Source organism: Halomonas sp. hl-4 (assembly GCF_900215475.1).
Classification (GTDB): domain Bacteria; phylum Pseudomonadota; class Gammaproteobacteria; order Pseudomonadales; family Halomonadaceae; genus Vreelandella.
Map to the genome: position 1 here is coordinate 4,013,098 of NZ_LT907845.1, position 114,341 is coordinate 4,127,438.

Here is a 114,341-nt window from a genome sequence, read left to right on the forward strand (position 1 = left end):
GTAGGCGACTTCTTCATACGGGTGCGCCAGTTTTAACGCTGCAATGGCGGCCTGAATATGGTCGTCACTGCACACTAGCTCAATCTTGAGTTCATCAACGAACTCAAGCTCCCCTACCTGGCCGATATGCGGGTCTGACCCCTCGAGCGGGCGGAACTGACCTGTGCCCTGGGTCTGGAAACAGCAGGCCTCGTAGTCGCCAATGCGCCCCGCGCCGGTTTCAAACACGGCCTCTTTGACGCTTTCCGCTTCCTCGGTGGGAACAAAAAATGCCAGTTTATACATAGGTTAACGCCTCTTGATTTCGCCATGGTGTATGGTTGCGCTACTGTCATATTAGCGAATAGGCGACTTCTGGTCGCCTCGTTTGCTTTGTATGATGACGATTTAACCACCTGGGTAGCGAGCCGGTGAATGGATAAATTCGAGGTAAAAATAGATCAGGCGGCCAGGGCGGCGTGGATGTCCTATGTTGGCGGCATGACGCAGGATGACATTGCCACCCAACTGGGCGTCTCAAGGCCGGGGGTGCAGCGATTGCTGGCCTTGGCACGCCAGGAAGGTCTGGTAAAGGTGCATATCGACCACCCGATTTCCACCTGCATGGCGCTGGGTAGTGCACTGCGTGAGCGCTTTGGGCTCGCCTACTGTGATGTGGTGCCGGCTGATAGCCACGCGCCTGAAAGTGCAGCTTACTACTTGGCAGTGGCTGGGGCAGAGCGGCTTTCAAGACTCGTTGAGCGTAGTGAGCCGCTGACGTTGTCGTTGGGCACAGGCCGTTCTGTGCGTGCGGCGGTAGAAGCGCTGAGCCGCGTTGAACGCCCCCAGCACCGATTTGTCTCGCTGGTGGGCAACGTCGCCCGGGACGGCTCTGCCAACCGCTACGACGCGGTGATGGTGCTAGCGGATAAAACCGGCGGTGAACGCTTCTTGCTGCCCGCCCCGGTGGTGGCCGAGTCGCTGGCCGAGAAGCAGGCCATGCTGTCGCAGCGCTTGTTCAAGGCGATTGCCGATGTGGCTAGAGAGTCGGAGGCGGCGTTTATTGGTGTGGGACGTATCGACCGTCAGGCAACGTTGTTTCAAGACCACTTTATTAGTGAAAGCGAACTCGATGAGCTGCTTGGCCTAGAGGCGGTGGGCGAACTGCTGGGCTGGCCGCTTAATCGGCAGGGCGATGTGATCGATTGCTCGATTACCCGACGGGTCACAAGCTTGCCCCTTGAACGCTTTGGTAAGCACCTGATGGTGGCGATTGCAGGCGGGCGCGACAAAGCCCCTGCTATTCATGCAGCCCTGAAGGGCAACTGGCTAAAGGGCTTGGTTACAGATGAGATGGCGGCTCGGCATATTGTCAATGCAGAAGGGTTAGGGGCGCTATGAGGCCGGGATTCTGCAGTGCAACATGCTGTTTTTCTGATTAATTAGCGTAAAGTCTAAGGTCTGAGGCTTTGCTTTTTTTTGGTTTAAGTACGATCATTTGTTCGATTGATGATCAATGAGATCAAGTTGTAAAACGTCTGGCGACAACAATGCCAACACATAGCCAACAGGAGTGCTTTATGCGACTCGCACGTCACTTACCACTTACCAGCCTAGCGGCAGCCATCGCCTTTGCTGGTCAGGTTCAAGCGGAAACCGAGCTGACCGTTGCCACGGTCAACAATAACGACATGGTTATCATGCAAAGCCTTACCGATGAATTCGAAGAGGCGCACCCCGACATTACCCTGGACTGGGTGGTGCTAGAGGAAAACGTGCTGCGTCAGCGCATGACCACCGACATTGCCACCGAAGGTGGTCAGTTCGACGTGATGACCATCGGTACCTATGAAGTGCCGATCTGGGCTGAACGCGGCTGGCTGTCACCGCTTGACAACCTGCCCGACGATTACAACGAAGACGATCTGCTGACCTCGGTCCGCGATGGTCTTAGCCATGACGACACGCTCCATGCGCTGCCGTTTTACGCTGAAAGCTCGATGATGTATTACCGCAAGGACCTGTTCGAGGAAGCGGGCATCGAGATGACCGATGAGCCCACCTGGGAAGAAGTTCGCGAATGGGCGGGCAAACTGGACGGCATGGAAGACGGTCTAGCCGGTATCTGCCTGCGCGGTAAACCTGGCTGGGGCGAAAACATGGCGTTTGTGTCCACCTTGGTGAACACCTTCGGCGGTCGCTGGTTTGATGAGGATTGGAACCCTGAACTGAACTCCGATGCTTGGGTAGAGGCCATCCAGTTCTACGTTGACCTGCTTAATGATTACGGTCCTTCAGGTGCCAGCTCCAACGGCTTTAACGAAAACCTGGCGCTGTTCTCACGCGGTAACTGCGGCATGTGGGTCGATGCCACCTCAGCGGCGGGCAAGCTGTACGACCCAGATGAGTCAGAAGTGGCGGACAGCCTTGGCTATGCCCCTGCACCGGTAGCCGAAACGCCTAAAGGCTCCCACTGGCTATGGTCCTGGGCGCTAGCCATCCCGGCGTCTTCCGAGAACCAGGAGGCTGCGGAGAAGTTTGTTACCTGGGCCACCTCTGAAGAATATATCGAGCTGGTGGGTGAAACTGAAGGCTGGACCAGCGTACCTCCCGGCACGCGTAAATCGACTTACGAAGATGAGCGCTATACCGACGCCGCGCCGTTTGCCGACTTTGTGCTCAAGGCGATTCAGGAGGCCGACCCAACCGACTCAACTCTGGAACCCAATCCTTACATTGGTGTGCAGTTCGTCGGCATTCCTGAGTTCCAGTCGATTGGCACCCAGGTTGGCCAGACCATCTCTTCCGCGCTAACGGGTGATGTCTCGGTGGAACAGGCGCTCGACAGCGCCCAGCGTGCCACTGAACGCGCCATGCAACGGGCGGGTTACCTGGACTAACGCTGTTAACGCCTGAGCCAATAGGCTCAGGCGTCTTTCCTTGTGCTTTCTGGCAGGTACTTCCATGACTAAAACACGTGCTTCCGGCCGTACCGTCGGCGGGCTAAGAACGCTGTCGCTTCAAGCACCCGCTGTGACGCTCTTGCTGCTGTGGATGATTGTGCCGCTCGGCATGACGATATGGTTTTCGCTGCAGCGCTATAACCTGTTAATGCCTGAAGTGACTGGCTTTGTCGGGTTCGAAAACTATGAGTATTTACTGACCGATCCGTCGCTATGGGCGGCGATGGGCAACACCCTGCTGCTGGTCGGCTGGGTGTTGGCGATTACCGTGGTGGGCGGCACGCTACTGGCCGTGCTGTTTCAACAAGATTTCGCCGGGCGGGGCATTGCCCGCGTGCTGGCGATTTCGCCGTTTTTCGTCATGCCCACCGTCAGCGCCTTGGTGTGGAAAAACATGATGATGCATCCATCCAACGGCGTGCTGGCTTGGCTCGCGGAGTCATTCGGGCTGCCCGCGTTGGACTGGTTTTCGTCGCTGCCGTTAACCTCGATTGTGATTATTGTCGCCTGGCAGTGGCTACCGTTTGCGCTGCTGATCCTGCTCACCGCCATGCAGTCACTGGATGAAGACCAGGTTGAAGCCGCGCGTATGGACGGCGCTGGCCCCGTCGCCATTTTCTTCTTTATCACGCTGCCCCATCTCAAGCGTGCTATCAGCGTGGTGATCATGATCGAAATGATCTTCCTGCTGACCATCTTTGCGGAAATTTTCGTGACCACGTCCGGCGGGCCAGGGCTTGCTACGACGAACTTGGCCTATCTGATTTACATCCGCGCGTTGCTCGATTTCGACGTGGGTACCGCTTCAGCCGGTGGGGTAATTGCGATCATTCTCGCCAATATCGTCGCTATCTTCCTGGTCCGTATGGTGGCCAAAAACCTGGAAGACTAACCGGCACGTAAGTGTCTTAGGAGACTTGTTATGACAAGCTTACGTTCCTCTAACAGCGCGTCCCCGTGGCGCTCGGCTGCGAGTAAAAGAGTGCTGCTGGCGGTCTTCGGCTGGTCGGTGGCGCTGGTGATTTTCTTCCCCATCTTCTGGATGATATTAACCGGCTTTAAAACCGAGTCGGCGGCGATTGCCGATCCGACGCTGATTTTTTCGCCCACCCTGGAAAGCTACCAGGCGGTGCAGGCGCGCTCTGGCTATGCACGCTTCGCGCTTAACAGCGTCGCTGTCGCCTTTGGCTCGACGCTGCTGGCGCTTCTGATCGCCATTCCATCGGCCTATGCGATGGCCTTTTTACCGACCAAACGCACCAAGGGCACCCTGCTATGGATGCTCTCGACCAAAATGCTGCCGTCGGTCGGGGTGCTGGTGCCCATTTACCTGATTTATCGCAGCACAGGGCTTTTGGATACGCGAACCGGGTTGATCATCATCTATACGCTGATGAATCTGCCGATCGTGGTGTGGATGCTTTATACCTTTTTCAAAGATATGCCCAAAGACATTCTCGAAGCCGGACGCATGGACGGCGCCTCAACGCTGCAAGAGGTGTTCTTTTTGCTGTTACCGCTGACCCTGCCGGGCATTGCTTCCACGGGGCTGTTGTCGGTCATCTTAAGTTGGAATGAAGCCTTCTGGAGCCTCAATCTCACCTCGTCCAAGGCGGCTCCGCTAACCGCTTATATTGCCTCGTTCTCAAGCCCCGAAGGGCTCTTTTGGGCCAAGCTGTCGGCGGCCTCGACGATGGCGATCGCGCCGATCTTAATTTTCGGCTGGCTAACCCAAAAACAAATGGTGCGCGGGCTGACTTTCGGTGCCGTCAAGTAAAGGAGTTTTCCTATGGCAACCTTACAACTGAATAATATTACCAAGCGCTTTGGCGACACCGAGGTCATCAAAGGCATTGATTTGGACGTCAATGACCGCGAGTTTGTGGTGTTTGTTGGTCCTTCCGGGTGTGGTAAGTCCACCTTGATGCGCATGATTGCCGGTCTGGAAAACGCCACAGACGGCGATATCTTGATCGACGGCCAGCGGATGAACGAAGTGGGCCCCGCTGATCGCGGCCTCGCCATGGTGTTCCAGAGCTACGCGCTTTACCCGCACATGACGGTGGAAGACAACATGGGCTTTAGCATGCGCCTGGCAAAGGTGCCTAAAGAGCAGCGCCGGGCCAAAGTGCTGGAAGCCGCCAAAATTCTGCAGCTTGAGCCGCTGCTCGACCGCAAGCCCAAAGCGCTTTCCGGCGGCCAGCGCCAGCGCGTGGCTATTGGCCGCGCGATTGTCCGCAACCCGAGTATTTTCCTGTTCGATGAGCCGCTTTCCAACCTGGATGCGGCGCTGCGCGTGCAGATGCGCATTGAGCTTGCGCGCCTGCACGACGAACTCGACGCCACGATGATCTACGTGACCCACGACCAGATCGAAGCCATGACCATGGCGGATAAAATCGTCGTGCTGCGCGATGGGGTGGTCGAGCAGGTGGGCTCGCCCATGGCGCTATATCACCATCCCCAAAACCGGTTCGTGGCGGGCTTTATCGGTTCGCCCAAGATGAACTTTCTTGACGTCACGCTGGTTGACGTTACGCCTAGCGGGGTGAGTATTCGGATGCCTGGCGGCGGCGAGCGCCAAGTGCCGGTAGACGGTCAGCACCTGAGTAACGACGCCGCCCTGGAGCTGGGTATCCGGCCCGAGCACCTGGTGCTTGACGAGCAAGGGCCGTTGGTCGGGCAAATACAGGTGCTGGAGCGTCTAGGCGGCCAAACCTCGCTCTACGTCAAGACGGACGAACAGCTCATCACCATCATGGCCGATGGCGATGTGGCGTACCGGGTTAACGATACGGTGCGCTTTGGCTTTGCCCCCGAGCGAGCGCACCTGTTTGACGCTGACGGTATGGCCCTGCCGAGTCTGCAGCAGCATCCGCTGGCTGGGCTCACACGCGGGGACAATCGCGCCAACGGTGAAGACGCCTCTCCCGAGGCGTCCGCATGACGGCGCTTATTTTCGACTGCGATGGCGTGCTGGTCGATAGCGAAGCCTTGGCCGAGGGCACCTTGGCGGAACATCTGAGCCGCTGGCTGCCGGACATTGATATTGAGCAGTCGCTTGGCCAGGCATTGGGCATGACCACTGCCAACATTCTGCGCCACGCCGAACAGTTAAGCGTCTACCCGTTACCCGTCAATGCCGCGGAGCGGGTCGACACCGCCATCGAGGCGAGGTTGGCCCGCGAACTAACCGCGATTGATGGTGCCGAGGTGGCGGTGCGGGCGGTGACGCTGCCCAAGGCGGTGGTTTCCAACAGTCGTCGCTGTCGGGTGCTGGCCTCGCTGTCGGGTACTGGGCTGGACGCTGCCCTCGGTGATGTGCCGATTTTTACCGCGGAGCAAGTGGAACATCCCAAGCCAGATCCCGCGCTTTATCAGTTGGCGGCCACCACACTGGGCGAAGCCCCCAGTAACTGTCTAGTGGTCGAAGACAGCGTGGCGGGCGTCACGGCGGCCACTGCAGCAGGCATGTGGGTGATTGGGTTTGTGGGCGCCAGTCATGTGGATGACGGGCAGTCGGAGCGGCTTCGTCAGGCGGGTGCCTGGCGCATCTTGTCTCATATGCAGGGGCTAAATGACCTGGTTAATGAATGGCAAGGTCTTATCAGTGTGGGAGATAGACATGAAGCTAACCAATAACGTCGCCGTAGTGACCGGTGGGGCAAAAGGCATCGGGCTGGCGATCGCCCAGCGTTACCTGGCCGAAGGGGCCCGCGTGGTCGTCGCCGATATCGACACGGCGGCGATCGATGAGGCGGTTAGCCTGCTGCGTCAGGACGTGGACGCTGAGCGAGTACTGGGCGTTGAGCTGAATGTCTGCGATGCAGCGTCGATAGACGCGATGGTGGTAAAGGTTCGCGAGCGTATGGGGCGTATCGATATTTTGGTGAACAACGCGGCGGTGTTTGATATGGCGCCGGTGCTTGAAGTCACCGAGGCGAGCTTCGATAAGCAATTCGCCGTTAACACCAAAGGTATGTTTTTCACCCTGCAGGCGGTCGCCAAGGCCATGGTCGATCAGGGGCAGGGTGGCAAAATCATCAATATGGCCTCCCAGGCGGGGCGGCGGGGCGAAGCGCTGGTAAGCGTTTACTGCGCCAGCAAAGCGGCGGTGATCAGCCTTACCCAGTCCTGCGGGCTGGATTTGATCAAGCACGGTATCAACGTCAACGGTATTGCGCCCGGCGTGGTCGATACGCCGATGTGGAAAGACGTCGATGCCCTGTTTGCCCGCTATGAAAACCGTCCGCTAGGCGAGAAAAAACGCCTGGTTGGCGAGGCCGTGCCGTTTGGCCGCATGGGATTACCGGAAGACCATACCGGGGCGGCGGTTTTCCTGGCCAGCCAGGACAGTGACTACGTGGTCGCCCAGACGCTTAATGTCGATGGCGGCAATTGGATGAGTTGATCTGCCATGACGACTGATCTTGACACCCTGAGCCGCCAGATTATTCAGGCGGCCACCGACCTGCCGCGCTACATGGTGGCGCTGGCAGGCCCGCCGGGGGCGGGCAAGTCCTATCGCAGCGAGCAGCTTTGCGCGGCAATCAATCGCCAGGCGCCGGGGCAGGCCGGGGTGGTGCCGATGGACGGTTACCACTTCGATAACGCCGTGATCGGCGAGTCGCAGCTGCCGCTCAAGGGCGCGCCGCATACCTTCGACGTGGATGGCCTGCGCGTGGATCTGGAGCGCATCCGCTGCGCCGACAGGCCGGTTGCGGTGCCGGTCTTCGACCGTCCGCTGGACCTGGCGCGGGCCGGTGGACGGCTGATCACCACCGAGCAGCGCATCGTGATTGTCGAGGGCAACTACTTGTTGCTCGACCGCCCCGGGTGGCGTGACCTGCGGCCCTTGTTTGATTGGACGCTGATGCTCGACGTTGAAGACGACGTCCTCGTCCAACGCTTGGTGGCCCGCTGGTTGGCCATGGGCCAAGACCGCGCTGGGGCCCTGGAGCGCACCCATCAAAAAGACATGCTCAACGCCCAACTGGTGAAAACGTGCAGTTTTTCACCGGATCAGTATTGGCGTTAGCCCGTCATACCCTAGGACTAACCTGGAGAGCGATAATGACCCAACTCAATAATCACAATGTGGGCACACTAGGCTCCCCCATTGCCACCCCCGACTATGACCGCAGCGCCGTCACCCCCGGCATCGTGCATATTGGTGTCGGCGGCTTTCACCGTGCCCACCAGGCCATGTACCTGGACGGCCTGATGAACCAGGGCGAAGCGCTGGACTGGGGCATCGTCGGGGTCGGCGTCATGCCCGGCGACAAGCGCATGCAGCAGGCGTTGGCCGCGCAGGATCATCTTTACACGCTGGTCGTCAAACACCCTGACGGCCAGTATGAGCCGCGGGTGATTGGCAGCATGGTCGACTACCTGTTTGCGCCGGAGGCTACCGAGGCGGTGATCGAGCAAATGGCCGACCCGGCGATTCGTATCGTGTCGTTGACGGTTACCGAAGGCGGCTACAATTTCCATCCAGTGACCGGCGAATTTGACCTGGATAATCCTCAAATACGCGACGATTTGGCGAATCCTACCCAGCCCTCGTCCAGCTTTGGCTTGGTGGTAGAAGCATTGGTTCGTCGTCGGGAGCGCGGTATCGCGCCTTTCACGGTGATGTCCTGCGACAACATACAAAGCAACGGCGATGTGGCCAAGCGGATGTTCAGTGCCTATGCCCAGGCCCGTGATCCGGCGCTGGGCGCCTGGCTGGCCGACGAAGTGGCGTTCCCCAATGCCATGGTGGATCGCATTACCCCAGTCACGTCTGAGACGGATATCAGCGAACTGGCGGCGCATTTCGGTATCGATGACGCCTGGCCGGTGGTATGCGAGCCGTTTACGCAGTGGGTGCTGGAAGACCACTTCCCGCTTGGTCGCCCGGCGTTTGATAAAGTGGGCGTTCAAATCGTGGATGACGTTGAACCCTACGAGCTCATGAAGCTGCGGCTGCTCAACGCCAGCCACCAGGCGCTCACCTACTTTGGCTATCTGGCCGGTTACCGTTACGCTCATGAGGTGTGTCAGGACCCGCTGTTCGTGGATTTCTTGCTCGGCTACATGCGCGAAGAGGGCTCGCCTACGCTTTCGCCGGTACCCGGCGTTGATCTTGAGGACTACCGGATGACGCTGATTGAGCGGTTTGCCAATCCGCAGATCAAGGACACCCTGGCCCGGCTGTGCGCGGAAAGCTCCGACCGGATCCCCAAGTGGCTGGTGCCGGTGATTCGTCAGCAGTTGGCGCAGGGCGGCGAAATCCGCCGCAGCGCCGCGGTGGTGGCCAGCTGGGCCCGCTACGCCGAAGGCCGGGACGAGCAGGGTGAGCCCATCGACATCGTCGATCGCCTGAAAACCTCGCTGATGGAGATTGCCGCCCAGAACCGCACTCGGCCTACGGCGTTCGTCGAAAATCGCGAGCTGTTCGGCGATCTGGCCGACCAGCCGCGCTTCCTGGCGGCCTATCTGGCGGCGCTTGCATCGCTGCACGATCGCGGCGCACGCGCTACGCTTGAGGATCTGGTCTCGTCCAAAGGAATTAAGTGATGTATATCGGCGTCGATTGTGGCACGCAAAGTACCAAAGTGGTGGTGGTAGATGTAGAGCAAGGCCTGATCCGCGGCGAGGCTAGCCGTCCTCACCATCTCGACGAAGGCGAGCACGGCCGCCGCGAGCAGGCCCCAAGCGAATGGTTGTCCGCCCTGAAGGGCGCCTTCTTTGAAGCCCTGGAGCGCGCGGGTGTCGACGCCGGGCAGGTGCGCGGTATCGGGGTTTCTGGCCAGCAGCACGGCATGGTGGCGCTGGACGCTGACGGTGTGCCGGTGTATCCGGCCAAGCTATGGTGCGATACCGAAACCAGCGCTCACAATAGCGATCTTGTCGCCCGCCTGGGCGGTGAAGCCGGCTGCCTGGAGAAGCTCGGCCTGGTGCTGCAGACCGGCTATACCGCCTCCAAGGTGGCATGGCTGCGCGATCACCACCCCGATGCCTACGCGCGTATTGACAGCCTGTTGCTGCCTCACGATTACCTCAATTTCTGGCTGACCGGCAACCGCGTGACCGAGGCAGGCGATGCGTCCGGCACCGGCTACTTCGACACCCTGAGGCGCCGTTGGCGGCTGGATGTGTTCGCCGAAATCGCCCCCGAGCTGGACCCGAAGCGTGTGCTGCCGCGACTGCTCGAGGCCCATGAGCCCGCCGGCGTGGTGCAAAGCGCTGTGGCTGCTGAACTGGGGTTATCTGATAACGTCGTGGTGTCCTCCGGCGGCGGGGACAATATGCTGGGGGCGATTGGCACCGGCAATATTACCCCGGGGCTGATTACGTTAAGCTTGGGGACATCGGGCACGGTGTGTGCGTATTCGCCTGCGCCGGTGGTCCTCGACAATGCCATGGTCGCCAATTTCTGCTCGAGCACCGGCGGGTGGCTGCCGTTGATCTGCACCATGAACGTCACCTCGGCGACTACCCGGGTGCGCGAGCTGTTTGGTCTGGATCTAGACGCCTTTGGCCAGCGCGTGGCGAGTGCGCCCATCGGCGCGGAAGGCGTGACCGTGCTGCCGTTTTTCAACGGCGAGCGGGTACCCATGCTGCCGGAAGCCTCGGCGGATTTCCTCGGCCTGACCAGCCTCAATACCACCCAGGCCAATCTATGCCGGGCGGTGATGGAAGGGGCGACATTCGGGCTGCGCTATGGCCTTGAGCTGCTCGGGGATCTGACCGCCGGCGCCAGCCAGATTCGCCTGATTGGCGGCGGCGCCAAGAGCGCGGTGTGGCGCCAGATGGTGGCGGATATAACCGATACCCAGGTGATCTGCCCCGAAATTACCGATGCCGCCGCGCTGGGCGGGGCCCTCCAGGCAGCGTGGTGCGACCAGCGCGCGTCAGGCGTTACCCTGGAAGCGCTATGTGAACGGCTGGTAACCTTGGATGCCCACTCCCAGGCGGACCCAGACCCAGCGCGGGTGGCAGCTTACCAGACGGCGTATGCGCGTTATTGCAGTGCGCTTCAACAGCGCCACGGCCACACTGATTAACAGACAGGTACGCGGTCAACAAGGAGATTTAGATATGGCTGATCAATTACAGCAGTTAAAACAACACTCACTGGTGGTGGCCGATACCGGTGACCTGGAAGCGATTCGCCGCTACCAGCCGCAGGACGCCACCACTAATCCGTCGCTACTGCTCAAGGCGTTCAGTCTGCCGGGCTATCAGGCGATGATCGACGAAGAACTGAGCCAGGTGAAAGCCGCAGGCGGCGGGCGCGAGCAGCAGCTGCCCCACGCCGTGGACCGGTTGGCGGTGGCGGTAGGCAGCGAAATCGCCGCCGTGGTGCCTGGGCGCGTGTCCACCGAAGTGGCTGCCCGGCTGTCGTTCGATACCCAGGCAAGCATCGCCAAGGCCCACGAGCTCATCGAGCTTTATCAAGCCCGGGGCGTTGGCCGCGACCGCGTGCTGATCAAACTGGCGTCCACCTGGGAGGGTATTCGCGCCGCCGAGGTGCTTGAGCGCGAAGGCATTCAGTGCAACCTGACGCTGCTGTTCAGCGACGCCCAGGCCCAGGCCTGCTTTGATGCGGGCGTGTTTCTAATTTCGCCGTTTGTGGGTCGCGTAACGGATTGGTATAAAAACGCCACCGGCAAGGAGTATGCGCCGCAAGACGATCCAGGCGTTTTGTTTGTACGCGGTGTGTGTGAACGTGCCAGCCAGGGCGGCTACGATACTGTAGTGATGGGGGCTAGTTTCCGTACTACCGGCCAGGTGCTGGCGCTGGCGGGCTGCCCCCGTTTGACCATTTCCCCGGCGCTGCTTGAGGAGTTGGCTTCTGCAGAGGGTCAGGTAACGCCTCAGATTGCCGCGCCTACCGGCAGTGGTCAGCCATTCCCCGCCCTGAATGAAGCGGATTTCCGGTGGGGGCACAACCAGGATGCCATGGCCAACGACAAGCTGGCGGAAGGTATTCGTCGCTTCCACGACGACCAGCTTGAGCTGGAAACGCTGATCAATCAGCGGCTGGGGTGAGTCGACGTCGCCCCCTGTTGCCAGTCACAATGGACTGGCATTCAGCGCACGGGAGCATGTAATGGACTCAGACCTAGGCGCGTTACTGGAAACACTCGACCTTACACCCAAGGGCGCATTAACACCGCTTAGCGGCGGTGATATTGCCGTTGTCTATCAGCTTGATACCCAACAGGGCCGTGTCGTCGTCAAGCATGACGACGTCGATCGACTGCGTGGCGAAGCTGAGGCGTTGCGCGCATTAAGCGGGGCGTGCTCCGTATTGATTGTCCCCCAGGTGCTAGGCCTTTCCGAGGGCTGGCTGATCATGGAGGCCCTTGAAACGTCTGGCAAACGTGATAATGCCGCGCTGGGTGAGGGCCTGAAAGAGCTCCATTCAAACGTTGGAGAGCAGCATGGCTGGCACTGGGATAATGCCTGCGGCCGTACTCCTCAACCCAATGCGCCGTTGAACGATGGGCGGGCATTTCAGCGCGAACGGCGGCTATTGCCGCTCAGCGATGCCTGCTATCAGCGCGGTTTGCTCGACAAAAAGCTGTTTGATCGCATCGTTCGCCAGGCACATGCGCTGGAAGACTGGCTGCCCGATAGGCCAGCGAGCTTGGTACACGGTGACCTTTGGTCAGGCAATGTGCTGTTCACGTCGCGTGGCCCCGCGATCATCGACCCGGCGATATACCGACACTACCCGGAAGTCGATATTGCCATGTTAACGCTCTTTGGCTCGCTGGATGACCACTTTTATAACGCTTACTGGAACGGCGACGCCCCGACCGATTGGCCGAGGCGTGAAGCACTATTCCAGCTTTACCCGCTGCTTAACCATCTGCTGCTCTTTGGGGCCAGCTACCGCAGCGGGGTGGAGCGCAGCGTTGCTACGCTTGAGGCTTACCAGGATTTGTAAGGCAAGAACTTGCCGTTGAGGGTAAGCAGGACGCGGTCGCCTTTGGGGTCTTTTACCTTATCGACCTCCATGGTGAAATCGATGGCGCTCATGATGCCGTCGCCAAACTGCTCCTGCACCACATCCTTGAGTGTCTCGCCGTACACGCCGACGACCTCATAGAGACGATAAATGAAGGGATCCTGGGGAATCGCTTCATCCCACGCCTTGGTGGGAAATGTCACCAGGGCATCGGCGACATCGCTTTCAACGTCCAGAGTGTTGCAGATCTTTTGGGCAACATCGGGGCTTGCACTGTTCATGCCATAGCAAGCCGACGCTACCCATACCGGCGACATCCCCACAGCACTGGCAATATCGTCCCAGCTCATTTTCTTGCGTGCTTTGGCAGCAAGCAGAGTGTGGCGCATTTCAAGTTTATCCATGATAGGTCTCCTGTGAAGAGGGGGACGCGTAGCGCCCCGTTGTTGGCTGGATGGCGATCAAGATAAATTTTTCTTGGGCTGGGTGCGGACGTGGGTGGTATAGAGCACAAGGCCAACTAGTGTGAGGCCGCCCACCAGATTGCCCAGCACCGTGGGGATTTCGTTCCACATGATGTACTGATACAGCGTGAAGTCAGCGCCCATTAGCAGGCCAATGGGGAACAGGAACATGTTGACCACGGAATGCTCGAAGCCAAGATAGAAAAACACGATGATCGGCATCCACATGGCCATGATTTTGCCGGATACCGTGGTGGAGATGGCTGCACCTACAACGCCCATGGACACCATCCAGTTACAGAACATGCCGCGCAGGAAGAGCACAATCCAGCCGGCAAGCCCCGCATCCTGGTAGCCCACGGTACGGCTTTCACCGACCTCCATCATGGTGAGGCCCACCTCGTTGATTTCTTCGGTGCCGCCCATGGTGAAGTTCATGTAGCCAAAGATGGCAATGAACAGGGCACCGGCAAGGTTGCCGATTCCCACCAGCCCCCAGCACTTCAACATACGGGGCAGGGTGACGCCCGGTCGTTTATCGAGCCAGGCAATGGGCACCAATGTGAAAACCCCAGTGAGCAGGTCATAGCCCATCAGGTAGAGCATCACAAAACCAACGGGAAAGAGCAGTGCTCCAATCAAAAAGTTTCCGGTTTGTGTCGCGATGGTGATGGCAAAAATAACTGCCAACGCCAGGGTAGCTCCCGCCATAAAGGCACGAATAAGCGTATCCCGGGTACCCATATAAACTTTTGATTCACCCTGATCTACCAACTTAGTGACAAACTCACTGGGCATTAGATACGACATAAATTAGTTATCCTGTGTCATTTGGGTTAATTAACGCTGCGCTTAAGCGTCCAGTGCTAATCCTTTGGCCAAATCTGGATATCGCAGGCACTTTGTTCGTGCACTGACAACTGCATTTGGTATGCCAAGTTATTAACTGGTTGCCTGCCAAAACCTTAAAATCGATTTATATCATCAATTTATATTTTTTTGGCGTGGGACCAACGGTTGGGAGAATTAGCCTGAGGAAAAGCTGGCGCAAGATGACTCGATGAAAATTGCACCATTAAAAGGCGTTTGATTAGTCGCCATGCACTTATTGAAGGCATACATACGCGGCCAGGATATAAGGCGTATCGTCAATGCATTCGACATGGCTAATTTCCAATACCAATGGCGCTGTTGCACTTCTTTAGCACAATTTATTTAGGATGGTGGGTGGCGATCTGAGTGCATTATTTTGGGAAGTTGGCCTTTTACCGGTCAGGCGTTGATTACCCTGGTTAATAGCGTTGACCATGTGGCGGAAGGAAAATTGACGGGATAGCGACCTAGTGCTAATTTACATTCATAAATGTATGTTATGGTGCATTTTTTTGCGCCATAATAACAAGCGATCCAGGCGTAACTGGCAGCGCTAGTTGCGGCTTCGTCGTTGAACGCTCGCGTCAAGGAAGACGGCCTGCGGTTGGTAAAGGCATTGCTTCCTCTGTTCACCACAACATTGAGTTTCACTACATCGAGATTATTTGCTATGCCAAATTCAGCATTAAGTAGGTTCCGCCCTGTGTGGCGCACGGCAGCGTTATCCACGCTGCTGATGATTGCATCTGGCAGTGCCATGGCGCAGTGGGAAGGCAGCGTGGGCGCCGGGGTGTTTAGCGTACCTGAGTACCTGGGTAGCGATGAAAATGAAACCCGTGTCTGGCCGAGCGGCAGCATCACCTATGGCGATACCTTCTATGCCAGCGTGCGCGACGGTATTGGCTTTAACCTGTTACGCCAGGGAGATTGGGAGGTTTCGCCATTTATCAGTTATCTCTCCGGGCGGGATAATGACGGTGAGCTACGTGGGCTAGACGAGGTGGATGACGGCGCGGCTGTAGGTTTACGCGCTCGCTATTCAAACGGCCCCTGGGGACTAGAAGCAGCTACCAAAACCCCGCTAGGCGGTGATGTGGATGGCTATGCAGCCGACTTGAAGGCAAGCTGGCGCACCATGCTATCTGAGCAAATGGCCTTCACAATTGGTCCTGAACTAACCTACTCAAGCGACGACTGGACCGATGATATGTTCGGTATTTCGCCGGCTGAAAGCGCTCGTTCAGGGCTTGCCGTCTACCGCCCTAACGATGGCTATTTCAGTTATGGACTGACCAGCAGCTTAAGCTACTACCTAAGTCGTGATTGGTCGGTGACAGGGCTGCTGGGCGTCTCCCGTTTAACCGGCGATGCCGCCGATAGCCCGATTGTGGATGACGTGGGCGATGAAACCCAAGTGATGGGTGGCGCGCTGATTAACTATCATTTTTAATCGCGTTGATGAACGAAGCGTTGCCACCACTGGCTGAGCCGCTGCTTTGGGCTTGCGGTTAGAGATTCGCTAACGCCGCCATTACGAATCAAAAAGCGCATGAGCGGCGCTACCTGTTGTGCATTGTTGAGCATGGGGGCATGGCCACAACCCGCTGCCTCAAGTGTTTCAAGGCTTGGTTGGTCACGCTGCATTTGCGTCACGCTTTCAGCGCGCAATAATGTCGAATGTTCACCGCGAATGACCATTAGCGGGCAACGGATACGCTGCCAATCGCTCCAGGTGTCGCGTGGTGTATCGTGTAAAAACTGCTCGCCTATGCGGGGATCGTAATGGAAGCTCCAACTACCGTCGGGCAGTCGCCTAGCGCTACTGAGCGCCATTTGCTGCCATTCTCGGCGGCTCAGTTCGCCAAACCCCTGGTAATGTTGTTCAAGGGCCTGTTGCAGCTCGCTAAGCGTAGAGAAACGTTTGATCACGCTAAAGTAGGTGGCCATTTCGGTCAGCGCTTGGTTATCCAGTTCAGGGCCAACATCGTTAAGTACCAGGCAGCGAATTCGCTTTGCGGTGGCGTCATTAGCGGCCAGCAGCATACCCAGCAAGCCGCCCATCGACGTGCCGATCCAGGCAGCACGATCAATATTAAAGTGATCGAGTAACGCCAATGCGATCGTCATATAGTGGCTATATAAGTAATCATTGGCAGGATACAAAGACCAGCTGGAAAGGCCGCGCCCAGGTGTATCGGGGGCGATGACTCGCCACTTGGGGCCTAATTGGCGGGCTAGGGACGCAAAATCGCCGCCGTGTCGGGCGAGTCCGTGCCAAGCAATCACGGTGTTTGGAGCATCGGGATGCCAGATGCGAACGGCGATCTCGAGTTGACGTACGCTGATATATTCGATGCGATCCATGGTGCTCCTCAGTGATTTGTATATTGCTGTGCAGCATGTTGACGTACAGCATAGCTGAGTGAGGCGGATATGCACGGTGACACAACAGTGCAGTCTGGGTGCAAAGAAAAGTGAAAAATAAGCCGAAAATCTGACCAGGGTCTGGTATCGCTAAAAAAACATGCGACAATGTATGTAAGCACCCAGATCGATATTATTGAGGAAAAACGCTATGCTGCGACTCCCTTCCACGTTGGCTTTTAAGGCCTCTCGTCCTCTTGCCACGCAGCGTATGCTGCTCCCTGCGCTGCTGCTATCGATATGGTCGGTTCCCGCATGGTCGGCGGACCTGATCACCATCACCCGCGATGCGCTGGAAAACAATGCCGAATTGAGTTCGGTGCGTTCGGAAAGCCAAAGCGTCGAAGCGGGGCGGGACGTCGCCCGTGGCGACCTGCTGCCCCAGGTGAATGCTTCGGGCAACGTGGCGCACAACCGCCAGTATGAAAGCCAAAGCGGCGCCCAGGCCGGACAGGCGGGGGATGGCACAGGCAACACCGCCGGCAATGACGATCCTTTCAATAGCGTCAGCCTGACGCTCGAAGCCTCGCAGGCGCTGTTTGACGCGCGCAACAGCCGTGAAGTAACGCAAGCCGAGCGGCAGATCGACCAGCAGGTCTACGTGCTGGCGTCCACCGAGCAGCAAGTGCTGATCGATGTGGCAACGGCGTACTTTGATATTTTGCGCGCCAACGACATTCTCGATGCGCGCCTAGCTCAGGAACGCGCCATTGGCCGTCAGTTGGAGCAAGCCGAAGAGCAGTTTGAGGTCGGTCTGATCGCAATTACCGAAGTGGAAGAGGCTCAGGCGAGTTTCGATCAGTCGCGTGCTGAACGGATCGCCGCGCAGAGTGACTTGCAGGTGAGCTTTGAGGCGCTTGAGCGTTTGACCGGCCAGCGTTATGCCAACATTGAAGCGCTGAGTGACGACTACCCCATTGAACAGCCCAGCCCCAGTGATCGCGACCAATGGGTGGATCTGGCCGTGGAGAACAACCCGCTGGTGCTCGCCGAACAGGCGGGCGTTGAAGTTTCCCGCAGCGGTGTCGGCGTGGCAGAAGCCCAGCGCTTGCCTACCTTGGAAGCCTTCGCGAACTATCAGTACGCCGATAACGATATCGATGGTATCGAAGGGCACGACACGTCTAGCCAGGTGGGGCTAAGCGCCAGTTGGCCGCTGTATACAGGTGGCAGCACCCAAGCCAGCATTCGCCAAAGTACTTATCAGTTGGAAGCCAGCCAGTTCGACTTTGAGGCTCAGCGCCGTGACACCGTTCAGCAGGTGCGCTCGCTTTACACCCAGGTGAGCAACGATGTCTCTACGGTAGATGCTCGCGAGCAAGCGATCGTTTCCAACCAAAGCGCGTTGGATGCTACACGAGCTGGCTACGAAGTAGGCACCCGTAATATTGTCGATGTATTGAACGCCGAGCAAAACCTGTACAACGCGATCTCCGACTATGCCCAGGCGCGCTACGACTACGTGGTTAATCTGCTGTCGCTGCGCCAGCAGTCCGGCCGTTTGGACGTTGAGGCCGTAGAAGACATCAACGCGTGGCTACAAGGCGATGAGATCACCTTTACGTTGCCAGAGGATAGTGACTCAAGCAGCGTTACCAACATTGGTGAGCGTCCAGAACTTGAGCAATAAAGATACTTGTTAGCGGCGCCAGTGGCTGTCAAATATTTTACATTCATACATGTATGGTTGTAGTCTGTGTCGGTTTATAGGCGCCTCAAGGGAAGAAAGTAATGAAAAAGATGTTTTATGGCGCTCGCAGCGCGCTCTTGGTGGCGGGTGTTAGCGCGTTGCTGGTGGCCTGCGGCCAAGAAGAGCAAGCGGAGCAGCAAAGCAGCGAACAGCAAGAAGCCCCACCACGCCCCGTTGAGGTCATGGAAGCGGAAAGGCAAGATCTCCCCCTGGATAAAACCTACTCATCACTACTGCGCAGCGACGAAGAAGTCACCTTGGTAACTCGCGTGAGTGGCTATTTAGAAGAGCGTCACTTTGAGCCGGGCGGGTTTGTTGAAGAAGGTGAGCGCCTTTACTCCATTGAGCCCGACGTCTACCGAGCTACCGTTAACCAGCGTGAAGCCGATTTACAGAGCGCCCAAGCTGAGCTTTCCCGAGCCCAGCGTGATGCTGAACGCTTTGAGCGGCTGCTAAGCCAAAACTCAGTAAGCCGCCAGGAATATGACCAGGCCCGCGCCGACCTTGGCGTCGCGCAAGCCAGCGTTGCCCAGGCGTCAGCGTCGCTGGAAAGCGCGCAGATAGACCTGGACTACGCCGAGGTCACCGCCCCGGTCGGCGGCATGATCAGCTTAAGTGAAGTCAACGTGGGTAATTTCGTTGAATCAGGAACCGAGCTCGCCACCATTACGCCGCTAGACCCGCTGGAAGTGCGTTTTCAAATGCCGCAAAACGACGCTTTTGAGCTGCGTCGTCAACTGCGTGAAGGCGAGTCGGTGGAAGATATTGGTGCCAGCCTAACTCTGCCAGGGCGCGGCGGCGAGCAAGACAGCAGCCTTGAAGGGCGCTTGGAATACCTAGGCTCGCGCGTTAGCGACAGCACCAGCACCGTTCAGGCCAGTGCCACCTTCGACAACCCCGACGGCGATATTCTGCCAGGCCAGTTTGTGCGCGTCAGAATTGATGGCTTGAAGCGCTATGACGTTTACGCGGTGCCTGAAATTGCCGTCACCCAAGGCTTAATGGGCCCGCAGGTGTTTGTACTGGATGAAGATGACCGTGCTCGCTCACGCACGGTTAGCCTGGGCGAAGTGGCTGGCCCCTGGCAAATTCTGCGCGATGGCCTGGAAGAGGGTGACCGCGTTGTGGTCGGCGACCCAGCGGGTATTGAGCCAGGCACTGCCATTGATCCGCAGCCGTTTGACGGTGATGCAGACGAAGTCGTCGAAAACGTTGAGGAAGAACAGGCCGAACAAGAGGAAGAAGCTGCCGAGCAGGCCGAGCAAGCCCAGGGCGGCGGTGCCGGTGGTGGTGAAGAAAGCGAAGAGGAAGGAGACTCCTCGCAATGAATTTCTCAAACTTCTTCATCAGTCGGCCGATTTTTGCCTCAGTTCTGGCGATTATCCTGACCATTATCGGCATCGTCAGCATGCGGGTGCTGCCCATTGAGCAGTACCCAAGCGTGGTGCCGCCTACTGTCTCGGTTCAGGCGCAGTTCCCCGGGGCCGATGCCGAAACCGTCGCGCAGACGGTGGCCGCACCGCTTGCCGAGTCGATTAACGGCGTTGAGGACATGCTCTACATGACCTCAAACAGCAGTGACAACGGCAGCGTATCACTTAATGTTGCGTTTGATATTGGTACCGAAGGCGATACCAATACGATCAACGTCAACAACCGCGTTCAGGGTGCGCTGTCGCAACTTCCTGAAGCGGTACAGCAGCAGGGCGTTACCGTTGAGCTGCGTTCAAGCTCGATTTTGATGTTTGTGGCGCTGACCTCGCCCGAAGGCGACTACAACAACGTCTTTATGCAGAACTACGCCACCCTGAACATTATTGACGAACTACGCCAGGTGCCCGGGGTCGGCGAAGCCGAAGTGCTGGGTGGCGGTGAGTTCGCCATGCGCATCTGGATGGATCCGGAAAAACTCTCGCAATACGATTTGACTCCCAGCGAAGTTTCCAGCGCTATTCAAGCGCAAAACACTGAAATTCCAGCGGGCAGCTTGGCGGCAACGCCACAGAGCGAGCCGCGTTCGTATACCTATACGATTACCGCAGGCGGCCGCCTGAGCGACGTTGACGATTTTCGTGACATAGCGCTGCGCACCAATTCAGACGGCTCGACCTTAAGGCTTGAAGACGTTGCCCGCATTGAGCTGGGTGCTTCCTCTTATGGTGTTGATGCGAAGCTGAATGGCGACTCCATGACGCCCATCATCATTAACCAGCAGCCGGGTGCCAACGCCTTGGAAACGGCAAGCGCGGTTAACGACACCATGGAAGAGCTGGGGGAACGTTTCCCGCCTGGGCTTGAATACGTGGTGCCTTACGACACCACGCTGTTTATTGATGCATCGGTTAGCACCGTGGTGAAGGTGTTTATTGAGGCATTTTTAATCGTCGGTGTGATTCTGTTTATCTTCCTGCAGAACTGGCGGTTCACGGTGATTGCCATGTCGGTGGTGCCGGTCTCGGTACTGGCGACGTTCGCTGGCTTCTACATGTTCGACTTCTCAATCAACCTGCTAACGCTGTTTGCGCTGGTGCTGTCGATAGGGATAGTGGTGGACGACGCGATACTGGTGGTCGAAAACGTTGAACGGGTGCTAAGCGAAGAAGAGGATATTAGCGTCAAAGACGCGACCATTCGCGCCATGAAAGAGGTGGGTGGCCCGGTTATCGCCACGTCGTTGATTATGGCGGCGGTGTTTATTCCGGTGGCATTTTTGGGTGGCTTTACCGGGCAGATATATCAGCAGTTTGCCTTGACGGTGGCGATTTCCGTGGCGTTCTCGGCACTTATGGCACTGACCTTTACGCCCGCGCTATCCGCCATCTTTATCAAACATAAGCCAAAGCACGCCCAGTCCAAATTTATGCGCGCGGTACAAACGCCGCTGCGTTTATTTGACAGGCTATTTGCCGCCATCACCGCAGGCTTTATGGCCATAGTGAAAGTGCTGGTGCGCTTTTGGGTGCTGACATTGGCGCTAACGGCCTTGGTCATTGCCGGCTCCTCGTGGCTGTATCAAAGCAACCCCACGACGCTGGTGCCGGAAACGGACCAGGGCATAGTGCTGGCCAGCGTGCAGTTGCCCGATGCAGCGTCGCTGGACCGCACCGAAGAGTACATGGCAGCGCTGAGCGAGCGGGTCGAGGCAATCCCAGGGGTGCGCTACTCCTCGGCGATTGCGGGCTATGACATTTTGTCGAGCTCGGTCAACACCGCCCGTGGCGTCATGTTTATTAACCTTGAGTCTTGGGAAGACCGTGATCTTAGTGCCAACGATCTGGTCGGGCAGATTATGCAGATTGGCGCTGAAATCCCCGGTGGCTCGGCCATGGCGTTTAACGCACCGCCCATACAGGGACTGTCGACCACCGGCGGCTTTACCGGCTACTTGCAATCGTTTGGCGGGGCCAGCTCCCAAGAGCTTTACGAGGCCGCACTTCAGGTAACCCAAAAAGCCAGCGAGCACCCGGCGCTTGAGCAGGTCTTCTCGACCTTCAGCGTTAACGTGCCCGGCTACCGCGCCGATATCGACCAGCAAAAAGCGCTGAGCTATGGCGTATCGCTGGAAGATTTGCAGACGACGCTTGCTAACACCTTCGGTAACGGCTTTGTTAACTATTTCAGTTATCAAAACCGTAACTTCCAGGTGTATATGCAAAACGAAGACGACTTCCGCTTAACCCCTGATGACACCAATCACATTTATGTGCGTGGGGGCGACGGCGAGCGGATTCCGCTGTCAGAGTTCGTCACCTTGGAGCGCGAGGCCAAGCCCGCGGTGGTGTCACGCTTCGGGGTTTACTTAGGGGCGCAGTTCCAGGGTGGCCCGGCGGAAGGCTACAGCTCAGCCCAGGCGATCGAAGCCATGGATGAGATCGTTGAAGAAACCCTGGGCCGCGACTGGGGTATGGGCTGGACAGGTACCGCTTACCAGGAAGCCGAGCTAGGCAATGCGGCTGTGCTTGCGATTGTCTTCGGCATCCTGATGGTGTTCTTGATTCTGGCGGCCCAGTACGAGAGTTGGTCTTTACCACTCGCGGTACTGACCTCTACCCCATTTGCCTTCTTGGGCGGCGTAGGCGGTATTGTGCTGCGCGGGCTGGATACCAGTGTGTACGTGGAAATCGGCCTGTTGGTGGTGGTGGGCCTGGCGGCCAAAAATGCCATACTGATTGTGGAGTTTGCTGAGCTACAGCGTAAAGAACAGGGCAAGAGCATTCGCGAAGCGGCAATCACCGCCGCCGAGCTGCGCTTCAGGCCGATTGTGATGACGTCGCTGGCGTTTATCCTCGGCACCTTGCCGCTAGCGCTGGCCACCGGTGCAAGCGATGTAAGTAGCCACCACATCGGCACCACGGTGGCGGTGGGCATGGCCACCGTGGCGATTTTGGGCAGCCTGTTCGTGCCCAGCTACTATGCCATGATCGCGCATGTTTCCGACTGGCTGGGGCGTAAATTCCGCGGTAAATCTCACGCGAATGAGCAACCGGCCCTGGAGCATCGCGAGCGCTAAACCCTCTACCCTCCAGTAGAAAATTGACGGGCATCATCGCAAGCGGTGATGCCCGTTTTTTATGCTGCGCTGCTACATGTTATTGCCGGTTCGTAAGGCTACGCTGAAAGGACAAGGCTCACTATACTGAGCCTAAGCGTAGGAGGGATGCGATATGGATACCGTACGCCAGCTGTTGGTTAGTTTTCCGTTTATCCTGTTTAGCTTATTGCTACCGCTAGTTGGGCTTTATTGGCTATTGGTCCTGCTACGGTTAGCGCCTGTCGAGCTGTTCGAGAAAGACAGTTTGCGCGATGATCATTTGGCGAGCGCTTTGGTCGCGCTAGGGTTTGTGGGGGTGCCAACCACTGTCGCCTTGAGTTGGCTGATTGTGCTGGCGGGCAGTATTACCCTAGCCGTAGAGTTGCTGGTATTACGCTGGCTGTCGGTAGGGCTGTTTATCATCCCCATCGGGGTGGTTTTATTGTGGGCAAGCTTTGCCCTGGCCTCTCCCATCGCGGAAAGCCTGTGTCGGCAGGTAGGGCCATGGTTTCATCGCCACAATGCCCGTCGTAGCTTGTTAGGCGAGTGCGTACAGGTGACCCAAGTAGCCAGCGATGGGCAACCAGGGCGTGCCATTCTCACCGATGACCCCTCTTGCGAGGTGCGGCTGTTGGGCAAGCATGACAGCTTAGAAAACGCGGGAGAATACCGCGTGCTGGTCAAATATCTGCCTAAAGAAGATGCTTTCCGCAGTGTCGCGCAAGAGTCGTTTATCGAGACCCGTACGCGGCTGCGTATGCTAAGAGGAAAGTCTGGGTCTGCTGGGCCTTTAGCCCATCATTAACACCTAGCTTGTGCTGCTGGCGGCGGCTGAACGGCGCATCATGCCAATCAGTTGGTTAACCAGCGGCGCTCCCCGTTCATAGATCGAAAAGCGCGAAGGGTCTCTAATCCATTCATGAAACAGGCCGGCTAGCATTGCCTGCAGTATGTCGGTCGCGACCTCGGGCGATAGATTCTCAGCGAGCATGTGTTGTTGTTTTGAGATCAGCAGGTGTTGGTAAAGTGAGTCGCGGCATTCATCAGCAAATTCCTGCTGCATGGCGATAGGGTCGATGTCGCTGAAAAATTCACAGCGATGAATCAAAATTGCATGCACTCGGCGTGAGCGAGGGTGCTGCTCAAAGCGCTGTAGGCCTTGCAGGCAGGCAAGCCGAATCGCCTCTAAAGATGAAACGTCGTGTTCCAAGGCTTCAATCTCGTCTACTAAGTCCTGAAACGGCATACGTACCCGCTCAAGCATAGCGCGAAAAATATCGCCCTTATTTTTAAAGTGCCAGTAAACTGCGCCGCGCGTCATGCCAGCATGGCGAGCGATTTGCTCAAGCGAGGTCCGCGCGACGCCGTGTTCCATAAACATATCTTCAGCAGCATCGAGTAGCGCCTCGCGCGTGGCCGCTGCTTCAGCCTTTGTTTTTCTCGCCATGGAAACACAACCTCGGTAACAGTATTTGTGTACAGATTTTATCTGATTTGGCAATTATTTTACATTCATTTGTGTATGGAAACGCATTGAAGTGCCTAACTTGCTTTGGGGGCTGTTATTTTTGTGCGACGCGGGTATAAAGAAGTGTAAGAAACGCTGTTTTTAAATGCCCGTAATGCGAGACAAACCACCATGGCTCGAGCCTCATTTCAATTAGCTGGGCATACCATTGCGCCCGGTAAACGATTACAAATCGACGTGCCGGTCGCACGCCTGTATACCCACACGCCGCTGCATATTCCCGTCGAGGTGGTTCACGGACGAAGGAGCGGCCCGGTGATGCTGGTGTGCGGTGGGATTCATGGCGACGAAATCAACGGCGTGGAAATCGTGCGCCGCGTCTTACGCGCAAAAGCGATTACCAGCCTGAGAGGAACGTTGATTGCCGTGCCAGTGGTCAATGTGTTCGCTTTTTTGCAGCAAACCCGCTATTTACCCGACCGGCGTGATTTGAATCGCTGCTTCCCGGGTAGCGAATCCGGCTCCTTGGGCGGGCGTATTGCCGCCTTGTTCCGTGAAGAAATTGTTGATCACGCGACGCATATTATTGATCTGCACACCGGGGCAATTCACCGCACTAACCTGCCGCAAATTCGCGCCCAGCTTAGCCCGGGCAGTGAAACCGAGCGTATGGCCGATGCTTTTGGTGCGCCAGTAGTGCTCAACGCTGAGCTGCGCGAAGGCAGCCTGCGCCACTATGCGCAAAGTCGCGGCATTCCCGTGCTGACGTATGAAGCCGGTGAAGCGCTGCGCTTTGATGAGTGGGCGATTGCACCGGGGGTTCGCGGCGTGCTGCGAGTGATGCGTCGCTTGGGCATGCTCAGCGGTGAGCAGCGCCGGCGGTCCCCAGCGCCGGCGGAAGTGGCCAATGGTTCAAGCTGGGCGCGGGCGCCGATCGACGGCATTTTGCGGCCTAAAGTCCGTTTGGGTGCGCGGGTGGCAAAAGGCGAAGTGTTGGGCAAGGTCGCAGACCCGTTTGGCAACGATGAAGACGACGTTCGTGCGATAGCCGATGGCATTGTGATCGGCATGAGTCGTTTGCCATTGGCAAATGAAGGCGAAGCCCTTTTTCACATTGCCCGTTTTGATGCCATAGAAGAAGCTGAAACGGCGATAGAAAGCTTTCATTCGAGCCTCACACCGCCGCCCGATTCGCTTTACTGAATGGTTGTTGATAACCAAAAACTATCGTTGTAATAGTTAGCGCCCTTCGGCCACGGATGGCGGGAAGGCCGTTCTTTAACTATAACTGATGACGTGACTAACGCAGCCAACTAGCCAGCCGCCGACGATTGGCAGCATAGACGGTGGCTGGGTGGTGACCGCGCCACCTCGAATGAAGGGAGAACTAACGATGGCAGGCGACAAGCCCAACTATACAACGACCGAAGCAGGCAACCCGGTTGCAAGCGATGAGCATTCGCTCACGGTGGGTCAAGATGGCCCAATCGTCATGCACGACCACTATTTGATGGAGCAGATGGCGGCGTTTAACCGAGAAATGATTCCCGACCGTCAGCCCCATGCCAAGGGTAGCGGCGCGTTTGGCCATTTTGAGGTAACCCATGACGTCAGCCAATACACCAAAGCCAACTTCTTGCAGAAAGGCGCCAAAACCGATGTGTTGATTCGCTTTTCAACCGTAGCCGGGGAAAGCGGCAGCCCAGATACGTGGCGTGATCCACGCGGTTTCGCCGTGAAGTTTTACACCGAAGAGGGCAACTTTGACATGGTGGGTAACAATACCCCCGTGTTCTTTGTCCGCGACCCGATGAAGTTTCAGCACTTTATCCACTCGCAAAAGCGTCGTGCTGACAATGGCTTGCGCGACCACGATATGCAGTGGGATTTCTGGACGCTTTCGCCTGAATCCGCTCACCAGGTGACATGGCTAATGGGCGACCGGGGCATTCCGGCCACCTGGCGGCACATGAACGGCTACTCAAGCCATACTTACATGTGGGTCAATGCACAAGGCGAGCGCTTCTGGGTGAAGTATCACTTCAAGACCGATCAGGGCATCAAATGCATGACCCAGGAACAGGCAGATGAAATGGCCGGTACTGATGCGGACTATCACCGTCGTGATCTGTTCGAGGCGATCAAACGGGGTGATTACCCGACCTGGACGCTGAAGATGCAAATCATGCCGTTCGACGACGCCAAAACCTACCGCATCAACCCCTTTGATCTGACCAAGGTGTGGCCCCACGACGACTACCCGATGATTGAGGTCGGCAAGCTAACGCTTAATGAGAACCCGACGGATTTTCACAGCCAGATCGAACAGGCCGCGTTCGAACCCAACAACATGGTGCCGGGAACCGGCCTCTCGCCGGACAAAATGCTTTTGGCGCGCTCAATCTCCTACGCCGACGCGCACCGTGCCCGGTTAGGAGTAAACTATAAGCATATACCGGTGAATACGCCCAAGAGCCCTGTTAATAGCTATGCGCAGGGTGGCGCCATGCGTATTCGTCATTCGACCGATCCGGTGTATACGCCGAACAGCAAAGGCGGCCCGGTACCTGACTCGCAGCGCTATCCGGAAGATGCCGTTTGGTCGACGGATGGTCAGTTTGTTCGTGCGGCTTACACGCTACGCCCCGACGATGATGACTGGAGCCAACCGGGCGCGCTGGTCCGTGAGGTAATGGACGATGCAGAGCGAGAGCGGTTGGTAAACAACGTGGTGGGCCACCTTTCCGGTGGCGTCACCGAGCCGGTCCTGGTGCGTGCGTTCGAATACTGGCGCAACGTCGACCCGGACATTGGCAGGCGCATCGAACAAGGCGTGCGCGGGCAGTAAGTCATCACTCCGGCCGTGGACTAAGCACAGCCCGTCATCGTTAAGCGGTGGCGGGCTGTTTTGCGTCTGAGGTGTGTGCGTCTGATGCGTAGCTTACTGACGGGTTAGCTGGCTCGCGTACCAGACTCAGCGCTTCGTCAAACAGGCGTAACCCCGCGCCGTCTTTATGGGCGTGTTCCGACAGATGCCGACGGAAACGCCGCCCGCCCGGGCAGCCTTGAAACAGCCCCAGTAAATGGCGCGTGATGTGGTTGAGCTTGGCGCCTTCGTCTAACCGCTTCTGGATATAGGGGCGAAACGCGCGTGCAGCGTCCATACGGCTGGCGGCAGGTCCCGGCGTGCCGAACAGCTGCTCGTCCACGCCCGCCAGCAGCCACGGGTTCTGGTAGGCTTCACGGCCCACCATGACGCTATCCACGTGTTCAAGCTGCGCCTGGCATTCTGCCAGCGTTTTAATGCCGCCGTTAATGCCGATGCGCAGTTCTGGATGCTGCTGCTTCAGGCGATGCACGCGGGGATAATTAAGCGGGGGGACATCGCGGTTTTCCTTGGGTGATAAGCCTTGCAGCCACGCTTTACGCGCGTGAACGGTAAACGTCTGGCAGCCCGCATCCGCCACAATATCAATAAAGCGTGCCAAGTCAGCGTCTTCATCCTGGTCATCGATGCCGATACGGCATTTAACGGTCACCGGGATCGACACCCCCGCCTGCATGGCCTTGACCGCCGCGGCGACCTTCTCCGGGTAGCCCATCAAGCAGGCGCCGATCATATTGTTCTGCACCCGATCGCTCGGGCAGCCGACGTTCAGATTGACCTCGTCATAGCCCCACGCCTCGGCAATCGCCGCGCACTCGGCAAGCTCAACGGCATCGCTGCCGCCAAGCTGCAACGCAATCGGGTGCTCAACCTCATCAAAGCCCAGAAAGCGCGCACGCGGCGAGCCATGCAAGATAGCACCGGTTGTCACCATCTCGGTATACAGCAACGCACGCGTGGTTAAGGTGCGCGCGAACGCTCTGTAGTCGCGTGTGGTCCAGTCCATCATGGGTGCAACCGAAAACCGGCGTCCAGCGTCTGCTGGGTTAACGTTCGTCATATCAATCACTTGCATCATATTGATGCGGTATGAAAAGCGTTTAAATACCCATCCTATTTCTCATCACCGAATTAACGGCACTCATCAGAGTGTGGCGACGACGGAACGAAAGGGCAGTACACCCAGCGTATTCGCGCAGGGCGTTTAATGGCGAGCAATTGTACGCAAAAAAGGCCCCTCAGCCCAGAGCCACCAGCGGCAAGTATTGCGAGAAGGGGCAATCGTCCTGGCGTATGTCAGTTGAGTAGTACATGTTGCCACTATGCTACTGCAGTAGTGCCAGTAGAACAGGCTGACCGAGCTGGAAGAAAGCCCCCAGACCCAGCAAAAGGATCAAGGATCCTAGGCTGAACCGAATGAATGGAGACGCGGGGAAATCGAACTTTAACCAGAGCCATTGGACATAGGCCCTGCCTGGTCTACGATGTGCCATGCAATAACCCTGTGTTGAAGGCGCGCCAACGCCTGATGTAATTAAGCCTCTGTCCCTCAAGACTGAGGCTTTTCATTATGGGCCCTACTCTACTGCTTTTTTCCATGAAGGATATGTGGCCATGCCCACATATCCTTCCGCTATTTCCTTACGTTCTGCTGCGTATCATTGACCTTCATTGTGGAGGTGTAGAATGCGGACTGCGAGGGCCTGGTAAATCTGAATAGGATCCGATGACACATTGTGTGCCAAACGCACCATTATTTACTGGCGCACCACTTTCGTCGCCAGCCATTCGATATCGTTGTTTTCTGATTTGTAGTTCTGTGAGTTGACCTCGGCTTCGCTTGCGAGTCGGGCGTTGTCGCTGGTGGTTAGCGATCCGCTTTCCACGGTGAAGAGCTGGCCTTCGGCGGCAAGGTCAGCGGCCAGTCGTTTGGCACATCTGCGGTATCCCCACCACGCATGAACCTGCTGCGCATTGAAGAAGATCTCAACGCTGCCCACCTGCGCCTGGCGCGCACCCTGGTTGAGCAACTGGACTGGGCAGAGTGCATCAATCGCTACGATCGGGAAGGGACTTTGTTTTATCATCTTGACCCGCCGTATTGGGGTGCCGCTGGCTATGACGATGACTTCCCGATCAAGGAGTATTACCGCATGGGCGAGCTGGCCCGAACAGGGCAGGGGCAGTTCGTGATCAGCGTCAATGACACCCCCGAAATGCGCGACACCTTCCAAGGCTTAACCCATCACACCACACAAATTAGGTACACTGTAGGCCAGCAGGCAACCGAGCCCCGCGGCGAGCTGATCATCACCAACCGCTAGGCAACCGTTAGGCTTCAGCCAGTTTACTTACAAAAACCGCTCCAATGAGGGCGGTTTCTTATGTTCACGATTAAGGAGTTTGCCCATGCAGGCGCTTATTCTGACTTTGATTTCACAGTTCTTCAGTCGTCAGCGTAATCTCGATGAGCTTTGGGAAGCGCTTGACTATTATGAGGCTAATGAAAAAAGCCCAGCTAGGCAGCTTCGATTGGAAGCTGCTTTTTTCAAAGCTTATAAGAAACCTGCTTCAGCTAAATTTCTCGCACGTCTCGCATATAGTAACTGGGGCCCGCGTGAGGCATTTAACGTCTTTGGGCGGACTTCAGTAGCAGTGAGCTGCGACTTCAATACTCATAATATTAGGCTTAGCCGATGGTTCAATCACGGCAGCTCTAAGCGTGTGCTAATTGCTTTGATGCTTGGGCTGACATTTTTAATGTTAGGTATGGCCTCTGTGTTATCTGGGTTTGTGCTTATGATTGGGACTGTTTCGCAGGTGTATTTAGCAGGTGGAGATGAAATATTAAAAGTAGGCGTTGAGAAGGGCATTAAGGTCTTTTCCACTGGTAGCATTGGAATAGCTGTGACTGTCTTTGGTGGTTTTTTGGGCTATATGGGCTGGGGGCTTATAATGGCTTTAGAAATTGAGTCCAAAGCATTGAAACTATATGAGGAGCTCAACCCAACAGATTCCTAGCACTTTCAGCCCACGGCGCGCCGTCGACTCCCCGCCTGCGCGCTAAACCTGTTTGTTTTTATGCACCCATGCACATGCCGCAAAGCTGCGCCGGAACTAGGGTTCACGACTTGATCGCCTGGGCTCGTTCTCATGCGGAATCCTGCGAATTTCTTCACAAAGCGGATGGTCGTGACTCAGGCAGACTGGGTTGCTCTGAGAAGTATGGGAAGCGTCGGAAAAAGGTAAGTTAGGTGATTTGGTTGTTTTTTTAACGCAACTAAATGATTTAAAACGATATATAGATTGCCTCTAAAAGGTAATTTTCCCGTAAGCTGTTGATAATTAATTATTTTAATAATTGATCATTTCACCTTATAAAAAGGTAATGTGGTTACCTATTGATCACCTTTTGAACGACTGTTTTAAATTTATTAATTTCAGTAGTTTATGCCATATTTTCGAGTTTGGTTACCTTTATTACCTTTTTCCGAGACCACCAAACATTCTGACGTACCCTTCTCGCATGATGCGCACGCACACGCGTCATGTGTGTATTTACCAAGGAAGGCAAACAGAGCAAAAAGCCTGATTTAGTTGGCACAATTTTGGTACTTGTTCTGTACGAGAGGCGTAACGGCGGGGTTTCGTTCTAATCAATCATCGGGGCCACAGAAAACCGGCGAGCTACGTTAGCGGGGCTTTGATTTGTCATATCAATCACTTGCATCATATCGATGCGGTATGAAAAGCGTTTAAATACCCATCCTATTTGTCATCACCGAATTAACGGCACTCATCAGAGTGTGGCGACGACGGAACGAAAGGGCAGCACACCCAGCGTATTCGCGCAGGGCGTTTAATGGCGAGCAATTGTACGCAAAAAAGGCCCCTCAGCCCAGACCAACAGTCTGCGGGAGTCGGAGCGCAGCTCGAGCGCCGCAGATCGTTGGTCATCCGTGGATAAATTGACTTCGGGATGATGGTGTTAGCGCTGAGCATGGGTTAGGGTTTGTTAATTAAGTTAATGAAATGCTGTGCGGCGAGCGGCAGATCAAACGAGTACAGCGCCTGGCGGGCGGTGCGCTGTACTGTACTGTACCTGATCAGCGACAAAGATCACTACCAGCCGGAAATGATCAAGCCTCAGGATATGCACAATGTGGAGATTTTGGGGCGGTGTGAGATTCGGATTGGGCGGGTTGTGTGACTGCATAACCATAAAGGCAGCTTTGTGGTTTTGAGGCCGTTAATAAATAAGCTACGGAGCTTTAGTAGATGGAAGATTTTTCTCCAATTGCCAGATTGAATAGAATTATTACCGATGCTAAGGGTTGCAATCGAACTTTTCCTACAAAGCGGGTATGGGGTAAGGTTCTCGATTTTGATTACTCAGATAGAGTTGAGATTTATGAGCACTCTGTAGAGTTTTATAGTCTTGTGCAATACGTTGAAAACACTTTAGGGGTTTTAGTTCAGGATCAAGTGACACGGGATCTATATGAAAAAGAATTTGAAAAGTTAAAGGCTCTTGCTTTTACTTTTTTGACGAATGAAAAATGGAACTCTTACCATGCTAAGATAGACGAGGGTGTGCTTCTTTCATTGAATATGGGCAAGGCTCTTTATAATAGTCTGGTAGATAAAAGTGAAAAGAGAGCAGGTGACGAGTACCTATTGAAGCTAAGGGAAGCTGCAGAAGAGTTGTTTGGTAATATTTTGCATAGCGATTTGCCTCGTGATTTGCGACTAAAACTTTGCGGTGATGTTATAAGAATAAAAAAAGCACTATCTCGCTATGAGCTGCATGGCTTGGATGGTATCGAAGAAGCAGTATCGACGCTTGGTGGGCGAGTAGGGTTACACACAACTGAGCTTGATAAGAGTAAGTTCAGTGATTTCCATGCAAAGCTAAATGATATGTTGCATGCTTATATTAAAGTGGCTGAAGCTGCCAATGTGACAACGTCGCTCATTGAGAATATGGGAAAGTTTGCAAGATCTATAGGCCTTAATATAGGCGATTAGATGTTATGTTTTTTTGAGAGGGCGTAATGAATGAAAAGTTAAAGTTTATATTTGAAGCGTTTGCAGCGTATTTTATACTGTTACAGATTTTTTCTGTGATTTATTTGTATTTTTTTTGGAAGGTCTTAGGTGTCGATTTTTTTGATTATGTTGCAATTCAAGACGTTATATTTTCTTCAGGCGAGTTTTCATTATATTTCACAGCATTTGTTATTTTGGGAGTGGCGTTTTTTTATAAATTTGAATTATTTCAAGGTAGGTCGCTTCTGTCTTTAAAGTGGTATTTGATATTTTTAATATTTACTATGTCACTAAGTGTGGTTGCATCTTTACATTTGCCATATGAGTATAAATGGTTGTGGAGGTATATTTTGTTATCCAATGCAGTTGCCGTGCATTATTTCTCATCTTCATTAGCAAGTAAAGGTGAAATAGCTAATTTTTTTACAAACAGATTATACGCTTATGTCTCAATATTTGTAATAATATCAGGTGTGAGCTTTTCCATATCTGTACCTGTTTGGGAGGGTTTAAGAATTCATGATTCAAATTTGGGTAAGGTGCGATATGTGAAAGTTAAAGATTGTGACGAATGTTATCATTGGCTTTTAGGCAGACTGGGCGAGTTCTCATTTGTTACGGTCAGAGATAAAAGCAAGGTGGTGGCTATTCCTAATGGAAATATAGAAAATATCACTCATCATTCTTACAGGTGATGGTTAATTTTTTATATGTCTCATTTGGTTTAGATTTTCATAGTGTTATGACACATAGGTAGTGAGCATAAATGGCCTGGTTAAGCCAATTTCTTACTTACATTTCTATTTTTTTGCCGCCCCCTCATCCATATACGCTCGCATCAACTTATCCCAACGCGTCGTATAACACGGGCTGCGGTGGGCACACCGTAGGTGCCAGGGGCCGTTCTTTTCCGATATCCCCAGTCTAACCGCTTCCTTTCCCATCTTCTCGTTCAGCGTATCCATGGTGGCCATGAGCTTGTACCCGAGCTGGCGTTCTTCTCGGGTATCCATCAGGCTGCTTCGCTGCAAGCATAAATGACACTTTTTGCAACGCTGGGGGTGTCGCTTTGAAAGACGCGGGATGATTACCTACTCGCCAGAAGGATGCGGCAACGGCCCCTGATATCAGGGGCAATCTCACTGGATGAAAAGAGGTGCTCAATGGCTAATTTCACGAGGACGAACTTAAGCCTGGATCACTATACCTGCGACGTCACCCCATCTTCAGTAGCACCCGGGTTTAGAGTCAGAAATAACTTTATCGTGTTTTACCACCAGTTGCTCGGCATAGGCTGACGGTGTCAGCCCTCCAAGACTCTTCTTCGGTCTTTCTTCGTTGTACTCCCGCCGCCATGCCTCGATGACAGCCTGGGCGTGTTGAAGGCTGGTGAACCAATGCTCATTTAGGCATTCATCTCGAAAGCGCCCATTGAACGATTCGATGTAGGCGTTTTGGTTGGGTTTTCCAGGTTCGATTAAAAACAGGGCAACGCCACGTAGATGCGCCCATGACAGCATGGCACGCCCACAGAACTCCTTTCCATTATCCGTACGAATGGCGCTCGGTAGGCCACGTTGTAGGGCCAGGTGATCCAGAATACGTGTTAAAAACAGTCCGCTAATGGCACGTTCAGGCACGATCGCCACGGCTTCATGGGTGGCGTCATCGACAACCGTGAGGCTCTTTATCACTCGTCCGTCTGCCGTCCGGTCAAACACAAAATCCATTGACCAGACCTGATTGGCAGCCCCAGGGCGACCAAGTGGCTTTCGCTCAGACATGGGAACCTTCTTGCGCTTGCGACGCTTCACCTGCAAGCGAGCTTCCGCATACAGACGCTCAACACGCTTGTGATTGACCGGTTCTCCGGCCTGACGCAGCTTCAGGTAGATCATGCCAGCGCCATAGCGGCGATGCCGGTGTGCCAAGGCAACAATGCGTTCACGCAATGTCTCATTGCGGTCAGGGGCCGGCTGGTAGCGCAATGCACTGGCACTCATACGAATGACACGGAGCGCTCTGCGCTCACTCAGGCCACGTGACACCATAAAGCGCACCACGTCTCGGCGTGCCGGGGCGCTCACCACTTTTTTCTCAGCGCCTCGCGAGTGACCTCCATTTCCAGTAGCGACTCTGCGAGCAGCTTTTTCAAGCGTCCATTTTCGGCTTCGAGTTCTTTGAGTCGCTTGGCATCGGGGACGCTCATGCCGCCAAACTTGCTCCGCCATAGATAGTAACTGGCTTCTGAGAAACCGTGCCGACGGCATAGCTCTTTGATGGACAGCCCCGCTTCGGCTTCGCCCAGGAAACCAATGATCTGTTCTTCGCTGAAACGCTTCTTCATGTCCAATCTCCTTACCCATAGGATCGGACTCTAAAGTGTAGCGCTACTCAATCAGGGGGTGATGTCGTAACCGCCAGCAGGGTTACGAAGTGCTTTATATGTTGAATACGGTCCTTTCGGCGTCAGCGCCCATCACTGCGCTACATAAGGGCGAGCTATTAATTCGTGATGAGCTGCCGAGTGATACACGCCAACAGTTGGATGTGAAGAAATGGCTAGAGGCTCGTCTATAAATTGTTGAAATATCGATAGCAAATGCCCAAAGAAACCTCTTTCCTGGCCATCGGTTGGCCGGGGAAGGGCGGATGACATGAACGTTTAAGCCCGTAGATTTCTCCTCGCACCTCCCATCTTCACCTGTACACCTTATGTTTGGCCATGTTCCCTATGATTTAGCGTATGGATACCCTCTGTCGTTCGCCAAGGGGTGGCATTGGTGTGGGGCTTTTGGCGGCTTAGCTGAGCGATGACGTCTGAGTGAGGTTGGCACTGTAGGGAACAGCAATCCTTTCCTTAATCAGCGGCTTATTTCACTGTGCATGGGGCGGGGGAGTGATAAGCTGGCGGCTATGGTGGTCGAGGAGCGGATATGCATAAGTTGAAAACAGGGTTTTTGCTAATAATAGTTGGCATTGCGTTATCCACCATGACGCTGCTTGTCGGCTGCAGCGATTCCGAGGAGCAGCCCCGTGAGACGGAAAATGCCGCGGCCGAGCAGGAGGAAGCAGCAAGCCGTGAGGCGCAAGAGCAACGCGAAGCCGCTGAAGAGAAAGAGCCGCTAGACGTGCGTATCCTGGTGTCGGCGTCGATCGGTTCGGACCGTCGCTTGCAGGTCGAGGGCGAGAGCAACCTGCCTGATGGTGCTCAGGTGCAAGTCATTGTCGAGCGTGAGCTCAGTCGTGTTCGCTGGCGGGAGCGAGTCGATATACAGCAGGGGCAGTTTGTCGCAGGGCCGTTTGGCCCCGGCAGTGGTTTGCCAGACGGGGGCTATAGCGTCAGCGTGGAGCTGTCCGAAGCCACCGTTCAGCCTGAATCTGTACAGCAACGCATTGGTGAAAAAGGTGAATATCTGGCAGGTGAGTTGGTCACTCAATCCCGCCACGGCCTAGGTCAGATTGCCGTCTACACCACACGCTTTATGGTGGGCAATGAACCTAGGCAGTCACGGGGTAACGCGGAGTTACTCCAAACGCCTTGAAAGGCACCCGCTAGGCTGAACGCCAGTGGGCTAACAATACCGCTTGGATTGTGGCTTCGCTTGTCGCTTTGCTTAACTGTTTAAGCTGCAGTTTGCCGTCTTGCTCTACCAGGTAAAGGCCTGCTTTATGAAATACATGGGTGGGGCCGAGCAGCAATAAATCGCCTGGCTTTGCAGGCGCAAAATCAGTCTCAGGTCCTGGCGTGACCATCATGCAGGGGGCTTTCCAGTTGGCCTTAAGCGGTAAATGTTCGGGTACAGTCATTGCCGTTGACTGCACTTGCTCCCAGGGGAGCGGGCCTTCATGGCTAAGAGTCAGCAGAAGTGGGGCGCTGTCGCCCTCAAGTAACGTGGCCAGTGAGCAGTCCAAGGCTTCAGCCAACGCCACTAACCGCTCGTGGCCAATTTGCTTAATCGCCCCAGACTCCCAATAAGAAATGGTGACATCTGATACGCCAACTTTACGTGCAAGGGCAGCTTTGTTGAGCTTGGCCCGAAGCCGCAGTTGCTTGATACGTGAGCCTAGCGATTCCATTTCGTTATCCTGTTGTTGAGCAAGGTCGCTCGTTAAAAATTGTCCATCAAAACGATGGCGTTAAAAAAATGCTCTCACCTGAAAATGAGACTTGAATTCACATAGTCAGCTTTACGATATATTAAGCGATTGTGCAATAACGCGCATCCGTTGCCAGACAACGGTGATTTAACTGACTTGTGACGCTTTCCCACGGAAGTCGTTCCCTAGGTGATGGTGCTGGTTAACCTTAGGGTGCGTATAATATCGCCACGCTTTATTGCCAAAAGGACGTTCCCATGACCGTACGTACCCGTATTGCGCCATCGCCAACGGGAGATCCCCACGTTGGTACCGCGTATATTGCGCTGTTCAATCTATGCTTCGCGCGTCAGCACGGCGGCCAATTTATCCTGCGTATCGAAGACACCGACCGCGTGCGCTCTACGCCCGAGTCGGAGCAGATGATTCTTGATTCGCTGCGCTGGTTGGGCCTTGAGTGGGATGAAGGCCCCGATGTGGGTGGCCCGCACGGTCCGTATCGGCAAAGCGAGCGTGGCGATATTTATGCGCAATACGCTCAGCAACTACTGGATGCCGGACATGCGTTCAAATGCTATCGCACCAGCGAGGAACTGGATGAGTTGCGTGAAGCACGCAAAGCTGCGGGTATGCAGCTGGCGCTAAAGCCGGCTGACTTGGCCCTGGATGAAGCTGAAGCAACGCGCCGTGCCCAGGAAAACTGGCCCTATGTGGTACGCATGAAGGTACCCATTGATGGCGTGTGTGTAGTGAGCGACATGCTGCGTGGCCGCATTGAAGTGGAATGGGCGCAGGTCGACGCTCAGATTTTGCTGAAATCTGACGGCATGCCCACCTATCATCTGGCCAACGTGGTCGATGATCATCTGATGGGCATTACCCATGTGCTGCGGGGGGAGGAGTGGATCAATTCCGCGCCCAAGCACCAGTTGCTTTACGAGTATTTTGGTTGGGACATGCCGCAGCTTTGCCATATGCCGCTGTTGCGCAACCCGGATAAGTCGAAGCTGTCAAAGCGTAAAAATCCGACGTCGATTAATTATTATCGCCGCATGGGTTTCTTGCCCCAGGCGGTAACCAACTACCTGGGCCGTATGGGTTGGTCGATGCCCGACGAGCGCGAAAAATTCAGTCTTTCAGAAATGATGGCAGCGTTCGATGTTCAGCGCGTTTCGCTGGGCGGGCCGGTGTTCGATCTGGAAAAGCTGACCTGGTTGAACGGAGTTTATATCCGTGAAGATCTGGATGATGACGGGTTATTGAAGGCATTGCGTGAGTGGGCCTTTAATGAGGACTACGTAAAGCAGATTCTGCCGCAGATTCGCCCCCGTATCGAAACGCTTGCTCAGGCGACGCCATTAGCGGGGCATTTCTTCTCCGGGTTGCCCGAACTGAAAGAGCAGGACTTCGACAGCGTCAAGCTTGAAAAAGACGACTTGGTGAAACTATTGCAATTCCTGGTCTGGCGTTTTGAGGCGGTGCCAGCGTGGCACAAAGAGGCGTTGCTCGAAGAAGTGAAAATACTGGCTGCACACTTTGATTTAAAAATGAAGGCGTTCCTGGCACCCGTGTTTATCGCGATTACCGGAAGTAGTACCAGTACCTCAGTGATGGATGCGATGGCGATTCTAGGCTCAGACGTTACTCGTGCCAGGTTGCGCCATGCAATTGAGGTGCTGGGCGGCGTTTCCAAGAAGCAGGCGAAGCGCTTTGAAAAAGAGTTCCGTGTACTCTGACGGTAGGTAAACCGCCCAACAAAGCAGCGATAAAATTTGGGCGTTTTCCTGGTTGACGAAGGCGAGCGTAATCAGTAATATACGCCCGTCTTCGCGACAAGTGGGGCCTTAGCTCAGCTGGGAGAGCGCAACACTGGCAGTGTTGAGGTCAGCGGTTCGATCCCGCTAGGCTCCACCATTATTGACTTCGTCATAACGCGAAGCGCGTATGAAACGTCCCATTCGTCTAGTGGTCTAGGACACCGCCCTTTCACGGCGGTAACAGGGGTTCGAACCCCCTATGGGACGCCATCATTTTTTCGTATCACCCCTTCCTTTTTGCCTGCGTTATAAAGCTCATTTTATGTGCTTTGCAGCAACGGTGTCTGCTCGTTTTACAACCCTCATTATATGCTGAAAATACGCCGATTTAGCATATTTTGTACTTGACTTGTCCACTTTTACGCTTTTGTGAGACAGGTTGTGCACAACCCCGCGGGCTTTTGTCTCTAACCTATTGTTTTGCCATTATCTCTTTAAAAACAACAGGTTATATTAGGTTAAAAAATGACCAATTTAAGTCTTCCCCACTGATCATGGCGATTGTGGGACGTTTTCTAGTGGTTGTGAACAGGGTTATCCACAGATAGTGTGGAAAACCCTGTCGGGGTAAAAAGGTAGGTGGAAAGTCAAGCATCTATTGCGCTTTGCGCAGACGTTTTAGTAGCGATGAGGTATCCCATCGGCCGCCACCAAGACGCTGCACATCGGCGTAAAACTGATCTACCAGTGCAGTGACTGGAAGAGTGGCGTCGAAGTGACGTGCCTGGGCTAAACAGATAGCAAGATCCTTGCGCATCCAGTCCACTGCAAAGCCGTGTTGATATTCATCGGCAATCATCGTTTTATGACGATTTTCCATTTGCCATGAACCAGCAGCCCCTTTGGATACCACGTCGATCACCTGTTGTTGATCGAGTCCAGCCTGTTCGGCAAAATGCAGGCCTTCAGCCAGCCCCTGTACTAACCCTGCAATGCAGATCTGGTTGACCATTTTGGTTAGCTGCCCACTGCTGGCGCTGCCCATCAGCGTCACGGCACGGGCATAGTGATCAAGAGTCGGTGCTACCGTATCGAAGTGCGCTTGCTGGCCGCCGCACATAATGGTGAGGGCGCCGTTTTCTGCACCCTGTTGGCCGCCGGAGACGGGCGCGTCAATAAAGGCGATGTCTTGCTTGCGGCAGGCGGCATCGAGTTCCAGAGCAAGGTCAGCCGAGGCGGTGGTGTGATCCACCAGGAAGCTGCCGCTGCCCATGGTGTGAAGCACGCCGTTTTCCCCGGTTGTCACTTCTCTTACATCGTTATCATTGCCAACGCACACCAATACAAGGTCAGCGCCTGCAGCGGCTTCGCGAGGCGTGGCGTGAGCGCTTCCGCCATATTCGTTTACCCAGGCGTCAGCCTTGCTGGCGGTTCGGTTGTAAACCCGGGTGGCAAGGCCTTGCTTGGCAAGATGGCCCGCCATGGGGTAGCCCATAACACCTAAGCCGATAAATGCGACGGTCTTAATCGTAGTCATACATCACCTGACGTTGTCGTGTTTTAAAGTGGCAATGGCAAAAACGCAAAAGGCCACCCAGAGGCGGCCTTTAGATGCTCGTTTCACCGTGCGAAGCGCGACTTATTTAGTCGGGTAGTCGCGTTGGTCGTGGCCAATGTAAAGCTGGCGAGGGCGACCGATTTTGTAGCTTTCGCTGAGCATTTCGTGCCAGTGAGAAATCCAACCAATAGTGCGTGATACCGCAAAAATCACGGTGAACATATTGGTTGGGACGCCCATAGCCTTCAAGATAATACCTGAATAGAAATCAACATTCGGGTACAGCTTGCGCTCGATGAAGTATTCGTCTTCAAGGGCAATCTGTTCCAGGCGCTTGGCGATTTTAAGCTGTGGATCGTTGGCCATGCCCAGTTCGTTGAGAACTTCGTCGCAGGTTTCTTTCATAACCTTGGCGCGCGGATCGAAGTTGCGATACACGCGGTGACCGAAGCCCATCAGCTTGAACGGGTCGTCTTTATCCTTGGCCTTGTCGATAAAGCGCTGGATGTTCTCTTCGGAGTCTTCACCGATTTCGTCGAGCATCGCCAGAACGGCTTCGTTGGCGCCGCCGTGTGCTGGGCCCCAGAGGGCGGCAATGCCCGCGCTGATACAGGCGAACGGGTTGGCACCGGTTGAGCCCGCCAGGCGCACGGTAGATGTGGACGCGTTCTGCTCGTGATCCGCATGCAGCATAAAGATGCGATCCATGGCCTTGGCGTACACCGGGTTGATTTTGTACTCCTCGCACGGGTTGCTGAACATCATGTAGAGGAAGTTCTCTGCATAGCTCAGGTCGTTGCGCGGGTAGTTGAACGGCTGGCCCACATTATATTTGTGCGACATTGCCGCGATGGTCGGCATCTTGGCGATCAGGCGAATCGCGCTGATCACGCGGTCTTCTTCTTTGGTGATGTCCATGTGGTCATGGTAGAACGCCGCAAGGCCACCTACCACGCCGCACAGAATCGACATCGGGTGCGCATCGCGGCGGAACCCTTTGAAGAAGTTGTTGATTTGGTCGTGAACCATGGTGTGGTTGCGAATCCGCGATTCAAAATCCGCGTACTGCTCGTCGTTGGGTAGCTCACCAAATAGCAGGGTATAGCAAACCTCAACGAAATTAGACTCTTTGGCCAGTTGATCAATGGGGTAGCCGCGGTGCAGCAACACGCCCTTGCCGCCATCAATATAGGTAATGGCAGATTGGCACGAAGAGGTGGCCATAAAGCCGGGGTCGTAGGTGAACAGGCCTTCGGCACCTAAGCCGCGTACGTCGATAACGTCGGGGCCAAGTGAGCCGGAGTACATCGGCAGTTCGATCGTTTTGTCTAGACCGTCTACCGTTAATGTTGCTTTCCTGTCAGCCATGCTGGCCTCCTTTCGAGTTCGGGTTGGGACGTAAAGTCGGTGTTGCGCATACCGCGCCGGCGAAAAGGCCTGCCCACTATAGAAGCGTGCGTCATTTTGTCAATTAGCCCTACCGCTAGGTATGCTTGTACGATGCTTGTTATCTTGGTTGATGTTTGTCCATGGTTGAGGTGCCGCTTTGCGCAGCTAATAGTGTCGTTAGGGTTAATACGTTAACCTGCTTACGAACGTGCTGGTTATCGACACTATAACCATGCTGCGATGCAAAATCGACTCACAAGATGGGGTTTTTTCTAGCACAATGGTCGAGTAAAACCTTAGTTCGGTTTGTCAGCAGGGGCTAAGCTTCTTATAATCTTCGGCGCGCGACCGGCAGGCAGGTGGTCGTGCCTGACTTGGCAACGGCCGAGCCCCTTCCAGTAATCACTGCCCGCTCGGGCTTCGCCCGACCTGTCGCAGAGCGGGCCAATAAGAGTGTGTATAAGCCGTGAATAGCAAACGACCCGTAAATTTAGACCTAACGACGATACACTTTCCCCTTCCGGCATTAACGTCGATCGCACACCGCATCACAGGTGTCATCCTGTTTGTTGGCCTCATTTTCGCTTTTTGGGCGCTAGGTAAATCGCTGTCTTCACCGGCAGGCTTTGATGCCGTGAGCAGTGCCCTGGCCAATAACTTCTTTGCAAAGTTTGTGGCGTGGGGCCTGCTGTCGGCGCTGGCGTTTCATTTCGTCGCGGGTATCAAGCACCTGCTGATGGATGTAAACATAGGTGTAACGCTTGAGGGTGGTGTTAAAAAAGCGCAAATCACCGTGGTGGCAAGCGCGATTCTGATTATTTTGGCAGGAGTCTGGGTATGGTAACCAACATCACAAGCTTTGGCCGTAGTGGCCTATCCGACTGGCTGATGCAGCGTGTTTCTGCAGTGGTGCTGGCCCTTTACACCGTCTTTATGGTGGCCTACCTGCTATTTAATCCTGATCTGGATTATTACGCCTGGAGCGCGCTGTTCGACCAAACCTGGATGCGCATATTCTCTTTGCTGGCCTTTATTTCTGTGGCAGCGCACGCCTGGATCGGCCTGTGGACCGTGACGACCGATTACCTTAAATCCACCTACGTTCGCGTTGGTGCCCAGTCTTTCATCATTCTGGCCATCTTTGTGTATCTGGTGTGGGGCATTCAAATTCTGTGGGGAGCTTGATACATGTCTAACCTACGTAGCCTGACCTTTGACGCCATTATCGTCGGTGGCGGTGGCTCTGGCCTGCGCGCTGCTCTAGAGCTTGCGAAATCCGGTAAAAAGACAGCCGTATTATCGAAAGTGTTCCCGACGCGCTCCCACACTGTGTCAGCCCAGGGCGGTATCACCTGTGCCATTGCCTCGGCAGACCCAGAAGATGACTGGCGTTGGCATATGTATGACACCGTCAAGGGCGGTGACTATATCGCTGACCAGGATGCCTCGGAGTACATGTGTTCTGAAGGCCCGAAAGCGGTCTTCGAGCTTGAGCACATGGGCCTGCCATTCTCACGTTTTGACAACGGCCGCATTTACCAGCGCCCGTTCGGTGGCCAGTCGAAAAACTTCGGCGAAGGCGGCCAGGCGGCACGTACTTGTGCTGCGGCCGACCGTACCGGCCATGCGCTGCTGCATACGCTGTACCAGAACAACCTCAAGAACAACACGACGTTCTTGAACGAGTGGTACGCAGTGGACCTGGTCAAGAATGCCGAAGGCGATGTAGTGGGCTGTATTGCCATGTGCATCGAGACCGGTGAAGTGGTTCACGTGAAATCGAAAGCCACGGTGCTGGCCACCGGCGGCGCGGGTCGTATCTACGCCTCGACCACCAACGCCCTGATCAACACCGGCGACGGTATCGGTATGGCGCTGCGCGCTGGCTTCCCGATGCAGGACATGGAAATGTGGCAGTTCCACCCGACCGGTATTTATGGCGCGGGCACGCTGGTCACCGAGGGTTGCCGTGGTGAAGGCGGCTACCTGATCAATAAGGACGGCGAGCGCTTCATGGAGCGTTATGCACCGAACGCTAAAGACCTGGCCGGTCGCGACGTGGTTGCGCGTTCCATGGTTATGGAAATTCTCGAAGGCCGTGGCTGCGGCGAGAAGGGCGATCACGTCTTCCTGAAGCTTGATCACCTGGGCGAAGAAGTCCTTGGCAAGCGCCTGCCCGGTATTGTTGAACTTTCCAAGACCTTCGCGCATGTCGACCCGGCCAAAGACCCGATTCCGGTCGTGCCGACCTGCCACTACATGATGGGCGGTATCCCGACCAACATTCATGGTCAGGCGATCACTCAAGATGACAGCGGTAAAGACCACATCGTCAACGGCCTCTACGCCTGCGGTGAAGCGGCGTGCGTATCGGTTCACGGGGCCAACCGTCTGGGCGGTAACTCGCTGCTTGATCTGGTGGTCTTCGGCCGTGCCGCGGGTATGTTTATCGAAGGCGCGCTGAACGAAGGTATCGAGTACCTCGACGCTTCCGAGTCGGACGTCGAATTCGCCATGAAGCGTATTACCCGCTGGAACGAGTCCGAAGGCGGCGAAAGCATTCCTGCGCTTAAGGCAGAGCTTCAAGACATCATGCAGACGTCTTTCGGTGTATTCCGTGAAGAGGAAAACATGCAGGAAGGTGTCAAGAAGCTGGAGGAGCTGCGCAGCCGTATTGCGAACGCCCACCTGCCGGACAAGTCCAACGCCTTTAACACCGCACGTGTTGAAGCCTTGGAACTCGACAACCTGATGGAAGTGGCCGAAGCGACGGCGATCGCGGCCCTCGAACGTAAAGAAAGCCGTGGTGCTCACTCGCGCTACGACTATCCTGACCGTGATGATGTCAACTGGTTGAAGCACTCGCTCTACTTCCCGGCCACCAAAGAGCTGAAGCAGCGAGACGTTAACTTCAAGCCGAAAACCGTTGATACCTTCGAGCCTAAGGTTCGTACCTACTAATCTCTGTAATGAGAGGGAGTCACCATGTCCAATCTTCAGGTATCCGTATACCGCTATAACCCGGAAACCGACTCCGCACCTTATATGCAGGAGTTTCAGGTCGATACCAAAGGCCGTGATGTAATGGTGCTGGATGTTCTTCACATGATGAAGGAGCAGGACAGCGGGCTGGCATTCCGTCGCAGCTGCCGCGAAGGGGTTTGCGGTTCCGACGGCATGAACATGAACGGTAAGAACGGCCTGGCATGCATTACGCCGCTGTCAGATGTTGTGAAAGGCAACAAGCTGACGCTGCGCCCGCTGCCTGGCCTGCCGGTCATTCGCGATATGGTCGTCGATATGGGGCTGTTCTATAAGCAGTACGAGCGTATTCAGCCGTACCTGCAGAACGACACCCCGGCACCGGCGATTGAGCGCCTGCAGTCGCCAGAAGAGCGCGACAAGCTGGATGGCTTGTATGAGTGTATTCTGTGCGCCTGCTGTTCAACTTCGTGCCCGTCGTTCTGGTGGAACCCGGACAAGTTTGTTGGCCCGGCCGGTCTGCTGCAGTCGTATCGTTTCCTGGCGGATTCGCGTGATACGGCCACCAGCGAGCGTTTGACCGATCTGGAAGATCCGTTTTCCGTGTTCCGTTGCCGCGGCATCATGAACTGCGTGGCGGTTTGTCCGAAAGGACTCAACCCCACGCGGGCGATTGGCAAAATCCGTGAAATGCTGTTGGCGGATGCCACGTAAAAGAAGGGGTTTTTATGCATAAAAAGCGAATACCACTTAAGTTGTGCATCAATGCCACTTAAATCGTGGCGCTTCGCTTGTTATCATAGGGCCTGTCATGTGGTGCGGCGTCGCGTCGCACCACTGACCAGTCAAGTTTAAAAGCCGGTGCCGCGAGTACCGGCTTTTGAGCATGAGCTGATAAGAAATTGAATTGAAAAGGGTTTCCGGCCATTGGTCGGTGCCGCCGGCAAATGTCCCGCCCCGCCGGCAGGGCAATACCGTTGTCGCCGCGGTGACGCGACGATACCGATACCACCCCATCAGTGCAGGGTGACCGAGAAATGCAACAAGGCATAATGGAGTTGATGTGGCGTTCCTCTCACGTTAGTGGTGGCAATGCCCACTACGTGGAAGCGCTTTACGAGCAGTACCTTGACGATTCTGAATCTGTCCCTGACGAGTGGCGCAGCTATTTTGACCAGTTGCCCCGGCCCGAGGGCAGTGCCTCCCACGATGTTCCACTAAGCCCTATTCGTGATCAGTTCTATCAGTTGGGCCGTGAAAATCGCCCTGCTCGGGTAGTTGCCGCTGAGAGTGGCGAGAATAAAAAGCAGGTGAAAGTCCTGCAGCTGATTAACGCTTACCGCTTTCGTGGCCATCAAAAGGCCAATATCGATCCGCTTGGGCTGCGTAATCCCACCCCCGTCCCCGACCTCGACCTTTCTTTCCATCAGCTTTCCAAAGCTGACCTGGATACCGAGTTTCAGACTGGTTCGTTCTTCTTAGGCATCGACAAAGCACCGTTGCGCGAGATTGTGGATGCGCTGGAACGCACCTACTGTCGCTCGATCGGCTGCGAGATCATGCACATTGTCGATACCGAAGAGAAACGCTGGCTACAACGGCGCTTCGAGTCGGTACGCAGTGCGCCCAAGTTCAGCGATGACGTGCGCAAGCACGTGCTGGAACGCCTGACCGCCGCCGAAGGGCTGGAAAACTATCTGGCGTCCAAGTATCCGGGCACCAAGCGCTTCGGTCTGGAAGGCGGCGAAGCCTTTGTACCGATGATGGACGAACTTATCCAGCGGGCGGGCGGTTACGGCACTAAAGAAGTCGTAATTGGTATGGCTCACCGCGGGCGCCTCAACCTGCTGGTCAATATCCTGGGTAAAAACCCGGCTGAGTTGATCGACGAGTTCGACGGCAAAAAAGTCATCGAGCGCGGTTCGGGTGACGTGAAGTATCACCAGGGTTTCAGTTCGAACGTCATGTCACCGGGCGGCGAAGTCCACCTGGCGATGTCGTTCAACCCGTCGCATCTGGAAATAGTCGCGCCGGTGGTGGAAGGCTCAGTACGCGCACGTCAGGACCGTCGTAACGACGAAGAAGGCAGCAAAGTACTGCCGATTAATGTCCATGGCGATGCGGCGTTTGCAGGGCAGGGTGTGGTCATGGAGACATTCCAGATGTCTCAAACCCGCGCTTATAAAACTGGCGGCACGATCCACATCGTGATCAATAATCAGGTGGGCTTTACCACGTCCCACCCGCTGGATGCACGCTCCACCGAATACTGTACCGATATCGCTAAAATGGTTCAGGCGCCGATTTTTCACGTTAACGGCGATGATGCGGACGCAGTGCTCCATGCTACCCAGGTAGCACTAGACTACCGTCAGGAATTTAAGAAAGACGTGGTGATTGATCTTGTCTGCTACCGTCGGCGCGGTCATAACGAAGCCGATGAGCCTTCTGGCACCCAGCCGATGATGTACTCGAAGATCAAAGACCATCCCTCTTCGCGCTCGCTATATGCCAAGCGGCTGGTGGAGCAAGGCGTTTTGTCTGAAGAAGACGCCAAGGCGATGATCGAAACCTACCGCGACGATCTGGTGGCCGGTAACCACGTGGCCAACGCCTTGGTTCAAGAGCCTAACAAATCGCTATTTGTCGACTGGACGCCGTACCTCGGCCACGAATGGACCGGCGATGCTGATACCACCTTCGACATGAAGCAGCTGCAGCAGCTGGCCGCGAAAATGTGCGAGGTTCCAGACGGAATCGATGTACAGCGCCAGGTGGCTAAGATCTATGAAGATCGCCGCAAGATGCAGGCCGGTGGTATGGGGCTCAACTGGGGGTTTGCGGAAACCCTGGCTTACGCAACGCTACTTGAGCAGGGCCACCCGATCCGTATTACCGGTCAGGATGTAGGGCGCGGTACTTTCTCGCATCGCCATGCCGTGGTGCATAACCAGAAAGATGGCTCTACCTATGTGCCACTGCAGAATATGTCAGACGGCCAACCGCGTTTTACTATTCACGACTCTTTCCTCTCGGAAGAAGCGGTGCTGGCGTTCGAATATGGCTACTCGACCACGGCACCGAATGACTTGGTGATTTGGGAAGCCCAGTTCGGTGACTTCTTCAATGGCGCGCAGGTCGTTGTGGATCAGTTCATCTCTTCGGGTGAAACCAAGTGGGGCCGTTTGTGCGGCTTAACCATGCTTCTACCCCATGGCTATGAAGGGCAGGGCCCCGAGCATTCCTCGGCTCGCTTAGAGCGGTTCTTGCAAATGTGTGCTGAGCACAACATGCAGGTATGTGTGCCGACCACGCCCGCGCAGATTTACCATCTACTGCGCCGTCAGGTGATTCGTCCGCTGCGTAAGCCGCTGGTGGTGATGTCACCTAAATCGCTGTTGCGTCATAAACAAGCGACGTCGAGCCTTGAAGACTTGGCCCATGGCAAGTTCCACATGGTACTGCCCGACCAGGCAGAGCTGGCAGCCGAGAAGGTTACGCGCGTCGTCCTGTGTGCGGGCAAGGTCTACTATGATCTTGCCAATTGGCGGGCTGAAAACGAGCGTCAAGATACGGCGATCCTGCGCCTTGAGCAGCTTTACCCCTTCCCGAAAGAAGAGCTTTTAGAAGCCCTTCAGGCATATACCCAGTTGGAAGACATTGTCTGGTGCCAGGAAGAACCGTTGAATCAAGGCGCTTGGTACTCCAGCCAGCACCATATGCGCACCGTGGCCGATATGCTGAAAGATGGCCTAGGACGTGAGTTGAAATTCGCAGGACGTCCTGCCTCTGCCGCACCGGCAGCCGGCTATATGTCCGTTCATACTGAACAGCAGCGCCAGCTGGTGGAAGACGCGTTTAATCTTTAATCGCCCACCGGATTTAGAGAACACATAAGGGAAACGACATGGCTACCGAGATCAAAGCGCCAACCTTTCCGGAATCCGTTGCCGAAGGCACTGTGGCCGCGTGGCATAAGAAGCCGGGCGACAGCGTTGAGCGTGACGAGCTAATTGTTGAAATTGAAACCGACAAAGTGGTGCTCGAAGTCGTCGCACCGGAAGCGGGTACCCTGACCGACGTGATGGCCGAGGAAGGCGATACCGTCGAGTCTGAGCAGGTGCTGGGTAAAATCGGCGAAGGCGAAGCCTCCGGCGATAGCGGCAAGAAAGAAGGTGCGTCTTCTAGCGATGACAGCGCGGAGAAGTCAGAAAAGAAATCTGACGACAAGAAAGAAGCTAAAAAAGCCAGCGGCGGTAACGGCGGTGGTAAGCAGCATGAGGTGAAAGCACCGAGCTTCCCTGAGTCCATCCAGGAAGGCACCGTTGCTACATGGCACAAAAAAGTTGGCGAAGCGGTGAAGCGCGATGACGTGCTGGCCGACATCGAAACCGACAAAGTGGTGCTTGAAGTCGTCGCGCCCGCTGATGGCGCCCTGGCCGAGATCAAAGCCGAAGAAGGCAGCCAGGTTGAGTCAGAAGCTGTGCTTGCGACCTTCACCGAAGGCGCAGGCGGTGAAAGTAGTGGCGATAGCGGTGGCGATTCAGCGCCCGCAAAAGCAGACAGCAGCGATGGTGATGATGCCGATGAGAAAGTTGGTGACAAAATCCTCGCCCCGGCCGCCCGCAAAATGGTCGCCGAGCATGACCTGGACGTAGCCAAGATTGAGGGCACCGGCAAAGGTGGCCGTATCTTGAAAGAAGACGTTCAAAAAGTGGTAAAAGATGGTTCGGCCAAGAAAGCTGCAAAATCTGCTGCCCCTGCGAAAGCGGCCGCAGCCCCCGCTGCTGAAGGTGAGCGCGTTGAGAAACGCGTTCCTATGAGCCGTCTGCGTCAAACCATCGCCAAGCGTCTGGTCCAGGCACAGCAAACCGCTGCCATGCTGACCACGTATAACGAAGTGGACATGACAGCGGTCATGGAATTACGTGCGCAGTACAAGGATACGTTCCTGAAAGCGCACGATACCAAGCTCGGCTTTATGGGCTTTTTCGTCAAGGCCGCCTCCGAGGCGCTCAAGCGCTTCCCGGACGTTAATGCCTCCATCGACGGTACTGAAATCGTGTACCACGGCTACCAGGATATCGGCGTTGCGGTGTCGACGCCGCGTGGCCTGGTCGTGCCGGTATTGCGCGACACTGATAGCATGAAAATCGCCGATGTCGAGAAGACAATCGTCGACTTCGGTAAGCGTGCACGTGACGGTAAGCTTGGCATCGACGAAATGCAGGGCGGCACCTTTACGATTACCAACGGCGGTATCTTCGGTTCGCTGATGTCGACCCCGATTATTAACCCGCCGCAAACCGCCATTCTGGGGATGCACAAGATTCAGGAACGTCCCATGGCGGTTAATGGCAAGGTCGAGATTCGCCCCATGATGTACCTGGCGGTTTCCTACGACCACCGGATGATCGACGGCAAAGACGCCGTGCAATTCCTGGTGACCATTAAAGAGCTGCTGGAAGATCCCGCACGCCTGTTGCTGGACGTGTAAGGTCATCGCGACCTACCCAAGCACTCACGTTCAATCGCACCCTGCCTTCTGCCCCACAAGGGAGAAGGCACCCAAGCTAAAGGAGCCAACATGGCTGACAAGTTTGATGTGATCGTTATTGGTGCCGGCCCTGGTGGTTATGTAGCGGCCATCCGTGCGGCGCAACTCGGGCTGAAAACCGCCTGTGTGGAAAAGTGGATCGGCAAGGAAGGTAACGTCGTACACGGCGGTACCTGCCTGAACGTTGGCTGTATCCCGTCTAAAGCGTTGCTTGAAGCGTCGCATAAGTTCGTCGAAGCGAAAGACGATTTCGACGACCTGGGTATCCAAGCCGGTGACGTCACCATGGATGTTAAGAAGATGATGGCGCGCAAGGACAAGATCGTTAAGAACTTGACCGGCGGCATCTCGGGCTTGTTCAAGGCCAACGGCGTCACCGCCATTGACGGCACTGGTAAAGTCATTTCCGGCAAGCAAGTGGAAGTGACCGATAAAGACGGCAAAGCGACTACCTACGACGCCGATAACATCGTCGTGGCGGCGGGCTCGGTGCCGGTGGAAATTCCACCGACCCCGCTGACCGAAGGTCTGATTGTCGACTCCACCGGTGCGCTTGAGTTCACTGAAACGCCGAAGCGCTTGGGTGTGATTGGAGCGGGCGTGATCGGCTTGGAGCTGGGCAGCGTGTGGAACCGCTTGGGTTCCGAGGTGACGGTTCTCGAAGCCATGGACTCCTTCCTGCCCATGGTCGACGGTGCCATCGGTAAGGAAACCCAGAAGCTGCTCAAGAAGCAGGGCCTGGATATCAAACTCGGTGCTCGCGTGACTGGGTCGGAAACCAACGGCGACGAAGTCACCGTCAAGTACACCGACGCCGAAGGCGAGCAGGAAATAACCTTCGACAAGCTGATTGTCTGCGTGGGTCGTCGTCCTTACACCAAAGGCGTGATTGCCGATGGGGTCAGCGTTGAGCTGGACGAGCGTGGCTTCATCTTCGTTGACGACCAGTGCCGCACCAATGTCCCGGGCGTTTACGCCATCGGTGACTGCGTACGTGGCCCGATGCTGGCGCACAAGGCTTCCGAAGAAGGCATCATGGTGGCGGATATTATCGCCGGCCATAAGGCCGAGATGAACTACGACGCCATTCCCAACGTCATCTACACCTTCCCGGAAGTCGCTTGGGTGGGGATTACCGAGGAAGAAGCCAAGGCGAAAGGTATCGAGGTGAAAACCGGTAGTTTCCCCTTCGCGGCCAGCGGCCGTGCGATGGCCAACAATGCCACCGAAGGCAACGCCAAGATCATCGCGGATGCGGAAACCGATCGCATTCTGGGCATGCACATTGTGGGTCAGCACGCCGGTGAGATGATTGCCCAGGGCGTGATTGCGATGGAATTCGGCTCCAGCGCTGAAGACCTCGCGCTGACTTGCTATGCCCACCCGACGATGTCGGAAGCGGTACATGAAGCGGCGCTCGCGGTAGAAGGCCATGCTATTCATATGGCTAACCGCAAGAAACGCAAGTAATCCAGTAAGCAACAACGAAGCGCCACCGACAGGTGGCGCAACACTTTCGGCCTTGGCGTTACGTTCAAGACACGAAAGCACGGGGATGATCAGTACCTCAATGGACTGGTCATCATTCGAGTCACATGCAACCAATGGCATGAATCGATGAACCTTCACGAGTATCAAGGCAAACAGCTGTTTGCTGACTATGGTCTGCCAGTGTCCAAAAGCTTTGCTGTGGACACTCCCGAAGAAGCTGAAGAAGCATGTAAAAAGATCGGCGGCAACATGTGGGTGGTTAAAGCCCAGGTGCACGCAGGCGGTCGTGGTAAGGCGGGCGGCGTTAAGCTGATTAAAGATCCTGCTGATGCCAAAGCCTTTGCCGCGCAGTGGCTGGGTAAAAACCTGGTGACGTTCCAGACTGACGAACATGGCCAGCCGGTCGCCAAGATTCTGGTTGAGACCTGCACCGATATCGCCGATGAGCTTTATCTGGGTGCTGTCGTCGACCGTACGACCCGCCGTGTGGTCTTTATGGCCTCTACCGAAGGCGGCGTCGAGATCGAGAAGGTTGCCGAAGAAACGCCCGAAAAAATTCTCAAAGCTGAGATCGATCCGCTGGTCGGTGCGCAGCCTTACCAGGCGCGTGAGCTGGCATTTGCGTTGGGTCTTTCCGGTGACCAGATCAAACAGTTCACCAAGATTTTCTTAGGTCTGTCAAAGCTGTTCCACGATAAAGATCTAGCTCTGCTGGAAATTAACCCGCTGGTGGTTACTGACGAAGGCAACCTACACTGCCTCGACGCCAAACTGGGCCTCGACAGCAACGCGCTGTACCGTCACCCGGACCTTCAGGCGATGCGTGACCCGTCTCAGGAAGACGAGCGCGAAGCTGAAGCCGCTGCATGGGAACTTAACTATGTCGCGCTGGATGGCAACATCGGTTGCATGGTAAACGGCGCTGGCCTGGCCATGGGCACCATGGATATCGTCAATCTGAATGGTGGCAAACCGGCCAACTTCCTTGACGTTGGCGGCGGCGCGACCAAAGAGCGCGTAGCAGAAGCCTTCAAACTGATTTTGTCTGACGACTCCGTCAAGGCCGTTCTGGTTAACATCTTCGGCGGCATCGTGCGTTGCGACATGATTGCTGAAGGCATTATCGGTGCCGTTGAGCAGGTCGGTGTCAACGTGCCGGTAGTGGTGCGTCTGGAAGGTAACAACGCCGAGCTAGGTACGGAAAAACTCGCGTCTAGCGGTCTGAATATCATCGCGGCTACCAGTCTGACCGACGCGGCTCAGCAGGTCGTTAAAGCGGCGGAGGGCAAGTAATGAGCATCCTGATCGACAAGAACACCAAGGTAATCTGCCAAGGGTTTACCGGTGGCCAGGGTACCTTCCACTCCGAGCAGGCGATTGCCTACGGCACGCAGATGGTCGGTGGTGTGACACCTGGTAAAGGCGGCCAGGAGCACCTGGGCCTGCCCGTTTTCAACACCGTGAAAGAAGCGGTCGAGAAAACCGGCGCGGAAGCCAGCGTAATCTACGTACCGGCCCCGTTCTGCAAAGACTCGATCCTTGAAGCGGCAAATTCTGGCATCAAGCTGATTGTGTGCATCACCGAAGGCATCGCCACGCTTGATATGCTCGAAGCGAAAGTAAAATGCGACGAGCTGGGCGTGCGCCTGATTGGCCCGAACTGCCCCGGTGTTATCACCCCGGGTGAATGCAAAATCGGCATTATGCCAGGCCATATTCACCAGCCGGGCCGTGTAGGCATCGTATCGCGCTCTGGTACCTTGACCTATGAAGCCGTTAAACAGACCACGGATCATGGTTTCGGTCAGTCTACCTGTGTTGGTATCGGCGGTGACCCGATTCCGGGCTCCAACTTCATCGACATTCTAGAAATGTTCGAGAAGGACCCGAAAACTGAAGCGATCGTCATGATCGGTGAAATCGGTGGTACTGCCGAAGAAGAAGCGGCGGCTTACATTAAAGCCAACGTTTCCAAGCCGGTGGTTTCCTACATTGCCGGTGTGACGGCACCTCCTGGCAAGCGTATGGGCCACGCCGGCGCGATCATCTCTGGCGGTAAAGGCACCGCTGACGAGAAGTTCTCTGCCCTGGAAGATGCCGGTGTCAAAACCGTGCGTTCGCTCGCCGAGATCGGCGACGCGTTGAAGGAAGTAACCGGCTGGTAAGCGGGTTACCTTGAAAGGCGCGCGATACAGCGTGCCCGATCGAAAAAGAGCACCTAAGGGTGCTCTTTTTTTGTGCCGATGTTTTGGCGCTCGGGTAATTTCGCTGGTTTGAGCAGACGGAACCCATAACTCAGAAAAAACGGCGCGCCGACAGCTAAATACAGGTGATAGCTGACCAGTCGCCAGATCAGCACGGCGGCGGCCGCCTGTTCAGCGGCCATCAACGGCAGCAGCAGCGAGCCCACGCCGACTTCCGCAGCCCCGGCACCGCCGGGCAAAAAGCTCAGCTGGCTGGCGGCCATGGCCAGCATTTGGGTTAAGAACGTCCATACCCAATCGACGTTGCCGCCGACGCCCAGCACGGCCAAGTAGAGCAGGCTGTAGCGCATCAGCCAGTGCGCGGTGGTTAATAAGAGCATCGCAAGCAGCGTGGACCGTGGCAGCGACAGGGTTACCTTCAGCGCCTGGCGAAACCCCAAAAAGCCACGGGCAAGCCGCCGCCGTCGGTAACGACTGAGCCAGGTGAGCCTGAAGCGCTGCGCGCGCAGCAGGCGGGGAAGGTGGTAGACCAGCAGGCAGATCAGAGTGGCGACGGTTACCAGCCCCGCCAGCGCCGACTGCACCAGTGCCTGATGTGGCCAGTGAACATCACCGATCAGCGACCACAGCACCAGCCCGCCGAGCATGCTGAGAAAGAACAGCATGTCGCAGCCCTGGTCAATCAAGAACACGGCACTGCCTTTGGAAGGCGGCAGGCCGCGCTGGGCCAACAGCACCAGCAGCGTGGCGGCACCGCCGCTACCGCCTGGCGTGGCGCACAGGGCGAACTTGGAGGCCAGCTCAATACCCAGGGCACCGCGCTGCCCGAGCGCGCCTGCCCGGCCGCCCAACATCAAACGCAGCCGCGCGGCGTTCAGGTTCCAGCATAGCGCGGCGAGGGTCAGCATCAGCAGCAGTATACCTAGCGGGAACTGCCTCACCCGCTGCCAGGCCTCGCTGCCGCCGACCCAGGCGGTGAGCAGCAAGGGCAAACCCAGCGCCAGGACGATCATCACGATAGGCAGCGACCGCCAGCGACGCCCGTTGCCGGGTTTAACGCGGTTGGGGGAGCGCATAAGGCAGGGCAGTATTGGTCAGACTTTCATAGTGCGCTAGCAGCGCGTGCATCACGCTATCCCAGTTGAAGTGACGTTCCACATGGCGGCGCGCATAACGGCCGCTGGCGGCGATGTCGTTGCTGAATAGCGCGTCGCAGGCCTCAGCCATCGCGATTGCGTCCAACGGGCGACATAAAATGCCCGCGCCAAGCGGCACGTTCTCGGCAAGCGCGCCGGCGCGTGCGGCGACCACAGGGATGCCGCAGGCCATGGCTTCCTGAGCGATCAAGCCAAAGGTTTCCCGCGTGCCAGCGTGTAGCAATGCATCGCTGCTGGCCAGCGCCTTGGCCACCTCATGAGCCCCGCAACAGCGGTCGACAACGGTGACGTTGGCAGGTACCTGATGCGGCATACCCGGGCCCATCAGCAAAAGGTGGTAGTCACTGCCCAACTTACGCATGGTGGTCAGCAGTACATCGATATTCTTTTCTCTGGAATAGCGGCCAACGAAAATCAGCAGCTTTTTATGCTGGGGAATGCCCATGCTGGCGCGAAAGTCAGCGTCGTACTGATTGGGATGGAAATGTTTGATGTCGACCCCAAGTGGCTGTACGCGGACATGCTCGACGCCCCAATCCTGTAGACGGTCCGCCATGGCCTGGCAGGGGGCGAGGACGCTGTCAAACTGGCGGTACAGAGACGCTACGTAGCGGATTAAGCGTCGTCGGACATGCTGCCCAAAGCGGTCGCCCATCAAGCGTGGTAGATCCGAGTGATAAAACCCGACCACAGGAATGCCCAGTCGTTGTCCGGCCTCAAGCGCTGCCCAGGCGGTTACATAGGGATCACCCGCCTCAATGATGTCTGGGCTAAGGCCCATCAGTGCATCGCGCCAAGGGCGGGTGCGCAGAGGAAAGCGATAGCCTTGCCCAAGGGGTAAGCGAAACGCCGGTAACGTGTATTGATCGCCCAGGCTGTCCCACTCAGCGCCCGGGACCAGCAGGCTGGTGCGCAGTTCAGGATAGCGGGCAAAGACGCGATGTTTGGCCTGAAGGTAGGTACGCACGCCGCCACTGGCGGGGGCGTGAAACATGGTGACATCGGCGATGTGCAAGGTAACCTCCGTGCCGCTTGGGTGACGTTAATCACCTTAACCAACAAATAAGTCAGTTCGACGACAGTGGCCTGTTCCGTGTTTATGGGCCGTATTGCGTAGCTAACGCTTGACTAATGCCGGGATAGGTCCAAGATACCATCTATATGGATGGTATATGGATTCCAATTGGATGTTAAATTGGTTGGGTAATCACTTCCAGGGCAGCGAGGCATACCCGATGAGCGTGCATGAACTGCGCCGCCGATCCGGCGACACAAGCGAGAAAATCACCATCAACCTGGGGGTTGTTGACCTGGGGAAAATCGATTTGCTAGTTCAAGAAGGCTTCTATTCCAACCGAACCGACTTGATTCGTACGGCTATTCGCAATCAGTTGGCGACCCATGCCGAGGACGTGAAAGAGACCGTTACCCGCAAGGCATTCGTGTTGGGGCTTGAGCATTACAGTCGCGGGGACCTTGAAGCCCGGCAGGCGGCGGGCGAGATGCTGCAGATTCAGGTGCTGGGGATGGCCAGCATCTCGGATGACGTTACCCCGGAGCTTGCCCGCGCCACTATTGAGTCGGTCGTGGTGCTTGGCGCCTTGCATGCCAGCGCGGCCGTCAAGGCCGCCCTGGCGGATCGAATCCACTAATGAGGGACATGACCATGATCAGCGACAGCATCACCCAACGGATGGAAGAAGCAACCCGGCTCACGCGTGCGGGCAAGCTCCACGACGCCATGGCCCTCCTGAAGGGTGCCATGCCTGAAACGCAGGGCAGGCAAACGCCGAAACAACCTTCCTGGAGAGGCAATACCTTCGAAGGCACCTGGGAGGTCGTCGATGATCCGGCTGCGCCGACTTTATCGCCCGGCAACGCGCGGCGAGCGCATACCAGCGCGTTCACCACCGGCAGTTTTAGTTGCCGAGCGGGCACGCGTGATTACAAGCTCTTTATTCCCAGCGGCTATCACGGGCAGGCGCTTCCATTGGTGGTGATGCTGCATGGCTGCACGCAGAACCCCGATGACTTTGCGGCCGGAACCGATATGAACCGGCTTGCCGAAGACCAGCAATTTTGTGTGCTCTATCCGGCCCAGCCAATGACTGCCAACAGTTCGAAGTGCTGGAACTGGTTCAAGGCCGAAGATCAGCAGCGTGAGGGCGGCGAGCCCGCCATCCTTGCAGGCATGGCCCGGCAAATTATCCACCAGTATGGGCTCGATGCCTCGCGCGTCTACGTCGCCGGGCTTTCCGCCGGTGCCGCCATGGCGACGACACTGGCGATGACCTATCCAGACCTGTTTGCAGCGGTGGGCGTGCACTCCGGCCTTCCCCACGGCGTGGCAAAAAGCCTACCCGATGCGTTGGGCGCTATGCAGGGCGGCACCGGACCTCTCAGCAGCGCTGCGCAAAGTGCCAAGTGGGCATCGCAGGTGCCGGCAATCATCTTCCATGGTGACCGCGACACCACCGTACACCCCAGCAATGCCGACCGCGTTGCCGCCCAGTACGCCTCGCACCCAGCGGGCGAAAAGGGCAGGCCTCGCGAAGTTGGCGGCCAACCCACCGTCGAGCAGGGCCGCGTGGCCAACGGGCATGCCTACACGCGTACAGTTCATCTCGATGCCAGCGGCAAACCAAGCATGGAGCAGTGGCAGGTACACGGGGCGGGCCACGCCTGGTCAGGAGGCAGTGCGAAGGGCAGCTACACCGACCCAAAAGGTCCCGATGCGACAGGCGAAATGCTACGTTTCTTCTTTCAGCACCAGCTGGCTTAGGTCGGCAAACAGAAGCACAGCAGCAGACATAACCACGGCGCCTTGAGGCGCCGTGGTTGTGGTGCATAAGCTGAAGCCACTTGTAAGTGACCTATAGAGGCAGAAAGTTAGTTTTGGATAGTGGTCGCTTTGTTGCTGCTACCACCCGATTGGTGGTGCGTGGTGATAGCCGCACCGCCGCTCTGGTGGATGGTTGATGTTTGGAGATTATCCAGTTGTGTCGCTTTGGCATAGTGGCCGTCGCCCTCTTGAATTATATCGGATATAGAGCCGCTACCATCGCGTTGGATAACGATTGCATCATTCGAGTTGCCGATTTGGAGAATGTCTGAATCGGACTCGGGCGCATTTTCTTGGGTTACATCAGCGCTGTTGTCATCTCCTACTTGGAAAATATCACTAAAAGAGGCTTTGGCATTGGTTTGGTTTACATTAGAAAAATTAAGATCGCCAGTTTGGTAAATGTGGCTCTCATTGAAGTCGAGGGTGTAGGGATGGCTTTGTTGGTTTACGGTAGCGTCATTATCAGACCCACTCTGTACAATAACAGAACCAGTAACGGCTGATTGGACTTGTGTAACAGTTGCTGTGTTGCTATTTCCTTGGTATTGATCAACCCAAGAGTATGTGTATTGGTTAGCATTGCCGGACTGGTTGATATCGGCTACATGGCTGTTACCTTCTTGCCTAACCCGTGAGTAGGTAATATGTGAGTCTTGGGTTACTTCTGAAAGGTTTTCATTACCCGTTTGATCGACCACCGAGTAAGCACCAAGAGTACCACCGCCATTGCCCGTTTGTTTTGTTGTGGCTTCATTATCAGACCCGTCTTGAGTTATGTGGGACTCCTTATCATCAAAGTCATGATCTGCCATTTCGGTTCTGATGTTTGGATCTTGTGCTTGCTGTGCAAATACTGTCCCTGCGCTAAAGGCAAAAGCGATTGCGGTAGCCAAGGTGGTGTATTTAAATTTCATAATCTTTCTCCTGATGGGAGTCGCCGTTTGAAAGCAAAGTCGGTTTTTAGTGATTTTTGGTTCAGTAGTGGTGTTTGTTTTTTATCCACCCTTGTTTTTTAAAGGGTGTATTGATGTTTGCTTTTGATTATTATTGTTTCCATATCAATTGTTTGATAATTTATTTTATTTTTTTAATCTTTACTTTTAAAATCTTGGTTGTGTGGTCTATTTAATTATTTTTTAAATGTCATTTGTTATCAATGAATGGGTTGATTTCGGGTTGTCTATTTCATTTCTGTCTAATTTTAAGAAAAGTAACGTCCGTACAAGCAATTGAAGTTATTTTGTTTTTATGTTGGTTGGCCGTTATAAAGATTGAGATTCAAGAGGGGCTGGATAAGTAAACAGATAGATTAGATTTTTGATTCAATGATAGAAATAGCTTATGAGTTATGCGTCATCATATAGCCGCTATACTCCTATCGTATGGGGGAACTTATTTTATGAGGGGGTTCATAAAAAAACGGCAGCCTATAGGCTGCCGTTCAAGTTTGTACTAAAAAGTGCTTAAGCGGCAGGGCGTGCCACCAGCGACCGGGTCTCTTCGCGAGCCTCGGTCAGCACCACGCGTAGCGGGTCGCCAAGCTTGTAGCGTTCTTCACCTTCGATCTGGATGCGGCCCTCTTTGTCGTCAATCACCACCTTGCTGCGGTCACTGTGCATCAAGGGGGCGGGTACAAAGGCCGTCGCGCCATTTTCCAGCAGTCGAACGCGCATACCGCCCCGGTTGATGGCCATGATTTCGGCCTCAAAGGTGTCCTGGTTTTGCGCGGCCGGGGTCAGGTAGCGCACGTAGAGCCAGTCTTTGACGTCACGCTCGGCCATGCGGTTGAGGCGGCGGCGTTCGGTCAGCTGCTCGGTGAGCTGCTGGCTGGCTTCGGCCGGGGCTTGTTCACCCTTCAGCACGCGCTTGATCAAGCGGTGGTTGACCATATCGCCATACTTACGAATCGGCGAGGTCCAAGTGGCGTAGGCCGCCAGACCCAGGCCAAAGTGCGGGCCAGGCTGGGCGGACATGCTGGTAAAACCCTGGAAGCGGCGCAGGCGCGCATCCAGCCAGGCATCGTCACGGCTTTCAAGCGCACGCTTGAGGTCTTTATAGTGAGCAAGCTCGGTTAATGCTTGCTGGTCCACCTCAATCTCCTGGCCGGCCAGAAACTCCTGGGCGGCTTCGGCCTTTTCGGGCTCAAAGGCGCGGTGCACATTGAAGATGCCGTGGCCGATGTGCTTGGCGAGGAAGTCAGCGCAGCAGGCATTCGCCGCAATCATCGACTCTTCGATCATGCGGTTGGCAATGCGGCGATCTTCAGTGCGAATCGCCAGTACGTTGCCGGCATCGTCCAGGTCGAAGACGTAATCCGGACGATCTTTAAATACCAGGGCATGCTCGTTACGCCAAGCCGTGCGCGCCTCGGTCAAATCGCGTAGCGCGGTCAGCTGCTCGGCGATGTTGTCCGCCGGTGCCCAGTCGCCTTGACCGTCAATCCAGTCGGACACGTGGTCGTAAGCGAGTTTGGCGTGGGATTTAACGTTGGCAGCAAAAAAGCGGTAATCGCCAAGGCTGCCGTCAGCATTAATATCCAGCGTACAAGCCAGCGCCGGGCGATCCTTGCCTTCCCACAGCGAGCAGAGGTCATCGGCCAACTGCTCGGGCAGCATGGTGACGTTCTGACCCGGCAGGTAAACCGTAAAGGCGCGGGTGCGCGCTTCCAGGTCAGCCGCGTGGCCTTCTTTGACGTAGGCGGTGGGGTCGGCGATGGCGACGCTCAACTGCCAGCCGCCTTCCTCGCGCTGGGTAACGCGCAGGGCGTCATCCATGTCGCGGGTTTTTTCGCCGTCGATCGTGAAGAAGGGGAGCGCCGTGAGGTCTTCACGGGTCAGGCCTTCATCCATCAGCGGCCAGTCGCTGCCCGCATCAGGGCATTCCTGCTCAAGCGCGTGACGCGCCAGAGTGACACGCCACGGCACGGCGGGATCGTCGGATTTGGCCACCAGCTCGTCAATCTGGCTGAAGAAGCCGCGGTCGTTCTCTTTCAGCGGGTGACGCACCAAGCGCGCGACGACCCAGTCGCCATCGGCAATGGTGGATTCGTCCAGGCTGTTCTTAATGCGCGCCTTGAGTACGTTGCGAATTGAGGGATGGTCGGGCACCACTGCCAGACGATCTTCGCGCTTTTGCACCCGAGCAACAAAGCGGTCGAGCCCCGCTTCAATCAACTTCTCAGGCTCGACGGACTTTTTATCACCGTTCTCGTGAATCACGCCTTCCACCCGGTCGCCGTGAAGCACTTGCTTCATGGCGGGGGGCGGTACGAAATAGGATTCACCGTCGTCGGTTTCGAGAAACCCAAAGCCTTTCTCGGTAGCTTTAATCACCCCTTCGGCACGCGGAGTGGTGTCACGAATCTGTTGCTTGAGGGAAGCAAGCACGGAATTGTTTTGCAGCATGAGGTCAATCAGTTGGCGAAGGTAGGTTGCCACTATACGGATTCACACTGGCTGCGCCAATTGTCGTTGTGGTTGGTTGCTTTCAAACACGACAAGACAACCACTTACATGCCTTTTGCTGAATCGGTTAAGCTACCGATACAACTTTCGGGAGCGCGCTATGACACCAAGGCTAATTGTTTCGGATCTTGATGGAACCCTACTAGGAAGCGACCACACTTTGCATGAAAGTACCGTTGAGGTGCTGCGAGCACTGGTGAAGCAAGGTCATCACGTCGCGCTCGCCTCTGGTCGCCATTACCACGATATGAAGGTGTTTCGTGATCAGTTGGATATTCCTGCCCATTTGATCAGTACCAACGGCGCCTATGTTCACGACCCGAAAGATACCTTGCTGACGGCTAATCATCTTGCGCCTGAACATGCCAAGACGCTGATTGATCTTCCACGTCCGCCTCAGGTGCGGCTTAACCTATATCGCGAAAGCGGCTGGCATATTGATGCAGAGGCCCCGCACTTATTATCGCTCCACGTTTCCACCGGCTTTGAATATGACGTAGTGCCCCCATCGCAGATGGACACTAATGGCGTGGGCAAAGTGCTCTATATAGGCGACCCGCAGTCGCTGAAAAAGCTGGAAGCTCAGGCCCAATCGTCCTACGGCGATGCGCTGCATATTACCTACTCAACGATTGACTCGTTGGAGATCATGGCGGGCGGGGTCAACAAAGGCGTGGCGTTGGCGTCACTACTTGAACGGTTGGAATTAACCCCAGCAGAGTGCTTGGCGTTTGGTGATAACCTTAACGATACTGAAATGCTCGACATAGCGGGGGAGGCCCAGATAATGGCTAACGCCCACCCAGCGCTATTTGATCGTATAAAGGGCGCCGAGCGTATCGGCCACCACGGTGAAGCTGCCGTTGCCGGTTGGCTTAAAAAGCGGTTTGGTCTTTAGGCGCAATAGATCACGATGCTAATGCAACCTTGGTCGTAGCGGTATTGCTACTAGTTAATCCCTAGACCATCATCAAGGCCCAATAACGACAACAACGTAGGGCTGAAACTGCTGCGATGACCACCACGCCCGCTACCTTGATTGTGATCGATGATGACCCGGAAATTTGTGAACTGCTCGCCGACTACCTTGGGCGGCACGGTTATCGGGTATTCACCGGGGATGGCGCCGACGCGCTAAATGCTCTGTGCGTGGAACATACCCCCGACTTATTAATTGTCGATTTGATGCTCCCCGGTGATGACGGCTTCACCATCTGTCGCGATGTCAGAAAGCACAGCGATGTGCCGATTATTATGCTCACCGCCAGTGCCGATGAGACGGACCGTATCCTCGGCCTCGAGTTGGGGGCTGATGACTATCTGGGCAAGCCGTTCAATCCCCGGGAATTGCTGGCACGCATCAAGGCGGTGCTGCGCCGTACCCGCAGTGCTCCAACTGCGCTGCCCGCCGGGCAGGCGCGTTGGGTCAGTTTTGGCAACTGGCAGCTTGACCGCATGACGCGCGAACTAATTGACCTGCAAGGCGGGCGAACCGCGCTTTCGGGGGCTGATTTTCAGCTGCTGCAGGTGTTTTTAGAGCACCCGGCCAAGGTGCTCACCCGCGACGATCTCTATGCGCTTACCCGCGGGCGGGATGCGCCGCCACTTGATCGCTCTATTGATGTTCACGTTTGCCGCCTGCGCCAACGGCTGGGTGAAGACGCCCAGCACTCGCAGCTGATTCGTACGGTGCGCGGGTCGGGTTACGTATTAACCGCTCAGGTAGACGCATTAACGTGAAACCCGTGAAGTGGGTAAAATTGCGTCGTGGGCTTGCCCGCTGGTTACCGGCTTCGCTGCGCGGGCGCTTCGTAATTATTATGATCGCCGGTGTGCTGGTTGCCCAGGGGGCCAGCTACGCGATCTGGACGTCCCAGGTGCGCTCTAGCCACTTGTCCCAGCTTGATGAGTTGTCCACCAATATGGCGTTTAGCATCGCCTCTACCATGAAGTTTTTTCGCTCACTGCCTGTCGACTACCGTCATATCGTGCTGGATCAGTTGCGTAATATGGGCGGCACGCGGTTTTTTGTCAGCGTCAACGAACGCAGGCTGACCATTGACGATATCGGCTCTGGGCCGGAAAAACAGGTGGTGGTGAATAATGTGCGCTCGGTGCTTACCCAGCAGCTCAATATTGACGATGTGATTGTCGAGTTTTCTCGCCCCGAAAACCTGCGGGTGCTCAATAACGAAGTACTGCTCTACGATCTGCCACCGCGCTGGGGGCAGCACAGCCTGCTGATGGAGCCGCTTTCCCCGCCGATTTTAGTCGTTCAGTTAGAGCTTGCCCCGGACACCTGGCTCTACGTTGCGACGCTGCTGGGTGTGCCGGATATTTTTAGCGGCTATCGCTGGCTCTCCGAGGAGCGTTTGCTGGTCGGGTTGCTGGTGCTGCTTAGCGTGCTGGGGCTCTCACTGTGGGGGATTACCAGTGTGACAAGGCCGTTGGCGCGGCTATCCCGAGCGGCGAATCAGTTGGGCGACGATCTGGATATGCCGCCGCTAAAAGAGAGCGGTCCCAAGGAAGTTGCCGCTACCTCTGTGGCGTTCAACCGTATGCAACGGCGCATCCGCGAGCAAATCGAAGAGCGTGAGCGGCTCTTCTCGGCGATTTCCCACGATTTAAAAACGCCCTTAACCCGTATGCGTCTGCGCGCCGAAATGCTTGATGATGCCCACCAGCGCGAGCGCTTTTGCGCCTCGCTGGATGAGCTGGATAGTCTGGTAAAGGGCGCCTTAGCCTCGGTGAAAGGCTTGGATCTGCATGAGGAGCCAGCCCCCGTCGCGCTGGAGCCTCTGCTTGAAGAACTGGCGGAAGAGCTTAGCCTCCAGGGTGGCCAAGTGAAGATTGAGAAGCCCAGCCAGCCCGCTGCACCGCTGATCGCCAAACCGTTGGCGCTCAAGCGCTGTCTGGCCAATCTGCTTGAGAACGCCGTTTTCTACGGCAAGCAGGCCGACGTGCAGCTAATCGACCAGGGCAACGTGATTACCTTACGTATCCGCGATCACGGCCCCGGCATTCACGAGGAGCAGCTAGGGCGCGTGTTTTCGCCCTTTGTCCGCCTGGAGCCGTCGCGCAGTCGGCATACCGGCGGCAGTGGTCTGGGGCTGGGCATCGCTCGGCATATTGCGCGTGCCCACGGCGGCGATATTCAGCTCGCCAACCATCCTGAAGGCGGGTTGGTTGTCTCCCTCAGCCTGCCGCGCCGAGAGCAGAGCAATACTTTGCAGCATTAGGAAACATGGCGCGGCTTCAGATATCGGTTAGGTTAAAGGTTCATCGCTGCCAAGGATTCGCACATGGATTTCTACGATATCGCCTCACTCCAGGCTCACATCAGCAAGACGATGGCGTTCTATCACCCACGGGCCATTGATCCGGAGGGGGGCTTCTTTCATTACCTGCGTGACGATGGCGAAATCTATAATCGCCGCCACCGCCATCTGGTTTCCAGCGCTCGCTACGTATTTACCTATGCCCGCTACGGCGAGCACTTCAAGCGTCCAGAATATCTAGATTGGGCGCGACATGGCCTGGCATTTATCGAACGCTTCCATTTTCAGCCCGACTACCAGGGCTACGCCTGGACGCTTGACGGAAAGAGCATCGAGGATGACACCAACCACTGCTATGGTTTGGCCTTTGTGCTACTGGCCTATGCGACGGCACTTAAGGCTGGCATTGAAGAGGCGCGCGAAGGCCTGTATCGCGTGCACGAACTTCAAACGAGCCGCTTCTGGGAAGCGCCTTGGCAGCGCTACGCTGACGAGGCGGATCGAGACTGGCAGGTGTCTGACTATCGTGGGCAGAATGCCAATATGCATAGCTGCGAAGCGCTGATTGCTGCTTACGATGCGACGGGGGACCGCGCATTTCTTGAGCGTGCGCTCCAGCTTGCTAGAGCCTTTTGCCTAGCGTCTGCGCAGCATGACGCAGCAATTGCCAATAAGCCCGAGCAGGGAGGCTGGATCTGGGAGCACTATGATCGACAGTGGCAACCAGACCTGGAGTATAACCGCGACAATCCTCGCCACCTATTCCGCCCCTGGGGCTATCAGGTGGGCCATCAGACCGAGTGGGCCAAACTGCTGATGCTGTTGGAGCATCGAGCGCCAGAGGCTTGGCTTCTGCCCACCGCCAGCCGACTGTTTCTTACCAGTGTAGAGGCCGGTTGGCATCCCGAGCACGGTGGGTTGGTGTATGGCCTGGATCTAGCCGGGAACATATTCGACGCGGATAAATATTTCTGGGTTCAGGCCGAGAGCCTGGCCTGCGCGGCTATGCTCGGCCAGCGTACAGGTGAACCGAGATTCTGGCAGTGGTATGAGCGGCTATGGGAATTTAGCTGGTCGCATATGATCGATCATCGTCACGGTGCCTGGTATCGCATCCTGACCCCGGATAATCGGTGTTATTCCGACGAGAAGAGCCCGGCGGGAAAAGTTGATTATCACACCATGGGGGCTTGCTACGACGTCATCAAGACCTTGCGGAATGTTTCAAGCCTGCAATAACCACGCAATACTATCCATTACTAGGTAACCCTGCGCTTGTAACGAATGGGATATGGTTATCTTTGGTCGTCTCTTAAACGGCTGACAATATACTAACAATATCGGAGATACGCCCTATGCGTGCATTCACACCATTCCCTTCGTTTCATAAAACACTACTCGGCCTTGCCGTTGTTACCGCTATGTCCACAACTCAGGCACAGGCAGGTGAAGTTGAAGTGTTGCACTGGTGGACTTCCGGCGGTGAAGCTGAGGCCGTAGGGGTGCTGAAGGATCTCGTCGAGGCTGAAGGCCACACGTGGGAGGATTTTGCGGTGGCTGGCGGTGCAGGGGATAGCGCCATGACGGTACTCAAGTCACGTGCTATGTCGGGCAATCCTCCGTCGGCAGCGCAGATTAATGGACCATCAATCCAGGAGTGGGGCGAGCTGGGCCTGCTGGGTAATCTTGATGAAGTGGCTGAGCAAGGCGACTGGGATGAATTGTTGCCTGATGTCGTTGCCGACATGATGAGTTACGAGGGGAATTACGTGGCGGTCCCGGCCAACGTGCACCGGGTCAACTGGTTATGGGCTAATCCTGAGGTGTTCGACGATGCCGGTGTCGAGATTCCCACCACCTGGGATGAGATGTTTGAAGTTGGTGAACAGTTGCGTGAAGCAGGCTATGTGCCACTCGCGCATGGTGGTCAGCCCTGGCAGGACGCGACCATTTTCGAAAGCGTTGTGCTCAGCTTGGGAGGCAGTGATTTTTATCGCCAAGTATTCGTCGACCTCGATGTCGAAGCGATCGAGAGCGACACTATGATCGAGGCACTTGAGACCTTCAAGCAGCTCCGTGAGCTGATGGATGATGGCATGTCAGGGCGTGACTGGAACATCGCTACGTCCATGGTCATCAATGGGGAGGCGGCCATGCAATTGATGGGGGACTGGGCCAAGGGTGAGTTCACCGCAGCCGGGTTGACCGCCGGGGAAGATTACCTCTGTGTAGCCGCTCCAGGCACCGAAGACGCCTTTACGTTCAACATCGATAGCTTTGCGATGTTCCGAGTCACTGAGCCAGACGTCCAGGAAGCACAGCAAACACTCGCTCGCCTGGTGCTTGAACCTGAATTTCAGGAGGCGTTCAACAAGGTAAAGGGGTCGATTCCTGCGCGGCCTGATCTGGACATGAGCGAGTTCGACAGCTGTGCCCAACAGTCGCTAGCCGATTTTCAGCGCACCGCTGAAGAGGGTGGTCTCGTGCCTAGCCTGGCCCATAATATGGCCGTTCGTTCCGATGTCCAGGGGGCTATTTTCGATGTCGTGACCAACTACTTCAATGACGACGACATGCAAGCCGAAGAAGCTGCTGAACGGCTGGTCAACGCCGCTGAAGCGGCCTCGTTCTAACGTTCATTCGCAACCTGTATAGGCGCTGACCGGCGCCGCCGTGATGGCGGTGCCACCGCTTCTTGGCGAGGACGTTTCTCCATGAAAAATTTCTTTTCGACGCCTACCCCTACCGGGCAACCTGCTCCGCCTGCCGCGACCTCGAGTGGGTTGCAGGCGTGGCTGCCGCGCTTGGTGCTTGCCCCTTCGGTGGCTATTTCATTGTTCTTTGTTTACGGCTTCATGCTGTGGACCTTTGTTTTGTCGCTCACCAGTTCACGCATGCTACCCAGCTACGACTTTGTTGGCTTTGGTCAGTATGCCCGGCTGATGCAAAACGAACGCTGGTGGGTGGCGTCTACCAACCTGATGATTTTTGGCACGCTGTTTGTGGTGATTTGCTTGGTCATTGGTGCGTTACTGGCGATGTTGCTCGACCAAAAAATCCGCCAGGAAGGCGCACTGCGCACGATCTACCTCTATCCCATGGCATTGTCCTTCATCGTCACAGGGGTGGTCTGGAAATGGTTACTTAACCCCAGCCTGGGCATTCAGGCGATGGTTCGCAGTTGGGGCTTCGAATCGTTCCGGTTCGACTGGTTGGTCGACCCGCAGATGGCGGTTTATACCCTGGTAATTGCGGCCGTATGGCAAGCCTCGGGGTTTGTCATGGCATTGTTTTTAGCAGGGCTTAGGGGAATCGACGACAGCATCGTCAAAGCGGCTCAGCTTGACGGTGCCAGCCTGCCGCGCATCTATTGGCGGGTGGTGATGCCATGCCTGCGCCCGGTGGTTTTCAGCGCCGTGATGATCCTGGCGCATATTGCGATCAAAAGTTTTGATCTTGTCGTCGCGCTAACCGGCGGTGGGCCAGGCTATGCGTCAGATCTCCCCGCTACCTTCATGTACGCATACGCCTTTAACCGCTCGCAAATTGGCCTGGGTTCTGCCAGTGCCATGCTAATGCTGGGCGGTGTATTGGCCATTCTTATTCCGTACCTGTATTCCGAATTGAGGGGTCGCCGGCATGGCTAATGTGATTCGTCGTCAAACGCTCGCTGCGCGCATCAGTCGACTGGCGGTATACGGCGTGCTGATCCTCGCGGCCCTGTTCTACCTGTTACCGCTGGTGGTGATGTTGATGACCTCGGTGAAGCCGCTCAGTGAAATCAGCGCAGGCACACTGCTTATGCTGCCGCAAAACCCGACGCTGGCCCCGTGGACCAAAGCCTGGGGAGAGGCCTGTACCGGTATGCGCTGCGATGGCGTTGGCGGTTACTTCTGGAATTCGTTCGCGATTGTGATTCCAGCTGTATTGATCTCCACGGCGATTGGTGCGCTGAACGGCTATGCGCTAACCAAATGGCGCTTTAAAGGCTCGGAGCTGGTTTTCGCGCTGATGCTGTTTGGCTGTTTCATTCCGTTTCAGGTGGTATTGCTTCCCATGGCGCAAACCCTTGGGTGGCTGGGCATTTCTAGCTCCCGTGTGGGGTTGATCCTGGTTCACGTGGTGTTCGGTATTGCCTTTACCACGCTTTTTTTCCGAAATTTTTATGTAGGCATACCCAATGAACTAGTGTCAGCGGCGAAGCTGGACGGTGCCGGCTTTTTCCGCATTTTCTGGCGTATTTTAGTGCCCGTTTCAACGCCGATTATCGTGGTGTCGGTGATCTGGCAGTTCACCCAAATCTGGAACGACTTCCTGTTCGGCGTGGCGTTTTCTGGCCACAACACCCAGCCCGTCACCGTCGCACTTAATAACCTGGTCAACACCTCAACTGGCGTGCGCGAATACAACGTCAATATGGCGGCGGCGATGATTGCTGCGCTGCCCACCCTGGTGGTGTACGTGCTGGCGGGAAAATACTTCGTGCGCGGGCTCACGGCCGGCTCAGTGAAAGGCTAACAATAACAAGGTGAACCATTATGGCAGCGTTAGAAATCCACAACGTGCGCAAAGACTTCGGCACCGAGCGAGTGCTGAAAGATGTCAGTATATCGATCGATTCCGGCGAGTTCCTGATTCTGGTCGGCCCGTCCGGATGCGGTAAATCAACGTTGATGAATGCCATTGCCGGGCTTGAGCCCGTCACCAGCGGCAATATTTATATCGACGGCGAAGACGTCACATGGCGAACACCCTCCGAGCGGGATATTGCCATGGTGTTCCAGTCCTACGCGCTCTACCCGAGCATGACGGTACGTCAGAACATCAGCTTCGGGCTTGAAATGCGCAAGGTGCCTAAGCCCGAGCGTGAGGCCGCCGTCGAGCGTGTCGCCGACCTGCTGCAGATTTCTCCCCTGCTAGAGCGTAAACCGTCTCAGTTGTCAGGTGGGCAGCGTCAGCGGGTCGCCATGGGACGTGCCCTGGCCCGTGAACCCAAGGTGTATTTGTTCGATGAGCCACTGTCGAATCTGGATGCCAAGCTGCGTGTTGATATGCGCACCGAGATCAAAAAGCTCCACCAGCGCCTGGGCACAACGATTGTCTATGTGACCCACGATCAGGTTGAGGCAATGACGCTAGCCGACTGTATAGCGGTGATGCGCGATGGGTGTATTTTGCAGCTTGGCAGCCCCGACGAGGTCTACAACAACCCGGTGGATATGTTCGTGGCCGGCTTTATGGGCTCGCCATCAATGAACTTCATTCGCGCTACCTTGGAAGATAACAACGGCGGTTATCAACTTCGCATTGCCACGCCGGGTGAGGATGAGCTGGTGCTGCCCTGGCCGGAAGAGCGCATCGCCCCAGATATGGCCGAACGGCTTAACCAGCAGGTCATTCTTGGCCTACGCCCAGAGCACTTCAGCGAAGAGGATGAGCGGTTAACGTCCCAAGCCGAAGGAACTCTGCTGAGTGCCAGTGTGGCGGTGGTAGAACCTACCGGGGCGGATATCTTGCTGCGCTTACCGCTGGGTGAACAGGAAGTGACCGCCCGCGTTGGGCCTAAATGCGCGGTGGTTGCAGGGGAGCGCTTATCGCTGCGTGTTGATATGGGGCGGGCGATTCTATTTGATGCCGAAACCGGGCAGCGTATTGCTTAATGAATCAGCTTCCCACAGCGTAGTGTGTCGCTACGTTGTGGGAGGAAGCTCTTGCTATTGGGATGCTCTAGGTAGGCTTTAAAAGGAGGCGCCTTTGAAAAGTTTGTGTAAGCCATGTCGGAAAATTTTGTAAGAGACGGCTTACAAGAGACTAATGCGAAGAGCGCCTTGATATTTAATAACTATTTGTTTTTATTTGATTTTATAGGTTGGCTCAGTAACGCGTGATTTTTCTCCCACCAGCCCGCTAGCCCCGAAGGACGTTGCAACCTCTCGCCATCCTATTACCCTTATCGCCTCTTATTAGTAAAAAAATGATTCAGGGAGTGGTGTGATGGCGAACGGTAACGGCCTTTCCTTTACTCTCACCTTGCCCGGCGTAGACGATATCGCCGTGGTGGATTTCTCCCACCGAGAAAAACTGTCAGCACCCTTCGAGCTATCGCTCAACCTTGCCAGCCGCAACGGCCAACTTGCCGCCAGCGAGCTATTGGATCGTGAAGCCACCTTAACTATCTGGCATAGCGGCGAAGCGCTGCGCCATATTCACGGCATTGTCAGCGAATTTTCCCAGGGCGACCGCGGCCACCGCCGCACCTTCTACTCCCTGGTAATGCGCCCCGCGCTTTGGCGACTCTTCCTGCGTCACAACTCGCGCATCTTTCAAGCGCTCTCGCCGCTTGAGATTATCCGCACCCTTTGTCAGGAGCGCGGCGTCAGTGACGTCACTTTTGATGTTACCCGCGAGCCAGCCGAGCGTGAATACTGCGTACAGTACCGTGAAACGGACCTTGCGTTTATCGAGCGTCTGGCTGCCGAAGAAGGGCTGTTCTACTACCATGCTTTCGAAGAAGGGGCGCATCGCCTCATCTTCACCGATGATCCTAAAACGTTACCCAGCCTGGGCGAGCGCACCTACCACAGCCGTGCGGGGGGAACACCGCCCACGCGCCATGTGCGTAAGCTTCGCCATACGGCGCGGGTAGCCAGCTCCTCCGCGACGCTAAAGGACTACAGTTTCAAGAACCCTAGCTATGCACAGCTGCATGAGCATCAGGGGCAGGATGTTGAACAGCACGGTCAACAAGCTGACTACGAACATTATGACTATCCTGGACGCTACAAACAGGATGCCTCCGGCAAACCGTTTACCCGTATTCGTTTAGAGCACCTGCGCCGCGAAGCGGTGACCGCTCACGCCGAGAGTGACCTGCCGGAACTTGCCCCCGGCGTTTGCTTTACGCTGACTGACCATGATAACGACAGCCTCAATCGTGACTGGCAGCTTATCGAGGTAATTCATCACGGCGAACAGCCCCAGGCGTTGGAAGAAGACAGTATTTCCAGTAGCGATACCGCAGGGATGACTCGCTACCACAACACGCTGGTGCTAGGGCCTGCCGACACCGCCTGGCGGGCAACACTCAATGTGAAACCGCGTGTCGATGGGCCTCAGGTAGCGTTTGTCGTAGGCCCCTCAGGGGAAGAGATTCACTGCGACGAATACGGTCGGGTCAAGGTACAGTTCCCCTGGGATCGCGACTCAGAACCCAATGAAAAAGCCAGCTGTTGGGTGCGGGTTTCTCAAGGCTGGGCGGGTGGCGGCTACGGCAGCATCGCGATACCCCGTATCGGCCATGAAGTGATCGTTTCTTTCCTGGAAGGCGACCCGGATCAGCCGTTGATCACCGGCCGTACCTACCACGCCGCCAATACCGCGCCGTATCCCTTGCCCGAGCATAAAACCCGCATAGCGATCAAAACCCAGACCCACCAAGGGGAAGGCTTTAACGAGCTGTGCTTTGAAGACAAGGCCGGGGAAGAATTTATCTACATGCACGCCCAGAAAAATATGGAACTGCATGTCCTCAACTCGCGGCAGAAGCGGGTCGAGTTCGACGATACCGCGACTATCGGCAATAACTCCCACTTGGCGGTCGCCAAGGATCGCGTCGAAACTATCGACGGCAACCGCGATATCACCGTGCGCACCAACCACACCGAACAGATAGACGGCGAGCGCGGATTAACGGTGGGTGGCAGCTATCAAACACATGCCAACGGCGATATCACCTTTAAAGCAGATGGCGAATTGATACTGGATGCCAGCAAAATAACCCTGGTCGCCGGTGGTGCCGCGTTGGTAGTTGCTGGCGGCAGCGTAGACGTGACGCCCACCCTTAATGTGGGTTCGGCATCGCCCAGTTCAGCGGCGCTCCCTCCCATCCCCGCTGTGCTTGAGGCCGCCGCAGGCGAAGGCAGTCCGTTTGTCTCCCACTGCCCGCTCGAAGAGGAGTAATCCATGGTAACGGCTGACTACTGGCTGGCCCGCTGCCATGTCATGGCCCATTTCCCCAGCACCCGACGCTGGGAAGAGGACGCCGACGAAGCCGTCACCGTCGCCGCCGTGCTGGCCGAGGATGAAGCCCAGGTAAGGGCGCTATTACAGCAGCAGTGTCACGATGATGGCCTGGGGTTGATACGCCTTGATGCCATTGAAACCCTGCTTCAGCGCTGTCGACGCGAAGGCCTGGTTCAAAGGCTGGTGGAACTGGCCCACACCACCTCGCCACAACAGCCGGTAGCTTATGGCGAGATGCTACCCCTTTTATCGGAGAAAGCGCCCGGGCCCGAACCCGCAGTGACCCTCCCGCCGGTAAACTACCAGGAGATCACTTGGCAAGCGCTGTTTGCCCTCCATCAGCCACCGCTATGGGCGGTCATCGACGGGGTTAACTGCCGGGACGCCATGGCACGCCTTGGCCAAGCCGAGGCCCAAAGCGCCTGCCTCTATGCCTCTACGGATACCGCCACCCAGGCCAATGCCCCCTGGCTGGTACGCCTTGAAGCAGACAGCGACCTACGCGAATGGCTGGAAAGCCTTCCCCAGGATCAGCACTGGGGGATACTCCTGCAATCAAACGCAACGATAAAGCAACTGCGCAGCCACCTGCGCAAGTTCACGATGCTATGGACGCCCGCCAACGATCAGGCCCCGGTGTACTTTCGCTTTTACGACCCCCGAGTGGCGCTGGACATGGGCCAAGCGCTGGAGCCCTGGAAGCTGGCCGCTTTTATGGCACCGATAGAGGCACTGATCCTTCCTGTCTCTCCCCTGATGGCGTTGCCGCCTGAGCTTGAGTTCGCACCCGCGATGGCGCTGGATACCGATGCCAGCGAGGTGCAAGGATGCCTAGTGTGTATCAGCCTTAGCGACGATGCCCGCGCCGTCAACGGCCAGGGGCGGCAGTTTGCGATAGGGCAAGCGGAGTACCAGCATTTTGGCGAGCTTGCACAGTCAAGGGCGAGCCAAGCCCTCGCACGGTCGCTCAAAGAGCGTTACCCCCAGGTATCCGAAGGTGAGCGGATGCGTGCGGTGATCGAGGCCACACAGTTAGGGCAGCGGTATGGGGTGCAATCCAAAAAACAGATAAAAACGCTGGCCATTTGTGTGCTGGAGGTTGGTGCAGACTTTCCCCAGCGTCACCCCGACGCACAGCGAATACTCGACAACGCTAAACTCGCTGGCTGGCGGAAGTGCCAGCTATTAGAAGAGTGGCTACCTCGAGGGCGTATACGGCATGCGCTACTAGCCCCCTATCCACAATCGGGTGAGCATGAAGACAACTATCGGCCCATCGCTGACGAGGAACGTCCATGAGCTATCAACCAAGCATCGAAGACATTGCGTATTTAGCGGAACACCAGCCGGAGCGCTTCTCCAGCCCTGCGACAACGCTAAGATCGATCCAAAATGCTATGCAAGCAGACGACGTTCAGCGTGACGCACTGGAAGCGGCCACGGCCCAAAACCACTACAACGACTTCTTGGCAAATGGTGGGCAACCAATCACGGAAAGCCCGATTCCGCCGGAACCCGCAGACGAAGAAAGCCGTCAGGACCCTGAATTTGGCGCCATGTGCGTTGAGTGTGCCTCACTAACACCTTGTATCGAACAGGTGGAGGTCGTTTGCCACGCCGGTGAGAATACCCGCGTAGTACTGCAAGGAGAAAATGAACTCTCTGCTACGGACTGCAAAATATATTTTGTTGCGGATCAGTTTGTGACGGGCGAGGGAACCTTCGAAGATTTTCTAGCTGGTACGCAGCTCAAGGATGAAGGCCAAGTAACGATCAATCTGGCCAGCAACTGCCCCCATGAGCAGCACACGCTCTATTGGACCGACGAGATTAACGGTACTGCGCTCGCCCCAGGAGCGACCTCCACCGTTGATTTTACGGTGATGACCCAGCCCGTTCCGCCCATCACCCTACCCAGCGTGCTGATGGGGGTGGTCTCTACGAATGAAGAGCTCGCCTTTAAAGCTGCCGTCATGTTGCTGAATGTACTCATGAACCGTACCGCCATGGTAAACGAAGAGCGTTTTCGCATCAGTTATGACGGCACGAACGACTTCCATTTCACGACAGTGACGCTACCGCAGCTAAAGTTCGACGGCTTGGTGACTATCGCGCCGCCTACGATCGATACCCGTCCGGTCGAAAAAAGGGAAGGCCGTATGATCGCCGCAGAACAGAGCATGGGGTCGCGGGTAAGGCAGGTAACCGCACGGCAAGGCTGGGGCATCCACGCTGACCTCACTGTCGTATGTGGTGCTAAAAACACCACAATAACCGTGGGTAAAAGTCCCAGCGAAACCGAGACCCTTGATACTGGTTCCTCACTTCGCCAAGCAGAGAGCCAGCGGCAACAGCAAAACACGGTTGAGCGATTTATTGGCACTCTGACCGAGGCGTCGCAGCGTATCGCCAAAAACCTGAGTGGCACCGAAAATGACGATAGCAAGCTATTCAGCTTCTACACCCGTGGCCCGGAGTTAATGCTGGGCGCGACCACTGAGCAGGTGGAAGAGAGCGGTGGCCCCGGAACGAGCTGGGAAATTACACCGAGGCTTTCGCTAGCGTATGAGTGTGGGGTGCAGCTCGATATCTACGAAGCATTGAAAATAGCCGCCAGGGGAACCGGCGGTGGCGCCGCGCTCGTCACGTTTCTGGAAAGTGTTGAAGGTGGCTTTAATGTGTATTTTGCCGAAGGCCAGTTGATGCCCGCTTTATTCATGGAGGTTGGGTTGGGTGTTGGCCCCGAGGGTACGGAAAATATGCTTCGTGCCACCTACAACGTACAAGTCAACGCCTTCGAGCAACCGGAAGGGCAGGTGAGCATCACCCTAAGCGCCCTGGTCAGCGGCGGCATGATGGGGTACTTCGACAGCCTGTTCACCGAGCGAACCGTATTCAAGTACGGCGTTCAGGTGGCAACCAGCGGCAGTATCACAATTGCCATCGAAAACGGCCAATGGGGTTACCAGCTTTCCCATGCCGGTGCGATGCTCAGTGTACAGGGGTATAAAAAGGCGGATGTAGAGTCAGGTGGGAATGAGCCAGTTGCTGGTGGTCGTAGCCGACAAGCCCAGCACAGCAGTTCCCAAGTGGTTGAGACGGACGACGGTACTCGCTGGCAAGAAGATGGTGAAACCCATCGCTACCGTTTGGCCGATAGCTGGACGGGAACGTTTCATCCATTTAACAACGCAGGTTAAAGGCATCACATGAAATTACTTATTACTTTCGTTTTATCGGTATTGCTCAATATGGGGGTACAGGCAATGGCACAGGAAACCGAGTATCAGTTTGGCGTACGCTGGAGCGTTAATGGCTTAGCCTCTTCGATTGACGTACAAGATATTATGTTAGATTTCTCCGGCACGTCGAGCAATCGGGATACTCTTCTGCCCATTTCTCAATACATCAAAAATGGTAAGAATACGGTCAAGTTATATACGTGGCCGCTTGAATATGAGTCTGATCACGAGCTACGAGTATCGTTACTTTATTGGGAGCCGGGTGACAACCCTAACACCGATGCGAAAACTGCTTTTGAAGTTGTCATGATGCCTGGTCAGGATAATGCAGAACCCGAAGTCATTTCTATAGAGCCAGAAGCCCCTTTACAGCCACGGCAAAACGGTATTCGTTTTAATCGTAACGAGGATAACGATACATTGGAAGTCGCGTTCAATAACCGCCAGCAGATGCCCACATGGTGCTGGGAAGAGGGCGATGTTCTAAAGGATAACGACGCTACCCGCGATAGCTTGACCCGCGAATACCGCCGACTGCATGCGCTGTTTGCAGCGGGCGATAACGATGCCCTGTTAGCGGCTGCGTCGACAAGGACAAAAGAACTTGCCCTGGCTTCGGGTACGCCGGAAGACTACGTGCGTCACCGGTTCAGCTACACCATGTACTTCGATAACCCGGATATCTACCAGTTAAATGATTTTCCCGAAGAGCCCATGACGTTGAACTTAGGAGCAGATAATCGCGTGGCATGGCTAACAACGGAAGGCGTCCAAGTCCCGATAAGGTTTAATCATATTCAAGAGAATGATGTTTCAAGCCGAGTAAGGCCTTACTTCATTCGCCGCGATGGCCAGTGGGAAATCTGCCGATGAAACCCATCGCACGCAAAGGCGACCTGCACTGCTGTCCGATTCCCGGTCACGGCACTACGGAAATTGTCTCCGGTTCGCCCTCTCAGGTAGAGGGCCAGCCCGTGGCGCGGGTGGGTGATAAAACCGGCTGCGGCGCCACCATCATCGAAGGTTCCAGCCACTCCAACCACGATGGTAAGCCCACCGCCTACCTGGGCTGCAAAACCGATCATGGTGGTGAGATTATTACCGCATCGAGCAGTGCCAAGGTGGAGCCTTAAAGGGTCGTGTCAGTTTATAGAGTTGGCCAAGGCATTTGATAGCATGAAGAAATGGATAGCTCACGGTTGGCTTGTTGCGCTGACACTTACTAGTGCACCAGCTATGGCACAGGAAACCGAGTATCAGTTTGGCGTACGCTGGAACGTCAATGGATTAGCCACCGGTACGCACATCCAAGATATTCTACTCGACTTCAAAGGCGAGCCTAGTGCGCAGAATACGATGCTGCCAGTCACTCAGTATGTGCGTAATGGACGTAACGAAATTCAATTTTACGCTTGGCCAGTGCCTTTTGCAGAGGGGCATGAGATACGACTCTCTATGGAGTATTGGGAGTCAGATCAAAACCCGAATACGGAGGCTAAGACCGCTTTTGAAATCATGATCAAACCGGAGGAAGAGGATGTAGAGCCTGAAGTCGTATCAAGAGACCCTAACGCCCCCCTGCAACCAGTAGAGAATAGTATTCGGTGGGAGGATCATGTTGGTCACTTCAGGTTGCATGTGCCGTTCCAAAACCGTCAACAGATGCCCACTTGGTGCTGGGAAGAAGGCGATGTTCTAAAGGACAACGACGCTACTCGCGATAGCCTGACCCGCGAATACCGCCGACTGCATGCGCTATTTGCAGCGGGCGATAACGATGCCCTGTTAGCGGCCGCGTCGACAAGGACAAAAGAACTCGCCCGGGCTTCGGGCACCCCCGAAGACTATGTGCGGGATCGGTTTAGCTACAGTATGTATTTTGACAATCCTGATATTTACCAGTTAGACGATTTCCCCGAAGAGCCTATGACGCTAAACCTGGGAGCAGATAATCGCGTGGCATGGCTGACCACAAAAGGGGTAAGTGAACCCATTCGTTTTAATAATGTTTCACAGGAAGGTCGTGCTAGCTACGTAAGTCTCTACTTCACCCGCCGCGATGGCCAGTGGGAAATCTGCCGATGAAACCCGTTGCCCGCAAAGGCGATCTACACCGCTGCCCCATCCACGGTCATGGCACTACGGAAATTGTCTCCGGTTCGCCCTCTCAGGTAGAGGGCCAGCCCGTGGCGCGGGTAGGTGACAAAACCGGTTGTGGTGCCACCATCATCGAAGGTTCCAGTCACTCCAACCACGATGGTAAGCCCACCGCCTACCTGGGCTGCAAAACCGATCATGGTGGCGAGATTATTACGGTGTCGAGCAGTGCCAAGGTGGCGCCTTAATGCATCGCATCATTTTATTGAGTTACTGAAGATCGGAAACTGGTGTAACGACGGATATGTTTATCGCGCGTTATGAGCAAAATTTGGCATCATCTAGCGGAAGGCGAGATATTGGTACCCTTTGAATATCAATCAGTGAATACAGATGCGCCTTGGCCTGTTTTTACCGATTCAGACGGCAGGGAAAAGCGCTATCCGGATGATTTTAGACAATGACGGCTAATGTGCGGCGAATGGGGTTAGCCTCGGAGGAGCTTCCGAGGCTAACCCCTTTTTGAATGGTGGAATCTCAACTGCGTAAGTGCCGCAATTCCCCATTGAGCGCTTTGATGATTGAGTAGCACATCAGCAGCATCACGATGGAGAACGGAATCGCCGTGGCGGTTACGCCCGCCTGAAGCGCTGTCAGACCACCCCCGATAAGCAGCACGATCGCGATGAGACCTTCCACGACCGCCCAAAACATCCGCTGAGGACGGGGCGCGTCGATCTTACCGCCCGCGGTGATGGTATCGATCACCAGGGATCCAGAATCCGAGGAGGTGACAAAGAAGATCAATGCCAGAATGATGCCTAGGGTCGACATCAGCCCCGTCAGCGGCAGCTCGTTGAGCATGCCGAACAGCGACAGTTCAGGCCTATAATTGTCGATTACATATTCCTTGACCAGACTACTGGCTGGGTTGGCATAGAGCTGATCAAGCGCGGTGGAGCCGAAGACGCCCATCCAGATAAAAATAAACAGACTGGGTACCAGCAGTACACAGAGCACGAATTCGCGCACCGTGCGGCCCTTCGACACTCGAGCGATAAACATGCCCACGAAAGGCGCCCAACTGACCCACCAGGCCCAGTAGAAAATTGTCCAGGCCTGACGATAGTCATCATCGTCCCGACCGAAGGGCGCCGATAAAGGCATAAACTCAGTCACATAGGTCGAAAGCCCCGACCAGAACCCGCTTAGGGCGATCAGCGTAGGGCCTGCAAACAATACGAAAAAGAAAAATAATACGGCCAGGACCATATTGATCTCGGAAAGCTTCTTTACGCCTCCCTCGAGTCCGCGCCAGACCGATATCATGGCAACCGCCGTCACCAGCAAGATGACGATGACCTGGGTCGTCGTGCTAACTTCCAGGCCGAAGACGAAGTTCATCCCCGCATTGGCCTGCTGAGCCCCGAGTCCCAGCGATGTCGCCAGGCCAAACAGCGTGGAGAACACTGCCAGAATATCGATCACATGGCCCCACCAGCCCCAGACGCGTTCGCCGAGGATCGGAAAAAACGCCGAGCGAATCGAGAAGGGCAGGCCCTTGTTATAGGTAAAGATGCCCAAGGCCAGCGCCATGACCACGTACACCGCCCAGCCATGGATCCCCCAATGCAGGTAGGTGCCGGCAAGTCCCATGGCGCTGGCCTCGCCGATTGCGTCAGGATTCAGCTCTCCATCGGCGTTGAAAGGGGATTCAATCCCCAGCGGCAGAGAGACGTTGGCATGATAAACCGGTTCCAGCACGCCGAAAAACAGCAAGCCGATACCGATACCAGCGGTAAACAGCATCGCGAACCAGGACAGGTAACTGTGCTCCGGACGGGCATCGGGCCCGCCTAGCCTTACCGACCCGTAAGGCAGCACGACCAGCGCCAGGCAGAACACAATGAAGAAATCCACCAGGATCATGAAATACCAATCCAAGGTGCCCGTAGAGAAGGCGACGATGGACTGGAACAGGTTTCCTGCACGTTCTGGAAATAGCAGAGTGAGGACAATGAAGATGACTGAGGCAAGCGCAGATACTAGGAAAACTCGGTTGTGAATATCAAAACCAAAAGGGCCGAGCTGCCCCTTGATATTGTCCTGGCCGACGACATAGTCGGTCTGCATGTCGTTCGCCCCAGGAGCAGGCTCGGACTCGTTCGAGTGATTCATAAAATACCTCTTCTAGTCGGTCAGAAGATGCTGCGTTGAAACACCATCATGGCGCTAACTAGCGTTGAATCCTAACTTGTTGCCAACGCAGCGGTATTATGGACGGTTTCGAACTACCCTGTTATCGCAGGTTTTATGTCGAGGTTAGTGGTCCTGCGAGCCCGCTTCCTTGTCGAGCCGTTTGATTTGCCGCCACAGGTCCTGACGCAGGTCGGCAAGCCTGGGCTGTTCATCGTGGGTGAACGCTACGGGGCGGCATAGCCGCTGGGCGCGCAGCCCCAAGCGGGCGCTAAGTAGCCCGGTGGCGAGTCCCTGGCCAGCGCGTGCGGAAAGGCGGCTGGCCAAGTCCAACGACAACATGTCCATACTGGCGTCGGTGACCAATTCGCTCGCCCCGGCAAACGCCATGTTGTGCAAAACGTGGCGGAATAGCCGCAGGCGGCTGGCGTATCCCAGTTCCAATCCATAAAGCCGACATAGTCTGTCCACCATCGCGAGACTGCGCCAGGCGACCAGCGCCATATCGACCAGCGTTAATGGGCTTACCGCTACCATAATGGCGGTTTCGCCGGACATTCGCGTGATTAAACGCTGTGCCTCGCGGTCACGTGGTGCTAGCAGGTGATAGCGCAGCAATGTCTGGATCTCTACGCCACTATGGTGAGGCTGGCAGGCGTGTTTAAAAGCTTGCCAGTGTGGGTCGTCATCGGCCAGTTTGAGTTGCCGCTTGAGTTGCTCAGCCATGCTCTGAGCCTGCTTGGTCGAACGTTCGGGCAGTTCGGCCAAGTCGCTACGCAGTCGGTCGTGGCGCTTTAGGCGGCGAAGACGGCCGAGTTCTTTAAGCAGTGATATCCCGCCCAGGCCAATCAACCCAATGCCAAATACCTGCCAGGCCACCGTCATCCATTGGGATTGCCTTAGGGCCTCGGGGATGCCGGTGACAAACTCAAGAACCCCCAGGGTTGCGCCACCTGCCAGCGCCAACATAAGTCCCCAGCGACGTTTGCGCGGCGCGCCCAGCCGAGCCTCGGGGAGGGCTTTTTCCTCGGCAGTGGGGGGCAGGGGCTGGTGATGGTCGGTAGGCGCAAACGTTTCGCGCTGGCGAAGCTCGACATCAGGGCCATCGCGGGTTTCCATGGGTTCATCAAGGTTGAAGTGCCGACGTGGCTGTGGGGTGGTCATGTGAGTTTATCTCCAATCAGCCAGTCGATGGCGGCGTCCATGCGGATGTGGGCAAGCGCGTCAGACTCAGTGTCCATGGGGCGAAAGCTGGGAAAGTCAAAGCCTTGCTGTTGCCAAAAATCGGGCGTTGGCAAGCGGGGCGGCACATCGCCGGGATACACCAGAACGTCTTCACCCTCAAGGGTTGTGCCTCTCAAAGCAGGCGAGCGCTTACTATTGTGCACCACTTCACGCGCCTCGGTAGCGCGAATGGCGGCCAGCGAGAGCGCCTTGACGGGCACGTTGGCAAACCGTAAATCCTTAAGCGGCTCGGCTAACAAGGCTTCGAGCAACTGCACAACATGGCCATGCTGCTCGGGCGTGACATGATCCGCTTTGGTGGCCGCAATGGCCAGCCTATCGATTTTGGGCGCAAATAGCCGGGATAGCAGGCTGCGCTTGCCGTAATCAAAACTTTGCATCAGTTGGCTTAGCGCCTGGGAAAGATCTTCGAACCGCTCAGGCCCGGCATTAAGGGCGCCCAAAACGTCCACCAATACAATTTGGCGATCAAAGCGACGGAAATGGTCGCGGTAAAAAGGCCGTACCACCTGCTGCTGGTAATAGCGAAAGCGCGCCGCCAAGGTGGCATACACACTGTCAGGCGGTAGTGCGTCAAGTTCCTCTTTGGGCATAGTGAGCTGGGGCAGCGGGAAAAACTGCAAGACCGGCGCGCCGTCGAGTTCACCCGGCAATAGAAAACGCCCCGGCTGAAGGTTGGAAAAACCTGCTTGCTTTGCGCGCCTTAGGCCCTGTGCGTAAGCCTCAGCAAGGCTTGCCAATTGCGCTTCGTCCGCCTCGGCAGCAGGGTCGAGGTTTTCTACCTCGGCAAGCCATTCGCTAAATAGCCCACGGCGTTGATCGCCTGAGTGCTGCGGCTGGGTCTGGCACCAGCTGTAAAAATCGTGCTGTAACAGCGGTAAATCGAGCAGCCACTCGCCGGGGTAGTCGAATAGGTCCAGTGTCAGATGGGCAATGTCCGGCGAAAGCCAGCCCTGCTGAGCGGGTCGATAGCGTAACTGCAAGCGCAGTTCGCTAATTCCCCGGGTAGGCTCAGGCCAGCGGGGCGGGGTATCGCGTAGCGCGGCCATCCCCGGGTCGTAGGGAAAGCGCGGTACGCCTAGGTCCGGCTGATTTAGTCGTTGTGCGCCGAGTAAGCGCCCTTCGCGTGCCGCCGGTAGTAGGTCTAATTGAGCCTCCACTCCCGCGTGGCGAAGCTGATTCACCAGCGAGGTCAAAAAGGCTGTTTTGCCGGCTTGGGAGAGACCGGTTACCGCCAAGCGAAGCTGGCGATCCCGGCCACGTTCTATCAGGTTACTCAGCTCGCGACGTAACGGCTGGCGCATGGCGCGATGTCCTCAATTAAGGGTAGGAATGCCGTGGCGCTACGCTCTGCTTAATGTGGTGCCTAATAAATGCTGAGCACCGGGAACTAGCCATACTGGGTCTAATCGGGTATTCGCAGCTTCTACACACACAAAACGTTTGGCAGCGTCGATGGAGGTATCGGCGGGTGGCTGCTGATCCGGGTGCCATACTACAGTGGAATCGCTCGACTGTTTGCCGATGCGCAGTGTGCGCGGGCCGTCGTGGAGCATAACGGCTTCATTGGAGTGATAGATGCGATCTACTGCGCCACGAATCGCCAGCGTGCCTTGCTGCTCGCTTTCCGCAAAGTCACGCAGCTTGTCGAGATAGCGTGCCCCGGTTAACCCTTCCAGGCGACATTGATGTGCATCATCGACCGCCAAATACGAATGCAGTGCGCCACTCACCTTAACCGGGGTGTCGCCGATGTTTTCGCTGATCAATTCGACGGCCAGGCGCTGTGCATTGGCTTGGATAATTGCGCGTACCGTCAGTTGCGAATGCAACCGTTGGGTTGGGGATAGGTGGAGCTCGATCCCTTCGGCATGCTCATCCGCCGCTTCGAGTCGCCACTCAGCGTGGCGTGCCAAACCATGGAAGGTGCCGCTGCGGTCAGGCGTTTCGTCAGCGTAGCGCTCATCGGCGAACCACGGCCAGCAAAGCGGAATGCCGCCACGGATGGCGCCCGGCATCGGTTGCGGTGTGGGGGTTACCCACAGCCAGCCACGGTCCTGTGGCGGGCGAAAGTGCAGCACCTGAGCACCCTGCAGCGATATAATCAATTCACCCCAGGGGGCGTTGAACAAGACAAGCTCGCGTCCTTGCCAGTGAGACGTCTGTTGGCCGTCTACACCGTCAAGCAATTGCTGGAGGGTGTCGGGAATCATGGGCAATCCTTTTTCAGCAGGGCCACTATCAATCAATGAATATTAGCGCGAGACCTTAACGCTGTGTGCTATGTTAGAACAAGCAAGTAAACAGCGTAAAATTAACCACACGTACAGAAAGGAGGCGACATGGGTTTTATTGCTTGGTTAATTATTGGTGGTTTGGCTGGCTGGATTGCCGGCAACATCATGCGGGGCGGCGGCTTTGGTGTGCTGGGTAATATCGGTGTCGGGATTGTTGGTGCCGTGCTAGGCGGCTTCTTATTTAGCCTGTTGGGTCTACAAGCAGGTGGCTTTATAGGATCGCTCGTCACCGCCATTGTTGGGGCCGTTGTCTTACTGTGGATTATCAGTAAGGTGAAGCAGGCCTAAGGTCTTGAGCGATAAGCGACTGTAATACTCTTGCCATGGACCCGCGACGTTAAGCGTCGCGGGTCCATGTGTTTCTGGGCGGTTACCAGCCGCCTTGCCCCTCCAGCAAGCTACGCGTGTTATTGTTAAGCGGCAGCTTGAAATCGGCACTGCCCAATACCATCGCATCACCGGAGCGTACCACCCGCGCGCTGACATAGACATAGTCTTGCCCTTGAGCATAGGTGCCCATCAGAATGGAGCGCGCGTCGTGCTGGGCGCTTAAGCGTTGAACCTCGCGTGATAGGATCAACTCGCCCACGCTCTCTTCGATAAACATGCTGTCGCGCATTTTGACCTCGCGCACTTGCATGCCTTGACGCCCCAGTGCCGACGCCATGAGTTCAGAACTCATGCGCCCTAAGGTAGAGGATTGGCTCAAGTCGTCGATGCTAACAAACGTCGCGGCAATCATGGGGCTATAACGCGTCAGGTCGGGGTTACTCGCCACCATCTGTTCAGCGGCTGCCTGAGCGAGTTCTGGTAGGTCCGGATCGGGCTCTTGCTGTTGCATATTGTTGCCGCCAAGCGAGCTACAGCCTGCAAGGCCAAGTACCAAAAGGCTGACAGTTAACCACTTGGCAGCAGCCAGCGGGCGCGTTACATAAGTAAAGGCAAATGACATCATGGACATCGCATTACCACCTGTCCGTAATCGAGACCGACGGCGTTGACGGTGCGGAAGGAACACGGTCAGGCGCGTATTGACGCCGGTCGCCGCGGTTAATGTAGTAGATGTTCGACGAAGAATAGAGGATATGCTCACCGTCGAGAATCTGGGTGGTGATGATGACTTCTTCTTCGCCAGTGTGCGTCCAGCTGCCGCTGGTGACGTCAGCGGCTATGGCGGCGGGGATCAGGCCCAGGGCAGGTTCAGCCCACTGATTAAGCGGGATGGCGGCCACTGCAATACCACCTGCCAGCGCAGTGAATGCACCAACCGGCGGGCGAACGAAGTCCCGGTCACGGTGTTCGACTACTTCAACGCCAATATGAATTTCGGCGCTGTTAGGTTGCGGTTGGGTGGTAAGATTGGCACCGCGTGAGACTAGCTCACTGGTCAGTAATGTGCGAAAACCGCGGCCAAATTCCCCGCCGCTGTAGGCATGGGGTGTGTCTTGAGATGCTTCAGCTATGTGCAAATCTCGGAAGCGAACGCGCTCACGCTGGAGGATCTGAGTGGCCTCGTGGCGGGCCAATACATTCCAATGATGGGCAGCCTGCATGCGTTGCTGTTCGCTGTACGGATAGGTAGTGGCGATTGGGGCTTGCGAGGTATTCGCGTAGAAACAACCGCTTAGCGCAAGACTCGCCATGCCGATGGCCAGCGGATGTAGCGCCAATGAGGATAAATCGATAAAACGGATGCGCACCGGATGGTTCCTTCTCGCTACGAAACGGCTTTTTGATAGACTAGGCGGCGTTTGATCAACAGCGCGCCAACCTCAGCTGAGCAGACAGCGGTTCAGCGTCTTTAATAACACAGGGTTTGTGCTTTCAGGCACGCATTAAAACCGATAACCGTAGGGTTAGCGTGACATATTGCATTAGATCGGCCACGGGGTTAAAAACTTGAATGAGTAATCACACGGATGCTTGAAGATCACCGCAGCGGACCTCGCCACGATTCGCTTATGTCCCCGTACCGCGAAGACGACAGCGGTAGTGTGTGGATGGTGAGCTACATCGATATCATGACGCTTCTGGTAGCGCTGTTTGTAATCATTATCGCGGCGGCTGATGCCACGAGTCCGGCTTGGTTTGCGTCTGAAACACCTCCTGACCCCGTTTTTCAGTCGCCTGCGCCGCCGCTTGAAGTCCCATTGCCCGAACCGTTGGCGAATGCGCGGGATGAGCGACTTAACCAAGCGACTTGGCTGGGGGGGCCATTGCTGGCCAGTACGATAACGGCCGCTCAAGGGGTGGCCGGACGCCCACCGCGCACAACGAGAGGTGTCCCCCCGTTGCTCGCTATGCCTGACGATATATTAGAACCGTTAGCAGCGTTGCCTGAACCGCGTTTGCCGATGCCCCTGGCCCCTGTTGAGCAACCACCGTTGCCGTTTCCTCTGGTCAATTACATGGTGGTGCTGACGGATAAGCCGCCTAGTAATGTCGAAGAAATCAGCAACGATGCCGTTGATGGCGCCTTATCACTCAACGAACAACTTGACCGTTCAACATATTTACCCGACTTAGAAGGGGTGGAAGTATCCCGAGTTGAAGAGGGTATTAGTCTGCGGGTGCAAGACCAACTGCTGTTTCCTTCCGCAGATGCGGGGTTAACCGATGACGGTAGCGACTTGATCGGCACATTGCTCGATACTATTCAGCGTTACGATGGGGAAGTGTGGGTTGAAGGGCATACCGATAGTCAAACCATTGACACACCCGAATATTCGTCCAACTGGGCGTTATCCAGCGCCCGGGCCATTGCCATTGTGGAAGCGTTGGAAGCTTCAGGGGTGGCAACAGAGCGCCTGCGTGCCGTTGGACTGGCGGCTACTCAACCGTTGGCAGATAACGACACCTCCGAAGGACGAGGGCGTAACCGCCGAGTCGAAGTGGTAATACACGTGGAATAAATGCTGATTTTTCAATTTACTTTCCCTGTCATCGCCAGCGCATAAAAAAGCCCGCCGGGGGAGGCGGGCATAAAGGGCTTGGCTCACTGCAGCTCACTGGCAAAGGGGGGGGGTGTACATGGTTGCCAGTGAGTACAACTCCAGTATAGCTATTTATAAGGCTCTGCCAAGGGTTGTCTTGGTTTTTTTGTAATTGATTGTAAAACCATGTTGGTGCCTTAAAGGTGCAGTTCTGATGAGTTTGTATCGTGATATTGCACTATAAAAGTGCATGGAGAGTTTGGCGTTACGTCAACTCCCTAGCAGCATCCGCCAGCGCTGCGACTCCTTATATTGATATCAATGCGTTACCAGCATTGGCACGTATCGTGCTAAGCAAGAGATACGCTGTTATCGCCTTCTTTATTTAGTGCGATAACGAGCGACCACCGCTTAGCAGTAGAGAGGCTGTGCCATGCTTGAACACGCCAGCGCTTCAGCGCCCCCCGATAATAGAGCGCATGATATAGGCCCACCTCGCCTTGTGGTGACCGACCTAGATGGCTCCCTGCTTGACCACCACAGCTACGACGCCACCCCTGCAAAGGCATGGCTTGCCCAGTTAAAACAAGCGAAAGTGCCCGTCATCCCCGTTACCAGTAAGACTCGTGCTGAGTTACTTCCCTTGCGTGAGGCCCTGGGGCTAACCGCAACACCCTTTATTGCCGAGAATGGCGCCGTAATCGGTCTTCCTCCTGGCTGGTGCCATGCTCGTCTGGACCGACCAGGAAACGGACGTGACGGGATGGTGATTAAACAGCCCAGCGTTGATATAGGCTTTATTCGCGCCCGACTGCGCGTCTGGCGTAAGCGACTTGGGGTGCGCTTTACCCCCATGAGTGAGTTAACCCTTGACGACCTAATTGGACTGACCGGCCTTGATGCAACACAGGCGAAATTAGCCCGCCAGCGTGAGGGAAGCGAGCCGCTACTTTGGCACGACGACGACACAGCGCTTGAGACATTCCGCTGCGCGCTGGAGGGCGACGGCCTGCAACTTACCCAAGGCGGACGCTTTTGCCACGTCATGGGTAGCGCATCCGATAAGGGTAGCGCGGTCACATGGCTAATTGGACGCTTTCGAGCGCTACGTGGGCGTGACCCTCTTTCGCTTGGTTTGGGTGATGGCCCCAACGACGTATCAATGTTAAACGCCGTTGATCAGGCGGTGGTGATCCGAGGTCGTCATGACTTGGTGGTAGAGCCAAGCAATCCTCATCTTTACCGGACGCAGGCCACTGGCCCCGAGGGCTGGGTTGAAGGGGTGTCCCACTGGTGGGGCGATGCGCTTAGCCCTGCCAATCCGCGTGATGCAAAGGAGGCAAACGCATGAGTGATTTTCATCAAAACGGTGTGATTACCGATTTTCATAACCTGACGCGTCGCCCGGTTGAGGCGTTGGAAAAGGAGTTATGTCAGTTTGCCCGGCGCCGCCCGATGGGGTTGATTCTGCCCTCGTTATTTTCAGAGCTTGAAGGCCCGGCGCTTTCGGCCATTGTCGATGAGCTGGTTAAGGTGCCTTATCTCGGTGAGATCGTGATTGGCCTGGATCGGGCCGACCGTGAGCAGTTTTTATATGCGCGGGAGTTCTTCTCACGCTTGCCTCAGCACACACGTATTTTATGGAACGATGGGCCTCGCTTACGCGCGTTGGATGCAGAGCTGGAACAGCACGGGTTAGGTTCGCTCGAACCAGGGAAAGGCCGCAATGTATGGTATTGCGCAGGCTATATACTGGCCTCTGGTCGTTCATCGGTTGTTGGGCTGCACGACTGCGATATTTTGACTTATGACCGAGGCCTGTTGGCGCGCTTGATGTACCCGGTTGCCCACCCGCGCTTTAACTACAGCTTCTGTAAGGGCTATTACCCGCGCATTGCCGAAGGAAAGCTCAACGGACGCGTCTCGCGCCTGATGGTAACGCCATTATTACGAGCGCTTAAAACCGTATGTGGTCCCTTACCTTACCTCGACTATTTGGATAGCTTCCGCTATCCGCTTTCGGGCGAATTTGCTATGCGCAGCGACGTTTTAGAGGGGATTCGTATTCCAGCGGATTGGGGGCTTGAGATTGGCGTTCTCTCTGAACTTCAGCGAAACTACTCACCGCGCCAGCTTTGCCAAGTCGACATTGCCGATGCCTACGACCATAAGCACCAGCCGGTCAGCGAAGAGAACCCCGATGCCGGACTGAATCGGATGAGCTTGGATATCGCCAAAGCGCTATATCGCAAACTGGCCACCCAGGGGATTACGTTCAGCAGTGAAGATTTCCGCACACTTAAGGCAACCTATTACCGGCTGGCGTTGGACTTGATCGAGGCCTACGATCACGATGCCACCATGAACGGTTTGAGTCTTGATCGTCACAGCGAAGAGCAGGCCGTTGAGTTATTCGCTAGCAATCTGTTGGAAGCAGGTAATTTGTTTCTGGATAACCCCCGCGAACGGCCCTTTATTCCCAGTTGGAACCGCGTACAGGCAGCCGTCCCTGACCTGCTCATGCGCATGCACGAAGCCGTGGAGCTGGATAATCAGGGCGATGTTTAAGTTGCTTTGATTCGGATAGGGGAGGGCTAGCTGGGCGTATCATGGGTGATGCGCCCAGCCAGACTGAAGGTTAGTGATTAACCCTGATGAGAGGAAGGCAGGGCCTGGGTTGAAGAGGCTTGAGATCCGGCAATTTGGAAATGTGCAACCCGCTGGCGTAATTCAAAGCTGAGGTCTGCTAAACGTTGTGTTGCCCCGGTACTTTGTTGTACCAGCCCGGCATTTTGCTGAGTCATTTGATCCATCTGAGTGACAGCTTGGTTGACCTGCTCAATGCCATAGCTTTGTTCCTTGGTAGCCGCTGAGATTTCTTTCACTAACGTATTAAGCTGCTTAATGTTGTCGACGATACCGCTAATCACGCTGCCGGTGTCGCGTACTTGGCGACTTCCTTGCACGACCTGGGCGTCGGAGTTATCAATTAGCGTTTTAATTTCCTGTGCTGCCGCCGCCGAGCGGCTAGCCAATTGGCGGACTTCGCTGGCGACAACGGCAAAGCCACGCCCCTGTTCGCCTGCGCGTGCGGCCTCTACCGAGGCGTTAAGTGCCAATATATTGGTTTGAAATGCAATCGAATCGATTGTGGCGACGATACTGCTCATCTGTGTCGCGCTGTCGTTAATCGTCGACATGGTATCAATCACCGATGTCATCGCCTCGCTACCCTTTTGCGCACTGTCGGTGGTTTTGCTTGCCAACTGGCTTGCATGATCAGCGTGCTCAGCGTTTTGTTTTACCGTAGCCGTTAGCTGTTCCATGCTGGAGGCGGTCTCGGCGAGCGAAGCAGCTTGCTGCTCGGTACGTGTGGATAACTCTTCGTTAACTCCGACGATCTGTTCGACCGAGGTATTCACGTTATCCGCACTGTGGTGAATGCTACCAATGGTTGCTGATAACGTCTCGCGCATGCGGTCAATATCAAACAGCAGGCTTTGCTGGTCGCGGGCGGAAAGGTTTGTCGTGCGCGTTAAGTCGCCATCGGCGATATGACGTACCACGCTTGCGGCATAGCGCGGGTCGCCTCCCAAGCGGCGTGATACATCACGAATCACCCAGCCCATTAATAAGGTGACGGGGACTCCGATGATCAACAAGATGACACCTGAGCGGATCAGGCTCGATACAAAAGCCGTATTAATGTCATCGACATACACACCAGAAGCCAGCGACCATTCCCATTCGGGCAAGTGGCCAACGTAGCTTAGCTTGGGTACCTGCTCGTCACCGCCTAAACGGGTGGAATAGTATCCTACGTGACCGCCTCCTGACTGCGCCATTTCGAGTAGTTCGGCATACAGCAGTAGGCCACTGGAATCCTGGTAGTCGCTCATGTCTGTGCCGGAATCGCGGCTTGGGTGAGAGACGATTTTCAGATCGTTATCGAATGCAAAGATATATTCGCCGTCACCAAAGCGAACGCTGGCCATGTTGTCAATGGCGCGCTCCTGCGCTTCTTCGAGGCTTAACTCGCCTGCTTCTACTTTTGCCTGCAATGCCTCAATTTGGCTATGCACACTTTCAATAACGTATTGCAGGCTATCCCGCCGTTCATTCTCAATGGTTTGCCGATTTTCCCACGAGAGCCAGCCCACCAGTAACAGCATGGCGACCAAGATGATGGCTAACGTACCCCACAGTTTTTGTGTCGTTGTCAAACGTGTCATAAGGCTTTCCGGTAGTGTCGATTGTGTGTTTTTGAATTGATAGAACCAGCCGCTTAGGGTTATCGGCCTGATTGGATAAACCTTAATGATGTGACCGCTCATCTTGTCCTGTTTTTACGATTGGCACATTTTATGCATTTTCTCTAATTGAAATGGCTTAGGCAGGGAACGCCTCAAGCATTAACGGCGTAAGCCTTGATATATAAAAAAATTAGGAAAAATTAGGGGTTCTCCATGCAAGATGCCTATTCCATAGCATCCCAGCCGCTTGAGCTGTCGGATGACGAAGTGCTGATTTCCCGATCGGACTTGGAGGGAAATATTACCTATGCCAACCAAGCGCTTATTGATGTTAGTGGGTATTCGCTTAACGACATGATTGGCGCGCCGCACCGACTGTTTCGCCACCCGGATATGCCTAGCGAAGTGTTCAAAAATTTATGGACAACGCTGGAGCGCGGACGTACGTGGCAGGGTGTAATCAAAAACCGCTGCCAAAACGGACGAGGTTACTGGGTACATACCACTATTGCCCCCTTGCTAGACGGTAAGAGAGTAGTGGGGTACACCTCAATTCGTCGAAAGGCGACCGACGCCGCCATTGCCAAGGCTGAGAAAGTTTATGCGCGAATGCAAACAGGTCGTATGCGAGGCTTTACGCTGCATGATGGTGCAATAAAACGCTCGGGAGTTATCGGATGGGGGCAGCGTTTTAGTTTCCGTAGTATGCAAGCTAAGCTTATCGGGATGGTGTTAGCGGCGGTTGTGTTACTGGTGATAGGTGGTATCGCCGGGGTGTATGGGGTGACCAGCTCTGCAGATCGGTTACGTACGCTCAACCAGACCGGCCTTGAGGGCATCGCGGATTTACAGCGCGTTGAGCAACGCGTTAGCCAGGCGATTCAAGCGTTGGAGCCTGCCGTGAGCAATCCTAGACGGTCGGACTTAGATACACTGGAAACACAGCTAGCCGATAATCGGCGTGACATTGAAGACGTGTTACAGCGTGTTGACGCCAGCGCGGAGGAAAACGAAGTCGAACAAGCGTTAGTTACTTATCTTACGCAATTTATGGATGCGGTCGACACGACCTTCTCGGCAATTCGCGATGCTAACGGGTTTGCCGCATTTGAGGCCTTTAACGATAACGTACAGCCTACCTCTGAACGCATCAGTAGTACTGTCAATCAACTCGTGGCGCAAGAGCGAGAGGCTGCCCAGGCGCTAATGGCAAGCGCTGAACGTCAGCAGAATACGTTGCTGTATACGCAACTTGGCGTATTGCTGCTGGGTATTGTGATTTTGGTTACCTTAAGCACAGCGGTGCTGCGCTCGCTGATTAAATCGTTGAACGAGGCTCGGCGTGTAACCTTTCAAATTGCTGCTGGCAATTTGGCCAATCGCGTAACGCTTAAGCGTAAAGACGAACTCGGCGAGCTTTTGGGGTCGCTTGAAACCATGCGCGCAAGCCTTTCGGGTTTGATTACCGATGTCGGCGCCAAAGTCGAGGTTGTTACCCCCGCTTCCCAGCAGATTTATCAGGAAAATGAGGCGTTGGCCACGCGAACTGAACAGCAGGCATCGTCGCTTCAGCAGACCGCATCCAGTATGGATGAACTGACCGCGACGGTTCAGCAAAACACTGAAAACGCCCGTCAAGCGAACCAACTTGCCACGCAGAATGCTGCCACTAGCCGGGAGACCGGTGAGCGCATGGAGGCACTGGTTTCGCGTATGGAGCGGATCGCCAGCAGTGCCGAGAAAATGACCGATATTATTGGCGTGATCGATGGTATTGCGTTTCAAACCAATATATTAGCGCTTAACGCGTCGGTAGAGGCGGCTCGCGCGGGCGAACAGGGGCGCGGCTTTGCCGTGGTCGCCAATGAGGTGCGCAGTCTGGCCGGGCGAAGCGCAGATGCCGCGGGCGAAATCCGGCGTTTAATTGAGGCCTCTTCTCAAGAAATTAGCGGTGGAACCTCAGCGGTTAAAGACGCAGAACAGGCGATTGAGCGTGTGGTGACACAGGTAATGAAAGTCAGTGATATTATGGCCGAAATCAACACCGCTTCGGATGAGCAAAGTAGCGGTATTGCCCAAATCAATTCGGCCGTGGCCGAGATGGATCACGTAACCCAGCAGAATGCCACGCGGGTGCAGTCGGTTTCCAGTGCGGCCCAACAGCTTACTCGTCAGGCCTCGGAGCTGGCTAACGTGATTGCTGCTTTCCGATTAGAGGGCGCGAATGAGGAAAACACGCAGTCTGCACGCGGCCGCCTGGCAGGCACACAATTGAGTGAGGGGGTGCCTCCGCTGGCGTCATCATCGTTGGCTATGCTCCAGCGAGCTGAGGCTGCTGAGCATGATCAAGATGCAAAGGTAGCGTTTTAACGCAAAAACCCTGAGGCGGCAGGGTGGGCGCCTCAGGGTTGGTGCAGTCGCCTAGTTGGCGCTTTGTTTATCAAGCGCCTTGTCAGCTGGCACGTGCGTGCGTTAGCGTATCAAATGCACTTCGCGGTAGGGATTCACTGATTTGGCAATGTAAACAGCGCACGACAGCGCTATGCTTGCCGGTGCCTTCAAGGCGAAAGTGACTTAAAAACGCTGACGTGGGTGACTCAAAATTGCCGCAGTGGCGGCAAATGATGTCGACTCCGCGGACTTTGTAGCTGATGGTGATGTGCTGCACGCTGACCTCCTCCCCGTGGGTATGATCGGTCTAGCCGTGAACCGCTTCTCACTCAACCTGACAGTGGCAAGCGGCAGAATATTAACCATAGGCTATTGCAATGACATCGGTGAGCAAAAATATCATTTTTTTTCGGCTTTCATAGCCTAGGTTAGATAATCGGCTGGTTTTAAAGTGCATGGTGGACATCTAGCGCAACGGAAGCGCAACAGGGAAGACCAAGCAGGACGCTTGATGGACTCATGGAGGCACGAACAGGACGTTCGTGAAGAATGTTCAAGGAAGACCTGATGAAACCCCGGCCAGTGACGGCCGGGGTTTTTTTATGTGCCCGTTAAGAAGCGGCTGGCTTATCGGTAGCCTCGGCCTCGTCGTCAGGCTTCTCGCTGCCCTGGTGGCCAAGCGGCTGGGCTTGATCAAGACGCGGATGATTATCCAGAAATTCGCGCTTAAGATCAGGCAGTTTGTCCAGTGCTTGGAGCGTGTGCGTCAACGCATGAATGGCGGCCAGCACGTCTTGAGTGTTGCCGGTTTCCGAAATCGTATGCATGTTGCGGATCGGAAAGCCGATGGAAGTAGCCGCGCTGTCCACTGAGGCGAGCACCCCGGCCATACCGTCGGTACCCGTATCGACGCCCACCATATCCCGCTGCATGGGAATCTCGTTGGCCTTGGCTGCCTGGGCAATCACACGGTTCAGCTGTTCGCTGGCAATCGAGCCGACGGCCATGGTGAAGCCTTTGCCCATTTCCAGCGGCTGCATGCGTTTATCGCCAATGCCGGGTGCCGCCACGTAGTCGTGATTCACATCCACACCGATCAATGCGTCGGGCTTCAGCTCGCCGGCCATCACGCGGCTGCCGAAACGGCCGATTTCTTCGTAGCTGGCAATGGCAAACAGCACGCGCACCTGCTCGGTACCGCCGGCCTCGGCGATCAGCTTGGCAACCTCAGCGGCCACGAAACAGCCCAGGCCGTTATCCAGGTAGGCGCCGTAGAAGGTGTTGGGGCTGAAGCCAGGGCGGATAGGGCGATCAAAAATAATCGAATCGCCAGGCCGAACACCCAAGTTCAATACCTGCTGCTTCTTGTTCTCGCCGTGGATCTGCAGGTCCAGATAGATCTGTTCCTTCTTGATACCTTTGCTGCCGTCGCGCATGGCGGGATCGGAAAAGTGAATGGCGCCCAGCGCTTCCACGGTGCCGCCTTCAATGCAGCGGTAGCTGCCCGGGGCGTCCGGATCTTCGCTGAATAGCTTCACTTCATGGCCGATCAGGACGGTGGGCAGGAAGGAGTCGGTATTGATCCAGATCTTGCCGTCATCGCCGATAGAGCGCACCTGCATGCGAATTTTATCCGCATGGCCGATGATCATGACCTTGAACATGTCGTCGCGGCCTGGATGCGTATCGAGCACAACCCCCGCGTTACCGCGGAACTGGTGAAGCTGCCAGTCGCTCGGGGCGAAGCTTTCAAAATAGGGTTTCAGCACGCCGTAGGTCATCGCGCCTTCCAACCCCACGGGGCTGGGGGCTGCCAAGATGTCGCGCATCAGTTTGAACTGCGCGTCGGGCATCGGTTGCGTCCAAGGGGGGGCGCTATCGCTCATAAGGCAATCTCCAGTCAGTGGGTGATGAACGATGCCTAGTTTGCCAGATTCCCACGCGGCGTGTAGAGCAAGTCGGGCGAAATCCCTTATTCGTGTTCATGAATCAGTTGACGTAGAGCGCTGGTTGCGGCGGAAGGAGGGTGGCGTCGGCTCAATACAATTCCCAGCTCACGGCGAATCGTCGGTTCGACCAGCGGGCGGTGCTCAATGCCTTCAGTGGCAATTTGGCGAAAACTGAGTGAGGGCAGCACGCTAATGCCCAACCCCGCTGCCACCATGCGGCCAACCGTGGCGATCTGGCGGGCATCACATAAGATATCCAGCCGCGCCCCAATGCTTTGCATAATACGGTCAATATCCTGGCGTGAGCTGGAAAGGCGGTTAATGCCGATAAACGGATAGGCCGCCAATTGGCTCCAGGCAACGGCTGGTTGCGCCAGTAGCGGGTGTCCGTAGGGGCAAACGGCCACATAGTTATCTTCGAGAACGGGTTCAAATGTGAGGTCGTCTGTGTCGCCTGGTGGTACCGAAAGCCCTAAATCTGCACGGCCTTCGCGTACCATCTGATTGATCTGCTCGGCTAACACATCGTGCAGGCTGAGATTTATGCGTGGATAGGACTCGTGAAAACGCTTAATAACCCTTGGGAATAATCCTGCTGCCAGGGTGGGCAAAGCGGCCACTGTCACCTTGCCGCGCTGTTTTGAAAACTGGTCGTTAAGATCCTCAAAGGCTTCGTTCCAATCATTCAATAGCCTCACCGCAACTGGCAGAAACGCTTCCCCTTCAGGGGTTAAGGCGAGTTGCCGGGTGGTTCGCGCAAATAGAGCCCCGCCTACATTCTCTTCTAATTTGCGCAGCGCAATGGAAATTGCCGGTTGGGAAAGATGTACTTGCTCGCTGGCTTCCGCAAGGCTGCGAGAGTGGGCGACGGCAATAAAAACACGAAGCTGCTGGATGCTTGGATTCATTTATAAAGTAAAACATAAATTAAAAACTATTCAATATACAAAATTAAATCAGCAGACCATGCTTGTTTTATCGCATGCACATGCATAGCGATTCCCATTTTTTATAAAAACAATAGCTCGTTTAGCGAGCTTCGGAGACACGATGAAAACGCTACTTACCACGATGGTGGCGAGCGCCGCTTTGCTAGCCGGTTCCGCCGTCCATGCCGATGAGCGTCTGCTGATTGGTTCTACTTCTAGCTCTTCAAGCCACTACAGTTACTTTGTTGCAGTTAATCAGATCATCAATAACCAATTGGATGGGGTGAGTTCTTCGGTGGCAGAAACCGGCGCTACAGTGGATAACCTGCGTCGTTTAGGTCGTGACCAGATCGACATGGGGTTGGTGACTACCAATACCGGGTATCAGGCCTACGCTGGCGAAGGGGACTTTGAAGGCCGCCCGGTCGATAATCGCCTGCTGTGGGTGTACACCGTGGCACCACAGAATGCCGTGATGCGTCAGGATGCAGAGGTGGAAACGTTCGCTGACTTAGACGGCGTCCGTTTTAATCCCGGGATCACGGGGTCAGCTACTGAGAAAACTACCGAAGCAGTGATGCGCACGCTAGGTATTGAGCCGGATTACGTGCGGGGTTCCACAACCGATATTGTCGACGCCATGAAGGATGATCGGGTCAAAGGTTCAGTAAAATCAGGTGTGGGTGAAAAACTGGACGGCTCTACTATGGATATCGCCACCTTTACCCCCATCAGCGTATTGTCCCTTAACGAGGACGAAGCACAAACATTACGTAGCGAGATGCCTGATATAGCCATCGTCGACGTGCCAGAGGGTGCCGGTGAGGATATTCCTGCCTATACCACATGGGCTTTTGGCGTCGCTGTGCATGCAGACCCAGATATGGATGAAGAGACGGCTTATCAAATCGTTAAAGCGGTGATGGAAAACCCTGAGCCTCAAGTCAATGCTTTCTCGGCAATGCGTGATGTGGATATGGCGGAGATGACCCTAGAGGTTGGCACCGTCCCGCTACACCCCGGTGCTGCTCGCTATTTTGAAGAGCAGGGGCATGACATCCCCGATTCCTTACAGCCTGAACAGTAAGGCTAACCGGAGGCAATGATCATGCGCGAGACAGTCACCAAAGGCCTGGCGCTTTTGTTAGGTGGACTAATTCTTTATACCTCCGCCACTGGACCGTTTGAAAGCTTGATTCAGCGGAGTATCTTTCTCGCGCTGGTTATCCTGCTGGGGCTTGCGGTTTACCCATTAGGTGAAGGCAAACGCTGGCGCCCGCTTGGCGTTGCTATCGATATCGTATTGGCCATTGGTGTTGTGCTGGCCTGTGGCTATGTGACGCTGAATTACGAACAAATTCTGGTTGAGCTACCCTGGGCCACGCCCCGGGATATGTTACTTACCGGCATACTTCTGGTGGCTATTTTAGAGCTTTCCCGGCGCGCCATAGGGGGTATCTTTCCCCTACTGGTCTTGTTGGGACTGGCCTACGCATGGTTGGGCGCTGTCATTCCCGGTCCACTGGGCCACCGAGGCTTTGACCCTTATTACATGACTGAGACCATCTTCCTCGGCGATTTAGGCGTATGGGGCATGCTAGTGGGTGTCGCCGCGACGACGATTGCAGCTTTTGTGCTGTTCGGTTGTTTGCTGCTGCATACCGGGGGAGGCAAGACCTTTATGGACCTGGCGCTGCGCATTAGTGGTCGTTCGCCGGGTGGTGCTGCCAAAGTAGCCACCGTAGCCTCTGGTCTATTTGGGATGGTGAGCGGTAGCGCGGTGGCCAATGTGGCCACCACGGGTAACTTCACGATACCCATGATGAAGCGTTTGAACTATCCCCGGCCATTCGCGGCCGGGGTGGAAGCCGTGGCTTCTACTGGCGGTCAAATCGCGCCGCCGATTTTAGGCGCGGCGGCGTTTATTATGGCGGAAATTCTAGGCGAAAGTTATCTGCGTATTGCGCTAGCGGCTTTACTGCCAGCGATTCTTTTCTATCTTGGCGTCTTCGCCACTATTCACCTGGTCGCCAAGCGCCGCCAGCTCCAAGTAGTGCCTGATGATGAGTTGCCTGCTTGGTCTGAGGTGATACGCCCAGAGCGCATTATTCCCATTTTGGCCGCGCTGGGTGGGCTTTTCTACGGCGTGCTCAGCGGCCGTTCGATTCAGATGTCAGCGTTCTACGGCATCTTAATGACCGTGCTGACGTTTGTGCCTTTTGCGCTAATAGCCAAGATGCCGCTGCGCGAAATTGTCGGCAAGTTAGTAGCAGGCTTGGTGGATGCAGGCAAAGGCATGGTGATTATCGGCGTGCTGCTGGCTGGCGCGCAGATTCTGGTCGCGATGATCGGTATGACCGGTATCGGCGTTACGCTGGCGAGCCTTATTGTGACGGTGGGAGGAGAGTCGCTGTTCCTGGTAGCCCTGATCGTCGGCGGTGTGTGTCTGATTTTAGGCATGGGGATTCCCACCACGGCAGCGTATGTGCTGGTGGCGTCCGTATTAGCCCCTGCGCTCACAGAGATTGGGGTTGAGCCACTGATTGCCCATCTATTCGTATTCTACTTCGCTACGCTCTCGGTGATTACGCCTCCCGTTTGCATTGCGGTCTTTGTGGCCTCAGGTATTGCCGACACTAATTGGCTACCAGCGGCTATTGAATCGGTACGCCTAGCAGCAGCTATCTATGTGATTCCTTTCTTGCTGCTGATTTACCCAGCGCTGGCAGGGTTTGGCTCTGGTTGGGAGATTGCGCTAGCCAGTTGTCAGGGTGTGGTGTTTGTGATTGCGTTTGCCGCCCTCATGTCCCGGGTGGCCATGACGGGTAAACGGTTGGTTGATGTCGTAGCGCTGGTAGCCGTCATTGGCCTTGCGCTCACACCTGGCTGGCTTTCTACGTTCGCTGCGCTTGCGTTAATCGTGGGTCTTTTCATTCGTCGGCGTGCACTGCTGGATAATGAGCCTGCGCCTGTCTCCAGTGACCGTCACATTCTTCAGGCCAAGGAGACGCACCTATGAGTTTTTTATTAGGCAGCGGCGCAGGCTTTTCTGGTGATCGTACCGATGCTGCCGTCGCGGTAGTTGCCGAATTAATCAAGCGCCAGCAACCCTCCGCCTTAGTGTTTGAAACCTTGGGTGAACGTACGCTAGCGGCGGCTCATCGAGCCATGCGCGACGATCCGGAAAGCGGTTTTGAGCCGCTACTAGATGAACTGCTGGCGCCGGTGCTACGCGACTGCCTGGATCACAAGATTAAAATTCTAGGCAACTTTGGCGCGGCGAACCCTAGCGGCGCTTGTCAGGTGATTACTGATTTGGCCATTCAGCTTGGCCGGGGTGATATTCGTATTGCTCAGGTACATGGTGACGATATTCGTCAGCAGCTTCATGCGCTGGATTTACAGCGCTGGGAAGCTGAGCGCCTTGATATACCCGGTGATGACGCCTTGATTTCAGCTAACGTTTATCTAGGCGCAAAGGCCTTGGCCGATGCATTAGCCATGCAAGCGGATGTGGTGGTTACCGGGCGGGTTGCTGATCCTGCGCTGTTTTTAGCTCCCTTAATGCATCACTTTGATTGGCGTTGGGACGATTGGGATCGCTTGGCCTGCGGCATGATGGCGGGCCACTTAGCCGAGTGTGGCGCACAGGTGAGCGGCGGCTATTTTGCCGATCCAGGCTTTAAAGACGTGGAAGGGCTCGCCACGGTGGGCTATCCGATTATCGAAGTAGAGCAGGATGGCAGCTTGATTATTACTAAGCCTAGTGGTTCAGGTGGCTGCGTCACTGATCGAACGGTGAAAGAACAACTTCTCTATGAGGTTCACGACCCCGCTAATTATCTGACACCGGATGTCACGGTGGATCTCTCCCAGGTTGAGGTTTGCCAACTGGGGGAAAACCGTGTTGCGGTAACGGGCATTCGTGGCAAGCCAGCCCCTGAGCGGCTGAAGACAACGGTGTGCTACGAAGGCGGCTGGCAGGGGGAGGCGGAGATTTCCTATGCAGGTCCAAACGCGCTAGCGCGAGCGCAGCTTGCCGCGCAGGTGCTTCGGGAGCGGTTGGTGTTTCGTGCGCCTGCTGAACTGCGTACTCGCCTGGATATTATTGGACTCGCTAGCGTATTTGATAGCGACAGCGGTGAACTGCAACGTAGCGCATTGCCTTCCACGAGCGGTGATTACCGGTTGCGACTAGCGGCTGAACATGGCGAACGGCGCTGGGTGGCGCGTGCGACTCAAGAGTTATTGGCGCTTTACTGCGCCGGACCTGCGGGCGGTGGTGGCGTGCGGCGCCAGTTTCAGCGCCGAGTATTTACCGCTTCCTATTTAGTCAAGCGTAGCGATATTCATGCCCATGCCAGCATATTTGAAACAAATGTAATAGGTACTACTGGGAGCGACCGCTATGTTGCAAGCTGAATACTCCCAAGCCAAGGGGCACTCGCAATCCTCGGTCACTCTGCACCAACTTGCCCACGCCCGAGCAGGGGACAAGGGGGAACGCCTTAATGTGGCGCTGTTTGCCTATGACCCAGATCACTATACCGCCTTACTGGAGCAAGTGACAGAGGAGCGAGTACTAGCTCTGTTTGCCCACCGTGGTGCCAGTCGGGTACGACGTTACCTCTTGCCTAGCTTGGCTGGCATGAACTTTGTCATTGATGACGTGCTGCAGGGCGGTGTCAACGGCGCGCTTAATTTAGATGGGCACGGCAAAACGCTGTCATTTTTGCTGCTGAGCCTGGAGGTTACTCTCTAGTTCAACCTATCACACACCCTCGACCTAGGTGGCCATGACGTGCTGTCCAGAACGCCGTACTATGTTCTTTAATGCATGTTCTTTAATGTATGTTTGCTAATGCATGCGTGCTAATGAATATAACGATAAATAACGGTGTTCAAGGAGCAGGCCGATGACCATCGCTTCGCTAGGCTCGCAGCGCTTTAAGGTGTTGCTGGCGGGCGTATTCAGTCAGTTGCTGTGTATCGGGGTGGCGCGTTTTGCCTATACGCCGCTACTGCCGGTCATGCAGCAGCAGAGCTGGATAGGCGACGCCGATGGCGGCTGGCTGGCGGCGCTGAACTATGCCGGTTATATGCTCGGCGCTCTGCTAGCAGCGACCGTGCGAAGCATCCATGTTAAAGATACCCTGTATCGGCTGTGTCTGGTGCTCGCTGTGCTGACCACGGCCGGCATGGCATTGACCGAGCATTTCTGGTTGTGGGCGGGGCTGCGCTTTTTGGCGGGTTTTTCAAGCAGCGGCGCGATGCTGCTGGCGTCGGGGCTGATCATGCACTGGCTGATTCAGCACCACCAGCGCGTTGAACTGGGCATTCATTTTGCCGGGTTGGGCCTGGGTATTGTGCTCGCCGCCGTGGCGGTGGAGGCGATGCTGGCGCTGTCGATGAACTGGCAGGCGCAGTGGTGGGGATTCAGCGTGCTTGCGGTGGGGCTGTTGGTGCCTGCCTGGCGCTGGCTGCCGCGACCAACGCCCGCCGTGCCCGGTGCCTCCGGGAGCGAAGCCGCTGCCACGCCGCCCACCCGGACCTTCATGCGCTGGATGCTTGCGGCCTATTTTTGCGCCGGCTATGGCTATGTAATCAGCGCCACCTTTATCGTCACGATTGTGGAGCGGGAGCCGCTGCTGGCCGGTGCCGGGAACTGGACCTTTGCGCTGGTGGGGCTGGCGGCAGCCCCAGCGGTGATGCTCTGGGATCTGGTCGCGCGTCGGATCGGCTATTTGAGTGCGTTGATTGTGGCCATGGGGCTGCAGGTCATCGGCATCGTCCTGCCGGCGGTGACCACGAGCCTGGCCGCCGTGTTATTCAGCGCGGTGCTTTACGGTGGCACCTTCCTTGGCTGTGTCAGTCTGGTGCTGACCATGGCGGGGCGGTTGTATCCCGCAAGCCCCGCACGGCTGATGGGTAAAATGACCCTGGCCTACGGTAGCGCGCAGATCATCGCCCCGGCGCTTACCGGCATGCTGGCTGAGGCGACCGGCCGCTATAGCGTCGGCCTCTGGCTGGCCGGTGGCTTTGTGGCCCTGGGGGCGCTGTTGCTCGCCTGGCTGCGGCGCGTCGACCAGACCGCTCAACGTCTCGATGCCGATGCCAAAGCGGCGGTTTACGCCACGTAACCGGCGAGAGCGTGTCAGGATTTTTTGGGCATTCGCGCCAAAATCCTCTAGGATATGCGCTTTTTTCCAACAGGGTAGCAGGTCATGGCGTCTTCTGAGCAACCTCGTATCCAATGGCTTGGCCGCTGGGGCTTTATGCTGGCCGCCACGGGCTCGGCCGTTGGGTTGGGCAATATCTGGAAGTTTCCCTATATCACCGGAGAGTTTGGCGGCGGCGCCTTCGTGCTGGTCTACCTCGCCTGTATTCTGGCGGTGGGCGTGCCGGTGATGATGACTGAAATTGCCTTTGGACGGCGCGGCCTGGGCAGCCCGGTGGACGCCATTCGCCGGGTGGTCAGGGAATCCGGCCGTTCGTCGGCGTGGTCATTGATCGGCTGGATGGCGATGCTCTGCGGCTTCATGATCCTGTCGTTTTACGTGGTCGTGGCAGGCTGGTCGTTTGCCTACCTGTGGAAAATGCTCACCGGAGGGTTAGCGGGTAGCAGCGTGGACGATATGGCCGCGGTATTCGAGGCCAACAATGCCAATCCCTGGAACCTTGGCTTCTGGAGCACCCTGGTGACGCTTTTGACCATGCTGATTGTCGGCAAGGGCGTGCAGGAAGGCATCGAAAAGAGCGTCAGTTGGATGATGCCGGGGCTGGTGCTGATGCTCGCGCTGCTGATCGCCTTCGGGGTTTTCTCGGGCGGTTTTGCTCAGGCGTTCAGCTTCCTGTTGTCCTTCGATGCGGGCAGTCTCTCCAGCGAGGGCATGCTGGCGGCGCTGGGGCATGCGTTTTTCACCCTGTCGCTGGCGTCCGGGGCGATTCTTACTTACGGCAGCTACCTGCCCAAAGGCACTTCGATCGCCCGCACCACGCTGAGTGTCGCGATAGCCGACACGGTGGTCGCATTGATGGCCGGGCTTGCGATCTTCCCAGTGATCTTTGCCAACGGCATGAATCCCGCCGAAGGGCCGGGGCTCATCTTCATGAGCCTGCCGCTGGCCTTTCAGGCGATGCCGCTGGGCACGCTGTTCGGTACCCTGTTCTTCCTCATGCTGTCGATGGCCGCGCTCACCTCGGCGATTTCGATGGTCGAGGCGACGGTGTCCTGGCTGTGCGATAACAAAGGCATTTCGCGGCGCACCGCCTCGTGGAGCACGGGTATTGTACTGTGGCTGATCAGTACTTTGGCGATGCTGTCATTCAATCTGGGCGCCGACTGGACGCTGGCCGGTAAAACCGTTTTCGATTGGCTCGACTACCTGACCTCGCGCCTGATGATGCCGCTGGGCGGTTTGGGCATGGTCGTGCTGGCAGGCTTTGTGCTGAAGAGCGAGACGTTCCGCGATGAGCTTTGGCTGGCGCCGTTGCCCTATGCGCTGTGGCTGTCCATGGTGCGTTACGTTAGCCCGCTCGGCATTGTGGTGATTTTTATCGATGCATTGGGGATTTATCAGGTGTCGTTTGCCGCGCAGTGGCCGTGGTTGCTGGCCATTCTGGTCGCCATGGTGGCGCTGGGTGAAGCTCTAAGTCCGCGGCTGCGCCCTGCGTTGCAAGCTCGCCGAGCGCTGTGACTGATTCGGTTGTTGCCGCTTTGCCCTGGCCTCGGCAATGGCGCCGGGATGCGTGCCGGCTTCCATCAACTCATCCCAATGCGTGGTAAAGCGATTGGAGCGGTGGGCACAGCGTAGCTGCCAGGGGGCATCGTCATCGGTCATGCCAAAGCGAATCGTGCCTTGCCCCATGCGCTGATTGATCGCGTCCACCGTGGCCATTAGCAATGGATGGTGGTGGGCCGGAGCGTTCAGCAATGATAGCTGGTGCTGTTGGGCATCGACGAGGTCGAGCAGCATCACGCCGGCTTTCATAAATCGATAGCCTGGACGGTATATCTGCTCAAGGCCCTGGCGGACGGCGTTGAGAATAACGCGTGTGTCGTCGCTAGGGGTTGGCAACGCGACCAGGGTATGGGGAAAATACTGCGGCTGGTCACGACGATGGCGGTTGGTTTTCAGGAACAGCATCACCGAGCGCGCCAGGCTGTGCTGCTGGCGGAGTTTTTCGGCACTACGCTGGGCATGGCGTCGCAGCGCATCGTGCACCTGATTTTTTACGCCAGTGGGTTGCCCAAACGAGCGCGACGTCATGATGCGCTGGCGTGGTTGATCCACTGCGTTCATGTCCAGACAGGGCGTGCCACGCAGCTCAAGGGCGGTGCGCGCCAGCACCACGGAAAAGCGTTTGCGTAGCTGTTTTTTATCGCACTCGCGTAAATCCCAGGCGCTGTGAATACCACTAATAGCAAGCCGTTCGGCAAGCCGTCTGCCCACCCCCCATACCTCGCTAACCGGCGTTTGCTTAAGCAGCTCGGTAGTAGCGGCGCCGTGGCCGACCAGCAGGCAGACCCCTTGATAATGCGGCTGTTTTTTGGCGGCGTGATTGGCGAGTTTTGCCAGGGTGTGGGTCGGGGCCAGCCCGATACATACCGGCAATCCAAGGCAGCGGTGAATACGCTGTCGCAAGCGCTCGCCCAGGGTTTGGCTCTGATGCTCGCTCATCCCCTCCAAGTAAATAAACATTTCATCGATGGAGTAGGGGGCGATGTCCGGGCAGGCATCGCGCAGCAGCTGGGCCAGCCGTGCCGACATGTCGCCATACAGTTCATAGTTGGACGACAATAAATGAATCTCGCCGCGCTGGCGTAACCCCTCCAACTTAAACGCGGGGGTGCCCATGGGGATGTCCAGCGCTTTCATTTCCGCCGAGCGAGCGATTACACAGCCGTCGTTGTTGGACATCACACCAACGGGCCTGCCTTCCAGGTGGGGCTGAAAGACGCGTTCGCAGCTAACGTAAAAATTGTTGGCGTCAACAAGACCGATCATGACCGTCACATCATCGCAGGTATTCGTGAATGACTGCCCGCACAACACCCCATATCTGACAGTCGCGGCCCTCCAGTGGCAGCGGCGGATACTGGGGGTGAGCCGAGCACAGATGCGGCGTGCCGCGATATAACGCGTAGCGCTTGATGAGTACCTCTTCGTCTAACATGGCCACCACAATATGACCCAGACGGGGTGAGAGACTGCGGTCCACCACCAACAGATCGTTGTCGAAAATCCCCCAGCCTTCCATGCTGTCGCCGGTCGCTGACAGATAAAACGTATGGGTGGGGTTTTTGATCAGGCGCACGTTGAGGTCCAGAGTGCGCGGTTCGTAATCCTGTGCGGGGGAGGGAAAGCCGCTAAACCCCGCACGACCGTATAGCGAGGGATGAGGCAGCGGCTGAGGCGTTAACGGCACGGCTGGCGCAATAGGCGATAGCGGCTGCGTCATGGTCGGCGTCCTCATTGGCAAAATATGTATTTATATACAGTATTTGGCCGTGAGGATAAAATTGCAAGAGCGGGCTAAGTGCAGGGTTATCTCGAAAGCCAAAGGCCCACCACGATGGCGCTGGTCACGGCGATAAAAAAGACCCAGTTGCGCGTTCGGGTATCACGTTGGGGTTTCATAAAAGCCTCATGAAAAGTAAAAGGTAAACATCAGCAAGTACGGGTAATTTTTTCACGGAAACCTGCGTTTGGCATGGTACCGTTTGTGCTTTATGCCGTCATCTCGCCGCCTACTAAGGTTGGCTTGTTTAGGATGTGTGAATATATGCCCCACGCCACTACGCCGCTTTATCCCAGACCGCTCTCCCTCGCTGAGGGCCGCTTGGCCGCCCTATGCTGGGGGCGTGATGATGCGCCCACATGGCTAGCGCTGCATGGCTGGCTGGATAATGCGGCGAGTTTTTCTCGTTTAGCACCGTTGCTGGTAGAAACCCTGGATATCCGCATTGTGGCTATCGATTTTCGCGGCCATGGCGACTCAGCCCACGCCCCCACGGGCAATGATTATGCGCTTTGGGACTACGGCCACGACGTATTGGATGCCATGGAAGATCTGGCTGTTGAGCGTGCCACTTTGCTCGCCCATTCCATGGGGGCGGCGGTGGCTTGCCTATTAGCCGCTGCCTTGCCGGAGCGCCTTGAGCGGTTGACGTTGCTCGATGGCTTGGGTGCCCTGAATACGCCCGCAAGCGATACAGCAAGCCAACTGCGTAAAGGGCTGCTGGCTCACCGGCGGCCGCTGTCTCAAGCCCCGCGTTATCCCGATTTAGCCACTGCGGTGGCCGCTCGTGTGGCTGGTGGCGTGACGCCATTGGACACGGTCACGGCGACCCCGTTGGTGGAGCGCAATGCTGACGTAACGGCCGACGGTCACGTGCAGATGCGCACCGACAGTCGTTTGCTAAAGCCGTCATTGGTACGCTTCACGCCTTCGCAGGTGTTAGCGCTACTGGCGGGCATTCAGGCGCCAGTGCTATTGATAGAGGGAGAGACAGGCATTTTAGGCGAGCGAGATTGGGCTGAAAAAGCCCGCCAAGCGGTGCCCAACTTAACTCGCCATGTCCTACCAGGCGGTCACCACCTACATCTTGAGCCGCAGGCGGTGCATGGTGTTGCCAAGGTGATTGCGCAGTATGAGACTAAGGTGCCGGAAACAGCAGTAGGAAGAAAGCAATGAACGAACCGTATGCAGAAAACGGTAATGGTCAGAGCGGCAATAAGGTAGCGCTAGTGCTGGGCAGCGGCGGTGCCCGGGGGTACGCCCATATTGGCGTGATCGAAGCGCTGGAAGCACGGGGTTTTGAGATCATCTCCATTGCCGGGTGTTCCATGGGCGCGTTGATTGCTGGCATTTACGCCTCGGGTAAACTGCCTGAATATCGCGAATGGGTGTGTAACCTGGACTATCTGGATGTGCTTAAGCTGGTCGATGTAACGTGGAGCCCAATGGGGGCTATGCGTGCCAGCAAGGTCATGAGCAAGCTAGAGGGGCTGGTGGGTGATACATTGATTGAAGACCTACCGATTCCGGTGACCACTGTGGCCACTGACTTGGTGCGCCAGCGTGAAGTATGGTTTCAAAATGGTTCGCTGCTGCGCGCCATTCGAGCTTCTATCGCCGTGCCCGGCGTAATTACCCCTGTGCATATAGGTGAGCAGGTATTAGTCGATGGCGGTTTGCTAAACCCGCTGCCCATTATGCCGACACTGGCCGCCCACGAGGCGGATTTCGTGGTCGCGGTTAACGTCACCGCCCATAGCCCCCAGCCGGTTAGCTTAGAAGCGCTATTGCCCGTTGAAGAGACACAAAATGATAGCCGTACCGCACTTGAACGCGACCGCGATAACAACATCGGTGGCTGGATGAGCGACGTGCGTGAGGCGACGAAACGTTTGTGGGATGGCCTGGGGAATAGTGCCGACGAGCAGGGAACCAGTGACGAAACGCCGGAAATGCGCGGCAAGCGCGAATGGGGCAAGTTGGATATGATCCTCGAATCGTTCGATATTACCCAGGCGGCGCTGGCCAAGTACAAAATTGCTGGTTATCCGCCGGATGTACTGATTGAAGTTCCCAAGACGGTGTGTAGTACCTACGAGTTTTACCGTGCCAAGGACCTGATTCGGCTGGGGCGTCATTTGGCTGATGAGGCGCTGGAGCGGCGCATGCCCGGTATTGCTTCGGATGCCGCCGAATAAGGATAGAAAAAGCGCTATTGGCCGCGTTTACGCAGCAGGATGTATACCGCACCTGTTCCGCCATCGAGCGCGGTGGCGGAGCAGAAGGCCAGGACGCCGGGCCACTCACGCAGCCAGGCATTCGTGTGGCTTTTCAGCACCGGAAAATCTGATGTGGTGCCCCATGCTTTGCCGTGCACGACGAGCACGCAGCGTAGCCCCTGAGCAGCCGCATCATGCAGAAAGCTTTCCAGTTCGGCGCGGGCTTCTTCCAGGGTGTAGCCATGTAAATCCAGGCCCGCTTGCCACGCCGTCTGGCCGCGCTTAAGTTGGCTGAAGGTACGCCAGGGTAAATCCGCGACGCTGAACTCCAGATACTCGGAGGGGCGGACCGCCTCGACCCGGCCATCGGAGGTGCGACCGCTGGTAGCGAACGTGTTGCTTTCCACCGCCGCCTGCCGCCGCGCCTGCTGGGCATCATCGTTGCGTTTAGGCTTACCTGGATCGGCTTGGTTGGTGGCAATACGGCGCACGCCCGCGGCTTGCAGCGCTTGGCGAAAAGCACTTATATCGTCGTCGTCGGGCAGGTAGCGGCGTCTTGTCATGACAGGCTCAAATGGCAAATAGGCAATGCGAATGTAAGCGCACAGTATAGCGGGATGCGCGTTGCTGTGAACCGGGCGGCGTCAAAGGTACAATCTTTTCTTTCGCCATGCCATGTCCTCTGTCGCAGAGGGATGGAGACCTATGTTGACCAGGAGCCGATGTGACCACGCATCTCAACGCCGAGACTTCACATTCTTCTCTCTCCCTGCCGGATACGGCGCTGGTGAGCGAGCTTTTTACCCTACGCGACTACCTGCGCTGGGTATCCAGTGAGTTCTATTTAGCGGGGCTTTATTATGGTCACGGGACCGAGTCGGCATGGGATGAAGCCGTCGCGCTTTGCTTAGGAGCGCTGCATTTACCCTGGAATGTAGATCCTGGGGTGCAAGATGCGCGGTTATTGCCGATGGAGCGCGAGCGCATTGTGGCGCTCACCCGTGAACGTATTACCACACGTCGCCCGCTGCCTTATCTGTTGGGAGAGGCCTTTTTTGCCGGTTACCCGTTTAACGTTGACGAACGCGTACTGATTCCGCGCTCGCCGATGGCAGAGCTCATAGAGGATGGCTTTGCCGCCTGGTTTCCTGAAGAACCACCGGCTAAGGCGCTGGATTTATGCACCGGCTCGGGGTGTATCGGTATTGCCACTGCCCTCTACTTGCCGACCTGCGAAGTCATTTTGGCCGATATTAGCCAGGAGGCCCTAGCAGTGGCTCGCCAGAACGTCACTCGCCACGATGTCGGTGAACGCGTTCGCGCGATGCAAGCCGATGTGTTCGACGAGTTGGAGGGCCAGCGTTTCGACCTGATCGTCTCCAATCCGCCCTACGTGGATGCCCGTGACCTGGCCACTATGCCCGCCGAGTTCCGCCACGAACCGTCACTGGCGCTGGGCGCGGGCAATGACGGCCTGGACATCGTGCGGCGCATTCTGCGCCAGGCGCGCGAGCACCTGACCGACGAGGGATGGCTGATAGTCGAAGTCGGCAACTCTGACCGCCATCTGGAGGCCGCCTTTCCCGAGGTGCCCTTTATGTGGCTTGAATTCGAGCGTGGCGGCCAAGGCGTGTTTGCCTTGAGCGCCGCTGAACTCGACGCCCATGCGGCGTCTTTTGCATGAGGAATTAACGCCCATGTCAGGCAATACATTTGGCAAGCTGTTTACCGTGACCACCTTTGGGGAAAGCCACGGCCCGGCGCTTGGCGCGATCGTCGACGGCTGCCCGCCGGGGCTGCCCCTGTGTGAAGCGGATTTGCAGCGCGACCTGGACCGCCGCCGCCCCGGCAGCTCGCGGCACACTACCCAACGCAAAGAAGCGGATCAGGTACAAATCTTATCGGGTGTCTTTGAAGGCAAGACCACGGGCACGTCGATTGGTCTATTGATCGAGAATACCGATCAACGCTCGAAAGATTATTCAAAAATCAAAGACCAATTTCGTCCTGCCCACGCCGACTACACCTACCACCACAAGTATGGACACCGAGATTACCGTGGAGGAGGGCGCTCAAGCGCTCGGGAAACCGCAGTACGCGTCGCAGCAGGCGCCATCGCCAAGCAGTACCTCGCTACACAGGGCGTGCAAGTGCGTGGCTATATGAGTCAGCTTGGTCCAATCAAGATTGATTTCAAATCCTGGGATGCCGTTGGGCAGAATGCGTTTTTCTGCCCCGACCCCGCCAAAGTGCCTGAGCTTGAAGACTACATGGATCAACTGCGCCGTGATCAAGACTCCGTCGGTGCGGAAATTACCGTGGTGGCCGAGGGAGTACCCGTTGGGCTTGGCGAGCCGGTGTTTGATCGCCTGGATGCTGATCTGGCGCATGGTTTGATGAGTATCAATGCGGTAAAAGGGGTTGAGATTGGCGCGGGGTTTGGCTGTATTGCCCAACGTGGCAGCGAGCACCGCGATGAGATGACCCCTGAAGGCTTTTTATCCAATCATGCCGGTGGTGTTTTGGGCGGCATTTCCAGCGGTCAGCCGATCGTGGCGCGTTTGGCACTTAAGCCGACCTCAAGCATCACTACACCGGGGCGCTCGATTGACGTACACGGCCAAGCGGTCGAGGTGGTTACCAAGGGGCGTCATGACCCCTGCGTAGGTATTCGTGCAACGCCCATCGCTGAGGCGATGATGGCGATAACGCTGGTAGACCACTGGCTGCGGCAGCGCGGGCAAAACGGTGCGGTAAGCGTTGATACCCCGCGCTTAACCCAACGCTAACAGCACGGTGTAATGCGCATATCGCTGCTACACTCAATGAAAACAATACTGGTGAATAAAGCAGGAGCCGCCAATGAAGATTAACGTTGAGTTCGACCTTACCCCCGATGAGTTTCGTCAAGCGCTGGGGTTGCCGGACGTGGAAGCGTTCCAGCAGCATCTGCTTGAGAATATTCAGCGGCAAATGGAGTCTGGCGTTGAGGGGTATGACCCCATGAGCCTGATGCGGCCCTTCCTGCAGCAACCCATGATGCAGCAGGGGCTTTCACAGGGGTTGTCCAACTTCGGCACCTACCAGCAGATGATGCTGGATATGCTGAAGCAAGCGGGGAACGCCAGTAGCAGCGATGCTCACAGTGAGCCAAAGGCTCAAAGTGGCACAACAGCAAGCGGGAAGAGCGCGAATGCCAAGGCATCGGCGTCTTCCCGGTCTCGGGCAAAACAGAAAGCGGAGTAATGCGGCGAAGGGGGTACGACCAAAGCGTTAGAGGTCGTCGCCGTCAAGGTGGTTGCAACACGCCCTGGCAATGATTACTCTTTTTGCAGTGCAGCAATTCACATTATGTGAGTCACTCACGGCTCATGCCAAGGAACGAAAAGAGGAGTAGATACCATGCAAGATAAAATGATGGACGCCTTCAACGCCCAAACCCGCCAAATGTTTGAGCCGATGCGAAAGATTAACTCGCTGATGCTCAACAATATGGAAAAGATGACCCAATACCAGCTGGAAGCGATGAAGCGCTACAGCCAGATGGGCACTGAGCGCCTGCGCAGCGCCACCGACGTTCAAGACGCTGAAAGCCTGCGCGACTTCGGCACGCAGCAAGCCGCCATGATGAACGAGCTGTCTCAGCAAATGCAGGAAGACGCTCGCGTAATGAGCGAGATGAGCCTTGAATTCAAGGCAGAGATGGAAAAACTGTTTGGTGAAGCAGGCAAGCAGATGGCCGATCAGGCCAGTTCTGCCGCCAAGGGTGAGCAGCCCACGAAAGCCAGCAGCCAATCATCGCGTAAAAGCTGATTGATCCGATTGATCGCGGCGCCCAAGGGCGCCGCGCCTCTTATGAGCCTTTGATTACCTGCCATCATACGGGCTGCGTATGCGCTGCCGCGCCGGTAGAGGAGAATGAAGATGTCAGCAGAGTGGGAATTACCGCCCCGTGGCCTGTCTCAAGAAGAGCTGGACGCGTGGAACGCGCAGCTAAAAGATATTGGTGAGCAGTATCAAGGTCTCATGCAGGATCTGTTATCGCGCATTGCGCCAAGCGAAGCGGCCGACTCCGTGTATAGCGACATGCGGGAAAGCTTTGAAGCCGGGGCGCAGTCATTAATGCAGAACCCGACGCTATTATGGCAGACCCAATCGCGCCTGCTGCAGGATCAGTGGCTGCTATGGCAGCAGGGGATGCGGGCGATGGCCGGTGAAGAGGTCTCGCCAGTGGTTACGCCGGAGAAAGGCGACCGGCGGTTCAAGGACGAAGCATGGACCCAGGAACCCCACTTTATGGCCATCATGCAGCAGTATCTGCTGTTCTCTCAGATGGTGGATGAGCTGGTGGATAGCCTTACTGGGCTGGATGAAACCCATCAGCGTAATCTGGCGTTTTATGCTCGCCAGGTGGTCAACGCCATGGCCCCGACTAACTTCGTATCGACCAATCCAGAAGTGATGCGCCGCACGCTCGAAACAAAAGGGCAAAACCTGGTCGAAGGTCTGGAACGCTTGCGCGAAGACCTGGGCAACTCAGCTGAAGGCATTAATGTCCGCATGACCGACCGCAGCGCCTTTGGCGTTGGCGAGAATATTGCTGTCACCCCGGGAGCTGTGGTGTATGAAAATGAGCTGATGCAGCTCATCCAGTACACTCCGACTACCGAAAAAACCTATAAAACGCCGCTGCTTGTCGTGCCGCCGTGGATTAATAAGTATTACATTCTTGATCTGCGCCAAGACAACTCAATGATGAAGTGGCTGGTTGACCAAGGGCACAGCGTCTTTCTGATTTCCTGGCGCAATCCAGGGCCGGAACAGCACGACATCACCTGGGCCGACTACATGCAATTGGGCCCCATTGCGGCCATGGAGGCGATTGAGAAAGCCTGCGGCGAGAAGTCGGTCAACCTCTTGAGCTATTGCGTCGGTGGTACCCTGACAGCGTCGACCGTAGCCTACCTCACCAGCACGCGCCGCGGCCGCAAGGTGAAATCAGTCACCTACATGGCGACCCTGCAGGACTTCCGCGACCCTGGCGATATCGGTGTGTTCCTCAACGAGCGTGTTTTAGAAGGCATCGAAGAGAGCATGCAATTAAAGGGCTATTTGGATGGCCGTTCCATGGCGTACACCTTTAATCTGCTGCGCGAGAATGATCTGTTCTGGTCGTTCTACATCAATAATTATCTGAAAGGTGAAACCCCGGCCGCTTTCGATCTGCTTTACTGGAATACCGACGGTACTAATCTGACGGCCGGCACGCATCCTTGGTATCTGCGCCATATGTATCTGGAGAACAAGCTAGTCGAACCAGGTGGTATTGAACTCGATGGTGTAAAAATTGACCTGAGAAAAGTGTCGGCGCCAAGCTACTTTGTGGCGGCCAAAGAAGACCATATCGCCAAATGGAACAGCAGCTATTATGGTGCCTTGTTGCCCAAAGGCCCCAGCACCTTTGTATTGGGTGGGTCAGGCCATATTGCCGGCATTGTGAACCCGCCACACAAGCAAAAATATGGCTACTGGACCAATGACAAGCTGCCCGAAAGCCATGACGCCTGGCTGGAAGGGGCTACCTTCAATGAGGGTTCTTGGTGGCCACACTGGCAAGCCTGGATGACCGAAAATGGCTATGCTGATCCAGCCCCGAAAAAAATGGTCGCTGCACGTCAGCCGGGGGAAGGCGAGTTGGAAGTGATTGAGCCGGCCCCTGGTCGCTATGTGAAAACTACGATTCCTGAGGTGTTAGGAGAAATACCGGCCACCCATAAAGCATGATGTTTGCAGAGAAAAAGCCCTGTCTTTTGGCAGGGCTTTTTTAGTTAAGTCGTTAGCGGCAGCGCCAGTTGACACAATGTCGCAGCCGGGTTGTAGAAAACTGACGGCAGGTTAAAGTGTCGTTCCTAGCCAGCAATGCTGGGCCTTTTATAGAGTGGATAACAAACATGATGAGCAACTTGCTTTTTTCCTGTCGGCATGTGGCGAGCGGTATGGCGGTGCTGTTCTTAGCGGCTGGCAGTGCCTTTGCGCAAGATGTGCAAGTCACCGACGCAAGGGTGAGCCTATTGCCCGGTGAACAGCCGGGGGCCGGCTATTTTCAGCTATATAATGCGGGTGATGAGGCTGTTGTTTTGGTCGGGGCCGAAAGTGATGCCTTTGAAAACGTTGAGCTACACGTGAGTTCCGAACGAAACGACATGGCGCACATGCATGCGGTTGAGGAAATAGAAGTGGCAGCAGGCGAACATTTCGAGTTTGTACCCAAAGGGCACCACCTGATGTTGATTGGCCGCAAGGATGCATTAGAAGTAGGCGATGAAGTCGAGGTGCTATTGGAGTTCAGTGATGAGCAGCGGCTGCCGGTAACCTTCGATGTGGTGTCGCCCGCATCACTTTAATGCGCTGCAATCAGGACTCATCAATGTATAAATGGTTGTTCATTGGGTTGATGTCGCTGTGGCTCGTCGGCTGTAGTGAGCGAAGTTGGCGCACAGCAGATACATCTGAGATCCAACCGCCGCTGGATTTTTCGCTGGTCGATGAAGACGGTCAGGCCGTAGAAGCTGAAGATTTTCTGGGTAAGGTCACGCTGGTTTATTTTGGGTATACGTACTGCCCAGATGTATGCCCAATTACGCTTGCCAGACTCGCGGGGACGCTGAATCAGCTTGATGATGACGTTCGCGAAGACATCCAGGTGTTGTTCATCAGTGTGGACCCTGAGCGTGATACGCCAGAGGTCGTCAAGCGTTACACAAATGCCTTTGGACCTGACTTTATCGGCATAACGGGAGATTTAGAGGAAATTGACGCCCTGACTAACCGCATGCGGGTGACGTATGAGTACGAAGAGCCTAATCAGCGCGGCGACTATATAGTGACGCACACCAGTGCTGTCTTCGCCTTTGATCGTGAAGGCGAGGCGCAGTTTTTAATACGCGATAGTCATCCGATTTCCGATGCGG

The 114,341-nt window shown here is 55.9% G+C and carries 100 protein-coding genes, 2 tRNA genes and 1 pseudogene (2 of these 103 only partly in view); 74 read left to right on the forward strand and 29 right to left on the reverse strand.

Annotation, left to right across the window (positions count from 1 at the left end; translation table 11 throughout):
- Positions 1-285, reverse strand: the 5' portion of a protein-coding gene (locus CPH17_RS18780; RefSeq protein ID WP_074395750.1) for a Nif3-like dinuclear metal center hexameric protein. 27 nt of this gene lie to the left of the window's left edge; 285 of the gene's 312 nt are visible here — the first part of the coding sequence; its start codon is at positions 283-285; its stop codon lies beyond the left edge, outside the window.
- 129 nt (positions 286-414) lie between these two features.
- On the opposite strand from CPH17_RS18780, the gene CPH17_RS18785 reads away from it, so the two are divergent.
- From CPH17_RS18785 to CPH17_RS18840, 12 genes are all read left to right on the forward strand, one after another.
- Positions 415-1,380 carry a sugar-binding transcriptional regulator gene (locus tag CPH17_RS18785; RefSeq protein WP_074395751.1) on the forward strand — a complete coding sequence of 322 codons (966 nt, stop codon included), beginning with the start codon at positions 415-417 and terminating at the stop codon, positions 1,378-1,380.
- A 179-nt stretch (positions 1,381-1,559) separates the two neighbouring features.
- Complete coding sequence (locus CPH17_RS18790) at positions 1,560-2,879, forward strand: ABC transporter substrate-binding protein (RefSeq protein WP_074395752.1); 1,320 nt, start codon at positions 1,560-1,562, stop codon at positions 2,877-2,879.
- A 64-nt stretch (positions 2,880-2,943) separates the two neighbouring features.
- Positions 2,944-3,834, forward strand: a complete 891-nt coding sequence (locus CPH17_RS18795; protein WP_074395753.1) for a carbohydrate ABC transporter permease — start codon at positions 2,944-2,946, stop codon at positions 3,832-3,834.
- A 30-nt stretch (positions 3,835-3,864) separates the two neighbouring features.
- Positions 3,865-4,719, forward strand: coding sequence for a carbohydrate ABC transporter permease (locus CPH17_RS18800; protein ID WP_074395754.1), 855 nt, complete (start codon positions 3,865-3,867; stop codon positions 4,717-4,719).
- 12 nt (positions 4,720-4,731) lie between these two features.
- Positions 4,732-5,889, forward strand: coding sequence for an ABC transporter ATP-binding protein (locus CPH17_RS18805; protein ID WP_074395755.1), 1,158 nt, complete (start codon positions 4,732-4,734; stop codon positions 5,887-5,889).
- The gene (locus CPH17_RS18810) at positions 5,886-6,584 is read left to right on the forward strand and encodes an HAD family hydrolase (RefSeq protein WP_074395756.1); all 699 of its coding nucleotides are present in this window, start codon (positions 5,886-5,888) and stop codon (positions 6,582-6,584) included. Before CPH17_RS18805 ends, CPH17_RS18810 begins: the two co-directional genes overlap by 4 nt.
- The gene (locus tag CPH17_RS18815; RefSeq protein ID WP_074395757.1) at positions 6,568-7,353 is read left to right on the forward strand and encodes an L-iditol 2-dehydrogenase; all 786 of its coding nucleotides are present in this window, start codon (positions 6,568-6,570) and stop codon (positions 7,351-7,353) included. Before CPH17_RS18810 ends, CPH17_RS18815 begins: the two co-directional genes overlap by 17 nt.
- A 6-nt stretch (positions 7,354-7,359) precedes the next feature.
- Positions 7,360-7,980 carry a nucleoside/nucleotide kinase family protein gene (locus CPH17_RS18820; protein WP_074395758.1) on the forward strand — a complete coding sequence of 207 codons (621 nt, stop codon included), beginning with the start codon at positions 7,360-7,362 and terminating at the stop codon, positions 7,978-7,980.
- Between the two features lie 35 nt (positions 7,981-8,015).
- Positions 8,016-9,503 carry a mannitol dehydrogenase family protein gene (locus CPH17_RS18825; RefSeq protein WP_074395759.1) on the forward strand — a complete coding sequence of 496 codons (1,488 nt, stop codon included), beginning with the start codon at positions 8,016-8,018 and terminating at the stop codon, positions 9,501-9,503.
- Entirely contained in the window at positions 9,503-10,993 is a 1,491-nt protein-coding gene (gene xylB, locus CPH17_RS18830; RefSeq protein WP_074395760.1) for a xylulokinase, read from the forward strand. Before CPH17_RS18825 ends, xylB begins: the two co-directional genes overlap by 1 nt.
- A 34-nt stretch (positions 10,994-11,027) precedes the next feature.
- On the forward strand, positions 11,028-11,981 hold the full coding sequence (gene tal, locus CPH17_RS18835) for a transaldolase (RefSeq protein WP_074395761.1): 954 nt from the start codon (positions 11,028-11,030) through the stop codon (positions 11,979-11,981).
- A gap of 61 nt (positions 11,982-12,042) precedes the next feature.
- Positions 12,043-12,885 carry a fructosamine kinase family protein gene (locus tag CPH17_RS18840; RefSeq protein WP_074395762.1) on the forward strand — a complete coding sequence of 281 codons (843 nt, stop codon included), beginning with the start codon at positions 12,043-12,045 and terminating at the stop codon, positions 12,883-12,885.
- Here CPH17_RS18840 and cynS read toward each other — a convergent pair.
- Both cynS and CPH17_RS18850 read right to left on the reverse strand, forming a co-directional pair.
- Positions 12,870-13,310: a cyanase gene (cynS, locus tag CPH17_RS18845; RefSeq protein ID WP_074395763.1), complete on the reverse strand. Its 441-nt coding sequence runs from the start codon at positions 13,308-13,310 to the stop codon at positions 12,870-12,872. The genes CPH17_RS18840 and cynS overlap by 16 nt on opposite strands.
- A gap of 57 nt (positions 13,311-13,367) precedes the next feature.
- Positions 13,368-14,180, reverse strand: a complete 813-nt coding sequence (locus CPH17_RS18850; protein WP_074395764.1) for a formate/nitrite transporter family protein — start codon at positions 14,178-14,180, stop codon at positions 13,368-13,370.
- Between the two features lie 766 nt (positions 14,181-14,946).
- Between CPH17_RS18850 and CPH17_RS18855 the strand changes: the two genes are divergently transcribed.
- On the forward strand, positions 14,947-15,693 hold the full coding sequence (locus CPH17_RS18855) for a MipA/OmpV family protein (protein ID WP_231896517.1): 747 nt from the start codon (positions 14,947-14,949) through the stop codon (positions 15,691-15,693).
- Here the strand turns inward: CPH17_RS18855 and CPH17_RS18860 are convergent.
- Positions 15,690-16,607, reverse strand: coding sequence for an alpha/beta fold hydrolase (locus CPH17_RS18860; RefSeq protein WP_074395766.1), 918 nt, complete (start codon positions 16,605-16,607; stop codon positions 15,690-15,692). The two genes, CPH17_RS18855 and CPH17_RS18860, sit on opposite strands and share 4 nt — an antisense overlap.
- 211 nt (positions 16,608-16,818) lie before the next feature.
- Between CPH17_RS18860 and CPH17_RS18865 the strand changes: the two genes are divergently transcribed.
- The 4 genes from CPH17_RS18865 to CPH17_RS18880 all read left to right on the forward strand — a co-directional run bounded on the left by CPH17_RS18865 (position 16,819) and on the right by CPH17_RS18880 (position 23,693).
- Complete coding sequence (locus tag CPH17_RS18865; protein WP_074395767.1) at positions 16,819-18,297, forward strand: TolC family outer membrane protein; 1,479 nt, start codon at positions 16,819-16,821, stop codon at positions 18,295-18,297.
- Between the two features lie 101 nt (positions 18,298-18,398).
- The gene (locus tag CPH17_RS18870) at positions 18,399-19,685 is read left to right on the forward strand and encodes an efflux RND transporter periplasmic adaptor subunit (protein WP_074395768.1); all 1,287 of its coding nucleotides are present in this window, start codon (positions 18,399-18,401) and stop codon (positions 19,683-19,685) included.
- Entirely contained in the window at positions 19,682-22,867 is a 3,186-nt protein-coding gene (locus CPH17_RS18875; RefSeq protein ID WP_074395769.1) for an efflux RND transporter permease subunit, read from the forward strand. Before CPH17_RS18870 ends, CPH17_RS18875 begins: the two co-directional genes overlap by 4 nt.
- Before the next feature lie 154 nt (positions 22,868-23,021).
- On the forward strand, positions 23,022-23,693 hold the full coding sequence (locus CPH17_RS18880) for a hypothetical protein (RefSeq protein ID WP_096300812.1): 672 nt from the start codon (positions 23,022-23,024) through the stop codon (positions 23,691-23,693).
- Positions 23,694-23,696: 3 nt separating this feature from the next.
- On the opposite strand, the gene CPH17_RS18885 is transcribed toward CPH17_RS18880, so the two are convergent.
- Positions 23,697-24,335, reverse strand: a complete 639-nt coding sequence (locus CPH17_RS18885) for a TetR family transcriptional regulator (protein WP_096300813.1) — start codon at positions 24,333-24,335, stop codon at positions 23,697-23,699.
- A 192-nt stretch (positions 24,336-24,527) separates the two neighbouring features.
- On the opposite strand from CPH17_RS18885, the gene CPH17_RS18890 reads away from it, so the two are divergent.
- Together CPH17_RS18890 and CPH17_RS18895 are read left to right on the forward strand one after the other, a co-directional pair.
- Positions 24,528-25,559 (forward strand): succinylglutamate desuccinylase/aspartoacylase family protein, encoded by a 1,032-nt coding sequence (locus CPH17_RS18890; protein WP_096300814.1) that lies wholly within the window; start codon positions 24,528-24,530, stop codon positions 25,557-25,559.
- Between the two features lie 190 nt (positions 25,560-25,749).
- Entirely contained in the window at positions 25,750-27,204 is a 1,455-nt protein-coding gene (locus CPH17_RS18895; RefSeq protein ID WP_074395773.1) for a catalase, read from the forward strand.
- Positions 27,205-27,244: 40 nt separating this feature from the next.
- Here CPH17_RS18895 and dusA read toward each other — a convergent pair whose 3' ends face one another.
- Together dusA and CPH17_RS18905 are read right to left on the reverse strand one after the other, a co-directional pair.
- Entirely contained in the window at positions 27,245-28,303 is a 1,059-nt protein-coding gene (dusA, locus tag CPH17_RS18900) for a tRNA dihydrouridine(20/20a) synthase DusA (RefSeq protein ID WP_074398445.1), read from the reverse strand.
- A gap of 697 nt (positions 28,304-29,000) precedes the next feature.
- A complete protein-coding gene (locus tag CPH17_RS18905; RefSeq protein ID WP_074395774.1) occupies positions 29,001-29,330 on the reverse strand; it encodes a hypothetical protein in 330 nt (109 codons plus the stop codon).
- Here CPH17_RS18905 and CPH17_RS20020 point away from each other — a divergent pair.
- From CPH17_RS20020 to CPH17_RS18920, 4 genes are all read left to right on the forward strand, one after another.
- The gene (locus tag CPH17_RS20020) at positions 29,319-29,567 is read left to right on the forward strand and encodes a hypothetical protein (protein ID WP_156524098.1); all 249 of its coding nucleotides are present in this window, start codon (positions 29,319-29,321) and stop codon (positions 29,565-29,567) included. The genes CPH17_RS18905 and CPH17_RS20020 overlap by 12 nt on opposite strands.
- A gap of 85 nt (positions 29,568-29,652) precedes the next feature.
- The gene (locus CPH17_RS18910; RefSeq protein WP_074395775.1) at positions 29,653-30,264 is read left to right on the forward strand and encodes a hypothetical protein; all 612 of its coding nucleotides are present in this window, start codon (positions 29,653-29,655) and stop codon (positions 30,262-30,264) included.
- Between the two features lie 1,257 nt (positions 30,265-31,521).
- Positions 31,522-32,271 (forward strand): hypothetical protein, encoded by a 750-nt coding sequence (locus CPH17_RS18915; protein ID WP_096300815.1) that lies wholly within the window; start codon positions 31,522-31,524, stop codon positions 32,269-32,271.
- Positions 32,272-32,297: 26 nt separating this feature from the next.
- A complete protein-coding gene (locus CPH17_RS18920) occupies positions 32,298-32,987 on the forward strand; it encodes a hypothetical protein (protein ID WP_074395777.1) in 690 nt (229 codons plus the stop codon).
- Positions 32,988-33,092: 105 nt separating this feature from the next.
- On the opposite strand, the gene CPH17_RS20540 is transcribed toward CPH17_RS18920, so the two are convergent.
- The 3 genes and pseudogenes from CPH17_RS20540 to CPH17_RS20330 form a co-directional block, all read right to left on the reverse strand.
- Positions 33,093-33,305 carry a DUF4113 domain-containing protein gene (locus CPH17_RS20540; RefSeq protein ID WP_074395778.1) on the reverse strand — a complete coding sequence of 71 codons (213 nt, stop codon included), beginning with the start codon at positions 33,303-33,305 and terminating at the stop codon, positions 33,093-33,095.
- Between the two features lie 213 nt (positions 33,306-33,518).
- Entirely contained in the window at positions 33,519-34,562 is a 1,044-nt protein-coding gene (locus CPH17_RS18930) for an IS3 family transposase (RefSeq protein WP_074394834.1), read from the reverse strand.
- Positions 34,490-34,639: pseudogene (locus tag CPH17_RS20330) on the reverse strand (transposase); the annotation flags it as partial. The pseudogene CPH17_RS20330 and the gene CPH17_RS18930, both read right to left, overlap by 73 nt.
- Positions 34,640-34,737: 98 nt before the next feature.
- On the opposite strand from CPH17_RS20330, the gene CPH17_RS20430 reads away from it, so the two are divergent.
- Positions 34,738-34,872 (forward strand): hypothetical protein, encoded by a 135-nt coding sequence (locus CPH17_RS20430; RefSeq protein ID WP_269449428.1) that lies wholly within the window; start codon positions 34,738-34,740, stop codon positions 34,870-34,872.
- Positions 34,873-35,228: 356 nt separating this feature from the next.
- The gene (locus CPH17_RS18935) at positions 35,229-35,837 is read left to right on the forward strand and encodes a hypothetical protein (RefSeq protein ID WP_096300817.1); all 609 of its coding nucleotides are present in this window, start codon (positions 35,229-35,231) and stop codon (positions 35,835-35,837) included.
- 10 nt (positions 35,838-35,847) lie between these two features.
- Here the strand turns inward: CPH17_RS18935 and CPH17_RS18940 are convergent, their stop codons facing one another.
- Positions 35,848-36,372: a helix-turn-helix domain-containing protein gene (locus CPH17_RS18940; RefSeq protein WP_074395780.1), complete on the reverse strand. Its 525-nt coding sequence runs from the start codon at positions 36,370-36,372 to the stop codon at positions 35,848-35,850.
- Positions 36,373-36,650: 278 nt separating this feature from the next.
- Between CPH17_RS18940 and gltX the strand changes: the two genes are divergently transcribed.
- The 3 genes from gltX (at position 36,651) to CPH17_RS18955 (ending at position 38,420) form a co-directional block, all read left to right on the forward strand.
- Positions 36,651-38,129: a glutamate--tRNA ligase gene (gene gltX, locus CPH17_RS18945; RefSeq protein WP_074395781.1), complete on the forward strand. Its 1,479-nt coding sequence runs from the start codon at positions 36,651-36,653 to the stop codon at positions 38,127-38,129.
- Between the two features lie 102 nt (positions 38,130-38,231).
- Positions 38,232-38,307, forward strand: a tRNA-Ala gene (locus CPH17_RS18950).
- 37 nt (positions 38,308-38,344) lie between these two features.
- Positions 38,345-38,420: transfer RNA gene (locus tag CPH17_RS18955), tRNA-Glu, on the forward strand.
- Between the two features lie 385 nt (positions 38,421-38,805).
- Here CPH17_RS18955 and CPH17_RS18960 read toward each other — a convergent pair.
- Positions 38,806-39,687, reverse strand: a complete 882-nt coding sequence (locus tag CPH17_RS18960) for an NAD(P)-dependent oxidoreductase (protein WP_096300818.1) — start codon at positions 39,685-39,687, stop codon at positions 38,806-38,808.
- Positions 39,688-39,789: 102 nt separating this feature from the next.
- Positions 39,790-41,076, reverse strand: a complete 1,287-nt coding sequence (gene gltA, locus CPH17_RS18965) for a citrate synthase (protein ID WP_074395783.1) — start codon at positions 41,074-41,076, stop codon at positions 39,790-39,792.
- Positions 41,077-41,563: 487 nt separating this feature from the next.
- On the opposite strand from gltA, the gene sdhC reads away from it, so the two are divergent.
- From sdhC to sucD, 9 genes are all read left to right on the forward strand, one after another.
- Complete coding sequence (sdhC, locus tag CPH17_RS18970) at positions 41,564-41,941, forward strand: succinate dehydrogenase, cytochrome b556 subunit (protein WP_074395784.1); 378 nt, start codon at positions 41,564-41,566, stop codon at positions 41,939-41,941.
- Complete coding sequence (gene sdhD, locus CPH17_RS18975; protein WP_074395785.1) at positions 41,935-42,282, forward strand: succinate dehydrogenase, hydrophobic membrane anchor protein; 348 nt, start codon at positions 41,935-41,937, stop codon at positions 42,280-42,282. The genes sdhC and sdhD overlap by 7 nt, the downstream gene beginning before the upstream one ends.
- 3 nt (positions 42,283-42,285) lie before the next feature.
- Complete coding sequence (gene sdhA / locus CPH17_RS18980) at positions 42,286-44,058, forward strand: succinate dehydrogenase flavoprotein subunit (RefSeq protein WP_074395786.1); 1,773 nt, start codon at positions 42,286-42,288, stop codon at positions 44,056-44,058.
- A 24-nt stretch (positions 44,059-44,082) separates the two neighbouring features.
- Positions 44,083-44,793 (forward strand): succinate dehydrogenase iron-sulfur subunit, encoded by a 711-nt coding sequence (locus CPH17_RS18985; protein WP_074395787.1) that lies wholly within the window; start codon positions 44,083-44,085, stop codon positions 44,791-44,793.
- A 323-nt stretch (positions 44,794-45,116) separates the two neighbouring features.
- A complete protein-coding gene (locus CPH17_RS18990) occupies positions 45,117-47,948 on the forward strand; it encodes a 2-oxoglutarate dehydrogenase E1 component (RefSeq protein WP_074395788.1) in 2,832 nt (943 codons plus the stop codon).
- Positions 47,949-47,986: 38 nt separating this feature from the next.
- Complete coding sequence (odhB, locus tag CPH17_RS18995) at positions 47,987-49,576, forward strand: 2-oxoglutarate dehydrogenase complex dihydrolipoyllysine-residue succinyltransferase (protein WP_074395789.1); 1,590 nt, start codon at positions 47,987-47,989, stop codon at positions 49,574-49,576.
- A gap of 90 nt (positions 49,577-49,666) precedes the next feature.
- Positions 49,667-51,106, forward strand: a complete 1,440-nt coding sequence (gene lpdA / locus CPH17_RS19000) for a dihydrolipoyl dehydrogenase (protein ID WP_074395790.1) — start codon at positions 49,667-49,669, stop codon at positions 51,104-51,106.
- A gap of 147 nt (positions 51,107-51,253) precedes the next feature.
- Positions 51,254-52,420, forward strand: coding sequence for an ADP-forming succinate--CoA ligase subunit beta (sucC, locus tag CPH17_RS19005; RefSeq protein WP_074395791.1), 1,167 nt, complete (start codon positions 51,254-51,256; stop codon positions 52,418-52,420).
- Positions 52,420-53,292 (forward strand): succinate--CoA ligase subunit alpha, encoded by an 873-nt coding sequence (gene sucD / locus CPH17_RS19010; RefSeq protein ID WP_074395792.1) that lies wholly within the window; start codon positions 52,420-52,422, stop codon positions 53,290-53,292. The genes sucC and sucD overlap by 1 nt, the downstream gene beginning before the upstream one ends.
- Before the next feature lie 53 nt (positions 53,293-53,345).
- On the opposite strand, the gene CPH17_RS19015 is transcribed toward sucD, so the two are convergent.
- The gene (locus CPH17_RS19015; RefSeq protein ID WP_074395793.1) at positions 53,346-54,407 is read right to left on the reverse strand and encodes a lysylphosphatidylglycerol synthase transmembrane domain-containing protein; all 1,062 of its coding nucleotides are present in this window, start codon (positions 54,405-54,407) and stop codon (positions 53,346-53,348) included.
- Complete coding sequence (locus CPH17_RS19020; protein WP_074395794.1) at positions 54,385-55,503, reverse strand: glycosyltransferase; 1,119 nt, start codon at positions 55,501-55,503, stop codon at positions 54,385-54,387. The genes CPH17_RS19015 and CPH17_RS19020 overlap by 23 nt, the downstream gene beginning before the upstream one ends.
- 157 nt (positions 55,504-55,660) lie before the next feature.
- On the opposite strand from CPH17_RS19020, the gene CPH17_RS19025 reads away from it, so the two are divergent.
- On the forward strand, positions 55,661-56,140 hold the full coding sequence (locus CPH17_RS19025; protein ID WP_231896518.1) for a CopG family transcriptional regulator: 480 nt from the start codon (positions 55,661-55,663) through the stop codon (positions 56,138-56,140).
- 14 nt (positions 56,141-56,154) lie between these two features.
- Positions 56,155-57,270, forward strand: coding sequence for an extracellular catalytic domain type 1 short-chain-length polyhydroxyalkanoate depolymerase (locus CPH17_RS19030; protein ID WP_074398447.1), 1,116 nt, complete (start codon positions 56,155-56,157; stop codon positions 57,268-57,270).
- 107 nt (positions 57,271-57,377) lie between these two features.
- Here the strand turns inward: CPH17_RS19030 and CPH17_RS19035 are convergent, their stop codons facing one another.
- Both CPH17_RS19035 and CPH17_RS19040 read right to left on the reverse strand, forming a co-directional pair.
- Positions 57,378-58,247: a hypothetical protein gene (locus CPH17_RS19035; RefSeq protein WP_074395795.1), complete on the reverse strand. Its 870-nt coding sequence runs from the start codon at positions 58,245-58,247 to the stop codon at positions 57,378-57,380.
- A 549-nt stretch (positions 58,248-58,796) separates the two neighbouring features.
- Positions 58,797-60,737, reverse strand: a complete 1,941-nt coding sequence (locus tag CPH17_RS19040) for an exoribonuclease II (RefSeq protein ID WP_074398448.1) — start codon at positions 60,735-60,737, stop codon at positions 58,797-58,799.
- A 160-nt stretch (positions 60,738-60,897) separates the two neighbouring features.
- On the opposite strand from CPH17_RS19040, the gene CPH17_RS19045 reads away from it, so the two are divergent.
- The 15 genes from CPH17_RS19045 to CPH17_RS19115 all read left to right on the forward strand — a co-directional run bounded on the left by CPH17_RS19045 (position 60,898) and on the right by CPH17_RS19115 (position 77,684).
- Positions 60,898-61,695, forward strand: a complete 798-nt coding sequence (locus tag CPH17_RS19045; RefSeq protein ID WP_074395796.1) for a Cof-type HAD-IIB family hydrolase — start codon at positions 60,898-60,900, stop codon at positions 61,693-61,695.
- Positions 61,696-61,811: 116 nt separating this feature from the next.
- Positions 61,812-62,537 (forward strand): response regulator, encoded by a 726-nt coding sequence (locus CPH17_RS19050; RefSeq protein WP_074395797.1) that lies wholly within the window; start codon positions 61,812-61,814, stop codon positions 62,535-62,537.
- Positions 62,538-62,617: 80 nt separating this feature from the next.
- Positions 62,618-64,036 carry an ATP-binding protein gene (locus tag CPH17_RS19055; RefSeq protein ID WP_441316777.1) on the forward strand — a complete coding sequence of 473 codons (1,419 nt, stop codon included), beginning with the start codon at positions 62,618-62,620 and terminating at the stop codon, positions 64,034-64,036.
- Positions 64,037-64,099: 63 nt separating this feature from the next.
- Positions 64,100-65,314, forward strand: a complete 1,215-nt coding sequence (locus CPH17_RS19060) for an AGE family epimerase/isomerase (RefSeq protein WP_074395799.1) — start codon at positions 64,100-64,102, stop codon at positions 65,312-65,314.
- A gap of 116 nt (positions 65,315-65,430) precedes the next feature.
- Positions 65,431-66,708, forward strand: a complete 1,278-nt coding sequence (locus tag CPH17_RS19065; protein WP_074395800.1) for an ABC transporter substrate-binding protein — start codon at positions 65,431-65,433, stop codon at positions 66,706-66,708.
- A gap of 81 nt (positions 66,709-66,789) precedes the next feature.
- Positions 66,790-67,722 carry a carbohydrate ABC transporter permease gene (locus CPH17_RS19070; protein WP_172822092.1) on the forward strand — a complete coding sequence of 311 codons (933 nt, stop codon included), beginning with the start codon at positions 66,790-66,792 and terminating at the stop codon, positions 67,720-67,722.
- Entirely contained in the window at positions 67,715-68,593 is an 879-nt protein-coding gene (locus CPH17_RS19075) for a carbohydrate ABC transporter permease (protein WP_074395801.1), read from the forward strand. Before CPH17_RS19070 ends, CPH17_RS19075 begins: the two co-directional genes overlap by 8 nt.
- A gap of 20 nt (positions 68,594-68,613) precedes the next feature.
- On the forward strand, positions 68,614-69,735 hold the full coding sequence (locus CPH17_RS19080; protein ID WP_074395802.1) for an ABC transporter ATP-binding protein: 1,122 nt from the start codon (positions 68,614-68,616) through the stop codon (positions 69,733-69,735).
- 334 nt (positions 69,736-70,069) lie between these two features.
- Complete coding sequence (locus CPH17_RS19085; protein WP_074395803.1) at positions 70,070-72,034, forward strand: type VI secretion system Vgr family protein; 1,965 nt, start codon at positions 70,070-70,072, stop codon at positions 72,032-72,034.
- A gap of 3 nt (positions 72,035-72,037) precedes the next feature.
- Complete coding sequence (locus CPH17_RS19090; RefSeq protein ID WP_074395804.1) at positions 72,038-73,396, forward strand: DUF4123 domain-containing protein; 1,359 nt, start codon at positions 72,038-72,040, stop codon at positions 73,394-73,396.
- Positions 73,393-75,297, forward strand: a complete 1,905-nt coding sequence (locus CPH17_RS19095; protein WP_074395805.1) for a hypothetical protein — start codon at positions 73,393-73,395, stop codon at positions 75,295-75,297. Before CPH17_RS19090 ends, CPH17_RS19095 begins: the two co-directional genes overlap by 4 nt.
- 9 nt (positions 75,298-75,306) lie before the next feature.
- Positions 75,307-76,212: a hypothetical protein gene (locus CPH17_RS19100; protein WP_074395806.1), complete on the forward strand. Its 906-nt coding sequence runs from the start codon at positions 75,307-75,309 to the stop codon at positions 76,210-76,212.
- Positions 76,209-76,472, forward strand: coding sequence for a PAAR domain-containing protein (locus tag CPH17_RS19105; protein WP_074395807.1), 264 nt, complete (start codon positions 76,209-76,211; stop codon positions 76,470-76,472). Before CPH17_RS19100 ends, CPH17_RS19105 begins: the two co-directional genes overlap by 4 nt.
- A gap of 103 nt (positions 76,473-76,575) precedes the next feature.
- Positions 76,576-77,424 (forward strand): hypothetical protein, encoded by an 849-nt coding sequence (locus CPH17_RS19110; protein WP_082934317.1) that lies wholly within the window; start codon positions 76,576-76,578, stop codon positions 77,422-77,424.
- Positions 77,421-77,684, forward strand: a complete 264-nt coding sequence (locus CPH17_RS19115; RefSeq protein WP_074395809.1) for a PAAR domain-containing protein — start codon at positions 77,421-77,423, stop codon at positions 77,682-77,684. Before CPH17_RS19110 ends, CPH17_RS19115 begins: the two co-directional genes overlap by 4 nt.
- 289 nt (positions 77,685-77,973) lie before the next feature.
- On the opposite strand, the gene CPH17_RS19120 is transcribed toward CPH17_RS19115, so the two are convergent.
- The 4 genes from CPH17_RS19120 to CPH17_RS19135 all read right to left on the reverse strand — a co-directional run bounded on the left by CPH17_RS19120 (position 77,974) and on the right by CPH17_RS19135 (position 83,090).
- Positions 77,974-79,569 carry a BCCT family transporter gene (locus CPH17_RS19120; protein ID WP_096300998.1) on the reverse strand — a complete coding sequence of 532 codons (1,596 nt, stop codon included), beginning with the start codon at positions 79,567-79,569 and terminating at the stop codon, positions 77,974-77,976.
- Between the two features lie 189 nt (positions 79,570-79,758).
- Positions 79,759-80,796, reverse strand: coding sequence for a YcjF family protein (locus CPH17_RS19125; RefSeq protein ID WP_074395811.1), 1,038 nt, complete (start codon positions 80,794-80,796; stop codon positions 79,759-79,761).
- On the reverse strand, positions 80,793-82,181 hold the full coding sequence (locus CPH17_RS19130; protein WP_074395812.1) for a YcjX family protein: 1,389 nt from the start codon (positions 82,179-82,181) through the stop codon (positions 80,793-80,795). Before CPH17_RS19130 ends, CPH17_RS19125 begins: the two co-directional genes overlap by 4 nt.
- A gap of 39 nt (positions 82,182-82,220) precedes the next feature.
- A complete protein-coding gene (locus tag CPH17_RS19135) occupies positions 82,221-83,090 on the reverse strand; it encodes a D-hexose-6-phosphate mutarotase (protein ID WP_074395813.1) in 870 nt (289 codons plus the stop codon).
- Positions 83,091-83,219: 129 nt separating this feature from the next.
- On the opposite strand from CPH17_RS19135, the gene CPH17_RS19140 reads away from it, so the two are divergent.
- Positions 83,220-83,462: a GlsB/YeaQ/YmgE family stress response membrane protein gene (locus CPH17_RS19140; protein WP_074395814.1), complete on the forward strand. Its 243-nt coding sequence runs from the start codon at positions 83,220-83,222 to the stop codon at positions 83,460-83,462.
- Between the two features lie 82 nt (positions 83,463-83,544).
- Here CPH17_RS19140 and CPH17_RS19145 read toward each other — a convergent pair whose 3' ends face one another.
- Together CPH17_RS19145 and CPH17_RS19150 are read right to left on the reverse strand one after the other, a co-directional pair.
- A complete protein-coding gene (locus tag CPH17_RS19145) occupies positions 83,545-84,135 on the reverse strand; it encodes a FlgO family outer membrane protein (protein WP_231896519.1) in 591 nt (196 codons plus the stop codon).
- A 4-nt stretch (positions 84,136-84,139) separates the two neighbouring features.
- The gene (locus tag CPH17_RS19150) at positions 84,140-84,817 is read right to left on the reverse strand and encodes a hypothetical protein (RefSeq protein WP_074398451.1); all 678 of its coding nucleotides are present in this window, start codon (positions 84,815-84,817) and stop codon (positions 84,140-84,142) included.
- 318 nt (positions 84,818-85,135) lie between these two features.
- Between CPH17_RS19150 and CPH17_RS19155 the strand changes: the two genes are divergently transcribed.
- The 3 genes from CPH17_RS19155 (at position 85,136) to CPH17_RS19165 (ending at position 88,675) form a co-directional block, all read left to right on the forward strand.
- Positions 85,136-86,086: an OmpA family protein gene (locus CPH17_RS19155; protein ID WP_331710476.1), complete on the forward strand. Its 951-nt coding sequence runs from the start codon at positions 85,136-85,138 to the stop codon at positions 86,084-86,086.
- 454 nt (positions 86,087-86,540) lie between these two features.
- Positions 86,541-87,458 (forward strand): HAD-IIB family hydrolase, encoded by a 918-nt coding sequence (locus CPH17_RS19160; RefSeq protein WP_074395816.1) that lies wholly within the window; start codon positions 86,541-86,543, stop codon positions 87,456-87,458.
- Entirely contained in the window at positions 87,455-88,675 is a 1,221-nt protein-coding gene (locus tag CPH17_RS19165) for a glycosyl transferase (protein WP_074395817.1), read from the forward strand. The genes CPH17_RS19160 and CPH17_RS19165 overlap by 4 nt, the downstream gene beginning before the upstream one ends.
- Positions 88,676-88,752: 77 nt before the next feature.
- Here CPH17_RS19165 and CPH17_RS19170 read toward each other — a convergent pair whose 3' ends face one another.
- Positions 88,753-90,339: a methyl-accepting chemotaxis protein gene (locus tag CPH17_RS19170; protein ID WP_074395818.1), complete on the reverse strand. Its 1,587-nt coding sequence runs from the start codon at positions 90,337-90,339 to the stop codon at positions 88,753-88,755.
- A 234-nt stretch (positions 90,340-90,573) separates the two neighbouring features.
- Between CPH17_RS19170 and CPH17_RS19175 the strand changes: the two genes are divergently transcribed.
- Positions 90,574-92,730: a methyl-accepting chemotaxis protein gene (locus tag CPH17_RS19175; RefSeq protein WP_096300819.1), complete on the forward strand. Its 2,157-nt coding sequence runs from the start codon at positions 90,574-90,576 to the stop codon at positions 92,728-92,730.
- Between the two features lie 632 nt (positions 92,731-93,362).
- On the opposite strand, the gene CPH17_RS19185 is transcribed toward CPH17_RS19175, so the two are convergent.
- Positions 93,363-94,637: a M20/M25/M40 family metallo-hydrolase gene (locus CPH17_RS19185; RefSeq protein WP_096300820.1), complete on the reverse strand. Its 1,275-nt coding sequence runs from the start codon at positions 94,635-94,637 to the stop codon at positions 93,363-93,365.
- An 86-nt stretch (positions 94,638-94,723) separates the two neighbouring features.
- Positions 94,724-95,608 carry a LysR family transcriptional regulator gene (locus CPH17_RS19190; RefSeq protein ID WP_096300821.1) on the reverse strand — a complete coding sequence of 295 codons (885 nt, stop codon included), beginning with the start codon at positions 95,606-95,608 and terminating at the stop codon, positions 94,724-94,726.
- Positions 95,609-95,750: 142 nt separating this feature from the next.
- Between CPH17_RS19190 and CPH17_RS19195 the strand changes: the two genes are divergently transcribed.
- From CPH17_RS19195 to CPH17_RS19220, 6 genes are all read left to right on the forward strand, one after another.
- Entirely contained in the window at positions 95,751-96,716 is a 966-nt protein-coding gene (locus tag CPH17_RS19195; RefSeq protein WP_074395823.1) for a TAXI family TRAP transporter solute-binding subunit, read from the forward strand.
- 21 nt (positions 96,717-96,737) lie between these two features.
- Entirely contained in the window at positions 96,738-98,648 is a 1,911-nt protein-coding gene (locus tag CPH17_RS19200; RefSeq protein ID WP_231896521.1) for a TRAP transporter permease, read from the forward strand.
- Entirely contained in the window at positions 98,645-100,051 is a 1,407-nt protein-coding gene (locus tag CPH17_RS19205; RefSeq protein WP_074395825.1) for an acyclic terpene utilization AtuA family protein, read from the forward strand. Before CPH17_RS19200 ends, CPH17_RS19205 begins: the two co-directional genes overlap by 4 nt.
- Complete coding sequence (locus CPH17_RS19210) at positions 100,038-100,391, forward strand: AtuA-related protein (RefSeq protein WP_074395826.1); 354 nt, start codon at positions 100,038-100,040, stop codon at positions 100,389-100,391. Before CPH17_RS19205 ends, CPH17_RS19210 begins: the two co-directional genes overlap by 14 nt.
- Positions 100,392-100,545: 154 nt before the next feature.
- Entirely contained in the window at positions 100,546-101,769 is a 1,224-nt protein-coding gene (locus CPH17_RS19215; protein WP_096300822.1) for a YbfB/YjiJ family MFS transporter, read from the forward strand.
- A gap of 84 nt (positions 101,770-101,853) precedes the next feature.
- Positions 101,854-103,326: a sodium-dependent transporter gene (locus CPH17_RS19220; protein WP_096300823.1), complete on the forward strand. Its 1,473-nt coding sequence runs from the start codon at positions 101,854-101,856 to the stop codon at positions 103,324-103,326.
- Here the strand turns inward: CPH17_RS19220 and CPH17_RS19225 are convergent.
- The gene (locus CPH17_RS19225; protein WP_096300824.1) at positions 103,279-104,637 is read right to left on the reverse strand and encodes a Y-family DNA polymerase; all 1,359 of its coding nucleotides are present in this window, start codon (positions 104,635-104,637) and stop codon (positions 103,279-103,281) included. The genes CPH17_RS19220 and CPH17_RS19225 overlap by 48 nt on opposite strands.
- Before the next feature lie 10 nt (positions 104,638-104,647).
- Positions 104,648-105,091, reverse strand: coding sequence for a LexA family protein (locus CPH17_RS19230; protein WP_096300825.1), 444 nt, complete (start codon positions 105,089-105,091; stop codon positions 104,648-104,650).
- Between the two features lie 324 nt (positions 105,092-105,415).
- Between CPH17_RS19230 and CPH17_RS19235 the strand changes: the two genes are divergently transcribed.
- Together CPH17_RS19235 and CPH17_RS19240 are read left to right on the forward strand one after the other, a co-directional pair.
- Positions 105,416-106,327 (forward strand): alpha/beta fold hydrolase, encoded by a 912-nt coding sequence (locus tag CPH17_RS19235; protein ID WP_096300826.1) that lies wholly within the window; start codon positions 105,416-105,418, stop codon positions 106,325-106,327.
- Entirely contained in the window at positions 106,324-107,349 is a 1,026-nt protein-coding gene (locus CPH17_RS19240) for a patatin-like phospholipase family protein (RefSeq protein ID WP_096300827.1), read from the forward strand. The genes CPH17_RS19235 and CPH17_RS19240 overlap by 4 nt, the downstream gene beginning before the upstream one ends.
- Before the next feature lie 14 nt (positions 107,350-107,363).
- Here CPH17_RS19240 and CPH17_RS19245 read toward each other — a convergent pair whose 3' ends face one another.
- A complete protein-coding gene (locus tag CPH17_RS19245; protein WP_096300828.1) occupies positions 107,364-107,933 on the reverse strand; it encodes a Smr/MutS family protein in 570 nt (189 codons plus the stop codon).
- Between the two features lie 161 nt (positions 107,934-108,094).
- On the opposite strand from CPH17_RS19245, the gene prmB reads away from it, so the two are divergent.
- The 7 genes from prmB to CPH17_RS19280 all read left to right on the forward strand — a co-directional run.
- Positions 108,095-109,054 carry a 50S ribosomal protein L3 N(5)-glutamine methyltransferase gene (gene prmB, locus CPH17_RS19250; RefSeq protein ID WP_096300829.1) on the forward strand — a complete coding sequence of 320 codons (960 nt, stop codon included), beginning with the start codon at positions 108,095-108,097 and terminating at the stop codon, positions 109,052-109,054.
- A gap of 13 nt (positions 109,055-109,067) precedes the next feature.
- Complete coding sequence (gene aroC / locus CPH17_RS19255) at positions 109,068-110,159, forward strand: chorismate synthase (RefSeq protein ID WP_096300830.1); 1,092 nt, start codon at positions 109,068-109,070, stop codon at positions 110,157-110,159.
- Positions 110,160-110,232: 73 nt separating this feature from the next.
- Entirely contained in the window at positions 110,233-110,616 is a 384-nt protein-coding gene (locus tag CPH17_RS19260) for a hypothetical protein (RefSeq protein WP_096300831.1), read from the forward strand.
- A 156-nt stretch (positions 110,617-110,772) separates the two neighbouring features.
- Positions 110,773-111,183, forward strand: a complete 411-nt coding sequence (locus CPH17_RS19265; RefSeq protein ID WP_096300832.1) for a phasin family protein — start codon at positions 110,773-110,775, stop codon at positions 111,181-111,183.
- 111 nt (positions 111,184-111,294) lie between these two features.
- Entirely contained in the window at positions 111,295-113,154 is a 1,860-nt protein-coding gene (gene phaC, locus CPH17_RS19270) for a class I poly(R)-hydroxyalkanoic acid synthase (protein ID WP_096300833.1), read from the forward strand.
- 167 nt (positions 113,155-113,321) lie between these two features.
- A complete protein-coding gene (locus CPH17_RS19275) occupies positions 113,322-113,774 on the forward strand; it encodes a copper chaperone PCu(A)C (RefSeq protein WP_074395837.1) in 453 nt (150 codons plus the stop codon).
- A 23-nt stretch (positions 113,775-113,797) separates the two neighbouring features.
- Positions 113,798-114,341 carry the 5' portion of an SCO family protein gene (locus CPH17_RS19280; RefSeq protein ID WP_074395838.1) on the forward strand. 38 nt of this gene lie beyond the right edge of the window, so the window shows 544 of its 582 coding nt (coding positions 1-544); the start codon lies at positions 113,798-113,800; the stop codon falls past the right edge of the window.

What these genes read in the sequence shown, in the direction of transcription:
- CPH17_RS19165 (WP_074395817.1), top strand. Translation starts at nt 87,455, where the DNA reads ATGAGTGATTTTCATCAAAACGGTGTGATTACCGATTTTCATAACCTG.
- CPH17_RS18825 (WP_074395759.1), top strand. Translation starts at nt 8,016, where the DNA reads ATGACCCAACTCAATAATCACAATGTGGGCACACTAGGCTCCCCCATT.
- CPH17_RS19235 (WP_096300826.1), top strand. Translation starts at nt 105,416, where the DNA reads ATGCCCCACGCCACTACGCCGCTTTATCCCAGACCGCTCTCCCTCGCT.
- CPH17_RS19175 (WP_096300819.1), top strand. Translation starts at nt 90,574, where the DNA reads ATGCAAGATGCCTATTCCATAGCATCCCAGCCGCTTGAGCTGTCGGAT.
- CPH17_RS18815 (WP_074395757.1), top strand. Translation starts at nt 6,568, where the DNA reads ATGAAGCTAACCAATAACGTCGCCGTAGTGACCGGTGGGGCAAAAGGC.
- CPH17_RS18910 (WP_074395775.1), top strand. Translation starts at nt 29,653, where the DNA reads ATGCAGGCGCTTATTCTGACTTTGATTTCACAGTTCTTCAGTCGTCAG.
- CPH17_RS19135 (WP_074395813.1), bottom strand. Translation starts at nt 83,090, where the DNA reads ATGATTCCCGACACCCTCCAGCAATTGCTTGACGGTGTAGACGGCCAA.
- CPH17_RS19195 (WP_074395823.1), top strand. Translation starts at nt 95,751, where the DNA reads ATGAAAACGCTACTTACCACGATGGTGGCGAGCGCCGCTTTGCTAGCC.
- CPH17_RS19170 (WP_074395818.1), bottom strand. Translation starts at nt 90,339, where the DNA reads ATGACACGTTTGACAACGACACAAAAACTGTGGGGTACGTTAGCCATC.
- xylB (WP_074395760.1), top strand. Translation starts at nt 9,503, where the DNA reads ATGTATATCGGCGTCGATTGTGGCACGCAAAGTACCAAAGTGGTGGTG.
- CPH17_RS19160 (WP_074395816.1), top strand. Translation starts at nt 86,541, where the DNA reads ATGCTTGAACACGCCAGCGCTTCAGCGCCCCCCGATAATAGAGCGCAT.
- CPH17_RS19150 (WP_074398451.1), bottom strand. Translation starts at nt 84,817, where the DNA reads ATGGCGAGTCTTGCGCTAAGCGGTTGTTTCTACGCGAATACCTCGCAA.
- sdhA (WP_074395786.1), top strand. Translation starts at nt 42,286, where the DNA reads ATGTCTAACCTACGTAGCCTGACCTTTGACGCCATTATCGTCGGTGGC.
- CPH17_RS19070 (WP_172822092.1), top strand. Translation starts at nt 66,790, where the DNA reads ATGAAAAATTTCTTTTCGACGCCTACCCCTACCGGGCAACCTGCTCCG.
- CPH17_RS18890 (WP_096300814.1), top strand. Translation starts at nt 24,528, where the DNA reads ATGGCTCGAGCCTCATTTCAATTAGCTGGGCATACCATTGCGCCCGGT.
- sucD (WP_074395792.1), top strand. Translation starts at nt 52,420, where the DNA reads ATGAGCATCCTGATCGACAAGAACACCAAGGTAATCTGCCAAGGGTTT.
- CPH17_RS19125 (WP_074395811.1), bottom strand. Translation starts at nt 80,796, where the DNA reads ATGACCACCCCACAGCCACGTCGGCACTTCAACCTTGATGAACCCATG.
- odhB (WP_074395789.1), top strand. Translation starts at nt 47,987, where the DNA reads ATGGCTACCGAGATCAAAGCGCCAACCTTTCCGGAATCCGTTGCCGAA.
- CPH17_RS18870 (WP_074395768.1), top strand. Translation starts at nt 18,399, where the DNA reads ATGAAAAAGATGTTTTATGGCGCTCGCAGCGCGCTCTTGGTGGCGGGT.
- CPH17_RS19220 (WP_096300823.1), top strand. Translation starts at nt 101,854, where the DNA reads ATGGCGTCTTCTGAGCAACCTCGTATCCAATGGCTTGGCCGCTGGGGC.
- CPH17_RS19225 (WP_096300824.1), bottom strand. Translation starts at nt 104,637, where the DNA reads ATGATCGGTCTTGTTGACGCCAACAATTTTTACGTTAGCTGCGAACGC.
- CPH17_RS18930 (WP_074394834.1), bottom strand. Translation starts at nt 34,562, where the DNA reads ATGCCGTCGGCACGGTTTCTCAGAAGCCAGTTACTATCTATGGCGGAG.
- CPH17_RS18885 (WP_096300813.1), bottom strand. Translation starts at nt 24,335, where the DNA reads ATGGCGAGAAAAACAAAGGCTGAAGCAGCGGCCACGCGCGAGGCGCTA.
- CPH17_RS18985 (WP_074395787.1), top strand. Translation starts at nt 44,083, where the DNA reads ATGTCCAATCTTCAGGTATCCGTATACCGCTATAACCCGGAAACCGAC.
- CPH17_RS18920 (WP_074395777.1), top strand. Translation starts at nt 32,298, where the DNA reads ATGAATGAAAAGTTAAAGTTTATATTTGAAGCGTTTGCAGCGTATTTT.
- CPH17_RS18785 (WP_074395751.1), top strand. Translation starts at nt 415, where the DNA reads ATGGATAAATTCGAGGTAAAAATAGATCAGGCGGCCAGGGCGGCGTGG.
- CPH17_RS19015 (WP_074395793.1), bottom strand. Translation starts at nt 54,407, where the DNA reads ATGCGCTCCCCCAACCGCGTTAAACCCGGCAACGGGCGTCGCTGGCGG.
- CPH17_RS19110 (WP_082934317.1), top strand. Translation starts at nt 76,576, where the DNA reads ATGGCACAGGAAACCGAGTATCAGTTTGGCGTACGCTGGAACGTCAAT.
- CPH17_RS19095 (WP_074395805.1), top strand. Translation starts at nt 73,393, where the DNA reads ATGAGCTATCAACCAAGCATCGAAGACATTGCGTATTTAGCGGAACAC.
- CPH17_RS19245 (WP_096300828.1), bottom strand. Translation starts at nt 107,933, where the DNA reads ATGACAAGACGCCGCTACCTGCCCGACGACGACGATATAAGTGCTTTT.
- CPH17_RS19120 (WP_096300998.1), bottom strand. Translation starts at nt 79,569, where the DNA reads ATGCAGACCGACTATGTCGTCGGCCAGGACAATATCAAGGGGCAGCTC.
- CPH17_RS19240 (WP_096300827.1), top strand. Translation starts at nt 106,324, where the DNA reads ATGAACGAACCGTATGCAGAAAACGGTAATGGTCAGAGCGGCAATAAG.
- dusA (WP_074398445.1), bottom strand. Translation starts at nt 28,303, where the DNA reads ATGACGAACGTTAACCCAGCAGACGCTGGACGCCGGTTTTCGGTTGCA.
- CPH17_RS18860 (WP_074395766.1), bottom strand. Translation starts at nt 16,607, where the DNA reads ATGGATCGCATCGAATATATCAGCGTACGTCAACTCGAGATCGCCGTT.
- tal (WP_074395761.1), top strand. Translation starts at nt 11,028, where the DNA reads ATGGCTGATCAATTACAGCAGTTAAAACAACACTCACTGGTGGTGGCC.
- CPH17_RS19080 (WP_074395802.1), top strand. Translation starts at nt 68,614, where the DNA reads ATGGCAGCGTTAGAAATCCACAACGTGCGCAAAGACTTCGGCACCGAG.
- CPH17_RS18805 (WP_074395755.1), top strand. Translation starts at nt 4,732, where the DNA reads ATGGCAACCTTACAACTGAATAATATTACCAAGCGCTTTGGCGACACC.
- CPH17_RS19085 (WP_074395803.1), top strand. Translation starts at nt 70,070, where the DNA reads ATGGCGAACGGTAACGGCCTTTCCTTTACTCTCACCTTGCCCGGCGTA.
- CPH17_RS19185 (WP_096300820.1), bottom strand. Translation starts at nt 94,637, where the DNA reads ATGAGCGATAGCGCCCCCCCTTGGACGCAACCGATGCCCGACGCGCAG.
- lpdA (WP_074395790.1), top strand. Translation starts at nt 49,667, where the DNA reads ATGGCTGACAAGTTTGATGTGATCGTTATTGGTGCCGGCCCTGGTGGT.
- CPH17_RS18800 (WP_074395754.1), top strand. Translation starts at nt 3,865, where the DNA reads ATGACAAGCTTACGTTCCTCTAACAGCGCGTCCCCGTGGCGCTCGGCT.
- CPH17_RS18960 (WP_096300818.1), bottom strand. Translation starts at nt 39,687, where the DNA reads ATGACTACGATTAAGACCGTCGCATTTATCGGCTTAGGTGTTATGGGC.
- cynS (WP_074395763.1), bottom strand. Translation starts at nt 13,310, where the DNA reads ATGGATAAACTTGAAATGCGCCACACTCTGCTTGCTGCCAAAGCACGC.
- gltX (WP_074395781.1), top strand. Translation starts at nt 36,651, where the DNA reads ATGACCGTACGTACCCGTATTGCGCCATCGCCAACGGGAGATCCCCAC.
- CPH17_RS19115 (WP_074395809.1), top strand. Translation starts at nt 77,421, where the DNA reads ATGAAACCCGTTGCCCGCAAAGGCGATCTACACCGCTGCCCCATCCAC.
- CPH17_RS19265 (WP_096300832.1), top strand. Translation starts at nt 110,773, where the DNA reads ATGCAAGATAAAATGATGGACGCCTTCAACGCCCAAACCCGCCAAATG.
- CPH17_RS19190 (WP_096300821.1), bottom strand. Translation starts at nt 95,608, where the DNA reads ATGAATCCAAGCATCCAGCAGCTTCGTGTTTTTATTGCCGTCGCCCAC.
- CPH17_RS18895 (WP_074395773.1), top strand. Translation starts at nt 25,750, where the DNA reads ATGGCAGGCGACAAGCCCAACTATACAACGACCGAAGCAGGCAACCCG.
- CPH17_RS19130 (WP_074395812.1), bottom strand. Translation starts at nt 82,181, where the DNA reads ATGCGCCAGCCGTTACGTCGCGAGCTGAGTAACCTGATAGAACGTGGC.
- sucC (WP_074395791.1), top strand. Translation starts at nt 51,254, where the DNA reads ATGAACCTTCACGAGTATCAAGGCAAACAGCTGTTTGCTGACTATGGT.
- CPH17_RS19140 (WP_074395814.1), top strand. Translation starts at nt 83,220, where the DNA reads ATGGGTTTTATTGCTTGGTTAATTATTGGTGGTTTGGCTGGCTGGATT.
- CPH17_RS18790 (WP_074395752.1), top strand. Translation starts at nt 1,560, where the DNA reads ATGCGACTCGCACGTCACTTACCACTTACCAGCCTAGCGGCAGCCATC.
- CPH17_RS19045 (WP_074395796.1), top strand. Translation starts at nt 60,898, where the DNA reads ATGACACCAAGGCTAATTGTTTCGGATCTTGATGGAACCCTACTAGGA.
- CPH17_RS19105 (WP_074395807.1), top strand. Translation starts at nt 76,209, where the DNA reads ATGAAACCCATCGCACGCAAAGGCGACCTGCACTGCTGTCCGATTCCC.
- CPH17_RS20540 (WP_074395778.1), bottom strand. Translation starts at nt 33,305, where the DNA reads ATGGATACCCGAGAAGAACGCCAGCTCGGGTACAAGCTCATGGCCACC.
- CPH17_RS18820 (WP_074395758.1), top strand. Translation starts at nt 7,360, where the DNA reads ATGACGACTGATCTTGACACCCTGAGCCGCCAGATTATTCAGGCGGCC.
- CPH17_RS19215 (WP_096300822.1), top strand. Translation starts at nt 100,546, where the DNA reads ATGACCATCGCTTCGCTAGGCTCGCAGCGCTTTAAGGTGTTGCTGGCG.
- CPH17_RS19145 (WP_231896519.1), bottom strand. Translation starts at nt 84,135, where the DNA reads ATGTCCATGATGTCATTTGCCTTTACTTATGTAACGCGCCCGCTGGCT.
- CPH17_RS18935 (WP_096300817.1), top strand. Translation starts at nt 35,229, where the DNA reads ATGCATAAGTTGAAAACAGGGTTTTTGCTAATAATAGTTGGCATTGCG.
- CPH17_RS18990 (WP_074395788.1), top strand. Translation starts at nt 45,117, where the DNA reads ATGCAACAAGGCATAATGGAGTTGATGTGGCGTTCCTCTCACGTTAGT.
- CPH17_RS18840 (WP_074395762.1), top strand. Translation starts at nt 12,043, where the DNA reads ATGGACTCAGACCTAGGCGCGTTACTGGAAACACTCGACCTTACACCC.
- CPH17_RS19100 (WP_074395806.1), top strand. Translation starts at nt 75,307, where the DNA reads ATGAAATTACTTATTACTTTCGTTTTATCGGTATTGCTCAATATGGGG.
- CPH17_RS19030 (WP_074398447.1), top strand. Translation starts at nt 56,155, where the DNA reads ATGATCAGCGACAGCATCACCCAACGGATGGAAGAAGCAACCCGGCTC.
- CPH17_RS19275 (WP_074395837.1), top strand. Translation starts at nt 113,322, where the DNA reads ATGATGAGCAACTTGCTTTTTTCCTGTCGGCATGTGGCGAGCGGTATG.
- aroC (WP_096300830.1), top strand. Translation starts at nt 109,068, where the DNA reads ATGTCAGGCAATACATTTGGCAAGCTGTTTACCGTGACCACCTTTGGG.
- CPH17_RS19260 (WP_096300831.1), top strand. Translation starts at nt 110,233, where the DNA reads ATGAAGATTAACGTTGAGTTCGACCTTACCCCCGATGAGTTTCGTCAA.
- CPH17_RS19205 (WP_074395825.1), top strand. Translation starts at nt 98,645, where the DNA reads ATGAGTTTTTTATTAGGCAGCGGCGCAGGCTTTTCTGGTGATCGTACC.
- gltA (WP_074395783.1), bottom strand. Translation starts at nt 41,076, where the DNA reads ATGGCTGACAGGAAAGCAACATTAACGGTAGACGGTCTAGACAAAACG.
- CPH17_RS19090 (WP_074395804.1), top strand. Translation starts at nt 72,038, where the DNA reads ATGGTAACGGCTGACTACTGGCTGGCCCGCTGCCATGTCATGGCCCAT.
- CPH17_RS19060 (WP_074395799.1), top strand. Translation starts at nt 64,100, where the DNA reads ATGGATTTCTACGATATCGCCTCACTCCAGGCTCACATCAGCAAGACG.
- CPH17_RS19050 (WP_074395797.1), top strand. Translation starts at nt 61,812, where the DNA reads ATGACCACCACGCCCGCTACCTTGATTGTGATCGATGATGACCCGGAA.
- CPH17_RS19210 (WP_074395826.1), top strand. Translation starts at nt 100,038, where the DNA reads ATGTTGCAAGCTGAATACTCCCAAGCCAAGGGGCACTCGCAATCCTCG.
- CPH17_RS18915 (WP_096300815.1), top strand. Translation starts at nt 31,522, where the DNA reads ATGGAAGATTTTTCTCCAATTGCCAGATTGAATAGAATTATTACCGAT.
- CPH17_RS19040 (WP_074398448.1), bottom strand. Translation starts at nt 60,737, where the DNA reads ATGCTGCAAAACAATTCCGTGCTTGCTTCCCTCAAGCAACAGATTCGT.
- CPH17_RS18905 (WP_074395774.1), bottom strand. Translation starts at nt 29,330, where the DNA reads ATGATAAAACAAAGTCCCTTCCCGATCGTAGCGATTGATGCACTCTGC.
- CPH17_RS20430 (WP_269449428.1), top strand. Translation starts at nt 34,738, where the DNA reads ATGTTGAATACGGTCCTTTCGGCGTCAGCGCCCATCACTGCGCTACAT.
- CPH17_RS19155 (WP_331710476.1), top strand. Translation starts at nt 85,136, where the DNA reads ATGTCCCCGTACCGCGAAGACGACAGCGGTAGTGTGTGGATGGTGAGC.
- CPH17_RS19075 (WP_074395801.1), top strand. Translation starts at nt 67,715, where the DNA reads ATGGCTAATGTGATTCGTCGTCAAACGCTCGCTGCGCGCATCAGTCGA.
- CPH17_RS18865 (WP_074395767.1), top strand. Translation starts at nt 16,819, where the DNA reads ATGCTGCGACTCCCTTCCACGTTGGCTTTTAAGGCCTCTCGTCCTCTT.
- CPH17_RS19230 (WP_096300825.1), bottom strand. Translation starts at nt 105,091, where the DNA reads ATGACGCAGCCGCTATCGCCTATTGCGCCAGCCGTGCCGTTAACGCCT.
- CPH17_RS18795 (WP_074395753.1), top strand. Translation starts at nt 2,944, where the DNA reads ATGACTAAAACACGTGCTTCCGGCCGTACCGTCGGCGGGCTAAGAACG.
- CPH17_RS19065 (WP_074395800.1), top strand. Translation starts at nt 65,431, where the DNA reads ATGCGTGCATTCACACCATTCCCTTCGTTTCATAAAACACTACTCGGC.
- CPH17_RS19025 (WP_231896518.1), top strand. Translation starts at nt 55,661, where the DNA reads ATGGATTCCAATTGGATGTTAAATTGGTTGGGTAATCACTTCCAGGGC.
- CPH17_RS19055 (WP_441316777.1), top strand. Translation starts at nt 62,618, where the DNA reads ATGATCGCCGGTGTGCTGGTTGCCCAGGGGGCCAGCTACGCGATCTGG.
- CPH17_RS18880 (WP_096300812.1), top strand. Translation starts at nt 23,022, where the DNA reads ATGGATACCGTACGCCAGCTGTTGGTTAGTTTTCCGTTTATCCTGTTT.
- phaC (WP_096300833.1), top strand. Translation starts at nt 111,295, where the DNA reads ATGTCAGCAGAGTGGGAATTACCGCCCCGTGGCCTGTCTCAAGAAGAG.
- CPH17_RS19035 (WP_074395795.1), bottom strand. Translation starts at nt 58,247, where the DNA reads ATGAAATTTAAATACACCACCTTGGCTACCGCAATCGCTTTTGCCTTT.
- CPH17_RS18875 (WP_074395769.1), top strand. Translation starts at nt 19,682, where the DNA reads ATGAATTTCTCAAACTTCTTCATCAGTCGGCCGATTTTTGCCTCAGTT.
- CPH17_RS19200 (WP_231896521.1), top strand. Translation starts at nt 96,738, where the DNA reads ATGCGCGAGACAGTCACCAAAGGCCTGGCGCTTTTGTTAGGTGGACTA.
- CPH17_RS18940 (WP_074395780.1), bottom strand. Translation starts at nt 36,372, where the DNA reads ATGGAATCGCTAGGCTCACGTATCAAGCAACTGCGGCTTCGGGCCAAG.
- CPH17_RS18850 (WP_074395764.1), bottom strand. Translation starts at nt 14,180, where the DNA reads ATGTCGTATCTAATGCCCAGTGAGTTTGTCACTAAGTTGGTAGATCAG.
- CPH17_RS18810 (WP_074395756.1), top strand. Translation starts at nt 5,886, where the DNA reads ATGACGGCGCTTATTTTCGACTGCGATGGCGTGCTGGTCGATAGCGAA.
- sdhD (WP_074395785.1), top strand. Translation starts at nt 41,935, where the DNA reads ATGGTAACCAACATCACAAGCTTTGGCCGTAGTGGCCTATCCGACTGG.